Origin of the sequence: Streptomyces boninensis (assembly GCF_048572725.1) — a bacterium.
Classification (GTDB): domain Bacteria; phylum Actinomycetota; class Actinomycetes; order Streptomycetales; family Streptomycetaceae; genus Streptomyces; species Streptomyces boninensis.
In genome coordinates this window covers 6,197,048-6,309,176 of record NZ_CP183837.1, presented here as the reverse complement: position 1 = coordinate 6,309,176, position 112,129 = coordinate 6,197,048, and the positions used below count along the sequence as shown (strand labels likewise).

General features: G+C 70.5%; 103 protein-coding genes and 2 pseudogenes (2 of these 105 cut by a window edge). 43 read left to right on the top strand and 62 right to left on the bottom strand.

What is annotated here, in order from left to right; genetic code table 11:
* Both ACNNMR_RS28990 and ACNNMR_RS28985 read left to right on the top strand, forming a co-directional pair.
* A protein-coding gene (locus tag ACNNMR_RS28990) for a hypothetical protein (protein ID WP_419997621.1) crosses the window boundary here: on the top strand, window positions 1-289 show its final stretch. The gene continues 923 nt to the left of window position 1, outside the view; only the last 289 of its 1,212 coding nucleotides appear in the window; the start codon falls outside the window, past its left edge; its stop codon occupies window positions 287-289.
* A gap of 52 nt (window positions 290-341) precedes the next feature.
* The gene (locus ACNNMR_RS28985; RefSeq protein WP_419997620.1) at window positions 342-1,103 is read left to right on the top strand and encodes a hypothetical protein; all 762 of its coding nucleotides are present in this window, start codon (window positions 342-344) and stop codon (window positions 1,101-1,103) included.
* A gap of 10 nt (window positions 1,104-1,113) precedes the next feature.
* On the opposite strand, the gene ACNNMR_RS28980 is transcribed toward ACNNMR_RS28985, so the two are convergent.
* Complete coding sequence (locus ACNNMR_RS28980; protein ID WP_419997619.1) at window positions 1,114-1,752, bottom strand: DUF6758 family protein; 639 nt, start codon at window positions 1,750-1,752, stop codon at window positions 1,114-1,116.
* Window positions 1,753-1,915: 163 nt separating this feature from the next.
* Between ACNNMR_RS28980 and ACNNMR_RS28975 the strand changes: the two genes are divergently transcribed.
* Window positions 1,916-3,142, top strand: coding sequence for an MFS transporter (locus ACNNMR_RS28975; protein WP_419997618.1), 1,227 nt, complete (start codon window positions 1,916-1,918; stop codon window positions 3,140-3,142).
* A 229-nt stretch (window positions 3,143-3,371) separates the two neighbouring features.
* On the opposite strand, the gene ACNNMR_RS28970 is transcribed toward ACNNMR_RS28975, so the two are convergent.
* On the bottom strand, window positions 3,372-4,865 hold the full coding sequence (locus ACNNMR_RS28970) for a PLP-dependent aminotransferase family protein (RefSeq protein ID WP_419997617.1): 1,494 nt from the start codon (window positions 4,863-4,865) through the stop codon (window positions 3,372-3,374).
* Here ACNNMR_RS28970 and ACNNMR_RS28965 point away from each other — a divergent pair.
* Window positions 4,864-5,778, top strand: a complete 915-nt coding sequence (locus ACNNMR_RS28965) for a DMT family transporter (protein ID WP_419997616.1) — start codon at window positions 4,864-4,866, stop codon at window positions 5,776-5,778. The two genes, ACNNMR_RS28970 and ACNNMR_RS28965, sit on opposite strands and share 2 nt — an antisense overlap.
* A gap of 14 nt (window positions 5,779-5,792) precedes the next feature.
* Here ACNNMR_RS28965 and ACNNMR_RS28960 read toward each other — a convergent pair whose 3' ends face one another.
* On the bottom strand, window positions 5,793-6,383 hold the full coding sequence (locus ACNNMR_RS28960; RefSeq protein WP_419997615.1) for a suppressor of fused domain protein: 591 nt from the start codon (window positions 6,381-6,383) through the stop codon (window positions 5,793-5,795).
* 437 nt (window positions 6,384-6,820) lie between these two features.
* Between ACNNMR_RS28960 and ACNNMR_RS28955 the strand changes: the two genes are divergently transcribed.
* Both ACNNMR_RS28955 and ACNNMR_RS28950 read left to right on the top strand, forming a co-directional pair.
* Window positions 6,821-7,927: a magnesium and cobalt transport protein CorA gene (locus tag ACNNMR_RS28955; RefSeq protein ID WP_419997614.1), complete on the top strand. Its 1,107-nt coding sequence runs from the start codon at window positions 6,821-6,823 to the stop codon at window positions 7,925-7,927.
* A 22-nt stretch (window positions 7,928-7,949) separates the two neighbouring features.
* On the top strand, window positions 7,950-8,447 hold the full coding sequence (locus ACNNMR_RS28950; RefSeq protein WP_419997613.1) for a hypothetical protein: 498 nt from the start codon (window positions 7,950-7,952) through the stop codon (window positions 8,445-8,447).
* A gap of 11 nt (window positions 8,448-8,458) precedes the next feature.
* On the opposite strand, the gene ACNNMR_RS28945 is transcribed toward ACNNMR_RS28950, so the two are convergent.
* Window positions 8,459-9,190, bottom strand: a complete 732-nt coding sequence (locus ACNNMR_RS28945) for a hypothetical protein (RefSeq protein ID WP_420000514.1) — start codon at window positions 9,188-9,190, stop codon at window positions 8,459-8,461.
* Window positions 9,191-9,265: 75 nt separating this feature from the next.
* Between ACNNMR_RS28945 and ACNNMR_RS28940 the strand changes: the two genes are divergently transcribed.
* On the top strand, window positions 9,266-10,402 hold the full coding sequence (locus ACNNMR_RS28940; protein WP_419997612.1) for an Mrp/NBP35 family ATP-binding protein: 1,137 nt from the start codon (window positions 9,266-9,268) through the stop codon (window positions 10,400-10,402).
* A 34-nt stretch (window positions 10,403-10,436) separates the two neighbouring features.
* On the opposite strand, the gene ACNNMR_RS28935 is transcribed toward ACNNMR_RS28940, so the two are convergent.
* The 5 genes and pseudogenes from ACNNMR_RS28935 to sigE form a co-directional block, all read right to left on the bottom strand.
* Window positions 10,437-11,069, bottom strand: coding sequence for a hypothetical protein (locus ACNNMR_RS28935; RefSeq protein ID WP_419997611.1), 633 nt, complete (start codon window positions 11,067-11,069; stop codon window positions 10,437-10,439).
* Window positions 11,070-11,195: 126 nt separating this feature from the next.
* Window positions 11,196-11,687 carry a sec-independent translocase gene (locus ACNNMR_RS28930; protein WP_419997610.1) on the bottom strand — a complete coding sequence of 164 codons (492 nt, stop codon included), beginning with the start codon at window positions 11,685-11,687 and terminating at the stop codon, window positions 11,196-11,198.
* A gap of 158 nt (window positions 11,688-11,845) precedes the next feature.
* Window positions 11,846-13,399 (bottom strand): annotated as a pseudogene (locus tag ACNNMR_RS28925) (S1C family serine protease); the annotation flags it as partial.
* 1,272 nt (window positions 13,400-14,671) lie between these two features.
* The gene (locus ACNNMR_RS28920) at window positions 14,672-15,508 is read right to left on the bottom strand and encodes an anti-sigma factor family protein (RefSeq protein WP_419997609.1); all 837 of its coding nucleotides are present in this window, start codon (window positions 15,506-15,508) and stop codon (window positions 14,672-14,674) included.
* On the bottom strand, window positions 15,505-16,278 hold the full coding sequence (gene sigE, locus ACNNMR_RS28915; RefSeq protein WP_419997608.1) for an RNA polymerase sigma factor SigE: 774 nt from the start codon (window positions 16,276-16,278) through the stop codon (window positions 15,505-15,507). The genes ACNNMR_RS28920 and sigE overlap by 4 nt, the downstream gene beginning before the upstream one ends.
* A 180-nt stretch (window positions 16,279-16,458) precedes the next feature.
* Between sigE and ACNNMR_RS28910 the strand changes: the two genes are divergently transcribed.
* Complete coding sequence (locus ACNNMR_RS28910) at window positions 16,459-17,139, top strand: O-methyltransferase (RefSeq protein ID WP_420000513.1); 681 nt, start codon at window positions 16,459-16,461, stop codon at window positions 17,137-17,139.
* Window positions 17,140-17,206: 67 nt separating this feature from the next.
* Here the strand turns inward: ACNNMR_RS28910 and ACNNMR_RS28905 are convergent, their stop codons facing one another.
* Window positions 17,207-17,374 carry a DUF3117 domain-containing protein gene (locus ACNNMR_RS28905; RefSeq protein WP_003966491.1) on the bottom strand — a complete coding sequence of 56 codons (168 nt, stop codon included), beginning with the start codon at window positions 17,372-17,374 and terminating at the stop codon, window positions 17,207-17,209.
* 301 nt (window positions 17,375-17,675) lie between these two features.
* Here ACNNMR_RS28905 and ACNNMR_RS28900 point away from each other — a divergent pair, with 301 nt between their 5' ends.
* On the top strand, window positions 17,676-18,476 hold the full coding sequence (locus tag ACNNMR_RS28900; protein ID WP_419997607.1) for an enoyl-CoA hydratase/isomerase family protein: 801 nt from the start codon (window positions 17,676-17,678) through the stop codon (window positions 18,474-18,476).
* A gap of 114 nt (window positions 18,477-18,590) precedes the next feature.
* On the opposite strand, the gene ACNNMR_RS28895 is transcribed toward ACNNMR_RS28900, so the two are convergent.
* The gene (locus tag ACNNMR_RS28895) at window positions 18,591-19,169 is read right to left on the bottom strand and encodes a DNA-3-methyladenine glycosylase I (RefSeq protein WP_419997606.1); all 579 of its coding nucleotides are present in this window, start codon (window positions 19,167-19,169) and stop codon (window positions 18,591-18,593) included.
* Window positions 19,162-19,599 carry a DivIVA domain-containing protein gene (locus ACNNMR_RS28890; RefSeq protein WP_419997605.1) on the bottom strand — a complete coding sequence of 146 codons (438 nt, stop codon included), beginning with the start codon at window positions 19,597-19,599 and terminating at the stop codon, window positions 19,162-19,164. The genes ACNNMR_RS28895 and ACNNMR_RS28890 overlap by 8 nt, the downstream gene beginning before the upstream one ends.
* Window positions 19,600-19,724: 125 nt before the next feature.
* Between ACNNMR_RS28890 and folP the strand changes: the two genes are divergently transcribed.
* Entirely contained in the window at window positions 19,725-20,585 is an 861-nt protein-coding gene (gene folP, locus ACNNMR_RS28885) for a dihydropteroate synthase (RefSeq protein ID WP_419997604.1), read from the top strand.
* A gap of 12 nt (window positions 20,586-20,597) precedes the next feature.
* Here the strand turns inward: folP and ACNNMR_RS28880 are convergent, their stop codons facing one another.
* Both ACNNMR_RS28880 and dapE read right to left on the bottom strand, forming a co-directional pair.
* A complete protein-coding gene (locus ACNNMR_RS28880) occupies window positions 20,598-21,359 on the bottom strand; it encodes a TIGR00730 family Rossman fold protein (protein ID WP_419997603.1) in 762 nt (253 codons plus the stop codon).
* Window positions 21,360-21,367: 8 nt separating this feature from the next.
* The gene (dapE, locus tag ACNNMR_RS28875; RefSeq protein ID WP_419997602.1) at window positions 21,368-22,456 is read right to left on the bottom strand and encodes a succinyl-diaminopimelate desuccinylase; all 1,089 of its coding nucleotides are present in this window, start codon (window positions 22,454-22,456) and stop codon (window positions 21,368-21,370) included.
* 130 nt (window positions 22,457-22,586) lie between these two features.
* Between dapE and ACNNMR_RS28870 the strand changes: the two genes are divergently transcribed.
* Window positions 22,587-23,384, top strand: coding sequence for a hypothetical protein (locus tag ACNNMR_RS28870; RefSeq protein ID WP_420000512.1), 798 nt, complete (start codon window positions 22,587-22,589; stop codon window positions 23,382-23,384).
* A 292-nt stretch (window positions 23,385-23,676) separates the two neighbouring features.
* The gene (locus tag ACNNMR_RS28865; protein ID WP_419997601.1) at window positions 23,677-23,991 is read left to right on the top strand and encodes an ATP-binding protein; all 315 of its coding nucleotides are present in this window, start codon (window positions 23,677-23,679) and stop codon (window positions 23,989-23,991) included.
* 145 nt (window positions 23,992-24,136) lie between these two features.
* On the opposite strand, the gene dapC is transcribed toward ACNNMR_RS28865, so the two are convergent.
* Both dapC and fdxA read right to left on the bottom strand, forming a co-directional pair.
* Complete coding sequence (gene dapC, locus ACNNMR_RS28860; protein WP_419997600.1) at window positions 24,137-25,228, bottom strand: succinyldiaminopimelate transaminase; 1,092 nt, start codon at window positions 25,226-25,228, stop codon at window positions 24,137-24,139.
* Window positions 25,229-25,313: 85 nt separating this feature from the next.
* Window positions 25,314-25,640, bottom strand: a complete 327-nt coding sequence (gene fdxA, locus ACNNMR_RS28855; protein ID WP_165238354.1) for a ferredoxin — start codon at window positions 25,638-25,640, stop codon at window positions 25,314-25,316.
* Between the two features lie 125 nt (window positions 25,641-25,765).
* On the opposite strand from fdxA, the gene ACNNMR_RS28850 reads away from it, so the two are divergent.
* Both ACNNMR_RS28850 and ACNNMR_RS28845 read left to right on the top strand, forming a co-directional pair.
* On the top strand, window positions 25,766-26,785 hold the full coding sequence (locus ACNNMR_RS28850) for a GNAT family N-acetyltransferase (protein ID WP_419997599.1): 1,020 nt from the start codon (window positions 25,766-25,768) through the stop codon (window positions 26,783-26,785).
* Window positions 26,786-26,788: 3 nt separating this feature from the next.
* Window positions 26,789-27,628: a tetratricopeptide repeat protein gene (locus ACNNMR_RS28845; protein ID WP_419997598.1), complete on the top strand. Its 840-nt coding sequence runs from the start codon at window positions 26,789-26,791 to the stop codon at window positions 27,626-27,628.
* Window positions 27,629-27,634: 6 nt separating this feature from the next.
* Here the strand turns inward: ACNNMR_RS28845 and ACNNMR_RS28840 are convergent, their stop codons facing one another.
* The 4 genes from ACNNMR_RS28840 to ACNNMR_RS28825 are packed head-to-tail and all read right to left on the bottom strand — an operon-like array spanning window position 27,635 to window position 31,108.
* Window positions 27,635-28,240 (bottom strand): response regulator, encoded by a 606-nt coding sequence (locus ACNNMR_RS28840; protein WP_419997597.1) that lies wholly within the window; start codon window positions 28,238-28,240, stop codon window positions 27,635-27,637.
* Window positions 28,237-29,439 (bottom strand): sensor histidine kinase, encoded by a 1,203-nt coding sequence (locus ACNNMR_RS28835; RefSeq protein ID WP_420000511.1) that lies wholly within the window; start codon window positions 29,437-29,439, stop codon window positions 28,237-28,239. The genes ACNNMR_RS28840 and ACNNMR_RS28835 overlap by 4 nt, the downstream gene beginning before the upstream one ends.
* Window positions 29,440-29,441: 2 nt before the next feature.
* Complete coding sequence (locus tag ACNNMR_RS28830; protein ID WP_419997596.1) at window positions 29,442-30,176, bottom strand: ABC transporter permease; 735 nt, start codon at window positions 30,174-30,176, stop codon at window positions 29,442-29,444.
* On the bottom strand, window positions 30,173-31,108 hold the full coding sequence (locus ACNNMR_RS28825; protein WP_419997595.1) for an ABC transporter ATP-binding protein: 936 nt from the start codon (window positions 31,106-31,108) through the stop codon (window positions 30,173-30,175). Before ACNNMR_RS28825 ends, ACNNMR_RS28830 begins: the two co-directional genes overlap by 4 nt.
* Before the next feature lie 234 nt (window positions 31,109-31,342).
* Between ACNNMR_RS28825 and ACNNMR_RS28820 the strand changes: the two genes are divergently transcribed.
* The 10 genes from ACNNMR_RS28820 to ACNNMR_RS28775 all read left to right on the top strand — a co-directional run bounded on the left by ACNNMR_RS28820 (window position 31,343) and on the right by ACNNMR_RS28775 (window position 42,313).
* Entirely contained in the window at window positions 31,343-32,965 is a 1,623-nt protein-coding gene (locus ACNNMR_RS28820; RefSeq protein WP_419997594.1) for a peptide ABC transporter substrate-binding protein, read from the top strand.
* Window positions 32,966-33,062: 97 nt separating this feature from the next.
* Window positions 33,063-33,986 (top strand): ABC transporter permease, encoded by a 924-nt coding sequence (locus ACNNMR_RS28815; RefSeq protein ID WP_419997593.1) that lies wholly within the window; start codon window positions 33,063-33,065, stop codon window positions 33,984-33,986.
* Entirely contained in the window at window positions 33,979-34,911 is a 933-nt protein-coding gene (locus ACNNMR_RS28810) for an ABC transporter permease (protein ID WP_419997592.1), read from the top strand. Before ACNNMR_RS28815 ends, ACNNMR_RS28810 begins: the two co-directional genes overlap by 8 nt.
* Before the next feature lie 6 nt (window positions 34,912-34,917).
* Window positions 34,918-35,925: an ABC transporter ATP-binding protein gene (locus ACNNMR_RS28805; RefSeq protein ID WP_419997591.1), complete on the top strand. Its 1,008-nt coding sequence runs from the start codon at window positions 34,918-34,920 to the stop codon at window positions 35,923-35,925.
* The gene (locus tag ACNNMR_RS28800) at window positions 35,900-36,931 is read left to right on the top strand and encodes an ABC transporter ATP-binding protein (protein WP_419997590.1); all 1,032 of its coding nucleotides are present in this window, start codon (window positions 35,900-35,902) and stop codon (window positions 36,929-36,931) included. Before ACNNMR_RS28805 ends, ACNNMR_RS28800 begins: the two co-directional genes overlap by 26 nt.
* Window positions 36,932-37,152: 221 nt before the next feature.
* Window positions 37,153-38,148 carry a hypothetical protein gene (locus ACNNMR_RS28795; RefSeq protein WP_419997589.1) on the top strand — a complete coding sequence of 332 codons (996 nt, stop codon included), beginning with the start codon at window positions 37,153-37,155 and terminating at the stop codon, window positions 38,146-38,148.
* A gap of 222 nt (window positions 38,149-38,370) precedes the next feature.
* A complete protein-coding gene (locus ACNNMR_RS28790) occupies window positions 38,371-38,565 on the top strand; it encodes a hypothetical protein (protein ID WP_165245847.1) in 195 nt (64 codons plus the stop codon).
* A gap of 20 nt (window positions 38,566-38,585) precedes the next feature.
* On the top strand, window positions 38,586-39,482 hold the full coding sequence (gene mshB / locus ACNNMR_RS28785) for an N-acetyl-1-D-myo-inositol-2-amino-2-deoxy-alpha-D-glucopyranoside deacetylase (RefSeq protein WP_419997588.1): 897 nt from the start codon (window positions 38,586-38,588) through the stop codon (window positions 39,480-39,482).
* A 5-nt stretch (window positions 39,483-39,487) separates the two neighbouring features.
* Window positions 39,488-39,907, top strand: a complete 420-nt coding sequence (locus ACNNMR_RS28780) for a DUF6113 family protein (protein ID WP_419997587.1) — start codon at window positions 39,488-39,490, stop codon at window positions 39,905-39,907.
* A 147-nt stretch (window positions 39,908-40,054) separates the two neighbouring features.
* On the top strand, window positions 40,055-42,313 hold the full coding sequence (locus ACNNMR_RS28775) for a hypothetical protein (RefSeq protein WP_419997586.1): 2,259 nt from the start codon (window positions 40,055-40,057) through the stop codon (window positions 42,311-42,313).
* Here ACNNMR_RS28775 and ACNNMR_RS28770 read toward each other — a convergent pair.
* The 7 genes from ACNNMR_RS28770 to ACNNMR_RS28740 are packed head-to-tail and all read right to left on the bottom strand — an operon-like array spanning window position 42,291 to window position 49,400.
* Entirely contained in the window at window positions 42,291-43,280 is a 990-nt protein-coding gene (locus ACNNMR_RS28770) for an HTTM domain-containing protein (protein WP_419997585.1), read from the bottom strand. The genes ACNNMR_RS28775 and ACNNMR_RS28770 overlap by 23 nt on opposite strands.
* Window positions 43,277-43,843: a DUF5819 family protein gene (locus ACNNMR_RS28765; RefSeq protein WP_419997584.1), complete on the bottom strand. Its 567-nt coding sequence runs from the start codon at window positions 43,841-43,843 to the stop codon at window positions 43,277-43,279. The genes ACNNMR_RS28770 and ACNNMR_RS28765 overlap by 4 nt, the downstream gene beginning before the upstream one ends.
* A complete protein-coding gene (locus ACNNMR_RS28760; protein WP_419997583.1) occupies window positions 43,840-44,865 on the bottom strand; it encodes an ABC transporter ATP-binding protein in 1,026 nt (341 codons plus the stop codon). Before ACNNMR_RS28760 ends, ACNNMR_RS28765 begins: the two co-directional genes overlap by 4 nt.
* Window positions 44,858-45,859 carry an ABC transporter ATP-binding protein gene (locus ACNNMR_RS28755; RefSeq protein WP_419997582.1) on the bottom strand — a complete coding sequence of 334 codons (1,002 nt, stop codon included), beginning with the start codon at window positions 45,857-45,859 and terminating at the stop codon, window positions 44,858-44,860. The genes ACNNMR_RS28760 and ACNNMR_RS28755 overlap by 8 nt, the downstream gene beginning before the upstream one ends.
* A gap of 8 nt (window positions 45,860-45,867) precedes the next feature.
* Window positions 45,868-46,767, bottom strand: coding sequence for an ABC transporter permease (locus tag ACNNMR_RS28750; protein ID WP_420000510.1), 900 nt, complete (start codon window positions 46,765-46,767; stop codon window positions 45,868-45,870).
* A gap of 40 nt (window positions 46,768-46,807) precedes the next feature.
* Window positions 46,808-47,731, bottom strand: coding sequence for an ABC transporter permease (locus ACNNMR_RS28745; protein ID WP_419997581.1), 924 nt, complete (start codon window positions 47,729-47,731; stop codon window positions 46,808-46,810).
* Window positions 47,732-47,747: 16 nt separating this feature from the next.
* Complete coding sequence (locus ACNNMR_RS28740) at window positions 47,748-49,400, bottom strand: peptide ABC transporter substrate-binding protein (protein WP_419997580.1); 1,653 nt, start codon at window positions 49,398-49,400, stop codon at window positions 47,748-47,750.
* A gap of 247 nt (window positions 49,401-49,647) precedes the next feature.
* On the opposite strand from ACNNMR_RS28740, the gene ACNNMR_RS28735 reads away from it, so the two are divergent.
* Both ACNNMR_RS28735 and ACNNMR_RS28730 read left to right on the top strand, forming a co-directional pair.
* Window positions 49,648-50,292: an ATP-dependent Clp protease proteolytic subunit gene (locus ACNNMR_RS28735; protein WP_419997579.1), complete on the top strand. Its 645-nt coding sequence runs from the start codon at window positions 49,648-49,650 to the stop codon at window positions 50,290-50,292.
* Window positions 50,289-50,897 carry a ClpP family protease gene (locus ACNNMR_RS28730; protein ID WP_419997578.1) on the top strand — a complete coding sequence of 203 codons (609 nt, stop codon included), beginning with the start codon at window positions 50,289-50,291 and terminating at the stop codon, window positions 50,895-50,897. Before ACNNMR_RS28735 ends, ACNNMR_RS28730 begins: the two co-directional genes overlap by 4 nt.
* 61 nt (window positions 50,898-50,958) lie before the next feature.
* Here ACNNMR_RS28730 and ACNNMR_RS28725 read toward each other — a convergent pair whose 3' ends face one another.
* The 14 genes from ACNNMR_RS28725 to ACNNMR_RS28660 form a co-directional block, all read right to left on the bottom strand.
* On the bottom strand, window positions 50,959-51,360 hold the full coding sequence (locus tag ACNNMR_RS28725) for a helix-turn-helix domain-containing protein (protein WP_419997577.1): 402 nt from the start codon (window positions 51,358-51,360) through the stop codon (window positions 50,959-50,961).
* A gap of 138 nt (window positions 51,361-51,498) precedes the next feature.
* Window positions 51,499-52,545, bottom strand: a complete 1,047-nt coding sequence (locus ACNNMR_RS28720) for an ABC transporter ATP-binding protein (protein ID WP_419997576.1) — start codon at window positions 52,543-52,545, stop codon at window positions 51,499-51,501.
* Window positions 52,538-53,536 carry an ABC transporter ATP-binding protein gene (locus tag ACNNMR_RS28715; RefSeq protein WP_419997575.1) on the bottom strand — a complete coding sequence of 333 codons (999 nt, stop codon included), beginning with the start codon at window positions 53,534-53,536 and terminating at the stop codon, window positions 52,538-52,540. The genes ACNNMR_RS28720 and ACNNMR_RS28715 overlap by 8 nt, the downstream gene beginning before the upstream one ends.
* Before the next feature lie 12 nt (window positions 53,537-53,548).
* Window positions 53,549-54,487 (bottom strand): ABC transporter permease, encoded by a 939-nt coding sequence (locus ACNNMR_RS28710; RefSeq protein WP_419997574.1) that lies wholly within the window; start codon window positions 54,485-54,487, stop codon window positions 53,549-53,551.
* Window positions 54,480-55,412 carry an ABC transporter permease gene (locus ACNNMR_RS28705; protein ID WP_419997573.1) on the bottom strand — a complete coding sequence of 311 codons (933 nt, stop codon included), beginning with the start codon at window positions 55,410-55,412 and terminating at the stop codon, window positions 54,480-54,482. The genes ACNNMR_RS28710 and ACNNMR_RS28705 overlap by 8 nt, the downstream gene beginning before the upstream one ends.
* A gap of 111 nt (window positions 55,413-55,523) precedes the next feature.
* On the bottom strand, window positions 55,524-57,146 hold the full coding sequence (locus ACNNMR_RS28700) for a peptide ABC transporter substrate-binding protein (RefSeq protein WP_419997572.1): 1,623 nt from the start codon (window positions 57,144-57,146) through the stop codon (window positions 55,524-55,526).
* Between the two features lie 327 nt (window positions 57,147-57,473).
* Window positions 57,474-57,890, bottom strand: coding sequence for a PIN domain nuclease (locus ACNNMR_RS28695; protein ID WP_419997571.1), 417 nt, complete (start codon window positions 57,888-57,890; stop codon window positions 57,474-57,476).
* Entirely contained in the window at window positions 57,887-58,213 is a 327-nt protein-coding gene (locus tag ACNNMR_RS28690; protein ID WP_419997570.1) for a type II toxin-antitoxin system VapB family antitoxin, read from the bottom strand. Before ACNNMR_RS28690 ends, ACNNMR_RS28695 begins: the two co-directional genes overlap by 4 nt.
* 39 nt (window positions 58,214-58,252) lie before the next feature.
* Entirely contained in the window at window positions 58,253-59,431 is a 1,179-nt protein-coding gene (locus tag ACNNMR_RS28685; RefSeq protein ID WP_419997569.1) for an ABC transporter ATP-binding protein, read from the bottom strand.
* On the bottom strand, window positions 59,424-60,482 hold the full coding sequence (locus ACNNMR_RS28680; RefSeq protein ID WP_419997568.1) for an ABC transporter ATP-binding protein: 1,059 nt from the start codon (window positions 60,480-60,482) through the stop codon (window positions 59,424-59,426). Before ACNNMR_RS28680 ends, ACNNMR_RS28685 begins: the two co-directional genes overlap by 8 nt.
* Before the next feature lie 13 nt (window positions 60,483-60,495).
* Window positions 60,496-61,434, bottom strand: coding sequence for an ABC transporter permease (locus ACNNMR_RS28675; protein WP_419997567.1), 939 nt, complete (start codon window positions 61,432-61,434; stop codon window positions 60,496-60,498).
* Complete coding sequence (locus ACNNMR_RS28670; RefSeq protein WP_419997566.1) at window positions 61,427-62,353, bottom strand: ABC transporter permease; 927 nt, start codon at window positions 62,351-62,353, stop codon at window positions 61,427-61,429. Before ACNNMR_RS28670 ends, ACNNMR_RS28675 begins: the two co-directional genes overlap by 8 nt.
* A 100-nt stretch (window positions 62,354-62,453) precedes the next feature.
* On the bottom strand, window positions 62,454-64,079 hold the full coding sequence (locus ACNNMR_RS28665; protein ID WP_419997565.1) for a peptide ABC transporter substrate-binding protein: 1,626 nt from the start codon (window positions 64,077-64,079) through the stop codon (window positions 62,454-62,456).
* 328 nt (window positions 64,080-64,407) lie between these two features.
* Window positions 64,408-65,538, bottom strand: a complete 1,131-nt coding sequence (locus tag ACNNMR_RS28660) for a serine hydrolase domain-containing protein (RefSeq protein WP_419997564.1) — start codon at window positions 65,536-65,538, stop codon at window positions 64,408-64,410.
* A 136-nt stretch (window positions 65,539-65,674) separates the two neighbouring features.
* Between ACNNMR_RS28660 and ACNNMR_RS28655 the strand changes: the two genes are divergently transcribed.
* Window positions 65,675-66,091 carry a helix-turn-helix domain-containing protein gene (locus ACNNMR_RS28655; protein ID WP_419997563.1) on the top strand — a complete coding sequence of 139 codons (417 nt, stop codon included), beginning with the start codon at window positions 65,675-65,677 and terminating at the stop codon, window positions 66,089-66,091.
* Between the two features lie 253 nt (window positions 66,092-66,344).
* On the opposite strand, the gene typA is transcribed toward ACNNMR_RS28655, so the two are convergent.
* Together typA and ACNNMR_RS28645 are read right to left on the bottom strand one after the other, a co-directional pair.
* Window positions 66,345-68,219 (bottom strand): translational GTPase TypA, encoded by a 1,875-nt coding sequence (gene typA, locus ACNNMR_RS28650; protein ID WP_419997562.1) that lies wholly within the window; start codon window positions 68,217-68,219, stop codon window positions 66,345-66,347.
* A gap of 148 nt (window positions 68,220-68,367) precedes the next feature.
* A complete protein-coding gene (locus tag ACNNMR_RS28645) occupies window positions 68,368-70,548 on the bottom strand; it encodes an ABC transporter family substrate-binding protein (protein ID WP_419997561.1) in 2,181 nt (726 codons plus the stop codon).
* A gap of 299 nt (window positions 70,549-70,847) precedes the next feature.
* Here ACNNMR_RS28645 and ACNNMR_RS28640 point away from each other — a divergent pair, with 299 nt between their 5' ends.
* The 7 genes from ACNNMR_RS28640 (at window position 70,848) to ACNNMR_RS28610 (ending at window position 79,456) form a co-directional block, all read left to right on the top strand.
* On the top strand, window positions 70,848-71,150 hold the full coding sequence (locus ACNNMR_RS28640; protein WP_419997560.1) for a hypothetical protein: 303 nt from the start codon (window positions 70,848-70,850) through the stop codon (window positions 71,148-71,150).
* A 51-nt stretch (window positions 71,151-71,201) separates the two neighbouring features.
* On the top strand, window positions 71,202-72,044 hold the full coding sequence (locus tag ACNNMR_RS28635; protein WP_419997559.1) for a hypothetical protein: 843 nt from the start codon (window positions 71,202-71,204) through the stop codon (window positions 72,042-72,044).
* Window positions 72,045-72,060: 16 nt separating this feature from the next.
* Window positions 72,061-74,004, top strand: a complete 1,944-nt coding sequence (locus ACNNMR_RS28630) for a fumarate reductase/succinate dehydrogenase flavoprotein subunit (protein WP_419997558.1) — start codon at window positions 72,061-72,063, stop codon at window positions 74,002-74,004.
* Entirely contained in the window at window positions 74,001-74,789 is a 789-nt protein-coding gene (locus ACNNMR_RS28625; RefSeq protein ID WP_419997557.1) for a succinate dehydrogenase/fumarate reductase iron-sulfur subunit, read from the top strand. The genes ACNNMR_RS28630 and ACNNMR_RS28625 overlap by 4 nt, the downstream gene beginning before the upstream one ends.
* 84 nt (window positions 74,790-74,873) lie before the next feature.
* Window positions 74,874-76,457 carry a D-alanyl-D-alanine carboxypeptidase/D-alanyl-D-alanine-endopeptidase gene (dacB, locus tag ACNNMR_RS28620; RefSeq protein WP_419997556.1) on the top strand — a complete coding sequence of 528 codons (1,584 nt, stop codon included), beginning with the start codon at window positions 74,874-74,876 and terminating at the stop codon, window positions 76,455-76,457.
* A 117-nt stretch (window positions 76,458-76,574) separates the two neighbouring features.
* Window positions 76,575-78,656, top strand: coding sequence for a TPM domain-containing protein (locus ACNNMR_RS28615; protein WP_420000509.1), 2,082 nt, complete (start codon window positions 76,575-76,577; stop codon window positions 78,654-78,656).
* 47 nt (window positions 78,657-78,703) lie between these two features.
* Window positions 78,704-79,456: a PspA/IM30 family protein gene (locus tag ACNNMR_RS28610; RefSeq protein ID WP_419997555.1), complete on the top strand. Its 753-nt coding sequence runs from the start codon at window positions 78,704-78,706 to the stop codon at window positions 79,454-79,456.
* Window positions 79,457-79,468: 12 nt separating this feature from the next.
* On the opposite strand, the gene ACNNMR_RS28605 is transcribed toward ACNNMR_RS28610, so the two are convergent.
* The 5 genes from ACNNMR_RS28605 to mgtE form a co-directional block, all read right to left on the bottom strand.
* Complete coding sequence (locus tag ACNNMR_RS28605) at window positions 79,469-81,934, bottom strand: SpoIIE family protein phosphatase (RefSeq protein ID WP_419997554.1); 2,466 nt, start codon at window positions 81,932-81,934, stop codon at window positions 79,469-79,471.
* Between the two features lie 170 nt (window positions 81,935-82,104).
* Complete coding sequence (locus ACNNMR_RS28600; RefSeq protein ID WP_420000508.1) at window positions 82,105-82,497, bottom strand: ATP-binding protein; 393 nt, start codon at window positions 82,495-82,497, stop codon at window positions 82,105-82,107.
* A gap of 158 nt (window positions 82,498-82,655) precedes the next feature.
* Entirely contained in the window at window positions 82,656-82,847 is a 192-nt protein-coding gene (locus ACNNMR_RS28595) for an SPOR domain-containing protein (protein WP_419997553.1), read from the bottom strand.
* A gap of 130 nt (window positions 82,848-82,977) precedes the next feature.
* Window positions 82,978-83,730, bottom strand: coding sequence for a GntR family transcriptional regulator (locus ACNNMR_RS28590; RefSeq protein ID WP_419997552.1), 753 nt, complete (start codon window positions 83,728-83,730; stop codon window positions 82,978-82,980).
* Between the two features lie 91 nt (window positions 83,731-83,821).
* On the bottom strand, window positions 83,822-85,174 hold the full coding sequence (gene mgtE / locus ACNNMR_RS28585) for a magnesium transporter (RefSeq protein ID WP_419997551.1): 1,353 nt from the start codon (window positions 85,172-85,174) through the stop codon (window positions 83,822-83,824).
* A gap of 147 nt (window positions 85,175-85,321) precedes the next feature.
* Here mgtE and ACNNMR_RS28580 point away from each other — a divergent pair, with 147 nt between their 5' ends.
* Together ACNNMR_RS28580 and ACNNMR_RS28575 are read left to right on the top strand one after the other, a co-directional pair.
* Complete coding sequence (locus tag ACNNMR_RS28580; protein WP_419997550.1) at window positions 85,322-86,077, top strand: PIG-L deacetylase family protein; 756 nt, start codon at window positions 85,322-85,324, stop codon at window positions 86,075-86,077.
* Between the two features lie 82 nt (window positions 86,078-86,159).
* Window positions 86,160-86,909, top strand: coding sequence for a MerR family transcriptional regulator (locus ACNNMR_RS28575; RefSeq protein WP_419997549.1), 750 nt, complete (start codon window positions 86,160-86,162; stop codon window positions 86,907-86,909).
* Here the strand turns inward: ACNNMR_RS28575 and ACNNMR_RS28570 are convergent.
* Complete coding sequence (locus ACNNMR_RS28570) at window positions 86,906-87,907, bottom strand: helix-turn-helix domain-containing protein (RefSeq protein WP_419997548.1); 1,002 nt, start codon at window positions 87,905-87,907, stop codon at window positions 86,906-86,908. The two genes, ACNNMR_RS28575 and ACNNMR_RS28570, sit on opposite strands and share 4 nt — an antisense overlap.
* 71 nt (window positions 87,908-87,978) lie before the next feature.
* Here ACNNMR_RS28570 and ACNNMR_RS28565 point away from each other — a divergent pair, with 71 nt between their 5' ends.
* On the top strand, window positions 87,979-89,277 hold the full coding sequence (locus tag ACNNMR_RS28565) for an APC family permease (protein ID WP_419997547.1): 1,299 nt from the start codon (window positions 87,979-87,981) through the stop codon (window positions 89,275-89,277).
* Here the strand turns inward: ACNNMR_RS28565 and ACNNMR_RS28560 are convergent.
* Complete coding sequence (locus ACNNMR_RS28560; RefSeq protein WP_419997546.1) at window positions 89,274-89,903, bottom strand: hypothetical protein; 630 nt, start codon at window positions 89,901-89,903, stop codon at window positions 89,274-89,276. The genes ACNNMR_RS28565 and ACNNMR_RS28560 overlap by 4 nt on opposite strands.
* Before the next feature lie 79 nt (window positions 89,904-89,982).
* Between ACNNMR_RS28560 and ACNNMR_RS28555 the strand changes: the two genes are divergently transcribed.
* Entirely contained in the window at window positions 89,983-90,831 is an 849-nt protein-coding gene (locus tag ACNNMR_RS28555; protein ID WP_419997545.1) for an NAD(P)H-binding protein, read from the top strand.
* A gap of 35 nt (window positions 90,832-90,866) precedes the next feature.
* Here the strand turns inward: ACNNMR_RS28555 and ACNNMR_RS28550 are convergent, their stop codons facing one another.
* The 7 genes from ACNNMR_RS28550 to ACNNMR_RS28520 all read right to left on the bottom strand — a co-directional run bounded on the left by ACNNMR_RS28550 (window position 90,867) and on the right by ACNNMR_RS28520 (window position 99,679).
* The gene (locus tag ACNNMR_RS28550) at window positions 90,867-91,571 is read right to left on the bottom strand and encodes a CHAT domain-containing protein (RefSeq protein WP_419997544.1); all 705 of its coding nucleotides are present in this window, start codon (window positions 91,569-91,571) and stop codon (window positions 90,867-90,869) included.
* Entirely contained in the window at window positions 91,468-93,651 is a 2,184-nt protein-coding gene (locus ACNNMR_RS28545; RefSeq protein ID WP_419997543.1) for a hypothetical protein, read from the bottom strand. Before ACNNMR_RS28545 ends, ACNNMR_RS28550 begins: the two co-directional genes overlap by 104 nt.
* A gap of 4 nt (window positions 93,652-93,655) precedes the next feature.
* Entirely contained in the window at window positions 93,656-95,614 is a 1,959-nt protein-coding gene (locus ACNNMR_RS28540; protein ID WP_419997542.1) for a caspase family protein, read from the bottom strand.
* A gap of 18 nt (window positions 95,615-95,632) precedes the next feature.
* Complete coding sequence (gene grpE, locus ACNNMR_RS28535; RefSeq protein ID WP_419997541.1) at window positions 95,633-96,211, bottom strand: nucleotide exchange factor GrpE; 579 nt, start codon at window positions 96,209-96,211, stop codon at window positions 95,633-95,635.
* Window positions 96,211-97,371, bottom strand: coding sequence for a tetratricopeptide repeat protein (locus ACNNMR_RS28530; RefSeq protein WP_419997540.1), 1,161 nt, complete (start codon window positions 97,369-97,371; stop codon window positions 96,211-96,213). Before ACNNMR_RS28530 ends, grpE begins: the two co-directional genes overlap by 1 nt.
* A 21-nt stretch (window positions 97,372-97,392) precedes the next feature.
* Window positions 97,393-98,985 (bottom strand): Hsp70 family protein, encoded by a 1,593-nt coding sequence (locus tag ACNNMR_RS28525; protein WP_420000507.1) that lies wholly within the window; start codon window positions 98,983-98,985, stop codon window positions 97,393-97,395.
* A gap of 118 nt (window positions 98,986-99,103) precedes the next feature.
* Window positions 99,104-99,679, bottom strand: a complete 576-nt coding sequence (locus ACNNMR_RS28520) for a TetR/AcrR family transcriptional regulator (RefSeq protein WP_419997539.1) — start codon at window positions 99,677-99,679, stop codon at window positions 99,104-99,106.
* Between the two features lie 99 nt (window positions 99,680-99,778).
* On the opposite strand from ACNNMR_RS28520, the gene ACNNMR_RS28515 reads away from it, so the two are divergent.
* Together ACNNMR_RS28515 and ACNNMR_RS28510 are read left to right on the top strand one after the other, a co-directional pair.
* Entirely contained in the window at window positions 99,779-101,191 is a 1,413-nt protein-coding gene (locus ACNNMR_RS28515; protein ID WP_419997538.1) for an MFS transporter, read from the top strand.
* A 58-nt stretch (window positions 101,192-101,249) separates the two neighbouring features.
* The gene (locus ACNNMR_RS28510) at window positions 101,250-102,113 is read left to right on the top strand and encodes a polysaccharide deacetylase family protein (RefSeq protein ID WP_419997537.1); all 864 of its coding nucleotides are present in this window, start codon (window positions 101,250-101,252) and stop codon (window positions 102,111-102,113) included.
* A 4-nt stretch (window positions 102,114-102,117) separates the two neighbouring features.
* On the opposite strand, the gene ACNNMR_RS28505 is transcribed toward ACNNMR_RS28510, so the two are convergent.
* On the bottom strand, window positions 102,118-102,357 hold the full coding sequence (locus ACNNMR_RS28505) for a hypothetical protein (protein ID WP_419997536.1): 240 nt from the start codon (window positions 102,355-102,357) through the stop codon (window positions 102,118-102,120).
* Between the two features lie 187 nt (window positions 102,358-102,544).
* Between ACNNMR_RS28505 and ACNNMR_RS28500 the strand changes: the two genes are divergently transcribed.
* A complete protein-coding gene (locus tag ACNNMR_RS28500) occupies window positions 102,545-104,203 on the top strand; it encodes a cytochrome b (protein ID WP_419997535.1) in 1,659 nt (552 codons plus the stop codon).
* Here ACNNMR_RS28500 and ACNNMR_RS28495 read toward each other — a convergent pair.
* The 4 genes from ACNNMR_RS28495 to ACNNMR_RS28480 form a co-directional block, all read right to left on the bottom strand.
* Complete coding sequence (locus ACNNMR_RS28495) at window positions 104,191-105,537, bottom strand: SPFH domain-containing protein (protein ID WP_419997534.1); 1,347 nt, start codon at window positions 105,535-105,537, stop codon at window positions 104,191-104,193. The two genes, ACNNMR_RS28500 and ACNNMR_RS28495, sit on opposite strands and share 13 nt — an antisense overlap.
* A complete protein-coding gene (locus ACNNMR_RS28490) occupies window positions 105,534-107,183 on the bottom strand; it encodes an SPFH domain-containing protein (RefSeq protein WP_419997533.1) in 1,650 nt (549 codons plus the stop codon). The genes ACNNMR_RS28495 and ACNNMR_RS28490 overlap by 4 nt, the downstream gene beginning before the upstream one ends.
* Before the next feature lie 180 nt (window positions 107,184-107,363).
* Window positions 107,364-108,593 (bottom strand): acyltransferase family protein, encoded by a 1,230-nt coding sequence (locus ACNNMR_RS28485; protein ID WP_419997532.1) that lies wholly within the window; start codon window positions 108,591-108,593, stop codon window positions 107,364-107,366.
* A gap of 88 nt (window positions 108,594-108,681) precedes the next feature.
* A complete protein-coding gene (locus ACNNMR_RS28480) occupies window positions 108,682-110,124 on the bottom strand; it encodes an amino acid permease (protein WP_420000506.1) in 1,443 nt (480 codons plus the stop codon).
* A gap of 313 nt (window positions 110,125-110,437) precedes the next feature.
* Between ACNNMR_RS28480 and ACNNMR_RS28475 the strand changes: the two are divergent.
* Window positions 110,438-111,538: pseudogene (locus ACNNMR_RS28475) on the top strand (pectate lyase family protein); the annotation flags it as partial.
* Window positions 111,539-111,714: 176 nt separating this feature from the next.
* A protein-coding gene (locus ACNNMR_RS28470; RefSeq protein WP_419997531.1) for a pyridoxal phosphate-dependent decarboxylase family protein crosses the window boundary here: on the top strand, window positions 111,715-112,129 show its 5' portion. Its footprint extends 1,028 nt past the window's final position; only the first 415 of its 1,443 coding nucleotides appear in the window; its start codon is at window positions 111,715-111,717; its stop codon lies off the right edge, out of view.

The window sequence follows — 112,129 nt, the reverse complement described above, 5'->3', positions numbered from 1 at the left end:
CGGTGGAGGTGCCGCAGCCGCAGCCGGGGCTGCACCCGCCCCCGGGGCCGCCCCCGCGCCCGGCGCTGCCCCCGCCGCTCCGCCCGCCGAGCGCGCTGGCCCGCGCGATCAGGCTCGCCAACAGCCCCGCCCCCGGCCCTTCTTCCACCCCGCTCCCGACAACAAATCCGCCACCCAAGCAGCCGCCCGCCCGCACCGCACCACCACCTCCCTCCTCCTCGTCATCGTCGTCCCCGCCCTGCTCGCCGCCGTCCTGCACCGCCCCCGCGGCCATCGCGCCCGGCCGTAGCTGCCGGTCCCAGCTGCCAGCCCTGGCTGCCGGCCGTAGATAGGAGCCCCCGATGTCCGACACGCTCGTCCTGACCTTCGTGCTGCTGGCGGCCGCCGCCGTCGTCGCGTTCATCGCGCTCGTACGGACCCGCCGCCGCGACGCCGCCTTCGATCCCGAAGCGACGCCGGACGTCATCGAGTACATGACGATGATGATCGGCGTGGTGTACGCCATCGTGCTCGGACTCGCCATCGCGGGTGTCTGGGATGCGAACGACGGCGCGCAGGACACGGTGAAGTCCGAGGCCTTCGCCCTGCATGAGATCAATGAGCAGGCCGCGGTGCTGCCCCCGGACGTACGGGACAAGCTGCGCGGCCAGGTGGACGCCTACGTCTCGTACGCCATCAACGACGAGTGGGACCAGATGGAAGACGGCCAGGGCCTCTCCGGGCGCGGCGACCGGCTGCTGGACCAGGTGCGCCAGACGGTCCAGGACTACCAGCCCCGCACCGAGGCGCAGAATCGCGCCTCCTACGCCCTCGCCGACCAGCTCACCACCGCCGACCAGGCTCGCAAGACGCGCGGGCTCGACGCCTCGCCGACGCTGCCGCAGCTGGTGTGGTTCGGGCTGATCGCGGGCGCCATCGTGTCGATCGGGATGGTCTTCGCGCTGCAGATCAGGCGTACGCCGCGGGAGCTGGTGCTCGCCGGGCTGTTCACCGCGCTGCTCGCCTTCCTGCTGGGGCTCGTATGGGTGCTCAATACGCCGTACGGACCCGGCGGCATCTCCATGACGGACGGGTTCAGCGAGCTCTTCCCATCCCTGGTGTGACTTCCAGAGCTCAGCCCAGTAGCCGCGGCGACAGCGCCCCGCACGGCAGCAGGTCGATCTCCGCGCCCGCGTCCCTGAGGTCGGTCAGCACCATCTCGTCGTACATCAGCAGCCCGGACTGCTCCGGCCACACGATCGCCCACAGCCACAGCCCACGGGCCTCGCCCGCGAACACCGCCCGGTCGTCCGGCGCGCCGCCCACATGCCACAGCGGTGTCGGGCGGCCGGCCGCGACGACCTTGGCGTGCGGGGGCTTGTCCGTACACATCGAGGGGCCGGGGTCGGGGCCGTCGATGCCCGCATAGCGCGCGCCCAGGCCGACGCCCAGCTCCTCGGCCACCAGCAGCAGTTCGCCGGGGCCGCCGAGCGGTCCTGGGCCCGAGCAGGCCACCGCCGTGGCCCGGCCGCCGCTGCGGTCGTCGCCCGCGGAGGCGACGCCGGTGAACAGCCAGCCGAGCGGCAGCGGCCACGGCATCCACACCGGCACCTCGGCGCGGTGCACGGCGACGCCGAGCGCCTCGACGCTCGGCGGGACCACAGGCTGCAGCGGCTGCACGGCTCCGTGCGTGCCGCACTGCCAGGAATCCGCGAAGAGACCGGGCGCCCGGACCCGCCCGCCGCACTTCGGGCAACTGGGTTCGCCCCTCATAGGGCCATACCGTCCTCCAAGGCCGGTCCGACGTCAAGGACGATCACCCGTCCGGCGGGGATAGATGTAACTTGCATTAATTAGGTTGTCTAATTTATGCTGGGCACATCTGAATGACCCGACAGGGCCGCACCGACAGGACACCGGAAGGGGACTTGCGCCCATGCACACCGCGGACCCACTCGACGAAGGCAGCGGAAGCCTGCTGAAGCAGCCGAAGGCCGTCTGGGCCACGGCGGGCGCGGCGGTCGTGGCGTTTATGGGGATCGGCCTGGTCGACCCGATCCTGCCTTCCATAGCCAAGGGGCTCGAGGCCACCCCGAGCCAGGTCTCCCTGCTCTTCACCTCGTACTTCCTGATCACCGCCGTCGCCATGCTGGTCACCGGCTTCGTCTCCAGCCGCATCGGCGGCAAGAAGACGCTGCTGACCGGGCTCGCCCTGGTCGTAGTCTTCGCCGGGCTCGCCGGCACCTCGGACACGGTCGGCCAGCTGGTCGGCTTCCGCGCCGGCTGGGGCCTCGGCAACGCCCTCTTCGTCTCCACCTCCCTCGCCGTGATCGTCGGCGCGGCGGCCGGCGGCAGCGCCGCCGCGATCCTGCTGTACGAGTCGGCGCTGGGCGTCGGCATGGCCTGCGGGCCGCTGGTCGGTGCGGTGCTCGGCGACGCCAGCTGGCGGTATCCGTTCTTCGGCACCGCGGCGCTGATGGCCATCGGCTTCCTCGCCATCACGGTCTTCCTGAAGGAGCAGCCGAAGCCCGCACGCAAGACCTCGCTGCTCGAACCCATCAAGGCCCTCGGCCACGGCGGCCTGGCCTCCACCGCCGCCTCCGCCTTCTTCTACAACTACGCCTTCTTCACGGTGCTGGCCTTCACCCCGTTCGTGCTGAACATGTCCCCGTACCGCTCCGGCGCCGTCTTCTTCGCCTGGGGCGTGCTGCTCGCGGTCTTCTCGGTGCTGGTGGCCCCGCGGCTGCAGGAACGCTTCGGCTCGCTGAAGGTGCTGGGCGGGTCGCTGGTGCTGCTGGCGGCGGTGCTCTTCGTGATCGGTTACGGCAGCCACACGGCGGCGATCGTGGGGACCATCGCCTCCGGCGCCTTCATCGGCGTGAACAACACCGTCTACACCGAACTCGCCCTCGGCGTCTCGGACGCCCCGCGCCCGGTGGCCTCGGCCGGCTACAACTTCGTCCGCTGGTTCGCCGCGGCGGCGGCCCCGTATCTGGCTCCGAAGATCGAGGAGTGGAGCAATATCCACATCCCGTTCGTGGTCGCGGCCCTCGCCGCGGTGGTCGGCGCGGTGATCGTGTGGGTGCGGCGCGGCTCGCTCACGCACGAGGTGGAGGACCACGCCCGTAACCAGGATGCGGAGCCGGTGCCGGCGACGGCTTGAGGGCTTAAGGGCCTGACCGGCCTGACGGCCCGGGGCTCCCGACTGGCCTGACCGGCCCAAATCCAGCCCCGCCACCCGGGAGTTTTCCCCTCCCCCGGGCGGCGGGGCTTTCACGTACGGCCCGGGGCAAGGCCGCACCCACCGCGCCCGACCCAGCCAAAATCAAGCCCGTCCGGCGATTGAGGACTTCCGCGCGCAGCGCAGGAAACCGCGCCGGCAGGCGCGAAGGTCACAGCGGGCCGGCCACCTCCTCGTACGCCTCCCGCAGCCGCCGAACCCCCTCGGCCAACTCCCCCACCCCCGCCACCGCGATAAAGCTCAGCCGTACGTACCCGGCAGGCGGCTCCGCCGGAAAGTACGGCCGCCCAGGCCCGACCGCCACCCCGCGCCGCAACGCGGCGGACATCAGCGCCGCCTCGTCCACCGCCTCCGGCAGCCGCAGCCAGACATGAAACCCACCGGCCGGGATATGAGTGATCACCGGACCTGCCGGACCTGCCGGACCTGCCGGCCCCGCCGCCCCGGACACCCCGAACTCCCGCACCAGCCCCGCCACCAGCGCCTCCCGGCGCACCCGCAGCTCCGCCGCGACCGTGCGCAGGTGGCGCTGCCACGCCGGTGCACCGACCAGCTCCAGCGTGGCCTCCTGCAGCGGGCGCGGCACGAAGAAGCTGTCGACCACCTGGATCGCCCGCAGCCGCTGCAGCGCAGGGCCCCGGGCGGCCAGCGCGCCGACGCGCAGGCTCGGGGAGGTCGCTTTCGTCAGGGAGTTGAGGTGGACCACCACGCCGTCCGTGTCCTGCGACGCGAGCGTCGGCGGCAGCGGCCCGGCGTCCTCATGTACCAGCCGCCGCGCGTAGTCGTCCTCGACCACGAAGGCCCCGGCCGCCCGCGCGATGCGCAGCACCTCCCGGCCGCGCTCGGCGCTCAGGACCGCCCCCGTCGGATTCTGGAACAGCGGCTGGCAGACGAACATCCGCGCCCCGCTCGCCCGGAACGCCTCCGCCAGCAATTCCGGCCGCACCCCCTCCGCATCCACCGGCACCGGCACCGGCCGCAGCCCGGAGGCGCGGGCGGCCGCCAGCATGCCCGCGTACGTCGGGGACTCCACCAGCACCGCCGCGCCCGGCGGCGCCAGGGCGCGCAGCGCCGCGGTCAGGGCACTCTGGCCGCCCGCGGTGATCAGCACCTCCGCCGCGGCCACCGACCCTGTCGCACCACCGATCTCGCGGGCGAACCACTCACGCAGCTCGGGCAGACCCTCAATGGGCGGCCGCTCCCAGGCGCCGGGGCGCCTGCCCGCCCGCGCGAGGGCCGCGGCCATGGCCCGTTCCGGCTGCAGGCTCGCGTGCAGATAGCCGCCGCTGAGCTCGAGCACGCCGGGCGGCGGGGTGGCGAGGGTGGCCAGTACGCCGGAGGCGTCCACGGATCGCGGCACCCCGCCGGCCGTCGTGTCGGCGCTCAGTGCGACGGTCTGCCAGGACGTATCGCCCTCCGGGACGCCGGCGGGGTGCGGCTCGGCGCGGAAGGCGCCCGCGCCCGGGCGGGTGCTGACGAGGCCCTCGGCGACGAGCGCGGCGAGGGCGCGGGAGACCGTGACCGGGCTGACGTGATGGCGCTCGACGAGCGCCCGGCTGGACGGCAGTTTCTCCCCGGGCGAGTAGCGCTTCAGCTCATCTCGCAGGGTGTTCGCCAATTCCTGCACACTGCTACGCTGTTGCATGACAGCACACGATAGCGCTATCGCCACGGGGACGATAGCGGTTCCAGGCACCGCCGCCCCGAGCGTCCTCCGCGGCACGATCCTCGCCGCGCTCGGCGTCGTCGCCTTCTCGCTCACCTTCCCCGGCACCGTGTGGGCGCTCGACGGCTTCGGACCCTGGTCCGTCACCATGACCCGGCTGGTGCTGGCGACCGCGCTGGTGGGGGTGGCGCTCGCGGTGCTGCGCGTGCGGCCCCCGGCCCGTAAGCACTGGGCGGGGCTGGCCGTCGTCGCCGCGGGCGTGGTGATCGGCTTCCCGCTCCTGACCACCCTCGCCCTCACCTCCTCCACCACCTCGCACGCCGCCGTCGTGGTCGGGCTGCTGCCGCTCACCACGGCCACGTATTCGGCGCTACGGACCGGCGCCCGGCACTCCCGCACCTTCTGGGCGGCGGCGCTCGCGGGAGCGGGTGCCGTGGTCGCGTTCACGCTCTCCGAGGGCGGCGGCGGGCTGAGCGTCGCGGATCTCTATCTCTTCGGGGCGCTGCTGATCTGCGCGGCCGGGTACGGGGAGGGCGGCCGGCTCGCCCGTACGATGCCCGGCTGGCAGGTCATCGGCTGGGCGCTGGTGCTGTGCCTGCCCATCTCCGTGCCCGGCGCCATCCTGGCGCTGAGCCAGGAGCCGGCCGAGCTGACCGGCCACACGATCGCCGGGCTGCTGTGGCTGGCCATCGGCTCGCAGGTGCTCGGCCTGGTCGTCTGGTACCGCGGCATGGCCCTGATCGGCATCGGCCGCGCCAGCCAGCTGCAACTGGCCCAGCCGCTGCTGACGCTGGTGTGGGCGGTGTCCCTGCTCGGCGAGAGCCTGGCCCCGGCGGCGCCGGTCACGGCCATCGTGGTGCTGGCGTGCATCGCGGTGACGCAGCGCAAGTGAGCTTCGGAGCCGCCTCAGCCCAAGTCCACAGCCCCGCGCAGCGGATCCCGCAGATCCGTCCCCCGCTCCAGCCAGCGCTCCTGAAGCGCCTCCGCGCCGTGGACGCGCTTCCAGGCGGCCTCGTTCGCCGTCATCGGCAGCAGCGGGAGAAAGCGGACCGGGTCCATCGGCTCGTCCAGTTCCAGGTCCTCGACCAGCCCGCCCGGCTCCGCGACCAGCACCGACGTGAACGGCGCGCCCGGCCACAGCGGTTCGCCGAGGTCGAGCGACGCGCCCGGGGCGACCACGATGCCCTCGACCTGTGGGGACGCCGCCAGCACGGCCAGCGGCTTCAGCACCTTGTCCGTATCCGCGCGGCCGCCCCGTACGGAAAGCACCAGCTCAGCGCGCGGGCCGCGGACCGGATCTGCGAGCGCGGCGGCCGGGTCGACCATCGGCTGCGCCGACATGCCGAGGGTTGCGTAACGCACCAGCGGGGACTCGGAAAAGCGCAGCACCTCAAGCGGTTCGGTGCCGAGGAAGGTGACCCCGGCCCGCGCCTCGGGTGCACCGAAAGCCGAGGTCAGGCGCGCCTCTACGAGCGCGAGTACATGTGCGGTCGCCATACGGCGAGCATAGAGCGCGTAAAGACCGTGCGGCGGGCGGCCGTACCGGGCTCCGTCGCTATGGTCGGCTGGTAACCTTGGCAGGCGATCGAAGGGGGCAGAGTTTGCCCCGGATCGCACGACGGCAAACGTCCCCATCGAGGGACCGGACCGGAGGAGGTGGCGCTGAGGTGGACCCTAGTCGACCTTGCAGTACCAACCGCTCTTCCGTCCCACCCTTCGCCTGCTGAGGATTCTCAAGGGTTCCCCTTCCTCCGGCACGCCCGTCCGACGGTTGAGCAGCTGTTCCACGCACCAGCCACTGCACACCAGCCGCCCCGTGATCTTCAGCGGTGCCCGCTTTGCGGACGTACGGGTTCAACGACGAACGTAGGTCCCCATTCCGGGCAGTGCTGCCCCCATTCGCGCGGCGGCAGGATCCGCGAAGGAGCCTGCCCATGTCGATGATCCGCGACCTGCGAGCCGCCGTCCGTCCCGTCCGTCAGCGGGGCAAGTCGGCGTACACCTACGACCTCACCCGCGACTTCTCCACCGGCAGCGCCATTGTCGACTGCGCGGTCTACCGCAACGGCCGCCGCGTCACCGAGCGCCTCTCCCCCGCCGAGGCGATGAAGTCGGTCCGGTCCACCGGCGGCTTCGCCTGGATCGGCCTGCACGAGCCGACCGAGGACGAGTTCCAGGGCATCGCCAAGGAGTTCGGCCTGCACCCGCTGGCCGTCGAGGACGCCATCCAGGCGCACCAGCGGCCGAAGCTGGAGCCGTACGACGGCTCGCTCTTCACCGTCTTCAAGACCATCCATTACGTGGAGCACGCCGAGCTCACCGCCACCAGCGAGGTGGTGGAGACCGGCGAGGTCATGTGCTTCACCGGCCGGGACTTCATCATCACCGTCCGGCACGGCGGCCAGGGCTCGCTGCGTTCCCTCCGGCACCGCCTGGAGGACGACTCCGAGCTGCTGTCCAAGGGCCCGAGCGCCGTGCTGCACGCGATCGCCGACCAGATCGTGGACTCGTACCTCTGCGTCGCCGACGCCGTGCAGACCGACATCGACGAGGTCGAGATCGACGTCTTCTCCCCCGGCGGCTCCCGCGGCCGGCGCGGCGGCGACGCCGGGCGGGTGTATCAGCTCAAGCGCGAGGTGCTGGAGTTCAAGCGGGCGGTGGCCCCGCTGCTGCGGCCCATGCAGCAGCTGTCCGAGCGGCCGATGCGGTTCGTCGACTCGGAGATCCAGAAGTACTTCCGGGATGTGGCGGATCACGTGGCGCGGGTGCACGAGCAGGTGGCGTCCTTCGACGACCTGCTCAACTCCATCCTCCAGGCCAACCTGGCCCAGGCGACCGTCGCGCAGAACGAGGACATGCGCAAGATCACCTCGTGGGCGGCCATCTTCGCCGTACCGACGATGATCGCCGGGATCTACGGGATGAACTTCGACTACATGCCGGAGCTGCAGTGGCGCTACGGCTACCCGGCGGTGATGGTCGTGATCGCCGCCATCTGCTTCAGCATCCACCGCGGCTTCCGGCGCAACGGCTGGCTGTAGCCACCACTAGTACGCTCGGCGTATGACCCTGATCGGCAACGCCCTGATCGAAGAAGCCGCCAAGAAGTCCGGCCTGCTCTGGATCGAGGGCCGCGCCCTGTGGCACGTATGGCACGAGGGGGCCGTCCACATCGTCGGCGACGGCCCCACCGAGCAGCCGCTCGACGGCCTCGCCGACGGCGGCACCGCCGTCATCGTCGCCCGTAGCAAGGACAAGGGCGGCCGGCTCGTCTCCTGGTCCACCCGGATCACCGAACTCGCCCCGGACAGCGACGCCTGGCAGGCCGCCGCCGCCGACCTCAAGGGCAAGCGGCTCAACGCCCACGACGGCGAAAAGGCCGTCGAGCGCTGGGCGAGGGAGTGCCGGCTGCTGCGCCTGGAGGCTTCGGGCCCGGCCGATACGGAGTCGCCGGCCGGCTCGCTCGCCGCCCCGCCGGCCGCATCCCCCGCGGTCACCCGCCGGCCGATCCCGCGGGCGCTGCCGCGGCTGCTGTTCGGGCGCGGCAAGAACCGCGGCTGACGGCACCGGGGTTACGAGTTGACCTGGTCCCCGTAATCCACGACATCGTCCTTCTGCGGCGGGTTGACCGCGAACTCCTCGCCCCACTGCGCCAGTTCCACGACCCCGGCGCCGCCGGCCCGCTCCAGCCGCAGCGGATACGGCGTGCCCTCCAGCGACACATCCAGCGTGCCGCCCTTGCCGCCGCCCGCCGCCAGCTGGATGGTCCGTACGCCGCCGACCTCGCCGCGGTCGCCGGCCTCCACCTTGCCGTGCATGGACAGCAGGCCGTCCAGCAGCACCTGCATCTGCGTGAAGCCGGACAGCTGCTTGTACGAGGCGTCGTCGCCCGGCACCCGCACGTACTTGCCGCTGAGCTTCTCCGCGGCGGCCTTGTCGGCCTTGGAGTCGGTGTTCTTCTCGCCGGCCGACTGCTTCATCCAGAAGTCGCTGCCGGCCTTCATGTACAGCGTCTTGTCCATGCGCAGCAGCGTGAACGTGCCGTCCTTGGACGACACCTCGCCGGTGCCGCCGTCCCGGGTGAGCCGCATGTCCAGCTTGTAGACCCGGCCGGAGCTGACGACGCTGCCCTCAAGCCGTACGGACGAGGCCTTGCCCGCGGCGGCCAGGGTCTTGTCTCTGATCTCGGAGGCGGACAGCTTGCCGACACCGTTGGTGCCCTCGTCGGGATCGTCGCCACAACCTGTCACCGCAGTGAGCACCGCGGCGCAGAGCACTGCCGCCGGTGCCGCTGCTTTCCTCATCACGCGGTGCAGCGTACCGGTCGAGTGATGGACCTGACTTTCCTGCCCTGCCCACCGCCGCCGTACGCTTGGGGCATGGCTCCCACAGAAGACGGCGTGCGTGCCGCGCTCGCCACGGTGAACGACCCGGAGATCCACCGGCCGATCACCGAACTCGGCATGGTCAAGTCGGTAGAGATCGGGGCGGATGGCTCCGTCGCCGTGACCGTGTATCTCACCATCTCGGGCTGTCCGATGCGGGAGACGATCACGCAACGGGTAACCGACGCCGTACAGGGCGTTGAGGGTGTGACGTCTGTCACAGTTGAGCTCGATGTGATGAGCGACGAGCAGCGCAAGGAGCTCGCCACCGCGCTGCGCGGCGGCACCGCCGAGCGCGAGATCCCGTTCGCCAAGCCGGGCAGCCTCACGCGGGTGTACTGCGTGGCGTCCGGCAAGGGCGGCGTCGGCAAGTCGTCCGTTACGGTCAACCTCGCCGCCGCGATGGCCGCCGACGGGCTGAAGGTCGGCGTCGTGGACGCGGACATCTACGGCCACTCCGTGCCCCGCATGCTCGGCGCCGACGGCAAGCCCACCCAGGTCGAGAACATGATCATGCCGCCGGCGGCGAACGGCGTGAAGGTCATCTCCATCGGCATGTTCACCCCGGGCAATGCCCCGGTGGTCTGGCGCGGCCCGATGCTGCACCGCGCGCTGCAGCAGTTCCTCGCGGACGTCTACTGGGGCGACCTCGACGTGCTGCTCCTCGACCTGCCGCCGGGCACCGGCGACATCGCGATCTCGGTCGCGCAGCTGATCCCGAATGCCGAGATCCTCGTCGTGACGACCCCGCAGCAGGCGGCGGCCGAGGTTGCCGAGCGCGCGGGCGCCATCGCGGTCCAGACCCACCAGAAGATCGTCGGCGTCGTCGAGAACATGGCGGGCCTGCCCTGCCCGCACTGCGGCGAGATGGTCGACGTCTTCGGCACCGGCGGCGGCGAGCGCGTCGCCGAGGGCCTGACGAAGACCACCGGCGCGGACGTGCCGGTGCTCGGCTCGATCCCGATCGACGTCCGCCTCCGCGAGGGCGGCGACGAAGGCAAGCCCGTGGTCCTGACGGACCCGGACTCCGCGGCGGGCAAGGCCCTGCGCGCGGTGGCGGGCAAGCTGGGCGGCCGCCAGCGCGGCCTGTCGGGCATGACGCTGGGGCTCACGCCCCGGAACAAGTTCTGAGCGTGTGGGCCCCTTTCACGGGGCCCACACCGCCTCATTCCGTATAGCTCGCGATGTCCTTGATCACGCTGAAGGCGAGCCCGTACGCGCTCATTCCGCGCCCGTACGCCCCCAGGTGCACGCTGTTCTGCGTGGACCCGGCGAGCACCCACCCGTACTCGGACTCGCGGTAGTGGAAGGGCACCGGCTCCCCGTCGACCGGCAGGGCGAGCGTCGACCAGCCCGGGCCCTCCAGGTCGTCGGCGAGCTCCCACGCCACGGCGGTCTGCTGGCCCAGCCAGTCCTCGCGCATGGAGCGCTCCATATGCTGCGGCCAGGTGCAGCTCAGCAGCCCGGAGCCGGCCAGCCACGCCGCCGAGGACACCGACGTCGCGTCGAGCACGCCTGTGCCGTCCGCGGAGCGCCGCACCGGGCGGCTCGCCACCGTCGCCACCACCGTGAAGCGGTGGTCGCGCATGCCGGCCTCGGCCACGAAGGACGGCTCGTCGCCGTGCCCCACCGAGCCGTGCTCGATCTCGCCGTCCGCCGCGCTGCCGGTCCGCAGCAGCCAGCGGCGGCCCGTAAAGGCCTCGTCCAGTCCGTACCAGGCGAACGACGCCCGCAGATACTCGTCGACCCCCCGCGGCCCGGACTCATGAGAGGTCCCGGACCGACTCGTCGTCTCCACTGCGCACAGCCTCCTAGACCGCCCAATTCAAGAATGGTCACCGAGACAGGAGGATAACCACCCGCATACGGGCGGACAGGCATCTGGTCTGATATCTGAGCCGATCAGGTGGCGATCAGGCCATGCTCAGGTAGCGTCCGAGTCGTACGGCGGAACCTCTCCCGTACCCTTGTCGCCCGTGTCTTTACGCAGGTCAGGGCGGGAGTCGCTGGGCTCTCCCTTGGTGAGGCTGGTCCGCCCGGAGGAACCGGACGAGCCGGCCGATCCGGACGAGGACGTGTCGTCATCGTGGACGTCCCCGACCGTCTTGGCCGCCTCGGTGACCTCGGCCATCTCCTTCTTGAGGTCGAAGCCGTTGCGCAGCTCCTTGATGTCCTCGTTCTCCAGGAGGTGCTTGCGGGCGAAGTTCTTGGGGTTGAGGTCCTCGAACTCGAAGTCCTTGAACTCCGGGCCGAGCTCCTTGCGGATGTCGTCCTTGGCGCTGTCGGAGAACTCCCGCACCTTGCGGATGATCCGCGCCGCGTCCTGGATCACCTTCGGCAGCTTGTCGGGGCCGAAGACGAGCACCGCGAGGATGATGAGCGTGACCAGCTCGAGGGGTCCTATATCGAAGAACACCTGTCACTCCTTGCGATGTCCACTGCGCTCTTTGTGAGACGAGGCGGGCCCGGCCGGTTCCGGGACCACCTAACGGTACCTGGCAACGATGCTGTGGCGGGAGTGCCGCGGGGCGGGCTTCGGGCCCGCGGACCCCCGCATTGCCATACGTTTACCTGTCAGCCACCGGCAGATCCCAGCGTCACGGTGACGCTGCGCTCGCTGCCGTCGCGCTCGACGTCGAGCTTCAGCTTGTCGCCGGGGCGGTGGCTGCGGACCTTGACGATCAGCTCCTCGCCGTTGTGCACGCGGTCGCCGTCCACCTTGGTGATCACGTCGCCGGGCTCGATGCCGGCGTCGTCCGCCGGGCCGTCCTTGGTGACCGGCGACTTCCCGCCGCTCTCCTGGCCGACCTTGGCGCCGTCGCCGGTGTACTTCATGTCGAGAGTGACGCCGATCACAGGGTGGGTGGCCTTGCCGGTATTGATCAGCTCCTCGGCGACCCGCTTGCCCTGATTGACGGGTATGGCGAACCCGAGCCCGATCGACCCGCCCTGCCCGCCGCCTTCACCTTCGGTGCCGTTGTCGGCACCGCGGATGGCGGAGTTGATGCCGATGACCCGCCCCTTGCCGTCCATGAGCGGACCGCCCGAATTGCCCGGATTTATGGGTGCATCGGTCTGCAGCGCATTGACGTACGAAATATCGCTCCCGTCGCCTTTCTCTCCCCCCGCGGTGATCGGGCGCTCCTTGGCGCTGATGATCCCGGAGGTGACGGTGTTGGCGAGGTCGTACGGGGCGCCGATGGCGACGACGGGGTCGCCGACGGCGACGGAGTCGGAATTACCGAGCTTCAGCGGCTTCAGCCCGGAGACGCCGTTCACCTTGATGACGGCGAGGTCGTAGCCGGAGTCGCGGCCGACGATGGTGGCCTTGCGGGACTCGCCACCGCTGAAGGTGACGGTGATGTCGCCGTCGGAGGCGCCGGGCTCGACGACGTGATTATTGGTGAGGATGTGCCCGTTGTTGTTGAGCACAAAGCCGGTCCCGGTCCCCTGCTCGCTGCTGCCCCGGGTGTGAATGGTGACGACCCCGGGCAGCGCCTTGGCCGCTATCCCGGCCACGGACTTGGGATCCCGCTTGACGGCAGCGTCATCCTCGGGCGCCTGATCAAGACTGACCTCACCGACCCCGCCATTGCGCTCGACGTACGCCCCGACGCCCCCGCCGATGCCTCCGGCGAGCACGGCGATGACGACACCGGCGACGATGGACCGCCCGCGGTGGCGGCGTGGCGGAGCGTCGTAGAGGGGGGCTTGGGGGGCGCTCCAGGGGTCGTAGCGATGCCAGGCCTGGGCGGGGGTCGGCCCGCCGCCGTGGGGGTGACCGGGGGCACCGGGGCCTTGCGGAACGCCGGAGTTGTACGGGACGCCGGGCCCTCCGGGACCGCCCGGGCCGCCCGGACCTTGCGGCCCGGGACCGTACGGACCGGGCCCTTGCGGGCTGGCGGCGTGCGGACCAGCGCCCTGCGGACCGGGGCCTTGGGTGCCTGGGCCCTGCGGACCACCGGCGTGCGGGCCGGCGCCCTGGGTGCCCGGGCCATGGGGGCCCGCGCCCTGCGGACCAGCCCCCGGCGCGCCTGCGCCATGCGGGCCCGGGTGCCCCTGCCCGGCGGGCGGAGCGTGCTGCGGGCCGCGGGGGCCGGGGATGCCGCCCTGCGCGGGCGCGGCGTAAGGATTGCCGGGTGCGGGCGGCGCGCCATCGCGGCCACCGGGGTAGCCATAACCACCCTGTCCGGAAGGACCGTTGGGGTCATCTCCGCGCTCAGGCCCGGACGGAGCACCGCCGCGCTCTCCCGGGTAGCCGTAACCGCCCTGCCCAGCGCGCTCGTTGGAGCCCGGCGCAGGCGCGGCGGCGGGGCGGTCGGTACGGGCCGCCTCGCCCCGGTCGGAAGCGGGGGCCTTGCGGCCGGCATCGCCGCCGCGGTCTGCCGGAGTGCCCTGGCCCGAGGAAGAGTTGCTGCCGGAGGTCGCGTCGGTGCGCTCCGAGGTCGGTCCGTCGCCGGGAGCCGGGCGGGGGCCCGCGCCCTCCTGAGCGTTGGCCGCACGGGCTGCGGGGGCCGGGGGTCGGGTGTCGCCGGAGGCGGGCCCGTAGGCGCCGCCAGGCTCGGCGGGGCGGCCCTGGGGAGCGCCGCCAGGCTCGGCGGGGCGGCCCTGGGGGGCGCCGCCCTGCGCGGCCAGGTTCTGGGGGGCGTCGTCCCGGGCGGGGCCGTCGCCGCTCGTTCGGCTGTTGCCCGTCGGCTCCAGCCAGCCACTCGCAGGGGCCGCGGCACCGCCCGCCCCCGCCGGGGCGCTGTCCTCCGCTACCCGCGGCAGCTCCGCGGTCGGCCGGTCGCCGCCAGGGGGACGGCCGGAGGCCGAGGCGCCACCTGGCACATCGCGGCCGGGGCTCGGGCCACCGCCCTGCACGTCGCCGCCGGGGGTTGGAGCGCCCTGCGCATCGCGGGTCGAAGCCCTCTGCTCGTCCCCGCCCGAGCCGGCCGCCCGCTCGCCGTCCTCCGCGCCCGCCCGCTGCGGCGGCACCGCATCGCGTGAACGATTCGCCGCGTCAGCGGCATCCGGGCCTTGCTCCTCGTCCTCCCCGCTCCGCCAGGAGCGAGCCGTCCTGCGCGCCTCATGGAGACTGGCCAGGTCGGCCTCGGAGTCGTGCGGGCCGCGCTCTTCGCGCTGCCACTTCGGCTTCTCCTCGTCCATGTTCTCCCCAACCAGTTCGCACGCTTCCCCAGGCTCTTGGTCGTGCCCGAGCCGGGGACGCCCCAATCGCTCACGGCCCGGCAACCGTATCGGCACCGGCCGGCCCCGCAGATTCAACCAGGTCCACGCGCCCGCCCGCACGGCCCGGCCAGCCTTGGCTTCGATGCAAAACGCACCGTGTTCCCGGAGTGAACCCCGGGTGAAGGCCCCGGCACCTGGACCGGGACGTAACGGACCGCGGTCGGACCGCGGCTAGTTGCCCGCCGCCGAGCCGCTCGTCCGCGCCCCCGGCGACAGCGGCGAGGCAACCGGCGCGAGCTGCGAGTTGGAGACGGCCGGAAGCACCGGCGTGTACGACACGGACTCCGGCGAGGCCGGGGCCGGCGCCGTATTCGGTGCCGTATAGGGATAGACCATCGTGCGCGGCCCGCGGCGCCCCTGCTCGCCCGCCTGCGCGCCGCCGCCCGGCGTCGCGCTCGGGGCCGGTGGCCCCGAGTCCGCGCCCGCACCCGAGCCCGCCGGGGTGGTGAGCCCGCCGCGGCCGCCGTCCGGCGTGCCGCTGGAGTCCACCGCCGCCTCGATCGGCAGCGCCCCGCCGAGCGCGATCGCCGCGAACGACACCGCACCGGCGGCCGCGAACGCAAAGCGACGCCCGCGCGAAGCCGAACCCGGTCGCGCTATTTCATGGATACGGAACCCCTGCCCCGCGCGCCCCATCTCCGCCGCGCGCATCTCACCGGAGCCGGCCGCCACCAGCTCCGCCGCCCGCGTGCTGGGCAGCGGGGTCAGCTCGGCGGCCGGGTCGGGGCGGAAGGGATTGCCGCCGCCGGGGGTGAGTTCGTCGTCGTCGAGGCCGGGCAGGTTCTGCAGCCGGGCCATCAGCCCGGCGGAGGGGGGCGGCGGCGCCGTGGCGGCGAACACGCTCTTCAGCTGCCGCTGTGCATCCGCCTCCGCCTTGCACTTCGGGCATGTGGCCAGGTGCGCCAGCACCCGGTCGCGGGTGTCATGACACAGCTCGCCGTCGACCAGCGCCGCGAGCCGGTCGCCCAGATGATGCTCGGCAGGCGATGACCCGCCCGACGTCGTCACGCGACTCCGCCCTCCCCTGCCACGGCGAACGCGACACGCTCCGCACGCGCCTCGGGCGAGCGGTGCTGGAGCGACTTGCGCAGGTGCGAGCGGCCGCGGTGGATGCGGCTGCGGACGGTGCCCAGCTTCACGCCGAGCGTGGCGGCGATTTCCTCGTACGACAGGCCCTCGATGTCGCACAGCACGACCGCGGCCCGGAACTCCGGCGCAAGGGTGTCCAGCGCCTGCTGGACATCGGCGTCGAAGTGGGTGTCGTTGAAGTGCTGGTGCGGGGTGGGCTCCTTGGACGGCAGCCGCTCCGCGGCGTCGTCGCCGAGCGCGTCGAAGCGGATGCGCTGCTTGCGGCGCACCGTGTCCAGGAAGAGGTTCGTGGTGATGCGGTGCAGCCAGCCCTCGAAGGTGCCCGGCGTGTACGTCGACAGGGAGCGGAAGACGCGGACGAAGACCTCCTGCGTGAGGTCCTCGGCGTCGTGCTGGTTGCCCGTCAGGCGGTAGGCGAGGCGGTAGACGCGGCCCGAGTGGGTGCTGACGATCTCCTCCCATGAAGGCGGAGTCCACCCCTGGGCCGACTTGTCGTCCACGGTGAATCGGGCCGTCTTGACGTCGGCCGCGGCGGGAGCGGAGTCGGCGGTACGGGTGCTGTCAGCGGTGTCGGTCACGGATTGTGGCTCGCCCATTAGCCTGCGGAAACGCGATCGCGTTCCGCCGAGGCTGGACGTGGCCGCACCTCCCCTTGTGGCTCTGGTGATGTCCAGTAGGCCCCCTACCATAACCACCTCGCCCGTTAGCTCCGGATAAGCTCATCTGCCCTGGTTTTTGCCGCGTCCGGCGGAGCGTAAGCCCCCGGTAAGTGTGACCCGACGAATTGCCTAACGCCCGGTCCCAGCACCAGGTTCCCGACCGCAGCGGATACAGTCACGTTCGACGTCGGACGGGGACGGGAGACTGCCATTTCTGGCAACCGGCAGGCGAACTGGTCATTCGCGGAAGGCTATGGCGCGCCGAGCGCCGGGCCGTCCGAGGGCGACCGGGGCGCGGCGAGCGAGGCGCTGCAGTGGGCGCGGGAACGGGCCCGGCTCTCCGGCGCCCGCACCGTGACCCCCGGCACCGGCGCCGCGCTGCGGCTGCTGGCCGCCACCGCCGACGCCAAGGCCGTCGCCGAGATCGGCACCGGGACCGGGGTCTCCGGCATCCATCTGCTGCAGGGCATGCGCCCGGACGGCGTGCTGACGACGGTCGACCCGGAGCCGGAGCGGCAGCAGTTCGCCCGGCAGGCGTTCCGCGCGGCGGGCTTCGCCGCGAACCGGGCGCGGATCATCGTCGGCCGCGCCATGGACGTGCTGCCGCGGCTGGCCGACGGCGGGTACGACATGGTCTTTGTCGACGGCGACCCGGCGGAGTGCCTGGACTGTCTAGCTGAATCGTTGCGCCTGCTGCGGCCCGGCGGGCTGGTGTGCTTCGAGGGCGTCTTCGCCGAGGGCCGTACGGTCGGAGCGCCCGGCGCGCAGCCGGTCGAGGTGGCGCAGCTGCGGGAGCTGCTGCGGGCCGTACGGGAGAGCACGGAGCTGCTGCCGGCGCTGCTGCCGGTAGGGGACGGGCTGCTGTGCGCCGTAAAGCGGGGCGGCGCGTAAAAAAAGAGAACCGCCCCGACCGGAATCCGGTCGGGGCAGTGTCACAGGGGGGACGAGGCTGGTGGTGTCAGCCCACGACCTTCTTCAGAGCGTCGCCGAGAGCGTCGGCCTCATCGGGCGTCAGCTCGACGACGAGCCGCCCGCCGCCCTCGAGCGGAACGCGCATGACGATGCCCCGCCCCTCCTTGGTCACCTCGAGCGGGCCATCGCCCGTCCGCGGCTTCATGGCCGCCATGCTCGTTCCCCTTCCTGAAACCAGCTCATCACACCGGTATCGAACACAGTGCTTCTCAGCCATTATCCCGCATCGCGGGCCCCGATGACCAACATCGAGGCGCATCCCTTCGGCCGTACCGGCCCTTCTTCTCCCGCAAAACCCCCCAATTCGCCGATGCGCCTGCCATACTGCGTCCTTCTCGTTACCGGGCGCGGTGATCGAACGGCTCGAAGATATGCCGTACATCACATCCCCGCGGGGCGCCTAACAGCGGCACGATGGCTCTTACGAGCCGCCGCCGACGCCGAGGAGATGCCTGATGAGCGATGCCGTGCTGTACGAGGTCGAGTCCGGTCTGGCGACCGTGACCCTGAACCGGCCGGACGCGATGAACGCGCTCAACACCGACGCGAAGGTCGCGCTGCGCGACGCCGTGCGGCGGGCGGCGGCGGATCCGGGCGTACGGGCGGTGCTGCTCACCGCGACCGGGCGGGCGTTCTGCGTGGGGCAGGACCTCAAGGAGCACGTCGCGTCGCTGTCGGCGGACCGCGAGAGCGGGGACACCCGCACCATGAGCACGGTGGCGGAGCACTACAACCCCGTCGTCGAGGCGCTCACCACGATGCCGAAGCCGGTGGTGGCGGGCGTGAACGGGGTCGCCGCGGGCGCCGGGGCCGGGCTCGCGCTCGCCGCCGACTACCGGGTGGTGGCGGACAGCGCGTCCTTCAATACGTCCTTCGCGGGCGTCGCGCTGACCGCGGACTCCGGGATGTCCTGGACGCTGCCGCGTCTTGTGGGGCACGGGCGGGCGGCTGACCTGCTCTTCTTCCCGCGCTCCGTGAAGGCGGCGGAGGCGCTGGAGCTGGGGATCGCGAATGTGGTCGTGCCGGCGGCGGAGCTCGCGGACGAGGCGGCGGCGGTGGCGCGACGGATGGCTGAGGGGCCGACCGTTGCGTACGCGGCGATCAAGGAGTCGCTGGCCTTTGCGGCCGGGCACGGGTTGCTTGAGACGCTGCAGAAGGAGGACGACCTGCAGGAGCGGGCGGGCTCGTCACAGGACCACCGGATCGCGGTGGAGGCCTTCCTTAAGAAGGAGACGCCGAAATACCTCGGGCGCTGATATGCCCGCCCACCCGCCCGTTGCTCCGCTCCGTCTCTCGGGGGCAGGCGTCCCGCTGGGCGGGACGGGTGGGCCCGGACGTTTCCGGCGGCCGCCGACGCAGCCCGCACCGCGCTACCCGTCGCGGCTTGCGCAATCCACCAGATGATCGTTCACCAAGCCGCACGCCTGCATCAGTGCGTACGCCGTCGTCGGGCCGACGAAACGCAGGCCCCTGCGCTTCAGCTCCTTTGCCAGCGCCGTGGACTCCGGCGTCACCGCCGGGACATCCGACAGCCGCTTCGGCGCCGGGCGGCCGGCCGGGTCCGGGGCGTACGACCAGATCAGCTCGTCCAGCTCGCCGGGCTGCCAGTCCGCCAGGACCTTGGCGTTCGCGAGCGTGGCGGCCACCTTCAGGCGGTTGCGGATGATGCCCTCGTCCGCCAGCAGGCGCTGCTCGTCGGCCTCGCCGAACGTCGCCACCTTCGCGATCTCGAACCCCGCGAACGCCGCGCGGAAGCCCTCGCGCCGCCGCAGGATCGTCAGCCACGACAGACCGGACTGGAAGGCCTCCAGGCTCAGCCGCTCGAAGAGCGCGTCGTCGCCGTGGACCGGGCGGCCCCACTCCTCGTCGTGGTACGCGACATAGTCCGGCGCGGACAGGCCCCACGGGCAGCGCAGCAGGCCGTCGGCGCCCGCGATCGCCTCACTCATCGCCGAACCCCTTGCCGCTGATCCCGGAGCCGCCGACCCCCGGACCGCCGAAGCCCTGGCCGCCGAAGCCCTGGCCGCCGGACGGCGGCATCGCGTCCTGCGGCGGCCCGGCCGACGGCGCCGCGCCCATCGCGGCCGACCGGGCCCCGGCCAGCTGCGACTCCAGCGCCGCGATGCGCGCCTCGCGCTCCGCGAGCTCGGCGCCGAGGCGGTCGAGGGCGTCGTCGACATCAGCCATGCGGTAGCCCCGCAGCGCCATCGGCAGCCGCAGCGCCTCCACATCCGCCCGGCCGACCGGGCGGTCGTCGGGCAGCGGATCGTACAACCGGTCGGGCTGCGGCTCCGTGAGCTCGCCGCCCCCGCCGCCGACCAGCAGCAGCGTGACGGCAGCGACCACCGCGACCATGGCGATCAGCAAGAACCAGAACACGAACGACTCCCCGATGGTCCATCGATTGTCTGCACCGATCGTGCCACGTCCCACCGACAACCCGGTTCTGGTTAGGGTCTGTGGCACAGCCACGGATACGGGTACCGGCACGAAGGAGGGGCGCCATGCTGCGCTTGGGGCGGCAGGAGTTCGCGGAGCGGGAGCCCGTGATCATGGCGATCGTGAACCGTACCCCGGACTCCTTCTACGACAAGGGCGCCACCTTCCGCGACGAGCCCGCGCTCGCCCGCGTCGAGCAGGCGGTCGCCGAAGGCGCCGCGATCATCGACATCGGCGGGGTGAAGGCCGGTCCCGGCGATGAGGTGACCACGGAGGAGGAGATCCGGCGCACCATCCCCTTCATCGCCGAGGTGCGCGAGCGCCACCCGGACGTCGTCATCAGCGTCGACACCTGGCGGCACGAGGTCGGCGAGGCCGCCTGCGAGGCGGGGGCCGACCTCCTCAATGACGCCTGGGGCGGCGTCGACCCGCGGCTCGCCGAGGTCGCCGCGCGGCGCGGGGTGGGTCTCGTGTGCACCCACGCCGGCGGCGTGCAGCCGCGCACCCGGCCGCACCGGATCGCGTACGAGGATGTGGTGGCGGACATCCTCCGCGTCACCCTCGGCCTGGCGGAGCGGGCCGTGGAGCTGGGCGTACGCCGCGACGGCATCCTCATCGACCCGGGCCACGACTTCGGCAAGAACACCCGCCACTCCCTCGAAGCCACCCGCCGCCTCGGCGAGATGACCGCCACCGGCTGGCCGGTCCTGGTCTCGCTGTCCAACAAGGACTTCGTCGGCGAGACCCTCGACAAGCCGGTCAAGGAGCGGGTCATCGGCACCCTCGCCACCACCGCCGTGTCGGCGTGGCTGGGCGCGCAGGTCTACCGCGTGCACGAGGTCGCCGAGACCCGGCAGGTCCTCGACATGGTGGCGTCCATCGCGGGCCACCGCCCGCCGGCGGTGGCCCGGCGCGGGCTGGCGTGAGACGCGTACGGCCTACACCTCGAAGCCCGTGCTGCCCTCCGCGTCCGTCTCCTTGGTCACCAGCCGCACCGCCTCACCCACGTCATCGGTCACGTGGAAGAGATCCAGGTCCTTCTCCCCCGCCTTGCCCTGCGCGATGACCGTCTTCCGCAGCCAGTCGATCAGCCCGCCCCAGTACTCCGACCCGTACAGCACGATCGGGAAGCGGGTGACCTTCCGGGTCTGCACCAGGGTGAGCGCCTCGAAGAGCTCGTCCATGGTGCCGAGCCCGCCGGGCAGCACCACGAACCCTTGCGCGTACTTCACAAAACACGTCTTCCGCACGAAAAAGTAACGGAAGTTCACGCCGAGATCGACGTACTTGTTCATCCCCTGCTCGAAGGGCAGCTCAATGCCGAGCCCGACGGACAGGCCGCCCGCCTCCAGCGCCCCCTTGTTCGCCGCCTCCATGGCCCCGGGCCCGCCACCGGTGATGACGGCGAAACCGGCGTCCACCAGCGCCTTCCCAATGGCCACCCCGGCCGCATACTCCGGCGAGTCCGCAGGCGTACGAGCCGACCCGAAGACACTGATCGCGGGCCCCACCTCGGCAAGCGCCCCGAAGCCCTCCACGAACTCGGCCTGCATCCGCAGCACCCGCCACGGATCGTCGTGGACGTACTGCGCCGACCGCTCCCTGGTGTCCAGCAGATGCTGATCCATAGTGGACCGCTGAATCCGGCTCCGCCGCCGCACGACGGGCCCGAGCCGCTGCTCCGTGACGTCTTCTCCCATGGTGCTCCTTACGACCGGTTGCTCCCGTTCAGCGTAAGCCAGGCGCGCAGGCGTGCCTCGCAGTGGAGGATCTTGGAGATGTGGGCGTGCTCGTCGCGTTTGTGGGCGTAGTTGGGGTCGCCGGGGCCGTAGTTGACCGCCGGGACGCCCAGGGCGGAGAAGCGCGCCACGTCCGTCCAGCCGTACTTCGGCTGCGGCGTGCCGCCGACCGCCTCGATGAAGGCAGCCGCGGCGGGGCGGCCGAGGCCGGGCAGCGCGCCGGGGGAGCTGTCGTCCACGACCAGGTCCTCGTACAGCCCGTCGAAGACCTGCCGCACATGCGCCAGCGCCTCGTCCTCGCCGCGGTCGGGGGCGTAGCGGAAGTTCACGGTTACGGTGCAGGCGTCCGGGATCACATTGCCGGCGACGCCGCCCTCGATGCGTACGGCATTGAGGCCCTCGCGGTATTCGAGGCCGTCGATCTCCACCCGCCGCGGCTCGTACGCCGCCAGCCGCTCCAGGATCGGCGCGGCCCCGTGGATGGCGTTGCGGCCCAGCCAGCTGCGCGCCGAGTGCGCCCGCTCCCCCGTGGTGTGCAGCAGGACGCGCAGCGTCCCCTGGCAGCCGCCCTCGATCTCGCCGCTGGACGGCTCCAGCACCACGGCGAAGTCGCCGGCCAGCCACTCGGGGTGCTTCTCCGCCAGCCGCTTCAGGCCGTTGCGCTCGGCCTCGACCTCTTCCTGGTCGTAGAAGACGAAGGTCAGGTCGCGGTTCGGCTCGGGCACGGTGGCGGCGATCCGCAGCTGTACGGCGACGCCGCTCTTCATGTCGGAGGTGCCGCAGCCCCAGAGGATGCCGTTCTCGTCGAGCCGCGACGGCACGTTGTCCGCGATCGGCACCGTGTCGAGGTGTCCGGCCAGCACCACCCGCTCACTCCGCCCTAGCGCGGTCCGGGCGACGACGGCGTCGCCGTCCCGCAGGACCTCCAGGTGCGGCAGCGCCCGCAGCGCGCTCTCGACCGCGTCGGCGAGCTCTTTCTCCTCGCCGCTCACCGAGGGGATGTCGACGAGCTGGGCGGTCACCTGGGCGGCATCGAGCGAAAGATCAAGCTGGTGCATACGGAGACGATAGCCTCCGGCTCACCCACCATGAGCCGCGCGCTACCGTACGAACGTGTCCGTACGCCACCCTCGCACCCTCATCGCGCTCGCGCTGGTGCTCGCGCTCGGCACCTACCTGGTCGTCCGCATGACCGGCGACGCAGGCCCCGCCAGCTGCGAGGTCAAGACCGCCACCGGCTCGTACGACATGGACCCCGACCAGGCCGCCAGCGCCGCCACCATCTCCGCCGTCGCCGCCTCCCGCCGGCTCCCGCTCCGCGCCGTGACCATCGCCCTCGCCACCGCGATGCAGGAGTCCGAGCTGCGCAACATCGAGCACGGCGACCGGGACTCGCTCGGCCTCTTCCAGCAGCGCCCTTCGCAGGGCTGGGGCACCACGAAGCAGATCCAGGACCCGGTCTATTCGTCCGGCCGCTTCTACGACCACCTGGTCAAGATCCCCGGCTACTCGCGGCTGCCGCTGACCGTCGCCGCCCAGCGGGTGCAGCGCAGCGGCTTCCCGCAGGCGTACGCGAAGCACGAGACCTCGGCCACGCTGCTCGCCGCCGCCTTCACCGGCCGCGAGCGGGCCGCCCTCAACTGCACTACGGGGGACGGGGAGAAGGCCGCGCCCGCGACTCCCGATCAGGTACGGGCCCAGCTGGCAAGGGAGTTCGGGAAGGATCTCGTCCCGGATCAGGAGCCGGCCGCCGCGGCGACCAGCGGTGATCCCGAGGCCGACGCGACCGTGACCGTGGCCACCGGCGCCAACAGCGCCGAGAGCGGCTGGCAGTTGGCGCACTGGGCCGTGGCGCACGCCACCATCCTGCGGCTGGAGAAGGTCACGTACGCCGGCCGGACCTGGACCGCGTCCGGCGCGGACGACGGTTGGCAGAAAAAGGGTAATTCGGGCGCGGACCGCGTACGGCTCGTTACCACTCACTAGTTCGGCCCGTCCTCCGCCCGGAGTATCCGGATCAATCAGGGTCGACGGCCGGACACCGCCCCCGCACCCCCCGAACCAGCAGCCCAACTACCCGCGAATCAGCAGGTCATGGCGCCACCCGCACCCCTCCCCCGAGATCCCCTTTGCCCGTTTTTGCGCTGAAACCGATTATGCGACGCATTACCAACTCTTTACCTTGGCGGACCGCAACCTTCCGGGAAGTCACGCGGTAGTCACGGCGTCCGCCCCGGCGGGCAACGTCGAACCAGATCCCCTCCGTCAAAGGAGCACCATGTCCCTCCCCATCTCGCGTCGGATCGCCCGGGCCGCGCTGATCGTCGCCGCTGGCGCGGCGCCCGTGATCGGCGCCGCCGGAGCTGCCTCCGCCGCCGAGCTGCCCGTCGCGGGTACCGGACTCAACGCCGTTGACCCGAGCACCGTGGGCGACACCGCCGGCACCGCGGTCGGCACCGCCACCGGCACCGCCAGCGACCTGGCGGACACCGCCACCACCGAGGTTGTGCCCGCCGGCCAGGGCGCCGTGGGCAGCGTCGTCGGCGGCGTGGCCAAGCAGGGCCTTCCGGCCGTCGGCGGCCTCGGCGGCTGACGCACCCGCACCACGCAGTAGGGGCCCAGCGAGCAAACCAGCTCGCATGGGCCCCTGCGCGCTTGCGGCTACGCCGCGGTGCTGCGGGGAATGATCCTGGGGGCTTCGCCCCCAGACCCCCACTGGGGCGCTGCCCCCGCCCCCGTTACAGCCGCGCCACCGCTGCCGCGACCCGCTCGTCCGTCGCCGTGAAGGCGACCCGTACGAACTCGGCGCCCTCCGCCCCGTAAAACTCTCCCGGAGCCACCAGAATCCCGGACTTGGCCAGCTGGCCGACCGTGTCCCAGCAGCTCTCGCCCCGCGTCGCCCACAGGTACAGCGACGCCTCGCTGTGCTCGATCGTGAAGCCCGCCGCCTCGAAGGCGCCCCGCAGGGCCGCGCGCCGGCGCGCATAGCGCTCCCGCTGCTCCGTCACATGCGTACGGTCGCCGAGCGCGGCGATCATCGCCTCCTGCACCGGCTTCGACACCATCATCCCGGTGTGCTTGCGGATGCCGAGCAGCTCCTTGATGACGGCGGGATCACCCGCCAGGAACGCCCCGCGGTAGCCCGCGAAGTTGGAGCGCTTGGAGAGCGAGTGGACCGCGATGAGGCCCTCGTGCGAGTCGCCGCAGACGTCCGGGTGCAGCACCGACACCGGGTCGACGTCCCAGCCGAGCTCGATGTAGCACTCGTCGGAGACGAGCAGGATGCCGTGCTCGCGCGCCCAGCCGACGATCCGGCGCAGCTCGTCCGCCGACAGCGTCCGGCCCGTCGGGTTCGACGGCGTATTCAGCCACAGCACCTTGACCCGGGTCGGGTCCAGATCGGTGACCGGGTCCGTGTACGGCACCGCCTCCGCGCGCGCCATCAGCGCGCCGATCTCGTACGTCGGGTAGGCGAGCCCCGGGTACGCCACCTGGTCCCCGGGTTCCAGGCCGAGCAGCGTCGGCAGCCAGCCCACCAGCTCCTTCGAGCCGATCGTCGGCAGGGTGGCGTCGGGGTCCGCGGCGACGCCGAGGCGGCCCTGCAGCCAGCCGGCGATGGCCTCGCGGAGCGCCGGGGTGCCCCAGGCCATCGGGTAGCCGGGGCTGTCGGAGGCGTCGGCCAGGGCCGTACGGATCAGCTGCGGGACCGGGTCGACGGGGGTGCCGACGGAGAGGTCGACGATGCCGTCGGGGTGTGCGGCCGCGGCGGTTTTATAGGGCTCCAGCCGGTCCCAGGGGAAGACGGGGAGGCGGGCGGAGACTGCGCGCACGGCGGCGTCCTTTCTCTGCAGCAGGTCCCCGCACGGCAGATTGCCGTACGGGGACCTGGTTGCTGTCGTCACATCAGGGTGCAGGTCACTCGTCGTGTTCCTGCGGCGGCAGTGCCGCGATGACCGGGTGGTCCTTCTCGATCAGACCGAGCTTCGAGGCACCGCCCGGGGAGCCGAGGTCGTCGAAGAACTCCACATTTGCCTTGTAGTAGTCCTTCCACTCCTCCGGAGTGTCGTCCTCGTAGAAGATCGCTTCGACCGGGCAGACCGGCTCGCAAGCCCCGCAGTCGACGCATTCGTCCGGGTGGATGTACAAGGACCGCTGGCCCTCGTAGATGCAGTCGACGGGGCACTCCTCGATGCAGGCCTTGTCCTTGAGATCGACACAAGGCTCTGCGATGACGTAGGTCACGCTGTCGTTCCTCCTCGTAACGGGCTTGGCTAGCGCCAGGGCGCGCGGGAGCGCGGCGTCGTCGATGCCCGCGTCTAGTATCTCCGTTCCCGGGTCCGGAACGAACATGAGGGGCGGACAGCACTGTGGAATTCACCACTCGGGGACTCCTGGAAGTCCGCATTACCCCTTCTGACGTGGGAAAACGGGTCTCGGTGCGGCTGCTGACCGGCTCCGGGGAACCCGGCGCGCGGTTTACGGATGTCGTTGGCGTGCTCACATCGTGGGACACGGGCATCCTGCGTCTCACCAGGCGGGACGGCACGATCGCCCGGGTCGCGGAGGACAGCCTGGTCGCGGGCAAGGTCGTGCCCGCGGCGCCCGCGCGGCGGCGCGGACCCGTAACGACCGCCGAGGAGCTCACCCGGGTGGCGGCCCGCGGCTGGCCCGCGGTGGAGACGGAGCGGCTGGGCGGCTGGGACCTGCGCGCCTCCGGCGGCTTTACGAGCCGGGCCAACTCGGTGCTCCCGCTCGGCGACCCCGGGCTGCCGCTGGAGGAGGCGCTGGCGCGGGTGCATGGGTGGTACGAGGCGCGCGGGCTGCCGACGCGGATCCAGGTGGCGACGGGCGCGGAGGACTCCCAGGATCAGCTGGCGGCGGAGCTGGACGAGCGGGGGTGGACGGCCGACCGGCAGGCGCTGCTGCAGATCGGGGCGCTGGCCAGGGTCGCCGATGCCGCGGCCGGTGCGCGGGTGGAGCTGTCCCGTGGCGCCGATGACTCCTGGCTGGCGTTGTACGACCGTGCCGCCACCGGGCCCTCCGAGCAGGCGCTGAAGGTGCTGCACGGCGGCCCTTCGGTGTGGTTCGCGACCGTACCCGGCGCGGAAGGCTCGGCGCCCGCCGCGATCGGGCGGTGTGTGGTCGACGGGCGGTGGGCCGGTTTCGCCGCGGTCGAGGTGGCGCCCGAGCACCGCCGGAAGGGGCTGGCGACCGAGGTGATGGCGGCGCTCGCCGCGCGGGCACTGGACGAGGGCGCTTCGGCGGCGTATCTCCAGGTGGAGCCGCACAACGACGGGGCGCTCGCGCTCTACGACCGGCTCGGATTCAGCACGCATCACGCGTACCACTACCGCATCTTTGAACGTGACAGCAGGCCAGAGGGCTGAGGAATGCGACCACAGCAGGAGTTCGCCGACGAGGCGCGGGCCGAGCGCCCCGACCTCGCCCGGCTGTGCCTGCTGATCGGCGCCGTCGCCGACCCGGACCTCGGCGAGGCGGGCATGGACGCGGCGCAGATGGAGCTCGACGAGCTGGCCGGACGGCTCCCGTACCGCCCGGGCACCGCGCCCGCCTGGGCGGACGCCGCTGCCCGGCTGCTCGGCGAGCAGTGCGGCTTCCACGGGTCGCCCGCCGACTACCGGCGGCTCGAGTCGTCGCTGCTGCACGAGGTGCTGCGCCGCCGCCGCGGCCTGCCGATCCTGCTGTCGGTGGTGTGGCTGGAGGTGTGCCGCAGGGCGGGGGCGCCGGTGTACGGGGTGGCGCTGCCCGGGCACTTCGTGGTCGGCTTCGGCGACCCGGGCGCGGCTGCCGCCGCCGGGGGCGACGGACTGGTGCTGGCCGACCCCTTCGACGGCGGTCGTCCGCTGACCGACCGGGACGCGGAGCTGCTGGTGGTGGGCGCCACCGGGGCGGGCCTCACGCCGTCGATGCTGCGGCCTGCCGATCCGCTGGAGATAGTGCTGCGGATCCTGAACAACATTCGTGCATGGGCCGCCTCCCGGCCCGAGCGGACGGACGTGCAGCTGTGGGCGGTGGATCTTTCGCTGCTGCTGCCCGCCCATCCGGCGCGGCTGCGGTACGAGCGGGCGCGGCTGCTGGTGGAGCGGGGGGAGTTCGCGGACGGGGCGCGGGAGCTGGAGGAGTACGCGACGGTGGTCGCGGAGGTGGAGCCGGCGATGGCGGAACGGGTCCGGCGGGAAGCACGATTGGCGCGGGCGCGCTTGAACTGACCCCGGCTAGAGCCAGCCTTTGTCCCGCGCGATCCGCACCGCATCAGCGCGATTGCGCGCGCCGGTCTTCTGGATGGCGGTGGACAGATAGTTGCGTACGGTCCCGTGCGACAGGTGCAGCCGGGCCGCCACCTCGGCGTTGGACGCGCCGTCCGCCGCGGCGTCGAGGACGTCCCGCTCCCGCTCGGTGAGCGGGCTGGCCCCGTCGGCGAGCGCGGCGGCGGCCAGCGCGGGGTCGATGACGCGCTCGCCGCGCAGCACGCGGCGGACGGCGTCCGCGAGCTGGGCGGCGGGGGCGTCTTTGACGAGGAAGGCGTCGGCGCCGGACTCCATCGCGCGGCGCAGATAGCCGGGGCGGCCGAAGGTGGTGAGGATGACGACCTTGAGGTCCGGCAGCGCGGCACGCAGTTCGGCGGCGGCTTCGAGTCCCGTACGACCAGGCATCTCGATGTCCAGCAGCACCACATCGGGCCGCGCCTCCCGGGCGGCGGCGAGCACCTCGTCCCCGCGGTCGACTTGAGCGACGACTTCGAGGTCGCCTTCGAGGGAGAGCAGCGCGGCCAGGGCCTCCCGCACCATGGCCTGGTCCTCGGCGAGGAGCACGCGGATCATGAGGGGAGGGTATCGGCTCGGCGCGGGTGGGCCGGTTCGAGCGGCACGTAAGCCCGCAGCGCGAACCCGCCCCGTGCCCCCGGCCCCGTCTCCAGCCGCCCCTCCGCCAGGACCATCCGCTCCGACAGCCCGGCAAGTCCGTTGCCGGGCGCGCCTCCGGGCCCCACCCCGTCGTCCACGACGGACAGACACACCTCGCCGTCGACGGTCACCGACACCGCGATCTCGCAGTGCGCGGCATCCGCGTGCCGTACGACATTGGTCACCGCCTCCTTCAACGCCCAGGCCAGCGCCGCCTCCCCCTCCCCCGACAGCGCATCCGGCAGCTCCACCGCCCCGGCCGCCGCCTCCACCCCGCTCGCCGCCAAGGCGACCCGCGCGCCCGCCAGCTCCACCGCGAACTGCGGCCGCCGGTAGCCCGACACCGCCTCCCGCACATCCACCAGCGCCTGCCGCGACACCTTCTCGATGTCCGCCACCTGCGCCGCCGCGTCCTTGGGACGCGCGGGCAGCATCCGCCCCGCCAGCTCGCTCTTCAGTGTGATCAGGGACAGCGAGTGGCCGAGGAGGTCGTGCAGGTCGCGCGCCAGCCGCAGCCGTTCCTCGCTCGCCGCGAGCTGCGCGACGGCCGCGCGGGCCTCGCGCAGCTGGCGGACGGTGTGCACGATCTGGCGTACGCCGACCATCGCGAAGCCGCCGAGCAGGGTGGGGATGAGCAGCCCGGGCAGCAGGTCCCGGTCCTCGTCGAGGTGCAGGCCGATCGCGGTGAGCGCCACCGCGGCCGCGGGGATCGCCCATTTCGCGTACCGGGTGGGCAGCACCGCCCCGCAGGCCACCGCCGTGTAGACGAAGAGCACCAGCCAGGCCTCGCCGAGGGTGTACGACAGCAGCACCGCCATCGCGGCCATCGTGCCCAGCACGCCGTGCAGCCAGCGCGGGTGGTCGTAGTCCTTCGTACGGAAGACGAGCGCGAGGTACGTGGCCACGAAGCCGACCAGGCCGGCCCAGCCGAGCACCGTGCCCACCGCCGCGTGGTTGCCCGCGAGCAGGTCGCTGACCGGCGCGCCGAGGTAGACCATCCAGATCGAGACCCACGCCAGCTTGATCAGGAACTGCTTGCGGGTCACCGGCGGCTGCCCGATCTGGGGCAGCGTCTCGTCGTCCGCGTCCCGCCACGGGGGCCAGGACTCACCGCGCATCGTCACGCCTTCCGGGTGTCCTTCCGGTACAGCCAGGCCGCCAGCGCCACGAAGGCGGCCAGCCACGCCGCGAGCACCGCGACATCGGTCCCGTGCGGGGCGCCGCCGGCCTCGATGGCCTGGCCAAGGGCAGCGTAATGGTGGGTGGGCAGGATGTCGGCCGCCGTCTGGACCGCGTCGGGGAAGGTCGTGAAGGGGACCCACAGGCCGCCGAGCATCGCCAGCGTGAAGTAGACGACCATGGCTACGGGTCGGACCGCGTCCCCCGAGACCAGGTACCCGATGGCGACGCCGAGAGCGGCGAAGGCGAAGCTGCCGACCCAGGTGGCGAAGCCGATGGCGGGCCACTGCCAGGCGTCGAGGCGGACGCCCTTGACCGTGGCACCGGTGATCAGCACGAGCACGATCGACGGCAGCGTGACCGTGGCCGCCGCGGCGATCTTCGCGACCACGTAGCCGCGTCCGGGCAGCGCGGTCAGCCGCAGCTGCCGCACCCAGCCGGAGTCGCGCTCCTTGGCGATGCGTTCGCTGCTGGTGAGCAGCACGGCGGTGAGGGCGCCGAAGGAGGCCATCGAGACCATGAAGTACATCGACATGTCGAGGCCGGTGCCCTTGATGGTGTCGTTGCCGCCGGAGGTGATGAGGAGGTACAGGCCGGCCGGGTAGATCACCGAGAAGAACATGTACTTCTTGTTGCGCAGGCTGCGCAGCACTTCGAGCTTGATGAGCGTCTTCACTGGTCCTCGTCCTCCGCGGTGGTGATGGCGATGAAGGCCTGCTCCAGGCCGAGCCCGGAGACCTCGAGGCCGCGCGGATAGAGGCCGGCGGCGTAGAGGGCGTGCACGGTGGCGTCGGCGTCGGCGGACTGGATGCGTACGGTCCGGCCCGACACCTCTATCTGCCGCAGCTCCGGCAGCCGGCGCAGTACGCCCTCGTCCACCGGCTCCGCCAGGTCGAACGCGATCCGCCGGGCCCCCGCCCGCGCCTTGATCTCGGCGGCGGTGCCGTCGGCGAGCAGCCGGCCGCGGTGCAGCACCAGCACCCGGTCGGCGACCTCGTCGGCCTCCTCCAGGTAGTGGGTGGCGAACAGCACCGTGCGGCCCTCGGCGGCCTGCGCCCGCATCGCCGTCCAGAAGGACTGGCGGGCGGAGACGTCCATGCCGGTGGTCGGCTCGTCGAGCACGATCAGGTCCGAGTCGCCGGCGGTGGCCAGCGCGAACCGCACCTTCTGCTGCTGCCCGCCGGACAGCTTCTCCACCAGCCGGTCGCCGATGTCGGCGATCCCGGCGGCGGCCAGCACGTGATCCACCGGGTGCGGGCGCGGGTGCAGGTCACAGGCGAGCCGCACCAGCTCCCGCACCTTGACGCCCTCCATCAGGCCGCCGCTCTGCAGCATCGTCCCGACCCGGCCCGCGGCGATGGCCTGGCGGGGGCTGGTGCCGAACACCTCGACCGACCCGGCGTCGGGCTTGCGCAGCCCCAGCAGCAGGTCGAGGGTGGTGGACTTGCCGGCCCCGTTCGGGCCGAGGAGGGCGACCGTTTCGCCCGGGTGCAGGGCCACGGAGAGATCGGCTACGGCCCGTACGGAACCAAAGGTCTTGCCCACTCCCGCGAAGGCGACCGCGGCCGTGGCGGTGGCGTCGGGGCGGAGTGCTGCTGTCGTGGTCATGGCCCCACCCTCCGCCCGCGGAGGGGGTGCGCGGCAGTGTCGCGGATCCGGTCCTGGAGGTGACAGATGTCAGGCCCGTAGACACTCCTGAAGGTTTATTTCAATCTCATCAAGGTCGATGAAAGTAACTTCCCAAACTGCCGTGCCACCAGCAAGCTCACTCCCGCGGGACATGACATTCGCATGAACACTTTTGCCCGGGGGCGGCCCCGTGTGCCTTGAGGAGGTCTGACGATGAGACGTTGGCGAGGCGCAGCCCCGCTGTTCGCCGTCGTGGCGGCGAGCAGCCTGGTGCTGACGGCGTGCGGGGACGACGGGGGCGACGACGGGGGCAAGGGCAAGACGGGCGGATCCTTCACCGCAGCGATCAACGAACCCGACAATCTGACGCCCGGGTTCACCACCAGCTCGTACTCGTCGACCGTGATCAACGCGCTCTTCGACCCGCTGACCGAGCTCACCCCTCAGGGCAAGGTCAAGATGCTCGACGCGCAGTCGGTCGAGTCCAAGGACCAGAAGACCTGGACCATCAAGCTCCGCAAGGGCAGCAAGTTCTCCAACGGCGAGGCGGTCACCGCCGACTCCTACGTGAACGCGTGGAACAACGCCGCGTACGGCCCCTCCGGCGCCTCCGCGAACTACTACTTCGCCAACATCGAGGGCTACGACGAGCTCAACCCCGAGGAAGAGGACGCGAAGCCGAAGGCCAAGACCCTCAGCGGTCTGAAGGTCATCGACAAGCAGACCTTCGAGGTCACCCTGAAGGACCCCTTCAGCGACTTCCCGCTCACCCTCGCCACCCCCTTCGCCTTCTCTCCGCTGCCGAAGGAGGCCCTGAGCAACCCGAAGGGCTTCAAGGAGAGCCCCATCGGCAACGGGCCGTTCCAGATGGACGGCAAGTGGGAGCACAACAAGCAGATCAAGGTCAAGAAGGTCAAGGGCTACACCGGCACCCGTAAGCCCAAGGTCGACGGCATCGAGTTCCGCGTCTACACCAGCGACGACACCCAGACCAACGACGTCCTCTCCGGCGGTCTGGACATCGGCACGGTGCCGGCGAACAAGGTCAAGTCGACCAAGCAGCAGGTCGGCGACCGGCTGCAGACGATCCCGGCCGGCACCATGGACTACCTGGGCTTCCCGCTCTTCGAGAAGAAGTACCAGAGCGCGGACCTACGCAAGGCCATCTCCATGTCGATCGACCGCGAGGGCATCGTCAAGGCGGTCTACGACAACGGCTTCAAGGCTATGAAGTCGCTGACCCCGCCGATTGTCCCCGGCTACCAGGCCGACGCCTGCGGTGAGTTCTGCGAGTACAACCCGAAGAAGGCCAAGGCCCTGCTGAAGAAGGCCGGCGGCTTCGAGGGCACCATGACCCTGTACTTCTCCAACGCCGACCCGACGTACGAGAAGTGGATGCGGATCGTCGCGCAGAGCTTGAAGGACAACCTCGGCATCACCGCCAAGTTCAAGAAGGTCCCGGACTCGGACTACCTGACCACCCTGAACGAGCAGAAGGAAGACGGTCCGTACCGCAACAACTGGGTGATGGACTACCCGAGCGCCGAGAACTACCTCGCGAGCATGTGGGGCGTCGGCAACCGGATGGGCTGGAAGGGCAAGGCCTTCAAGGACTTCAACACGAAGATCTCCGAGGCCAAGTCGGCCGGCAGCGACAGCGAGCGGCTGGCCAAGTACGCCGAGGCGCAGAAGATCGCCATCGACGAGATGCCGATGGCCCCGCTGTGGAACTGGCAGAACTTCACCATCTCCTCGGACAAGCTCGCCAACGTGCCGATCGACTCCTATGCGTATGACGGCAACGGCGTCCGCATCGAGGACGTCACCGTCAAGTAGTCCCCGCACGTGACGCAGCGAGGGCGGCGCCCGAGCACCATGGGGCCGTCCTCGCTCGCGTCTGCATCCCCGCACAACGGAAGGAGGCGAGTGCGGCATGTGGCGGTACACGGTCCGGCGGATCCTGCAGATGATCCCGGTCCTCATCGGCACCACCTTCATCATCTACGCGATGGTCTTCGCACTCCCCGGCGACCCTATTCAGGCCCTGGCCGGAGGCAAACCGCTCCCCAAGTCGGTGCTGAACGCCCTGCACGAGCGCTATAACCTCAACGACCCACTGGTGGTCCAGTACTTCAAGTACATGGCCAATGCCCTCCAGGGAGACTTCGGCGAGACGTTCAACGGGCAGAGCGTCACCTCCGCGCTGGAGTCCCGCTGGCCGGTGACGCTGAAGCTCGCGGCCGTCGCCTGGATCTTCGAACTCGTCGCCGGCGTCGCCCTCGGCGTGTGGGCGGGGCTGCGCCGCGGGAAGTTCGCCGACCGCGCGATCCTCGGCGGCACCACGCTGATCATCGCCGTGCCGACGTTCGTCGTCGCGTACACCGCTCAGCTGCTCTTCGGCCTGAAGTGGGACATCTTCCCGGTGGCCGGCAACCAGGACGGCTTCGTCAGCTACATCCTCCCCGGCATCGTGATCGGCTCCTTCTCCCTCGCCTTCGTCGCCCGGCTCGTCCGGACCTCGATCGCCGAGAACATGCGCGCCGACTACATCCGCACCGCCCGCGCCAAGGGCCTGCCCAAGCACCGGGTCGTGATCCGGCACCTGCTGCGCAACTCGCTGATCCCGGTGGTCACCTACCTCGGCGTCGACCTCGGCAGCCTGATGGCCGGCACCGTGGTCACCGAGGCGGTGTTCAACCTGCCCGGCATCGGCCAGGGCATCTTCCAGGCCGTGCAGAACCAGCAGGGCACGCTCGTCGTCGGCGTCACCACGATCCTGGTGCTGATCTACCTCTTCGCCAACCTCATCGTCGACCTCCTGTACGGCGTACTCGACCCGAGGATCCGCTATGAGTAACACCACCGAAGCCGGGACCGCCCAGGCCACCGCGACCGCCGGCGGCACCGTCAGCGGCGGCGGCTCCCTGGCCCGCGACGCCTGGCGCGAGCTGCGCCGCAAGCCGTCCTTCATCGGCGGTGTGCTGATCCTGCTGCTGATGTGCTCGATGGCGGCCGTCCCCTCCCTGTGGACGTCCCGGGGCGCGAACGAGAAATGCAACGTCCGCAACGCCAAGACCGGCCCGGAGTCGCTCAACCCCTTCAGCGGCGGCGAGCACCCCTTCGGCTTCGACGTCACCGGCTGCGACTACTGGGCCCAGCTGGTGCACGGCGCCCGCGCTCCCATCGTCATCGGCATCACGGTGACGATCGCCGCGCTGGTGCTGTCGGTGCTGCTCGGCTCGCTGTCCGGCTATTACGGCGGCTGGCTCGACGTCCTCATCTCGCGGATCACCGACATCGCCTTCGGCCTGCCGTTCATCCTCGGCGCGCTGGTGGTGCTCACCGCCTTCCCCGAGCACGACATATGGGCGATCGTGCTGGTGCTGTCGGCGATGATGTGGACGACGATGACCCGCCTGATGCGCGGCCAGGTGATCGCGGCGAAGGACCAGGACTATGTGCACGCGGCGAAGATGCTCGGCGCGGGCGACGCGCGGGTGATGTTCCGGCACATCCTCCCGAACGCCATCGCGCCGGTCTTCATCTACGCCACTCTCAACATCGCCCTGGCCATCTCGGCGGCATCGGTACTCGACTTCCTCGGCGTGGGCCTGGACTATCCAAGTCTTTCCTGGGGCGTGCAGCTCTCCGACGCCCAGTCGGAGTTCCTGCAGCATCCGTATCTGATGGTCTATCCCGCGATCTTCCTGTCGGTGACCGTGCTGAGCTTCCTGATGCTCGGCGACGCGGTCCGCGACGCCTTCGACCCGAAGCTGCGGTGAGACACGATGACTGACCTTGAGAAGACACCCGTGACCGCCCCGCTGCTCGAAGTCGAGGACCTGCACGTCGAGTTCCGGATGCAGAGCCAGACGGTACGGGCCGTCAACGGCCTCTCGTACACCCTGGAGAAGGGCCAGACGGTCGCCATCCTCGGCGAGTCCGGGTCCGGCAAGTCGGTGTCGGCGCAGGCGGTGATGGGCATCCTCGACACCCCGCCGGCGCATGTCACCGGCGGCTCGGTGCGCTTCCAGGGGCAGGAGCTGCTGACGCTGCCCGAGCGCGAGCGCCGCAAGATGTGCGGCAACCGGATCGCGATGATCTTCCAGGACGCGCTGTCGGCGCTGAACCCGGTGCACTCGGTGGGGATCCAGATCGCGGAGATGTTCCGGGTCCACCGCGGGGCGTCCCGCTCAGAGGCCAAAGCGAAGGCGATCGAGCTGATGGACCGGGTCCGGATCCCGTCCGCGGCCGCCCGCTTCCGGGACTATCCGCACCAGTTCTCCGGTGGCATGCGGCAGCGCATCATGATCGCGATGGCGCTGGCGCTGGAGCCGGACATCATCATCGCGGACGAGCCGACGACGGCGCTCGACGTGACGGTCCAGAACCAGATCATGAAGCTCCTGGACAAGCTCCAGGAGGAGATGGAAATGGGCCTGATCCTGATCACCCACGACCTGGGCGTGGTAGCGGATGTCGCCGACAAGATCGTGGTGATGTACGCGGGCTCGGTCGTCGAGCAGGCCGAGGTGGAGGAGCTCTACGCGCACCCCGGCCACCCGTATACGGAGGGCCTGCTGGCCTCCGTACCCACGCTGCAGTCCAAGGGCCGCCGGCTGGTCCCGATCTCGGGCCAGCCCCCGAACCTGGCCGCGATCCCAAGCGGCTGCGCCTTCCACCCGCGCTGCAAGCGGGCCACGGAGCGCTGCTCGGTGGAGGTCCCGGCGCTGCGCGAGCCGGCGCCGGGCCACCTGTCCGCCTGCCACTATGCCGAGGAGGTGCTCGGTGACTGACTCGGGCAAGAACACACCGATCCTCGAAGTCCGCGACCTGGTGAAGCACTTCCCGGTCACCCAGGGCATCGTCTTCAAGACCAAGACCGGCGACGTACGGGCCGTGGACGGGGTGAGCTTCTCGCTCGCCCGCGGCGAGACGATGGGCCTGGTCGGCGAGTCCGGCTGCGGCAAGTCGACGCTCGCGAAGGTGCTGATGGCGATGGAGCGGCCGACATCCGGCCAGGTGCTCTTCGACGGCCAGGATGTCTTCACACTCCCGCGGGGCGAGCTGCGGCGGATGCGGCGGCGCATCCAGATGGTGCTGCAGGACCCGTACACCTCGCTGAACCCGCGGATGACGGTCGGCGACATCGTCGGCGAGCCGTACTCGATCCACCCCGACGCGGCGCCGAAGGGCTCGGCGCGGCGGCGGGTGCAGGAGCTGCTCGAGGTCGTCGGGCTCGACCCGGAGCATGTGAACCGGTATCCGCACCAGTTCTCGGGCGGCCAGCGGCAGCGGATCGGGATCGCGCGGGCGCTGGCGCTGCGGCCTGAGGTGATCATCTGTGATGAGCCGGTGTCGGCGCTGGATGTGTCGGTGCAGGCGCAGGTGATGAATCTGCTGGAGGAGCTGCAGGACGAGTTCGGGCTGTCGTACCTCTTCATCGCGCATGACCTTTCGGTCGTACGGCATATTTCGGACCGGATCGCGGTGATGTACCTGGGCAAGATCGTGGAGACCGGCGACGATGCGCAGATTTACGACCACCCGACGCATCCGTACACCCAGGCCTTGCTGTCGTCGATCCCGGTCCCGGACCCGGTGCAGCAGCGGCTGCGGGAGCAGATCGTGCTGGAGGGGGATGTGCCGTCCCCGACGAATCCCCCTTCGGGGTGCCGGTTCCGCACGCGCTGCTGGAAGGCGGAGGACCGCTGCGCGAGCGAGGTGCCGGAGCTGGTGGTGAGGGACGGGTCGGGGCACCCGAGCGCGTGTCACTTTGCGGCGGAACGCTCCATGTTGTGAGTAACACGCGGGAAACCGCGGCGCCCCCTTCCCGATATATGGACGCGGCACCCTGGCACATGTACGGCCGTGCGGGTGCCGTAATCCGGTCGGGAGGCATGCCCTCCCGGCCGGACCCGCCCACAACCCCCACACCTTGTTCACACCTCCGTAGAGGTGTAGACCTATAGGTCCACATGTGCCCACAAGGCACACCGGGGCCGGCGGGGGCAGGCGGAAGCATGGAGCACGGACACATACTCGGGCGCGGTGCGCGCGTCTTCGGATCCGTCGTCTGCGCGGCACTCGCGCTCGGCACCCTCGTGTGGATCGGCCGCGACCTCACTGTAGCCGCCGAGTTCTCCGACCTCTGGTGGTCCTGGTCCGGCGCCCCCGCCCGTACCGAGGACGGCATCTGGGCCACATCGCTCTACGACCCGGCGCTCATCGCCGTCTATATCGTCGCCGGCACCACCGCATTGCGCTCCCCCTCCGCCGCCGGCTCCCTCGCCTCGGCCGCCATCGCCACGATCCTGCTGCGCGCCCCCGGCCTGTGGACGCTGAACGCCGACTGGCTGCAGGGCGTCGACCAGGACCTGCGCAATCGTGCGCTGCTCTCCTCCGGCGCCGCCGTCACCCTCGCCACCGTGCTGCTGATCGCCGTGGCCGCGGGCCGCCGCCCGGCCGACACGAGCGGCAGCGCGTACGGCGTGGTGACCTCCGACGAGCGGCCGCCGGGCCGCCCGACGCCCGCGGCGGCCACCACGGCCGGGGTGTTCCTCGCCGGTGCCACGGTGATCCTCGCCGCCTGGGAGGTCCGCTATGCGGTACGGGACGGCTGGGACGCGTACTGGCACAAGGTCACCGGCGAGCGCACGATGTACGCGCTGCTGCAGCCGCCGGACGCCTGCGGGAAGTGGACGGTGGCGCTGATGTGCGCGGTCGTCGTCTGCTGCGCGATGGCGCGGGCGCCGCTGACCCGCACCCTCGGAATGACGGCCAGCGCGCTGGTGCTCGTCTGGGGTGCGGCCGAGACCACGCGCAACCTCAAGGAGCGGGTCTTCGAGAACTTCGACACCCTCACCACCGAGGAGCAACTCCACGTCAGCACGGGGCTCTTCCTCCTCCTCGCCGGCTTCGCCGCGCTGTGGGCGCTGGCCGGGCGCGGGGAGTCCGACCCCACCTCGGAGCCGCTGCGCGGCTGGCAGGAGCCAAGTGCTCCACCGCCGAGCTGGTGAGCGAATTCCCGCCATAAAAATGCCCCATGGCTTACCTCAAACCCCACCCCTGACCTGCGAGTTGGGTGCGCGCCCCCGCAAATGCGCCGATGCGCCGAAAGATGCGCGCTCACGGATAGTTATGATTCGTAGCGCAATGCGGGTATGACGCACCTGGCATTGCGCACCGGCGCAGTGGCCGGTGCGCCCGAACCCACCCGCCTGACCCGGAGGTGAACCGCTGTGGCGCTGTCGATCTCCCTTGTGGTGCTGCTGGCGATTATCGTCTTCCTTCTCGTGCAGAAGGCAGGACTCAAGGCGGGGCACGCCATCGTGTGTGTGCTGCTCGGGTTCTATCTCTCCGGGTCCTCCGTCGGCCCCACCATCGATGAGGTGACACGGAATGTGGCGGGGATGATCAGCGACATCAAGTTCTAGAGACTTCTAAGCTGGGGGCCATGACGACACCTGTCCCCGCCCGGCGTCTGCTGCTGGTCCACGCGCACCCCGACGACGAGTCGATCAACAACGGCGCGACGATGGCGAAGTACGCCGCCGAAGGCGCCCAGGTGACGCTCGTGACCTGCACGCTCGGCGAGGAGGGTGAGGTCATTCCGCCCGATCTGGCGCATCTTGCCCCGGACCGGGACGACACCCTCGGCGAGCACCGCATCGGCGAGCTGGCCGCCGCCATGCGCGAGCTGGGCGTCACCGACCACCGCTTCCTCGGCGGCGCGGGCCGCTATCGCGACTCGGGCATGATGGGCCTGGACATCAACGACCGGCCCGGCAGCTTCTGGTCCACAGACGTGGACGAGGCGGCAGCCCACCTGGTCGAGGTGATCCGCGAGGTGCGGCCGCAGGTGCTCGTCACGTACGACGAGAACGGCGGCTACGGCCACCCGGACCACATCCAGGCGCACCGCGTCGCCATGCGCGCCGCAGAGCTGGCCGGCGAGCCGGCCTACCGGCGGGACCTGGGCGACCCCTGGACGATCGGGAAGATCTACTGGAACTGCGTGCCCCGCTCCGTGGTCGAGACGGGCTTCGCCAAGCTCCGCGAGCTGGACATCGACTCCCCCTTCACCGAGATCGCCTCCGCAGATGACGTGCCGGGCGTGGTGCCCGACGACAAGGTCGCGGCCGCGATCGAGGGCGGCAAGTACGCCGACGCCAAGACGGCCGCGATGCGCGCGCACGCCACCCAGATCGCGGTCGACGGACCGTTCTTCGCGCTGTCCAACGCGCTCGGGCAGCCGCTCTTCGGCACCGAGTACTACCAGCTCGTACGGGGCGAATCCGGCGCCCGAACGGGGGCCCGGGAGAGCGACCTCTTCGCGGGCGTGGCAGCCTGAGCAGCGTGCAGACCCAGACCCGGACGCAACCGCCGCCCGTACCGACGATGACCGCCCTCCGCCTCCTGGCGTTCGCCGGCTTCCTGCTGCTCGGGCTGCTCACCGGCGCCGCCGGCGCGCTGCTGCAGGCCGCGTGGTTCCCCGGCGGGCTGCTGCTGGCGCTGCTCGCCCTTTCGGCGGCGTGTTACGGCGCGGTGAAGGCGATCGATGCCCGGTCCGGCGGCATGGTCGTGGGCGCCGGGTGGCTGCTCGCGGTGATGCTGCTGACCACCACGCGCCCCGAGGGAGACTTCGTATTCGGTGCGGGTCTGGGCAGTTATGCGTATCTGCTCGGCGGGGTGGTCGTGGCCTTCGCGACTGTGATCCGCACCACTACCAGCCACCTTCCCGGCCAGGGTGCCGGAGGGTCCCGACTCGCCAAGTGACGTGCGTACTTGGGGGCTGAGCGCACCTTATAGAACATCCCTGCGCGGGACGGATCACTCATCCGCGACGTACGCATGGGCGCCGCCCAGTATGGTGGTGCGCGCCGCCGAGGGGGAGGCGGCGGGAGTCAAATCGGGAGATCTGCCTTGAGCCGAGAAAACGACAATCCGTCCTCCGGGTCCAATGGGCACGGTGGCGATGCCGCGTACCCGCCCGGGACGCCGCCGTACCCGATGGACGGTGCGGCCGCCGAGGGCGCCGGAGACGATGCGCCGAAGACGGAGACGACGCTCACCACGCGTATCCGGATCAACATCCCCGGGTCCCGCCCGATCCCGCCGGTCGTGATGCGTACACCGGTGGACTCCGCCGAGGGCGCGCCCGCGCCGGACGGCGCGGAGGACACGCGGGCCCCCCTGCCGCAGCGCTCGCCGGGCGCGGCCGCCGTCGGCGCTTCGGCCGCGGGCCGTACGGGGGCGGGCGCCGCGGGGGCGCAGACCGCGACCGGCTCCGCCGGGGACGGCGGGGAGGAGAAGACGAGCGACTGGTTCGCGCCCCGCAAGTCCTCCGGGCAGACGTCGGGCGGCCAGACGCCGTCCCCGGCCACGCCTCCGCCTGCCGACCAGAGCAGCGGCGGCGCTTCGTACCCGACCGGCACCCCGGGCGCACCGGGCGGCAGCGGCGGGCGCCCGCCGGGCACCGGCCCGCTGGGCGACCTCCCGCCCGGCTTCCCCGTGCCGCACGCGGCCGAGGAGCCCGAGGATGAGCAGGCCCCGTCCGACACCCCGCAGCACGGCACCTCTTCTTTCGGCACGGTGAACCCGCTGACGGCGAACCCGCCGGGCGACACCGCGCCGCGCCCGGACCAGACGTCGGGCCACGGCTTCGCCACCGGCGACCCGGCGTCCGCCAACCCGGTCCGCCCCGACGGCCTTCCCGGCCTGCCCACCCGCGGTGCGAGCCAGGCCCCTTCGGCTCCGGCGCCGCCCGCGGGGCCGACCTCGGGCCCGGCCACCGGCAGCTTCCCGCTCGCCCCGCCGACGCCCCCGGCCGGTCCGCCCGGCGGTACGGCACCGGGCAGCGCGCCCGGGGCGCCCGCTCCGGGCGGCATGCCCGGCACTCCGCCCCCGCCGCCCGCGGCGTCCGGCATGCCGCCGGGTCCGCCGCCCGGCGGCCCCGCCGGCCCCGGCGACGACTCGCGCATCCCCCCGGTCCCGCCGATCGGCGGCCGGCCCGCGCCGGCCGGACCGCCGCCCCCGCCGGGCGCGGTGCCGTCCAGCAACACGATCACCGGCGGCGTCCCCGGCGCCGGCTCCCCGCAGCCGGCCTCGCCGTTCGCCCAGGAGGCCTCCGCCTCTCAGGGCTTCATGCCGCCGCCGACCCCGCCGGCCGGTCCTTCCGCGCCCGTCTCCACGTCCCCGGCCGCCGGTTCGGCGCCCAAGGGGCGCAGCGGCGCCGAGCGCAAGAAGATGCTGGTGCTCGCGGGCGGCGGCGTGCTCGGCCTGCTGGCCGTGGCGTACGGCGCGGGGCTGGTGCTCGGCCAGGACGACGTGCCCAAGGGCACCACCGTCCTCGGCGTCGACATCGGCGGCAGCACCCGCGACGAGGCGGTGAACAAGCTCGACGACGCCCTGGACAAGCGGGTCAACGCGCCGCTGCAGGTGAATGTCGGCGAGTCCAGGAAGGCCATCAAGCCGCAGCACGCGGGCCTCGGCGTCGACACCGCCGAGACCGTCCGCTCCGCCTCCGGCTCCGACTACAACCCGATCACCGTCATCGGCTCGCTCTTCGGCGGCTCCCGCGACGCCGAGCCGAAGATGACCGACGACACCGAGAAGCTGCGCTCTGCCCTGGAGGACCTCAAGGACGAGGCCGGCGGCGGCAGCGAGCGCGGGATGATCAAGTTCGTCGCGGGCAAGGCGGTCCCGGTCAAGGGCAGCAGCGGCCAGTCGCTGGACGTCGACAAGTCGATGAAGGTGCTGCAGGAGGCCTTCGAGGAGCGCGCCGCGGGCGGCCCCAACTCCCCCGTGTCCCTGCCCACCGCCAAGGAGGCGGGCGCGGTGACGCAGGCGCAGTTCAAGACGGCGCTCGACGGCTTCGCGAAGACCGCGATGTCCGGGCTGGTCACGGTGAAGGCGGGCAACGCCTCGATCCAGTTCAGCCCGGAGAAGTCGCTGCCCAAGTTCCTGACGATGGTCCCGGACGAAAAGGGCAATCTGCAGCCGCACTTCAACCTGAAGGTGCTCAAGCAGCTCTACGGCACCACCTTCGACGGCGTGCAGATCGAGCGCGCCACCGGCACCACGGGCGTCCGCCCCACGGACGTCGCCGCCGCCCTGAACCAGGCGCTGCGCCAGACCGAGCCGGCCAAGCGCGTCGGGGTCATCCAGACGTCGGGCGGCTGAGCACTGCGGCTTCGCCGCGCTGACGGGGTCCGGGGGCGCTGCCCCCGGACCCCCTCTTCATAAGGACGGCCGCACCGATCCAGAAAGCGTCGCCGAGGAAGACCACGTCCCCGATGACCATGGCCGCCGAGAACAGCGGCAGCCCCATGAGCACGGCGATGGCCGCGTGGCTGCCCAGCAGCGCGATCAGGAACGGATACTTCAGCACCCGGCTGAAGACCGCGAGCGGCAGCCCCAGCTGCGTGAAGACGGTCAGATAGGCCAGCGCCAGAATCAGCACCGACTGCCCCGCCACCCAGTGCGAGAGCTCCGGCCAGGGCGTGAAGGCGTTGAGGTGGAGCGCGTAGTGCAGGGCGGTGCCGTCGCGCCAGGTCGCGCCCTGGATCTTGTACATGGCGGCGGCGCCGTACGCGATCATCACCTGCCCCCCGATGACGAGCAGGGCGAGATTGTGCGTGAGCGTCACCACCCGCCGCCGCAGCTCCTCGTTCTCGCCCCGCAGCAGCGGCGGCGACCACTCCCGCCGGGCATCCAGCGACCAGACCCGCCCGCAGGCCGTGCAGGCGAGATAGATCGCGAGCAGCCGGATCACATGGTCGCCGGAGTCGTTCACGAACGCCGTCCGGAACTGCACCGCACACATCAGCACCGCGAAGACGACCGCGGTCACCCGGGTCCGCCACCCCAGCGTGAAGAGCACGCTGACGACGATGGCGAGGCCGTACAGCGTCCACCACAGCACCGCGCTGTCGGTGGCCGCGATCGTGTAGAAGCCGGTCCAGCCATTGAGCGCGTTCAGCTCATACGCCATCTCCGGCGTCCAGTACGCATCCGGCCCCCACAGCACGGCCGCGTCCCCGGCATCCCGCAGCAGATACGCGAGCGCCAGCACTCCGGTCCCGATCCGCAGCACGGCGGCGCTGCGCAGCGAGTACGCGGTCCCGGAGGCCCGGTCCAGCAGCTTCACGCCCGCCACCAGGGCAGCACGGTCCGGCTCTCCCGCACCGCCGCCGCCCCGCCCCCCGGCGCCGGGATCGGCACCGTCGTGATCCGCAGCTGCAGCGCGTCGTACGTGCCCTGCCGCTTCCCGAAGTCGTCGGCCAGCCGTCCCGCCGCGATGTTGCCCAGATAGCGCCGGAAGAGCTCGGCTCGCTCCGTACGCGCGGGAACGGCGCGATCGCCGAAGTCGCGGTAGATCTTCCACGCCCGCCGGAGCAGATTCTGATGCGCCCGCGCCGGATACGGGCTGTGCCGGACGGCGGCGCTGTCGACGGCGGACAGGTCGTACCACCTGCCCGAATCCGATGTCCGGGCCTCGATGCGGTAGTTGGCCGCGAACGGATTCGGCGCGAAGAGCGCCCAGTGCTGCTCGAACCAGGGGTAGATCCAGCCGTCGATCACCGGCTTGTGCGCCTTGCTGACGGCATTCGCCGGTGCCACGTACAGGAACACCACCGCCAGCTGCCACCCCGCAAGCCCGACCGCCCCCGCGGCCCAGGCCGCGAGCAGCCACCGCCGCCAGCCCGTCACGGCGCCGGCGCCGGCATCTCGGCCGCGAAGAAGCACGCCGACGGATGCCCCGCCCCGTCCGCATCGGCCAGCCACGGCGGCACCGCCAGCTCCGGCACCTCCTGCGCGCACCGCTCCTGCGCCTTCCAGCACCGGGTCCGGAACCGGCACCCCGACGGCGGATTCGCCGGCGACGGCACATCCCCCGCGAGAATGATCCGCTCCCGCTCCCCGCGCGCCTCCGGATCCGGTACGGGCACGGCGGACAGCAGCGCCTGCGTGTACGGGTGGGTGGCGTGCTCGTAGATCTCGCTGTCCGTCCCCAGCTCCGCCAGCCGCCCGAGGTACATCACCGCGACCCGGTCGGAGATATGCCGTACGACGGACAGGTCATGCGCGATGAAGACGTACGAAAGCCCGAACTCGTCCTGCAGCTTCTCCAGCAGATTTACCACCTGCGCCTGCACCGACACATCCAGCGCCGACACCGGCTCATCGGCGACGATGATCTCCGGCCGCAGCGCAAGCCCGCGCGCGATGCCGATGCGCTGCCGCTGGCCGCCGGAAAACTGGTGCGGATAGCGGTTGATGTACTCGGGGTTGAGCCCGACCACATCGAGCAGCTCCTGCACCTTGGCCCGCCGGTTGCCCTTGGGCGCGACCTCGGGGTGGATCTCGTACGGCTCGCCGATGATGTCGCCGACGGTCATCCGGGGATTCAGGGACGTGTACGGGTCCTGGAAGACCATCTGGATGTTGCGGCGTACGGCCTTCAGCGCCCGCCCCGACAGCTTGGTGACGTCCTCGCCCTTGTAGAGGATCTCCCCCGCCGTCGGCCGCTCCAGGTTCACCAGCAGCTTCGCGACCGTCGACTTGCCGCAGCCGGACTCCCCCACGATGCCGAGGGTCTCGCCCTGGTAGAGCGCGAAGTCGACGCCGTCGACCGCCTTGACGGCCCCGACCTGCTTCCTGAAGAGGATGCCCTGGGTCAGCGGATAGTGCTTGACCAGCCCCCGCACCCGCAGGATCGGCTCCTCAGCCATGGAGCTGCTCCTTCCAGAAGTGGCATGCGCTGCCGCGGCCGGGGATGGGGCTGCCGCCCTCATCGGTCACGTCGTACAGCGGCGGCAGATCGGTCAGGCACACGCTCTGCGCCCGCGGGCACCGCGGGTTGAAGGCGCAGCCGCTTGGGATGCGGGTGAGGTTCGGCGGCAGGCCCTTGATGGCGTAGAGCTCCTGGCCCTTCTGGTCCAGGCGCGGGATGGAGTCGAGCAGGCCGCGGGTGTAGGGGTGAGCCGGCGCCTTGTACAGCTCCTTCACCGGGGCGGTCTCGACGATCCGGCCCGCGTACATCACCGCGATCTTGTCGGCCACATCCGCGACCACTCCCAGGTCATGGGTGATCAGGATCAGCCCCATCCCCGACTCCCGCTGCAGCTCGGCGAGGAGGTCCATCACCTGCGCCTGCACGGTGACATCGAGCGCCGTGGTCGGCTCGTCGGCGATGATCAGGTCCGGGTCGAGGGCGAGCGCCATCGCGATCATGATGCGCTGGCGCATGCCGCCGGAGAACTGATGCGGATAGCTGTTGACCCGCTCCTTGGCCGCCGGAATCCGCACCCGGTCCATCAGCTCGACGGCCTTGGCCTTCGCGTCCTTCCGCGACATGCCCTCGTGTACGACGAACATCTCACCCAGCTGATAGCCCACGCTGAGCACCGGATTCAGCGACGACAGCGCGTCCTGGAAGATCATCGCCATCTTCCGCCCGCGCACCTTGCGCCGCTCCTCCTTGCCCATCTTCAGCAGGTCGGCGCCCTGGAAGAGGATCTCCCCGCCGGTGATGAAGCCCGGCGGCGAGTCGAGGATCCCCATGACGGCCTGCGCGGTGACGGACTTCCCGGACCCGGACTCGCCCAGCACCGCGAGGGTCTCCCCCGGCTCCACCCCGTAGTCGACGCCGTTGACGGCCTTCGCCACGCCATCCCGCGTACGGAACTCCACGTGCAGGTCGCGCACCTGCAGCAGCTGACTCACCGGCACGGTCACCTCAGCTTCGGATCGAGGGCGTCGCGCACCGCGTCGCCGAGCATGATGAACGCCAGCACGGTCAGGCTGAGCGCCCCGGCGGGCCACAGCAGCGCATGCGGGGAGTTGCGCACCCGCTGGGAGGCGGTGGAGATGTCGATGCCCCAGGAGACGGTCGGCGGCTTCAGGCCGACGCCGAGGAAGGAGAGCGTGGCCTCCAGCGCGATGTACGTGCCGAGCGCGATGGTGGCGACGACGATGATCGGGGCGACGGCGTTCGGCAGCACGTGCCGGACCATCATCCGCCAGTTCCCCGCGCCCAGCGAACGAGCCGCCTGCACATAGTCGTTCTGCTTCGCCGTCATCACGGACCCGCGCGCGATCCGCGCGACCTGCGGCCACCCCAGCAGCGCGATGAACCCGATCACCGGCCACACAGACCCGCTCTTGACGACCGACAGGAACACCAGCCCGCCGAGCAGGATCGGGATGCTGAAGAAGACCTCGGTGACCCGCGACAGGATCGCGTCCCACCAGCCGCCGTAGAAGCCGGCCAGCCCGCCGAGCAGCGTCCCGACCAGCGCCGCGCCGAGGGTGGCGAAGATGCCGACCATCACCGAGGCGCGGGCGCCGTAGACCGTACGCGTATAGACGTCGCAGCCCTGGTTGTCGAAGCCGAAGGGGTGCCCGGACTGCGAGCCCTGGTTGGCGTAGGAGAGGTCGCAGTCGTACGGGCTGCCGCTGGTGATCGCGCCCGGCCAGATGGCGATGAAGATGAAGAAGAGGATCAGCAGCGCGGAGATGATGAAGACGGGGTTGCGCCGCAGGTCGTGCCAGGCGTCGCCCCAGAGGCTGCGGACCGGCGAGCTCGCCTCTTTGTGCTCCAGCTCCTCGGCTTCCTGGGATGCCAGGTCCATCGGGCGCAGCTCGGTGGCGGACGGCCTTTCGTCGTGCGGGTCAGGCAAGGCGGATCCTCGGGTCCAGGACCGCGTAGAGCAGGTCGACGAGCAGGTTGGCGACGAGGTAGACGATCACCAGGATGGTGACGAAGCCGACGACGGTCGGCGCGTTCTGCCGCAGGATGCCCTGCCAGAGCTGATAGCCGACGCCCTGGATGTTGAAGATCCGCTCGGTGACGATGGCGCCGCCCATCAGGTTGCCGATGTCGATGCCGAGGAAGGTGACGACGGGGATGAGGGAGTTCCGCAGCAGATGCCGGATGGTGATGCGGCGCCGCGGCAGCCCCTTCGCGACCGCCGTGCGGATGTAGTCGGCGCGGGCGTTCTCGCCGACGGCGGTGCGGGTGAGCCGGGTCGTGTACGCCAGCGAGACCAGCGCCAGCACGACGGCGGGCAGCAGCAGCTCGTTCAGCGGGGCGTCCGCCGAGACGGTCGGCTGGGCGATCCCCCACTTCACGCCGAACAGATACTGCAGCACATACCCGGTGACGAACGTCGGAATGGAGATGACGATCAGCGTGCCGATGAGTGCGGCGGTGTCGATGGCCTTCCCGCGCCGCAGCCCGGAGAGAACGCCGAGTGTGATCCCGACGACCATCTCGATCAGCACGGCGAGCAGCGCGAGCCGCATGGTGATCGGCCAGGCGTCGCGCATCAGCTCGGTGACGGGACGCCCGTTGAAGGACTGCCCGAAATCCCCGGTGAAGATATTGCCCATGTAGAGCAGATATTGCTGCCACAGCGGCTTATCGAGATTGAGATCCTTCCGGATCTGGGCGGCCGCGGCCGGGTCGGGGGCCCGGTCGCCGAACATGGCGGCGACCGGATCCCCGAGGGCGTAAACCATGAAGAAGATGAGGAAGGTGGTCCCGATGAAGACCGGGATCATCTGGAGCAGTCGACGCACGATATAGCGCCCCATAAGCTGCAGCGCGTCCTCAGCCGTTGACCTTGATGTCCTGGTAGACCGGGATGCTGTCCGGATACAGCTTTACGTCGCTGACGCCGTCCGAGTAGCCGGCGGTGCCGTTCTGGTACCAGAGCGGGATCGCCGGTACGTCCTTGACCAGCTGCTTCTCCGCCTCTTTGTACTTGGAGACGGCATCCTCGGTCGACTTGGCGGCATTCGCCTCGTCGATGCCCTTGTCGAAGGTCTTGTTGCTGTAGCCGCCGTCATTGGCCGAGGCACCCGTGTAGTACAGCTTGGAGAGGAAGTTCTCGATGTTCGGGTAGTCCATCTGCCAGCCGGTGCGGAAGGGCCCCTTCATCTCCTTCTTGGTGACCTGCGAACGGAAGTCCCCGAAGGTCCCGACCGGGTTGACGACGCAGACGTTCTCTTTCCCGATCGCCTTGTTGAGGCTGTTGCAGACCGCGTCCATCCAGTCCTTGTGGGAGCCGGTGTCCACATTGGAGGAGAGGGTGAGCTTCCCGCCCGGGATGCCGCCGGCCTCCTCGATCAGCTGCTTGGCCTTCTTGGGGTCGTACTTGCAGAGGTCCCCGCACATCTCCTTGTCGAAGCCGCCCTTTTCGCCGATGACCGGGGAGGTCCAGTCCTTGGCGGGGACGCGGGTGTCGTTGAAGACCGACTTGGTGATCTGGTCGCGGTTGATCGCCATCGAGATGCCGCGCCGCAGCTTGGCGCCGTCCGCGCCCGCCCACACCTTGTCGTACAGCGGGAAGGTGACGGTCTGGATGATGCCGGCGGGCTCGTTGATATAGCGGTCGCCGAGGTCGGACTCGGCATTGGCGAGCTGGTTGGCCGGCAGGTCGTCCATCACGTCGAGGTTGCCGGCCTGCAGGTCGGTGTAGGCGGTGTTGGGGTCGGTGTAGACCTTGAGCTCGACGCCCTCGTTCTTGGCCTTGTGGCTGCCCTGGTAGTTGTCGTCCTTGACCAGCTTCATCGACTTGCCCTTGGAGTAGGAGTCGATTTTGTACGGGCCGTTGCCGATCGGCTTGTCGAGCCAGGCGTCGTGGTCGTCGAAGAAGGCCTTGGGGAGCGGGGCCATCGCCGGGTACGCGAGGGTGTCCGGCCAGATGGCGAAGGGCTGCGTCAGCTCGACCTGGAAGGTCTGGTCGTCCACGACCTTGAGCCCCGACATGGTCTTCGCCTTCGGCACGGCCTTCTCGTCGGCCGGGTGGACGTCGTCGTAGCCGTCGATGTAGCTGAAGAAGGGCGCGTTGACCTGCTTGTTCTTGACGTTGGCGGCGTAGTTCCAGGCATCCACGAAGGACTTGGCGGTGACCGCCTCGCCATTGGAGAACTTCTGCCCCTTCTTGATCTTTACGGTCCAGCTCTTCTGGTCGTCGCTCTCGACCGACTCGGCGAGCTCGTTCTCGGGCTGCCCGGTCTTCGGGTCGAGCGACTTCAGCCCGCTGGTGACCATGCGGAGCACCTTGCCGCCGAAGACCTCGTTGGTGTTCGCGGGCTCGAGCGGATTCTGCGGGTCACCCCAGGACGCACGGACGACTCCGGAGGAGTCGGAGGAGCCGGAGCTGCTGCTGCTCCCGCCGCCACAGGCGGCTGTCGCCGTAAGGACCACGGCGGTGGCGATGGCCAGCAGCGGGGTGCGCTTGCGCGTGGGTCCGCGCATGAGGGTGCCTCCTGGTTGCTCCAGATATGGGGCTTCAGCCCTATATGAGGCCATATGGAGAGGGTGGGCGGCGGGCATGCGGCTGTCCGTGGGCGCGGCGCCACTTGGCTGTACCCACCCGCCCACGCGTAGCCGCAGCGCACTCACTCTGCCCTCGGCAGATCTGCCCCCGGCAGAGATCCCTGGCGCACCGGGCCCCCGCGACGGACAGTCGCAGGAGTAGGCCCGGATCAGTCAGGAGGCACCCATGGCACCCGTGACACAGCAACCCAGGGCAGCGGACGGCGACACCGCCCCCAGCCCCTTCGACGACCACCTGGCGACCCAGCTGCTCGGCCAGCGGATCGTCGTCCTCGGCACCCAGGTGGACGAGGTCTCCGCCAATCGCGTCTGCGCGCAGCTGCTCCTGCTGTCCGCAGAGGACCCGCGTACGGACATCGCGCTCTACGTCAACAGCCCCGGCGGCTCCGTACACGCCGGTCTCGCCGTCTACGACACGATGCGCCTGATCCCGAACGACGTCGCCACGGTGGCTACGGGCTTCGCCGCGAGCATGGGCCAGTTCCTGGTCACCGTCGGCACCCCGGGCAAGCGCTTCGCGCTCCCGCACGCGCGGATCATGATGCACCAGCCGTCCGGCGGCATCGGCGGCACCGCCGCGGACATCGAGATCCAGGCGGAGAACATGGAGTTCACCAAGCGCGAGATGGAGCGCATCATCGCCGAGCACACCGGCCAGACCCCGGAGACGATCGCCAGGGACGGCGACCGCGACCGCTGGTTCACGGCGGAGCAGGCGAAGGAGTACGGAATGGTCGACCGGGTGGTCGAGTCGATGGCGGACGTACGCCCGTCGAGCACGCGCAAGCAGAGGGTGGGGCTGTACTCATGAGCTCGTACACGATTCCGAACGTCGTCGAGCGGACGCCGCAGGGCGAGCGCGCGTACGACATCTACAGCCGGCTGCTGAATGACCGGGTCATCTTCCTGGGGACCGAGATCGACGACGGCGTCGCGAACGTCATCATCGCCCAGCTGCTCCACCTGGAGTCGGACAGCCCCGGCAGCGAGATCGCGATCTACATCAACTCACCGGGTGGATCGCACACTTCGCTGATGGCGATCTACGACACGATGACCTTCATCCAGTCGCCGATCGCAACGTACTGCGTCGGCCAGGCGGCGTCGACGGCGGCGGTGCTGCTGGCGGGCGGCGACCCGGGCCGCCGCTTCGTGCTGCAGCACGCGAGGGTGCTGCTGGGCCAGCCGGCGACGGGCGGCGTCCAGGGCACGGCGGCGGACCTGAGCGTCCAGGCGAAGGAGGTCCTCCGGATCCGCTCCCAGGTGGAGGAGGTCCTGTCGCAGCACACCGGCCACGATGTCGCTTCGCTCCGGGCCGACATGGACCGCGACAAGGTCTTCACGGCGGAGGAGGCGGTGGCGTACGGGCTGGCGGACGGCGTCATCGCGAAGCGGCTGGCCTCGGCGGCGGCCTGAAAAGCGAATGTACCCACCCGCTCGTTGCTGTCTCAGCAACGGGCGGGTGGGTGGGAAAGCATCACGCCGCCAAGCGCACCTCGCCCGATCGCGGCGCGCTCGCCCGCGCAGCGGATCCGCGGGCGCCCAGGCCGGTGATCGACGTGACCGACGCTCCGGGTCCCGCGGCCGGCTGCGTCACCCGCACGATCTCCTCCTGCACCCGCCCCAGCAGATCCGCCAGCCGCAGGCCAAGCGCACCGGCCGCCGCCGCGAGGACCTCCGACGAGGCCTCCTTCCGGCCCCGTTCCACCTCGGAGAGGTAGGGCATGGAGATGCGCGCCTCCTCAGCCACCTCCTTCAGCGTGCGCTCTTGCGCAAGGCGCTCGCGGCGCAGGACGTCGCCCACGACGTCGCGCCACAGGGGCTCCTTCGGCTGCGGCAGGGGTACGACGCGAAGGTGCTTGGGCTGGCTGGTCGTCATCGCCTCAGCATAAGAGCGCCGCCGCGCCGACGGCAGCCGGCGGCATTCCGCCCTGCGCGAAGCAAGCATGCGCGGCGCACGCACAACACAGGGCCCCGAGCTCCCCCCCTTGGGGTGCCCGGGGCCCTCGTTCGTGGGTTACGCCGCGTGCACGACGTCCTTCTCCTCCGCGAAGTGGCACGCCGACTCGTGTGCTGCCCCCGACTCCGCGTCCCGGAAGCGCTCGGGCACCGCGAGCAGCGGCTCCTCCGTGGCGCAGCGGTCCTGCGCCTTCCAGCAGCGCGTACGGAACCGGCAGCCCGACGGCGGGTTCGCCGGCGACGGCACATCGCCCGACAGGATGATCCGCTCGCGCCCTTCCCGCGCCTCCGGGTCCGGCACCGGCACCGCCGACAGCAGCGCCTGCGTGTACGGGTGCGTCGGGTGGTCGTAGATCTGCGTGTCCGTGCCGATCTCCGCCATCCGCCCCAGATACATCACGCCGACCCGGTCGGAAATGTGCCGCACGATCGACAGGTCATGCGCGATGAAGATGTACGACAGGTTGAACTCGTCCTGCAGCTTCTCCATCAGGTTGATCACCTGCGCCTGCACCGATACGTCCAGCGCCGACACCGGCTCATCGCAGATGATGATCTCCGGGTTCAGCGCCAGCCCGCGCGCGATCCCGATGCGCTGCCGCTGACCGCCCGAGAACTGGTGCGGATACCGGTTGATGTACTCCGGGTTCAGGCCGACCACGTCCAGCAGGTCCTGGACCTTGCGCCGCCGGTCGCCCTTCGGCGCCACCTCGGGGTGGATCTCGAAGGTCTCGCCGATGATGTCGCCGACCGTCATGCGCGGGTTGAGCGAGGTGTACGGGTCCTGGAACACCATCTGGATGTTCCGGCGGACCTCCTTCAGCGCCCGGCCGGACAGCTTGGTGATGTCCTGGCCCTTGTAGAAGATCTCGCCCGCCGTGGCCTGCTCCAGGTTCATCAGGAGCTTCGCCACCGTGGACTTGCCGCAGCCGGACTCCCCCACGATGCCCAGCGTCTCGCCCTGGAACAGCTCGAAGGAGATGCCGTCGACGGCCTTGACCGCGCCGACCGTCTTCTTGAAGAGGATGCCGCGGGTCAGCGGGAAGTGCTTCTTCAGGTTCTTGACCTGGAGAATCGGCTCTCGCTCAGGCGTCTGCTCAGCCATTGAGCGTCTCCTTCCAGAAGTGGCACGCGCTGCCGCGCTCGTCGGACACGGCGGCCAGCGGCGGCAGCTCCGTACGGCAGATGTCCGCCGCCGCCGGGCAGCGCGGGTTGAAGGCGCAGCCGGAGGGGACGTTGAGGAGGTTGGGCGGCAGGCCCTTGATCGCGTAGAGCTCCTGGCCCTTCTGGTCCAGGCGCGGGATCGAGTCCAGCAGGCCCCTCGTGTACGGGTGCGCGGGCTGCGCGTACAGCTCCTTGACCGGGGCGGTCTCCACGATCCGGCCCGCGTACATCACGGCGATCTTGTCGGCGACGTCCGCGACCACGCCCAGGTCGTGCGTGATGAGGATGAGCCCCATCTGGTACTCCTGCTGGAGCTCGGCGAGGAGGTCCATCACCTGCGCCTGGACGGTGACGTCCAGCGCCGTCGTCGGCTCGTCCGCGATGATCAGGTCCGGCTCCAGCGCCAGCGCCATCGCGATCATGATGCGCTGCCGCATGCCGCCGGAGAACTGGTGCGGATAATCGCCCACGCGCTGTGCCGCGGCCGGGATACGCACCCGGTCCATCAGCTCGACGGCCTTGGCCTTGGCCTGCTTCTTGTTCAGGCCCTCATGCACGCGGAACATCTCGCCGAGCTGATACCCGACGCTCAGCACCGGATTCAGCGACGACAGCGCGTCCTGGAAGATCATGGCGATCTTCTGGCCGCGCAACTGCCGGCGCTCCTCGCGGGACATGGTCAGCATGTCCCGGCCGCGGAAGCGGATCTCGCCCTGCGGGATCTTCGCCGGCGGCATGTCGAGGATGCCCATGATCGCCTGGGCGGTGACCGACTTGCCGGAGCCGGACTCGCCGAGGACGGCCAGGGTCTCGCCCGAGTTCACCGAGTAATTGACGCCGTTCACGGCCCGTACAACGCCGTCTCGGGTGTGGAACTCGACGCGCAGGTCGCGGACTTCGAGCAGCGGGGTGTTGTTCTCTGCAGTAGTCACTAGACGCCTCACTCAGCGCAGCTTGGGGTCGAGGGCGTTGCGGACCGCTTCGCCGAGCATGATGAACGCCAGCACACAGATGCTGAGCATCGCCGAGGGGATCATCAGCGTGTGCGGGGCGTTGCGGAGGTTGTCGGCGCCGACCGAAATGTCGCCGCCCCACGAGACGGACGGGGCGGACAGGCCGAGCCCCAGGTAGGACAGCGTGGCCTCGGCCGTGATGTACGTACCGAGCGCGATCGTGGCCACGACGATCACCGGGGCGACCGCGTTCGGCAGCACGTGCTTGAGCATGATCCGCCAGGTGGAGGCGCCGAGCGCCTTCGCGGCCTGTACGTAATCCGACTGCTTCACGGTGATCACCGAGCCGCGCATGACGCGGGCCACCTGGGTCCAACCGAGGAACGCCAGCGCCAGACTGACCATCCACCACTTTCGGTCGGTGACCGACTGCATGATCACCATGGTTCCCAGCAGGAACGGGATTCCGAAGAAGATGTCGATGAGGCGGGAGAGGACCGAGTCCACCCAGCCCCCGAAGTAGCCGGCTACCAGGCCCACGATCCCGCCGAAGAGGACGACGATCGCGGTCACGCTGACGCCGACGAGGACCGAGGCGCGGGTGCCGTAGATGACCCGCGAGTAGATGCTCTGGCCCTGCTTGTCGTAGCCGAACCAGTCCGGTTGGAAGAAGTGGCCCCACTCTGGCTCGGTCAGATAGTGGTTCTTCAGGTCGAACTCGCGCGGTCCGACGCTGGTGAACCAGCCCGGGAAGGCAGTGATCGTCAGCAGCAACACAATCAGCACCGCCGAGACCAGGAAGTACGGATTGCGCCGCAGGTCCCGCCAGGCGTCGCTCCACAGGCTGCGGGCCTTGTCCGGCCGCGGCTCGGCGACGGCCGCAGCGTCCGGAACCTCGGTGGCCTTGGTCTTGGTAAGTGCGTCAGGCATAGCGGATCCTCGGGTCCAGGACCGCGTACAGCAGGTCCACAATGAGGCTGAAGGCGAGATAGACGAGCACCATCACGGTCACCAGGCCGACGACGGTGGTGCCCTCCTGCCGCTGGATTCCGTCGAAGAGGGCGTAGCCGACGCCCTTGACGTTGAACATCCCCTCGGTGACCACGGCGCCCGCCATGAGCGTGCCAATGTCGGTGCCGAGGAAGGTGACCACCGGGATCAGTGAGTTGCGGAGCAGGTGGACGCCCACCACCCGGCGCCGCGGCAGACCCTTGGCAACGGCCGTACGCATATAGTCGGCGCGCAGGTTCTCCGCGATCGAGGTGCGGGTGAGCCGGGCGACGTAGGCGAGGGATACCGCAGCGAGCACGCTGGCGGGCAGCACCAGCTCGCTCATGGACATGGAGTCCTGCACATTCGGCGTGACCCAGCCGAGCTGGTTGGCGAACAGCCACTTGAAGATGAAGCCCAGGACGAAGACCGGGACCGAGATCAGAAGGAGCGTCAGCAGCAGCACCGCGTTGTCACGCAGCTTGCCGGCCTTCAGACCGGAGAAGACGCCGAGACCGAGGCCGAGCACCAGCTCAATGCCGAACGCGATCAGCGCCAGCCGCACCGACACCGGGAACGCGTCGCTGAGCACGTCCGTCACCGGCCGCCCGCTCTGGATCTGCGTACCGAAGTCGCCGTGCAGCACCATCCCGGTGAGGTAGTCCCAGTACTGCTTGATCAGCGGCTGATCGAGCCCGAGGTCGTGCCGGATGTGCGCGAGGGTCGCCGGGTCGGCGCCTCTGTCCCCGAACATGGCGCGCACCGGGTCGCCGGGCAGCGTGTACGCCATGAGAAAGATCAGCAGAGTGGTCCCGAGGAACACCGGGATCATCTGGAGCAGTCGTCGTACGACGTAACGCCCCATCGTGCCTCCATCTTGAGCGGGCGCAGCAGCGGCGGCCGGCAGGGCCATTCCCCCTGGTCGTACGGGGTATGGGCCCGCCGGCCGCCGACGCGAACTACGCGATGACTGCTACTACTTCTTCAGGACCTCGACCTGGTTGAACACCGGGTCGCCGTGCTGGTCGAACTCCACGTTCTGGACGTTCTCCGAGTAGCCGGAGTTGACCTTCTGGTCCCAGAGCGGGATCGCCGGCATCTCCTTGACGAGCTCCTTCTCGACCTGCTGGTAGGCCTTCACGGAGGCGTCGAGGTCCTTGGCCGAGTCGGCCTTGGCCATCATGTCGTCGACCTTCTTGCTGGAGAAGTCTGACTGGTTGCCGGCCCGGCCGGTGCCGTACAGGTCCTGGATGAAGTTCATGTTCAGGGGGTAGTCCTGCACCCAGCCCGAGCGGTACATCGACTTGACCTCCTTGGCGTCACGAGCCTTCGTGTCCGCCTGGAAGGTGGTCTTGGCGGCGCCGGTGCACTCGACCTTCACGGCCTGGCGGATGGAGTTGCAGACCGCGTCCACCCAGTCCTTGTGCCCGCCGTCGGCGTTGTACTGGATCGAGATCTTGTTCTGCGGAACGCCGCCGCCTTCCTTGATCAGCTTCTTGGCCTTGGCGGGGTTGTACGTGGTGACGTCGCCGGCCGCGCCCTTCTCGTAGCCGTACACGGTCGACGGCACGAAGCCGGTGGCCGGGACGCGGCTGCCCTGCAGCACGGACTTGGTGATCGTGTTGCGGTCGATCGCCATCGACAGGCCCTGCAGGACCTTCGGGTCGATGTCCTTGAACTGCTTGCCGTAGAAGGCCGGGACGATCGTCTGCGTCGCGGAGTACGGCTGGTTGACGGCGCGGTCGCCGAGGTCGTCCTTGTACGTCGCCAGGTCGCGCGGGGCGAGCTGCATCATCGAGTCGACGTTGCCGGACTGGAGGTCCTCGTAGGCGGCCTCGAGCTTGGTGTAGTTCTTGAAGATCACGCCGCCGTTCTTGGCCTTGTTCGGGCCCTTGTACTTGGCGTACTTCTTGATCTCGATCGACTTGTTGTGCTTCCAGCTGTCGAACTTGTAGGCGCCGTTGCCGACCGGCGCCTGGCCCGCGGCCTTCGGGTCCTTGTAGAAGGACTTCGGCAGCGGCGAGAAGGCGTAGTAGCCGAGCTTGTACGCGTAGTACGGGGTCGGCGCGTTCAGCTCGATGGTGAAGGTGGTGTCGTCGACGACCTTCAGGCCGGCCAGCTTGTCGGCGGTGCCGTCACCCTTCTCCGGGTGGACGGCGTCGAAGCCCTTGATGTCGGAGAACCAGGAGGCCTGCGTCTGGTTGTTCTTGGGGTTGGCAGCCCAGTTCCAGGCGTCGACGTAGGAGTCGGAGGTCACCGGGGTGCCGTCGTGGAAGGTGTAGTCGGGCTTGAGCTTGACCGTCCAGGTCTTGTTGTCCTTGGACTCCACCGACTCGGCGTTCTCCATGACGAGCTTGCCCTTGGAGTCGTAGCCCGTCAGCTGGTCGAAGACCGTGAACATGATCTGGGCGCCGTTGGTCTCCATGGTGCTGGCCGGAACCAGCGGGTTCTGCGGCTCCCCCGCGGCCATCTTGAAGATGCCGTTGGGGTCGACCTCGCCGCCGCCGGCGCTGTCGCCGCCGCTGCCGCCACAGGCCGTCGCCGCCAGACCCACGGCTATCGCAGCCGCGGCCCACTTGGCGCTCTTCGCACCGCGCATGGGGTTCCTCCTAGGAGTCCACTGTTCAAAGTGAATTCACTATCGGTCACGGCGGTGCCTGTAAACCACACTTAAAAGATCTCGATCAGATCACGCAAGATCCTTTAAGAAGCCCAAATCGGTACGAACCGTACTAGACAGATCACTCAAAAAGGACGCTGTTGCGTATGTCACGTCGCGACATCCGCTATGCGGACGCTTAACGCATCGGCTGTACACGTACATCTGAATAAGCAGCTGCGAACACCTGCGAACGCACAAAAAGAAGCGGCCCGGCACCCCTCGTAAGGGATGCCGGGCCGCTCCAGCCCGCGCGGCGCGCTTACATCAATCCGCACTCCCAGGTGCAACGACCCACTCGGTCGCCTGCCCGGTGACCTCGGCGATCCGGTCGTAGTCCCGGTCGTAGTGGAGTACGGCGACTCCGTTCATCTCCGCGACCGCCGCCACCGTCAGGTCGGTGACGGACAGAGTCCGCCAGCTCCCCCGGCCGACCAAGGCTGCTTGGATCTCGAGCACGCGGTCCCACACCTCATCGGGGGCATACAGCCAGTCGAAGCCGCGCAGCTCCTCGCGAATGCTCATGGCCTCGCTCTTCGAGCGCGCCATTCGCGTGATCTCGACGGCGACAGGTCCGCAGAGCGCGAGCACGCCGGTCTCGTGGAGAGGGCGGACGCGGGCACGAACGGCGGGTTTGGCCCAGCGGGCGAATGCGGAGGTGTCGATGAGGAAGCGATCGGTCACGCCGCCTCGCCCGACGGCGGCTGTGCGGCCGGATCCGGTTCGATGTCGCCAGTCAGGTCCGGCAGCTCCCCGCGGTCGAGGCGCTCGAGGAACTGCTCCCGGAGCCTGCGCTTGACGACGTCTTCGAGCGCGGCGTTCACCGTGGCCTTCTTAGTACTGGTGCCGAGTATGGCCGAGGCACGGGCAAGGAGATCGTCGTCGATGTCGACGAGGGTGCGGGTGGTTGCCATGCCGATCACGCCCTTCTGCTCAGAGCTGCCGACACCCATCATATGCGAAATCCAGCTTTCACATATACAGAGCGAACAGCGGGCGGCCGGCATCCGAACCATCACCCCGGATGCCGGCCGCCCGACCACGGCTCAGCCCGCGAGCACCGACTTCTCCTCGGCGAAGTGGCAGGCCGACTCGTGGTTCGCCGGCGAGTCCGACCTGCTGAAGACCTCCGGGACGGCGAGCAGCGGCTCCTCCGTCGCGCACCGGTCCGCGGCCTTCCAGCAGCGCGTACGGAACCGGCAGCCCGACGGCGGATTCGCCGGCGACGGCACATCGCCGGTGAGGATGATCCGCTCCCGGTCCTCCCGCACATCCGGGTCCGGTACGGGCACGGCGGACAGCAGCGCCTGGGTGTACGGGTGCGTCGGGTGGTCGTAGATCTGCGTGTCCGTGCCGATCTCCGCCATCCGCCCCAGATACATCACGCCGATGCGGTCCGAGATGTGCCGTACGACGGACAGGTCATGCGCGATGAAGATGTAGGACAGGTTGAACTCGTCCTGGAGCTTCTCCATCAGGTTGATCACCTGCGCCTGGATGGACACGTCCAGCGCCGACACCGGCTCATCGCAGATGATGATCTCCGGGTTCAGCGCCAGCCCGCGCGCGATCCCGATGCGCTGCCGCTGCCCGCCCGAGAACTGGTGCGGATACCGGTTGATGTGCTCCGGATTCAGCCCCACCGTCTCCAGGAACTCCTGGACCTTCCGCCGCCGGTCACCCTTCGGCGCCACCTCCGGGTGGATCTCGAACGGCTCCCCGATGATGTCGCCGACCGTCATCCGCGGATTGAGCGAGGTGTACGGGTCCTGGAACACCATCTGGATGTTCCGGCGCACCGCCTTCAGCGCCCGGCCGCTCAGCCGGGCAATGTCCTCACCCTTGTAGAAGATCTCCCCGGAAGTCGGCTCCTCCAGCTTCATCAGCAGCTTCGCCACCGTGGACTTGCCGCAGCCGGACTCCCCCACGATCCCCAGGGTCTCGCCCTGATAGAGGTCGAAGGAGACACCGTCCACGGCCCGTACCGCACCGACCTGCCGCTTGAACAGAATGCCCTGGGTCAGCGGGAAGTGCTTGACCAGGCTGCGCACCTGCAGGATCGGCTCGCCCCGCTCCGCCGGCCGCTCGATGACGGCGATCGCCGACTCGTCGGTCGTCGCGTCCGCCTGATCCACCTTGCTCAGGCTCGGGGTGGCGTCCTGCGGCTCGGCTCCGGCCTTGCCCTCGCCGGGCTTGCCCTCGCCGGACTTGTCGAGGTCAGCCATCGAGCGTCTCCTTCCAGAAGTGGCACGCGCTCCCGCGCCCGGGCACCAGCCGGTCGTCCGCGTCCTTCACCTCGTACAGCGGCGGCACATCGGTGCGGCACACGTCCTGCGCCATCGGACAGCGCGGGTTGAAGGCGCAGCCGGACGGGACCCGGGTCAGGCTGGGCGGCAGACCCTTGATCACGTACAGCTCCTGGCCCTTCTGGTCCAGGCGCGGAATCGAGTTCAGCAGCCCCTTCGTGTACGGATGCGCGGGCCGCCGGTACAGCTCGTGCACCGGCGCCGTCTCCACGATCCGCCCGGCATACATCACCGCGATCTTGTCGCTGACGTCCGCCACCACGCCCATGTCGTGGGTGATGAGGATCAGGCCCATGTTGTACTCGCGCTGCAGATCCGCGAGCAGCTCCATGACCTGCGCCTGCACGGTGACATCGAGCGCCGTGGTCGGCTCGTCGGCGATGATCAGGTCAGGCTCCAGCGCCATGGCCATCGCGATCATGATGCGCTGCCGCATGCCGCCCGAGAACTGGTGCGGATAGTCCCCCACCCGCTGCCTGGCCGCCGGAATACGGACCCGGTCCATCAGATCGATGGCCTTCGCCTTGGCCTCCTTGCGCGAGGCGCCCTGATGCTTCCGGAACATCTCGCCCAGCTGATACCCGACGCTGAAGACCGGGTTCAGCGCGGACAGCGCGTCCTGGAAGATCATGGCGATCCGCCGGCCGCGGATCAGCCGCCGCTGCTCGTTGGACATCTTCAGCAGGTCCTGGCCCTGGAAGAGGATCTCGCCCTTGGCGATCTTCCCCGGCGGGATGTCGAGGATCCCCATGATCGCCTGAGCGGTGACCGACTTCCCCGACCCCGACTCACCCAGCACGGCAAGGGTCTCGCCCGCGCTCACGCTGTAGTTGACGCCGTTGACGGCCTTGGCCACGCCCTCCCGCGTACTGAACTCCACATGCAGGTCACGGACTTCCAGCAGCGGTCCGCCCGCGCCCTGCTCCGGCCGCGGCCCCGGCAGATCCGAGGTCTTGTCGATAAGTGTCATCCTGACGCCCTCCTCAGCGCAGCTTCGGGTCGAGGGCGTCGCGTACGGCGTCGCCGAGCATGATGAACGCCAGCACGGTCACGCTCAGGAAGAGCGATGGATACAGCAGCATGTGCGGGTGGTTCAGGAACCGGCTCTGGGCATCGCTGATCATGAGCCCCCAGGAGATGTTCGGGTCCTGCACGCCGATCCCCAGATAGGACAGCGCCGCCTCCGCCGAGATGTAGATCCCGAGGTTGATGGTGGCCAGCACGATCACCGGCGCGAGCGCGTTGGGCAGCACATGGCGCGTCGCGATCCGCCACGTGCCGGCACCCAACGCGCGGGCGGCCATCACGTAGTCGTTGTGCTTATTGGCCAGCACCGCACCACGCATGATCCGGAACACCGCCGGCCAGCCGAGCACCATGAGGATGAGCGCCACGGTGTACACATTGCCGGTGTCGAACATCGACAGGAAGAGCAGCCCGCCCAGCATCAGCGGAATGGCGAAGAAGATCTCCGTGATACGGGAGAGCACCGAATCCAGCCAGCCGCCCCGCATCCCGGCGATCAGCCCGAGTATCCCGCCGACCATAGTGGTCATGGCGCTGGTCAGGATGCCGACGATGACGGAGTTCCGGGCGCCGTAGATGGTCCGGATATAGACGTCGCCACCCTGCACGTCGTAGCCGAAGGGATGCCCGTCCTCGGGCGGCTCCATCGAGTTCTCCAGCTGGTTGAAGCCTTTCTCGTACGGGCTCCGCTCGGTGAAGAGCTGCGGCGCGATGGAGAGCACGATCAGGCCGAGGATGACGACCGCGGAGATGATGAAGATCGGGTTGCGGATCAGGTCATGCCGGGCGTCAGACCAAAGGCTGGCGGTCCGCTCGGCCTTCTCCGGCTCCTCGGGACCGCCCAGCGCGCGGGTTCCCGGATCGGCTACTTGGGCAGCGGAGGTCGGTTCAGTCATAGCGGATCCTCGGATCGAGCACGGCGTACAGGAAGTCCACGAGCAGGTTGGCGAGGATGTAGACGAGGATCAGCACGGTGACGAAACCGACGACCGTCGTCTGCTCGCGTAGATAGACCGACTGGAACAACTGGCTGCCGACGCCTGGGATGTTGAAGATCTTCTCGGTGATGATGGCTCCACCCATGAGGGAGCCGAGGTCGTAACCGAGATAGGTCACCACCGGAATCAGCGCCGTACGCACCGCGTGCCGGCCGAGGACGCGCTCGCGGCGCAGCCCCTTGGCCACGGCGGTGCGGACATAGTCGGCGCCCATCGTGTCCATCAGGCTGGTGCGCATCAGCCGCGCGAGATACGCGGTGGATGTGGCGGCCAGCACAAACGCCGGCATCAGCAGGCTGGTGAAGGCTTCGTCGTCCTTGTACGTAACGGGGAGCAGATCCCACTTCACGCCGACCATCAGCTGCATGATCGAGCCGAGCACGAAGATCGGGATGGAGATCAGCAGCAGGGTGCTGAGCAGCACGAGCTGGTCCAGGAACTTGCCCTTGCGCAGCGCGGCCAGCACACCCGCGAGCACGCCGAGCACGGCCTCGATGAGGAAGGCCAGACCGGTCAGCTTCAGGGTGACCGGGAAGCGCTCGCTCATGATCTCGGCGACTTCGCGGCCCGTATAGGTCTCGCCGAAGTCTCCGCTGAAGACCCCGGAGATGTAGTACCAGTACTGCACGTACCAGGGGTCGTTCAGGTGGTATTCCTCGCGCAGCTGCGCCGCCACGGCCGGGCTAAGGCGGCGGTCGCCCGAGAGCGCCTGCAGGGGGTCGCCGGACAGGGCGAAGACAAGCAGAAAAATGATCAGGGTGGCACCGAGCAGTACAGGGATCGCCTGCAGCAGGCGCCGGACTAGATAGCGGCCCATCAGGACTCCAGTAATGCGGATTGTTCGGGCGCGGGCCGCAGCGCCGGGGGACTTCCCGGCGCTGCGGCTGCCGCCCTGGAGCGGAGGTTCTGAGGACCGGTTACGAGGCGGGCTTGACCGAGGTCCAGTCCACCTGGTTCTGCGGGTCCATCACGATCGGCGAGAGCTCCTCGCTCACGGCGCCGATCTTGCTGTAGTTGTAGATCGGGATGTACGGCATGTCCTTGATGAGGACGTCGTCGGCCTCCTGGTACTTCTTCAGGGCCGCGTCATCGGACTCCGACTGGTCGGCCTCGTCCAGGAGCTTCTCGAACTGCGGGTTGACGTAGCCGGAGTAGTTCGAGCCGTTGGTGATGGCCTCCTCGGAGAACAGCGGCCGCAGCCAGTTCTCGATGGACGGGTAGTCCTGGATCCAGCCCATCCGGAACGCGCCCTCGTACTTCTTGTCGCCGAGGTCGTTGAGGATGCCCTGGAACTGCTCGTAGGGCTTGACCTTCACCTTGATGTCGAGGTTCTCCTCGAGCTGGTTGGCGACCGCCTTGATCCAGGGCGCGTGGTCGCCGTCGGCGTTGTACGCGAGGGTCAGGCTGTTGCCCGGCAGCCCCTTTGAAGCCTCGTAGAGCTTCTTCGCACCCTTCGGGTCGTACGTGCAGGCCTTGCACAGACCCTTGCGGTAGCCCGGCACGCCATTGTTGACGAAGTCGTCGGCCACCTCACGGCTGCCGGCGTAGATCTTGTCGACGATGGTCTTCCGGTCGATGGCCATGGAGATGGCCTTGCGGGTGTCGGCGTCGGTGGCCTTCAGCGTCTTGTTGTCGAAGCCGACGTACGCGACGGAGGCCTGCGGCCCGGTGAGGTACCGGTCGCCGAGGTCCTGGTCCGCGGTCTCCAGGGCGGACACCGGGATGGTGTCCATGATGTCGACGTTGCCGTCCTGCAGCTCGCGGTAGCCCGCCTCCAGATCCGAGAAGATCTTGAAGGTGACGCCGGAGATGTTCAGCTTGGAGGCGTCGGGGTGCTTCTTGTTCGCGACGGTCTTGATCTGCTTGTTGTGCTCGAACTTCCCGCTCATCTTGAAGAGGCCGTTGCCGATCGGCGCCTCCTCGAAGGCCTTCGGGTCCTTGAAGAACGCCTGCGGCAGCGGCATGAACGGGTTGAAGCCCAGCATGGTCTTGAACTGGCTGAACCGCGCCGACAAGGTCACGGTGAAGGTCTTGTCGTCGACGACCTTCAGACCCTTCATCGTCTTGGCCGTCGGCTTCTTCTTCTCGCCTGGGTTGAGGTCCTTGTACCCGTCGACCTTGGCGAAGAGCGGGTTGGTCTCCTGGGCGTTCTCCTGGTTGGCGGCCCAGTTCCACGCGTCCACATAGGACTTGGCCGTGACCTTCTCACCGTTGTGGAAGGTGTAGCCGTCCTTCAGCTTGATCGTCCAGACCTTGCTGTCCGGGCTCTCGATGGACTCCGCCATGGCGAGCTGGACCTCTTGGGTCTTCGGTTCGTAGTTCACGAGGCCGGTGAACAGCGCCTGGATGACCTGCGTGCCCTCGGACTCGTAGGTGTTGGACGGGATCAGGCCGTGCTGGGGCTCGCCCGAATACATGGTGACCTGGGGCTTCGACGCCGCCTTGTCCCCGTCGCCACCGTCGTCGCCGCCACCACAGGCCGTCGCCGCCATCGCGACGGCTATGCCCGCCGCCGCCCACTTGGCACTTGTCGCACCCCGCATGGGTAAGCCTCCTCGAGAATCACTGTCCAACGAGTCGAAACACAGGGCTAGTTGATGCCGGTGCAACCTCCCGGCACTCTCCCCCCGCCTTGCGCACGCTCGCATGCCGACACGCCAAATCCGTTGGCCTGCCATGTGGTCGAGCTCAATGCCCATCACTATCGGGGAAGTTGGACGCGGCAACTACGCCGAGTTGGTCTCGATCCGATCACACCTCGCGTGATGGATTGGCCGAAATATGGACACAACAAGGCTAGACAGACAGCCACGAAACGGTCTGTTAACGCGAGATGCGGGTTGAACCGTCCGAATAACGGACGCTTCATGATCAAAAACCGGTTGCGCCCTCCGCCCAAGTCCGGGATGCTCCCGCCTCCTTGCCCGCCCGCCGCGCCACGCCGAAGGTGATCCGCTCCTCAAGCCTCTCCATATTCCAGCGTCCACGGCGGTGCGCGGTGTTACTTACCCAGAAAACGGCGACATCATCGGCGGCCAGCCGCCCGGTACTGGCGAAGGACCACCCATTCCCACCGTTGTGCCAGGCCGCCCGCCCGGCGGGGGTGTCGGCGAAGGCCCAGCCGTACCCGTACCAGCCGCTGTCGTCGGGCATCTGCACGTACGGCTTGAGGAGCTTGCGCAGCTGAGGCGCCGGCAGCACCCGGCCGGGGCGGCTGAGCGCGCGATGCCAGGCGAACATGTCGCGGGCCGTGGAGAGCATCCCGCCATTGCCGCGCAGGTTCCAGTACGGCCCGTCGGCGGCCCAGGGGTGGTCGAGCGGCGTGCCCTGGCTGCGCCCGCGCTCGTCGTACTCGACGGCGAGCTGGCCGCGGCGCCAGTGCGGGAGGACGTAGCCGGTGTGCGTCATGCCCGCGGGCGCGAAGAGCCGGGTGGCGAGGAAGCGCTCGTACGGCAGGCCGGAGGCCTTCTCGACGACGGCGGCGAGGAGGCTGTAGCCGGTGTTGGAGTAATGGAAGCTCCCGGCGCCATGGAGCTTTGCGCGCAGCGCGCGGCGGATGAGCTGGTCGCGGGAGACCGGGTCGTAGTCGTCTCCGAGGGACTCGGGGAGGCCGGAGGTGTGGGTGAGGATCTGGTGGAGGGTGAGGCGGCGCTTGTCCTTCGGTACGGGCCCCAGGTGCCGGCTCAGTCGATCGCTCACTTTCAGCCGCCCCATCGCCTCCAGTTTCAGGATGGCGGCGGCCGTGAATTGCTTCGTGATCGACATGACGTCGTATCCGGTGTCGCAGTCGTTGGCGCGCTGCCGGGGGAATCCGGCGCAGTGGAGCAGCTTCCCGCCGCGGGCGGCCATGACGGTGCCGGTGGGCCCATCGGGGATGGCGTCGCGCAGGAAGGCATCGATGCGATGGTCGACGGGATCGCCCTTGGTGGCCACCCGGGCCTCCGCCTGCCCGCAGGCGACGAGCAGGAGGGTAAGCAAGGCGACGACGACACGGCTCTTCATAGGACTCCTCGGCACGGAAGCGATCAACTCACGCTCTGCAAGCGCAGGTTGACCCCCACCACCCGCCCTGCCCAAGATGACGGGGTGTCCGAGTCCGTACGAATCGCCGTACGCCCAGGTCAACGAGGGAGCGCCCATGCCAGCCACCCCACCCCCCGAGCCGCCCTCCACGGCGGACGAGGCGGAATTCCTGGCGCAGCTGCGCCGCCTGAAGACCTGGTCCGGCCTCAGCTACCGCCAGCTGGAACGCGCGGCCTCAGCGGCCGGCGACTGGCTCCCGTCCTCGACGACGGCGTCGATGCTCAGCCGGGAGACGCTGCCGCGAGCAGCGTTGCTGCGGGCGTATGTGCGCGCGTGCGGCCTGAGCGAGGAGGCAGCGGAGTCCTGGCTGGCGGCCCGCAGCCGTGCGGCGCTGGGCGATGCGCCTGGGCGCCGCCGGCGGGCGTTCCCGCGGGCGCTGGCGGCCGCCGCGGCGGCAGTGGTGCTCGCCCTCGGCGGGGCGGTCGCCCTCCAGGGCGAGGAGCAGGATGTGACGGTGACGTCCACGCGCTGAGGTGCATCCTGTGGCATCGCCACGGATGTCCTCAAGCGCCGGACAGGCTTGATCGTAGGTGGGCCGGTCCGAGTTCCACGACACCACCGAAAAAACGTGGTGGTCGGCACGCTGCTCGGTGCTGGGTTTTTCCGGCGGCGTCGTTCCACTCGGCCCTCCTCCCGGAGGGAGGGATCAAGCCCGGCCCGCGCACTATCAGCCCGTCCGGCGCTTGAGGACCCCGTGGCGAAGCCACAGGGTCCTCCGGGAAGCGCTACGCGTGCTTCGCGCGCGACGCCGCCCGCGCCCGCTCACGCCCGTCCAGCGCCACCTTGCGGATGCGCACCGTCTCCGGCGTCACCTCGACGCACTCGCCATCCCGGCAGAACTCCAGCGACTGCTCCAGCGACAGCTTCCGCGGCGGGACGATCGACTCCGCGATGTCCGACGTCGCCGAGCGGATGTTGGTGAGCTTCTTTTCCTTGGTGATGTTGACGTCCATGTCGTCGGCACGAGAGTTCTCGCCGACGATCATGCCCTCGTAGACCTCCGTGCCCGGCTCCACGAAGAGCGTGCCGCGCTCCTGCAGGTTCGTCATCGCGAAGGCCGTCACCGCGCCCATGCGGTCGGCGACCAGCGACCCGCTGTTACGGGTGCGGAGCTCGCCGAACCACGGCTCGTGGCCCTCGAAGATCGAGTGGGCGATGCCGGTGCCGCGGGTCTGGGTGAGGAATTCCGTACGGAAGCCGATGAGGCCGCGCGCCGGGACGACGAATTCCATGCGGACCCAGCCGGAGCCGTGGTTCGTCATGGTCTCCATGCGGCCCTTGCGGGCGGCGAGGAGCTGGGTGATCGCGCCGAGGTGCTCCTCGGGCGCGTCGATCGTCATCCGCTCGACCGGCTCGTGCACCTTGCCGTCGATCTCCTTGGTGACGACCTCGGGCTTGCCCACCGTCAGCTCGAAGCCTTCCCGGCGCATCGTCTCCACGAGGATGGCCAGCGCCAGCTCGCCGCGGCCCTGGACCTCCCAGGCGTCGGGGCGCTCGGTCGGCAGCACCCGCAGCGAGACGTTACCGATCAGCTCCCGGTCCAGCCGGTCCTTGACCAGGCGCGCAGTGACCTTGTGGCCCTTGCCGCCCTTGCCGACCAGCGGCGAGTTGTTCGTACCGATCGTCATCGAGATCGCCGGCTCGTCGACCGTGATCAGCGGAAGCGCGACCGGGTTCTCCGGGTCGGCGAGGGTCTCGCCGATCATGATGTCGGGGATGCCGGCGACCGCGCAGATGTCACCGGGGCCGGCCTTCTCCGCGGGCTTCCGCGTCAGTGCGTCCGTCATCATCAGCTCAGTGATACGGACGTTCTGGATCGACCCGTCCCGCTTGATCCAAGCGACCGTCTGCCCCTTCTTCAGCTCACCCTGCTCGACCCGCAGCAGCGCGATACGCCCGAGGAAGTTGTCGGCGTCGAGGTTCGTGACATGCGCCTGGAGAGGGGCGCCCTCGTCGTACGACGGGGCCGGAACGGACTCCAGCAGCGTCGTGAAGAACGGCTCCAGGCTGTCGCTGTCCTGCGGCACCTCACCGTCACCCGGCTTGGTCAGCGACGCGATGCCGTCCCGCGCACACGCGTAGACGATCGGGAACTCGATCTGCTCCTCGTCCGCGTCCAGGTCCAGGAAGAGGTCGTACGTGTCGTCGACCACCTCGGCGATCCGCGAGTCGGGCCGGTCCGTCTTGTTGATGCACAGGATGACCGGGAGCCGGGCCTCCAGCGCCTTCCGCAGCACAAAGCGGGTCTGCGGCAGCGGGCCCTCGGACGCGTCCACCAGCAGCACCACCGCGTCGACCATGGACAGGCCGCGCTCCACCTCGCCGCCGAAGTCGGCGTGGCCGGGGGTGTCGATGATGTTGATCACGACGGGGTCGCCGCCGCCCTTGGGGTGGTACTTCACCGCCGTGTTCTTGGCGAGGATCGTGATGCCCTTCTCACGCTCCAGGTCGTTGGAGTCCATCATCCGTTCGTCGACGGACTCCAGCTGGTGCGCGGCGAAGGCGCCGGCCTGCTTGAGCATGGCGTCGACCAGGGTGGTCTTGCCATGGTCGACGTGGGCGACGATGGCGACGTTGCGGATGTCGTTGCGCGTGGGCATGCGGTGCCGCTTCTCCGGGGATCGTGGGTCGCGGCTTACATGGTCTTATCCAGCCGCCGCCGGGCGGGCATCGCCGCGGCCGCCCCCTATTTTACGGGGACGGCCGCGGGTCCTGCCTTTCAGGCCTCAGCTAGGCCTCAGATCGGGCTCAGCGACGCCACCCGATGTCCTGGTACCGCGGGGTCGCGAAGCCATGCGCCCCCGTATTCAGCAGCCCCCGCTTGGTCGCCACCAGCTGCGGCCGCTGATACAGCGGCAGCGACCCCGCCGCCGCCCAGATCCGGGTGTCGGCCTTCGCCAGCAGCTGCCGCTGCGCCGTCGCGTCCAGCTCGCCCGCCGCCTGGTCGAAGAGCTGGTCGACCTCGTCCGTACCGACCCGGGTGTAGTTCTGCTCGACCACCAGCGAGCCGTCGGGCGCCGGCTGCGGCTTGGCGTAGATCGGGCGGGCGTCGGTGGCCGGGTAGGCGGTGCCGGGCCAGGAGTACAGCGCAAGGTCGTACTGACCTGCGGCGATGTAGTCCTTGAAGTAGCTGTCGCCGCCCGCCTTGATGATCTTGGCGCGCACGCCGATCGAGTCCAGCATCCGTACGATCCGGCCCGCCACCGCCCGCAGCTGCGCCGAGCCGTCATCGGACGGCACCACGAACTTCAGCGTCAGCGGCTTGCCCGCCTTGACGAAGGGCCGGTTCCGCGGGGCCGCGGCCAGCGGGTCGCTCTCCTTGGCCAGCTTGGCCTGGGTGGCGCGGGCGGCCTTCCTGGCCTTTCCGTACTCGGTGCCGTCCTCGCCGTACTTCGAGGCGACCTTCATCAGCTTGGCCTGCTCGCGCAGCGCCGTCCGGTGCAGCTCCGCGCCTTCGGCCACGGAGAAGGGCATCTCGGCCGCCCGCGGCGCGAGCATGCCGGGCTTGGAGTCGTCCTGCTTGGCGTCCGCGGTGCCCTTCTTGCGGCCGACCGGGCCGCCCTTCCAGCCGGCGTCGGCGAGCAGCGCCTGCGCGGCCTGCACGTCCTGCTTGCCGAGGGCGGCGCTGTGGTCCTCGTAACCCTGCTGGACGCTCATGAAGAGGTGGCTGCCCAGCGGCCGCGCCGGGAGGCCGAGCGGGCCGAGGACGCTGCGGGCGATCTCGCCGCGGTCGACGGCGCGGGCCACGGCGTGCCGCACGGCCTCGTCGGCGAGCGGGCCGCTGCTGCCGTTGAGGGCGAGCTGGGTGTAGGCGGGCTCCAGGGCCTTGCGGACGGTGAACTTCTTCGGCAGGTCCGCCACGTCCGCTGCCTGCTGCTCGGCCTTGGAGAGCTTCTTGCTCCCCTTGTTCTTGTTGTCGTCCTTCTTCTTCGCGACCTCGCTGACGTGCTGCGCATGCTGCGGCTTCCCCGCCGCCTGCGCCGTCCGCGCCTTCGCGCGCATCGCCTTGTGCGCCTGGGCGACCTCGAGCGCGAAGTCGCGGTCGACCTCGGCGATGTCGATCTTGCCGTCCGCGAGCGCCTGCTCGCGGTCAGCGCGCGCCACCGGCTTGAAGACCAGCTTGTCGAGCGCCGGGCGGCTCCCCCACCAGGCGGTGTTACGGACCAGCTCGACGCCGCGCTTCTTGCTCAGCTTGGGCCGCTTCTTGGACTTCTTGTCGCCCTTGCTGTCGTCCCCGTTCCCGCCGGCCGGCGTGAACGGGCCCGCGACCACCGGAAGTTCCGTACGCGAGGTGTCATTGAAGGCGTCGGGGCTGCTCATCACGCTCTTCGGGTACAGCGGTGTGAAGAGGCCCTGCCAGTCGGCGTACGGCTCCTTGAAGGTGATCTCGATCTCGCCGCTCTTCTTGCCCGGCTTGATCTTCTGGATGCGGTCGTAGCCGGCGTTGCGGGCGGTCCAGAAGGCGTTGTTCTTGCCGTTCAGGGCCATCCACTGGGCGCGGAAGTCGGCGATGCCGATGCGCCGGCCGTCGCTCCAGCGGGCCTTGGGGTTGAGCCGGTAGACGACCTTCTGCCGCGGCTCCCGCTTGGTGACCTCCGCCGAGCGGAGGTAGTCCTCGTTGAGCTGCGGACGGCCGTGCTTGTCGGTGGTGAAGAGCGCCGGCAGCACGGCCTCGGCGACGCGGTCGGTGGCCTCGCCCGCGTCGACCTGGAAGGCGTTGTACGTGTGCGGCAGCGCATCCACCGCCCACCGCACGGTGCCGCCGCGCTGCAGCGCGGAGCGCTGCGCGGTGGTGACATCCTCGGCGGCCGTCGAGGAGGCGGCGTCCGAGCTGCATGAGGCCACCAGGGGCACCATCAGGCCTGCGACGGCCAGCGCCGCCGTAGCCCGTACGGCGCGGCGGTGCTGCCTGCGGCTGACTTGGGTCATGTCCGATACCTCCGCGGTGCCCACTTATGGCCCCTTTTCCAGCTCATCACATCGAGTGCCAACCCACTGAATGACAGGGAACCCACCCGATCGTGGAGGCTCGGCGGTTTACGGCCCGATCCCAACCCATTCGGCCCAGTGATGGGAATTTCGTAAGAACCTTCGTAAGAAGCAGGGCGTCAAGACGACACGGCTTGTCCCCCTCCGGGGCGGATATCCGCAGATCCCTTCCCAAGCGCAACTGTGACGCGCAACACTCACCAGGTCAGCGCCGCACATTGCGGAGGTGAGGGCAGAAGATGTCCCTGCACGACGAACTGACGGCGGCTCAGCGCTGTCTCGACGATCTCTCGCGCACCATTGCCCGGCTGCAGCTCGAATTCGAGGGCGGCAGTCCCGGCGTAGGTGAGCTGGAGATCCGCCGGGTCCGTACGGACACCGAGCATCTGCGCGAGAGTCTCGCGCTGCTGCGTGACTCCGCGCCGCGGTCGGCCGGACCGCAGCCGTCGGTGGTACGGATCCCGGACCAGCCGTACGACCGCTCCCTGTGGAGCGACTGCGACGACGAAGGACTCGGCGCGAGCGACCGACACGCTCCCTAGCGGGCGGAGGCTCCCGACCCCACCTCCCCCATCCCCGTCCCGGAGACCACCTTGGCAACCGAAGCCACCGAACGACCCGCCCCCGACAGTCCGCCACCAGCACCCGGGGGCGTCACCGCCCCAGGGCGCGCCGCGATCAGAGAGCGGCATCTGCGTACGGACCGATGGTGGCTGGCCCCGGCCGCCACCACGGCGGGGCTGCTCGCCTTCGTCATCTACTCGACCTGGCGGGCCTTCGCGAACACGGACTACTACGCCGCCCCGTACGTATCGCCCTTCTACTCCCCCTGCCTGGCGGAGAACTGCGACGCGATGAAGGGCGGCCCCAACTTCGACCTCCTCGGGGGCTGGTGGGGCCTCTCGCCCGCGATCCTCATCCTGGTCTTCCCGCTGGGCTTCCGCCTGACCTGCTACTACTACCGCAAGGCCTACTACCGCGGCTTCTGGGCGTCGCCGCCGGCCTGCGCGGTGGCGGAGCCGCACAAGAAGTACTCCGGCGAGACCCGCTTCCCGCTGATCCTGCAGAACATCCACCGGTACTTCTTCTACGCGGCCGTGCTGGTCGCGTTGGTCCTGACATGGGACACCGCGCTCGCGTTCAGGAACAGCGACTACGAGTGGGGCCACATGGGCCTCGGCACCCTCGTATTCCTCGCGAACATCGTGCTGATCTGGGCGTACACCCTCTCCTGCCACTCGTGCCGGCACATCCTCGGCGGCCGGCTGAAGCACTTCTCCAAGCACCCGGTGCGGTACAAGCTCTGGGGCTGGGTGGGGAAGCTGACCGAGCGGCACATGTTCCTGGCCTGGGCCTCGCTGATCAGCGTGGGGGCGGCCGACTTCTACGTCTATCTGGTGGCGTCGGGCGTGTTCGACGACCCGACGCTGTTCTGAGAGGGATGCACGCGAAATGACGCACGTCGAAAGGCAGCAGTGGGACGTCGTGGTGGTCGGGGCCGGCGGGGCCGGCCTCCGCGCCGCCATCGAGGCCCGCGAGCAGGGCCTGCGTACGGCCGTGATCTGCAAGTCGCTGTTCGGCAAGGCCCACACGGTCATGGCCGAGGGTGGCATCGCGGCATCCATGGGCAACGTCAACTCGGGCGACAACTGGCAGGTGCACTTCCGCGACACCATGCGCGGCGGCAAGTTCCTCAACCACTGGCGGATGGCCGAGCTGCACGCCAAGGAGGCCCCGGACCGCGTCTGGGAGCTGGAGACCTGGGGCGCGCTCTTCGACCGTACGAAGGACGGCAGGATCTCGCAGCGCAACTTCGGCGGGCATGAGTACCCGCGGCTTGCGCACGTCGGCGACCGTACGGGCCTTGAGCTGATCCGGACGCTGCAGCAGAAGATCGTGTCGCTGCAGCAGGAGGACTTCAAGGAGACCGGGGACTACGAGGCGAAGCTCAAGGTCTTCCAGGAAGTAACGGTTACGCGCGTTCTGAAGGACGACAGCGGCCGGGTGTCCGGGGTCTTCTGCTACGAGCGGGAGTCCGGGCGCTTCTGCGTCATCGAGGCGCCTTCGGTGGTGCTCGCGACCGGCGGCATCGGGAAGTCCTTCAAGGTGACGTCCAACTCGTGGGAGTACACGGGCGACGGGCACGCGCTGGCGCTGCTGGCGGGCGCTTCCCTCATCAACATGGAGTTCGTGCAGTTCCATCCGACCGGGATGGTCTGGCCGCCGTCGGTGAAGGGGATTCTCGTCACCGAGTCGGTGCGGGGTGACGGGGGTGTGCTCCGTAACTCCGAGGGGAAACGGTTCATGTTCGACTACATCCCCGACGTCTTCAAGGAGAAGTACGCGCAGTCGGAGGAGGAGGGCGACCGCTGGTACAAGGACCCGGACAACAACCGGCGGCCCCCCGAGCTGCTCCCCCGCGACGAGGTCGCGCGCGCCATCAACTCCGAGGTGAAGGCCGGGCGCGGGTCCCCGCACGGCGGCGTCTTCCTCGACGTGTCGACGCGGATGCCGGCCGAGGAGATCAAGCGGCGGCTGCCGTCGATGCACCACCAGTTCAAGGAGCTGGCGGACGTCGACATCACCGCGGAGGCGATGGAGGTCGGGCCGACCTGCCACTACGTCATGGGCGGCGTCGACGTCGACCCGGACTCGGCGGCCGCGATCGGGGTGCCCGGGCTCTTCGCCGCGGGCGAGGTCGCGGGCGGCATGCACGGCTCCAACCGGCTGGGCGGCAACTCGCTCTCCGACCTGCTGGTCTTCGGCCGGCGGGCCGGGCTGCACGCGGCGCAGTACGCGGCGGAGCTCGCGGATGACCGCCCGGTGGTCAACGAGGAGGAGATCTCGACGGCCTCGGCCGAGGCGCTGCGCCCCTTCAGCGCCGAGCCGAGCGACGAGGACGGCGCGCGGCCGCCGGAGAATCCGTACACGATCCACCAGGAGCTGCAGCAGTCCATGAACGACCTCGTCGGCATCATCCGGCGGGAGCCGGAGATGAACGAGGCGCTGGGGCGGCTGGCCGGGCTGCGGGCGCGGGCCCGGCGGGCCGGGGTCGAGGGCCACCGGCAGTTCAACCCCGGCTGGCACCTGGCGATCGACCTGCGGAACATGCTCCTGGTGAGCGAGTGCGTGGCGCGGGCGGCGCGGGAGCGGACCGAGTCGCGCGGCGGCCACACCCGGGACGACTTCCCGGGGATGGACCGCGACTGGCGCAAGTCGAATCTCGTCTGCCGGCTGTCCGACCCGAGCGGCGGGCTCGCCGCCACGGATCCGGAGCGCGGCCAGATCCGCCTGGAGAAGCGGGAGATGCCGCCGATCCGCCCCGATCTGCTCGACCTCTTCGAGAAGGAAGAGCTGGTGAAGTACCTGACCGACGAGGAGCTGACGACCGAATGACCACCGCTGCTACGGGCTACGTCGCCAAGTTCAAGGTATGGCGCGGGGACACCGACGGCGGTGCCCTGGAGGACTTCGAAGTCGAGGTCAACGAGGGCGAGGTCGTCCTCGACATCATCCACCGGCTGCAGGCCACGCAGGCGCCCGACCTGGCGGTGCGGTGGAACTGCAAGGCGGGCAAGTGCGGTTCGTGTTCCGCCGAGATCAATGGGCGGCCGCGGCTGCTGTGCATGACGCGGATGTCGGTCTTCACCCGCGAGGAGACCATCACGGTGACGCCCCTGCGCGCCTTCCCGGTGATCCGCGACCTCGTGACCAATGTGGGCTTCAACTACGAGAAGGCCCGCGAGGTTCCGTCGTTCGTCCCGCCGCAGGGCGTCGCCCCCGGCGAGTACCGGATGATGCAGGAAGACGTGAACCGGTCGCAGGAGTTCCGGAAGTGCATCGAGTGCTTCCTGTGCCAGGACACCTGCCATGCGGTCCGCGACCACGAGGAGAACAAGGCCGCGTTCGCCGGGCCGCGTTTCCTGATGCGGGTCGCGGAGCTGGACATGCACCCGCTGGACGATGCGAGCGAGCAGGGCCTGGACCGTAAAGCCGCGGCCCAGGAGGAGCACGGCCTCGGCTACTGCAACATCACCAAGTGCTGCACCGAGGTCTGCCCCGAGGGCATCAAGATCACCGACAATGCCCTGATCCCGCTGAAGGAACGCGCGGTTGACCGGAAGTATGACCCGCTGGTCTGGCTGGGCAACAAGATCAGGCGGCGGTCCGCCACCGACTGACGCGGGCCGCCGTCAGCGGTCGCACCAATGACACACCCCGAGGGGCCCTTGTGACGCAAGGGCCCCTCCGCAATGCTCCTGCGCATGCGCAGACCCTTGAACCGCCGTATGCATCTGTCGCTTTGGCCGCTGCTCGCGGCACTGCTGGCCACCGGACTCAGCTATAGCGCGCCCGCGTCGTCCGCGCCGGACGACGACGCGCTCTCCCAGGCGCTCGACAATATCCTCGCGGACGGGCGCCTTGAGGGCGGCCTGGCCTCCGTCACCGTCGCGGACGCCGCCAGCGGGGAGACGCTCTACGCGCGGGCGCCCGACGTCCGCCTGATGCCCGCGTCCAATACGAAGCTGCCCACCTCGGCCGCCGCGATGGCCGTGCTCGGGCCCGACTACACGTGGGACACCGACGTCCTCACCACCGGCGGCCGCGCCGGGGGCACTCTCAAGGGCGACCTGTATCTGCGCGGCACCGGCGACCCCACGCTCCTCGCCGAGGACCTCGACGCGCTCGCCGGGAAGGTCGCCGCCGAGGGGATCAGGAAGGTCAGCGGGCGCCTGGTCGCCGACGACACCCGCTTCGACGACCGGCGGCTCGGCGACTCGTGGGCGGGGGACGACGAGTCGGCGTACTACCAGCCGCAGATCTCCGCGCTCACCCTCAATGCCGATACGGACTACGACAACGGCAATGTGGTGATCGAGACCAGCCCGGGCAAGGACTCCGGGGACGCCGCGTCCGTGAAGATGACGCCGGCGAATCACTACGTGAAGGTCGACAACCGCGCCCGTACGGTCGGCAAGGACGCGCCCAGCACCCTGAGCGTCGAGCGGACGCACGGCACCAACACGATCGTGGTCAGCGGGAACATCCCGCAGCAGGCCGACACCGACAAGCAGTGGATCGCCGTCTGGGAGCCCACCGGCTACGCCGCCTCGGTCTTCCGCGACAAGCTCGCCGCGCACGGCGTGAAGGTCGCGGGCGGCACGCGGCTCGGCAAGGCCGTACCGGACGGGGCCAAGAAGGTCGCCGGGCACGGGTCGATGACGCTCGCCAAGGTGCTCACCCCGTTCATGAAGCTGTCCAACAACGGGCACGCCGAGGTCCTCACCAAGACCATGGGGTACGAGGCGGAGAAGTCCGGGAGCTGGGGCGCCGGGCTGGAGCGCATCGGCGGCTGGCTGAAGGGTGAGGCCGGCGTCGACACCGGCACGCTGCGGCAGGCCGACGGGTCGGGTCTTTCGCGCAAGAACAACATCCCCAGCGGGCAGTTCGCGAAGCTGCTGCACCATGCGCAGGGCGAGCCGTGGTTCAAGGAGTGGTACGAGTCGCTGCCGATCGCCTGCAAGAGCGACCGGATGGTCGGCGGCACGCTGCGGTCGCGGATGTGCGACACCCCGGCCGCGGGGAACGTACACGCCAAGACGGGGTCGCTGACCGGGGCGTCCGCGCTGTCCGGGTACGTGACCGCCGCCGACGGCCGGAAATTGATCTTCAGTGTCGTGCTGAACAACTACCTCGCCTCGTCCGTGAAGGACATCGAGGACAAGATCGCCGTGGTGCTCGCCTCGTACCGCAAGGGCGCTGACACCATCAAGGAGCCCTCACTCACCCGGAAGGCGGCACCCCCGGCCGACCTCGAGTGCTCCTGGCAGAAGCCCAGGGCCTGCTAGGCGGCTGCCGCCGGCCCTCGCCCGACCCGGTCGCGATACCGCCATATGGAACTTATGGTGCGAATAGGACCGGGCCGGGCGACGGCCTGTGCGAGCAGCGAGAAGGGCCTGGCGCGGATGCGAATACGGCGGCTCCGGTACGGGTGTGCCGCGCTCGGCGCGGCCGGGATCCTGCTGCTCACGGGTGCGTCAGCGCCCACCGTCGACCCCGTCACCCTCGACAAGGACGGCCAGATCACCGACGAGGTCGGCGCCCTGGGCAGCCGCCGCGCCGAGGTGGCCGACGCACTGAAGCAGCTGGACGAGGACGAGAACATCCAGCTCTACGTCGCGTACGTGCGCAATTTCGCCGGCCGCGGCGGCCAGTCCTGGGCCGACGCCACCGCCCAGAAGAACGGCCTCGGCCAGAACGACATCCTCCTCGCCGTCGCCACCCGCGACCGCCAGTACGCGGTCTCCGCGGCCGAGAACTCCGGCTTCACCGAGGACCAGATCCAGCAGGTCAACGCCGAGGCGATCGAGCCGCCGCTGCGGCAGAACGACTGGGCGGGCGCGGCCATCGGCGGCGCGAACGGCTTCGCGGCCGTGCTGGAGGGCAAGCCGATCCCTAAGCCCGAGATCACCCCGGGCCCGGCGAACCCGGGCGGCGGCGCCGGGGCGGAGCAGTTCACCGCGTCGGACGCGCTGGTGCCGATCCTTGCGGTGGGCGGCGCCGCGGTGGCGGCCGGATACCTGTTCTCGCCCAAGCGCCGCAAGCGCAAGCAGCAGGGCGCCGGCGGCTGGGGCGCGCCGCAGCTCACGCCGCTGCCGGAGCTGGACTCGCAGGCCAGGACGCTGCTGGTGGAGACGGATGACGCGATCCGCACCTCGGCGGAGGAGCTGGGCTTCGCGTCCGCCCAGTTCGGCGAGGGGGCGGCGGCGCCCTTCAACGAGGCCATCGGATACGCCAAGGCGTCGCTGACCGCCGCCTTCCGGCTGCGGCAGCAGCTCGACGACGCGTATCCCGAGGACGACGCCACCAAGCGGAAGATGCTCGACGAGATCATCGCCCGCTGCACGGACGCCAACCACCGCCTGGACGCCGAGTCCACCGCTTTCGACCAGCTCCGCTCCATGGTCGCCAAGGCGCCCGAGGTGCTGGCCAACGCCGAGGCGGCGGCGGAGCGGCTGCCGGGGCGGATCAACGACGCCGAGGAGAAGCTGGCAGGGCTGGCCCAGGCGTACGCGTCATCGGCCTTCGCGGCCGTCGCGAACCATCCGCGGGAGGCCAAGGACCGCTTCCAGTTCGCGGCCAAGAACCTCACCCAGGCCCGTACGGCGCTGACCGCGGGCGACAGCAACACCACGGCGGTGCACGTGCGCGCCGCCGAGGGCGCGATCGAGCAGTGCGACACGCTCACCGACGCGGTGCTGCGGCGGGCGGACGAGCTGCAGACCGCGGCGGCGAAGGTCGAGGAGGCCTTCCGCGACATGCAGGCGGATCTCGCGGACGCGCGCGGCATGGTGTCCGGCACGACGCATGACGTCTCGACGGCTGACCTGCAGGGCCGGATCGCGCGGGCGGAGACCGTGCTGGCGGAGGTGCGGCAGGCGGTGTCCGCGGGGCCGTACGACCCGATGGACACCCTGCGCCGCCTTGAGGAGGCGGACGCCGGCCTGGAGGAGGCGCTCTCCGGCGCCCGGGAGCGGGAGGCCGCCGAGCGCAAGGCGCGCGGGCTGCTCGACCAGGCGCTGCTGGCGGCGCGGAGCGAGGTGGCGGCGGCGCGCGACTTCATCACGACGCACCGGGGTGGGATCGGGAGCGCCGCCCGTACCCGGCTGCATGAGGCTGAGCGGCATCTGCAGCAGGCCGAGGGCTTTGCGGAGTCGGATGCGTCCAGCGCACTGCAGCACGCGCAGCAGGCGGACAGCCTGGGGCGCAATGCGCGGGAGCTTGCGGAGCGGGATATCTACGGGGGTTACGGGTCCGGCTATGGGTCCGGCTACGGCCAGATGGGCGGGATGGGGCGCGGCGGGCCGCGGGTGATCGTCGGTGGCGGGGGCATGGGCACCGGGATGCTCGGCGGGATCATCCTCGGCGGGATGCTCGGGGGTGGCGGCAGGGGTGGTGGCTTCGGGGGTGGTGGCTTCGGCGGCGGGCCCGGGTCGTTCGGCGGCACCGGGACCATCGGCCGGATGGGCGGCGGCGGCCGCTTCTAGTACGTACCTCATCGACCAGCTCAGCAGCTCACAAGGAGATCGGCGTCATGACCGGAAAGCAGACCATCCTCGGCCGCGTCACCCAGCTCGCCCGGGCCAACATCAACGCGCTCATCGACTCCGCGGAGGACCCGCAGGTCATGATCGACCAGCTGATCCGCGACTACACCGGCAACATCCGCGAGGCGGAGGAGGCGGTGTCGGTGACCATCGGCAACCTGCGGCTGATGGAACAGGACAACCGCGAGGACCAGGACGCCGCGGCCGAGTGGGGCAACAAGGCGATGGCGGCGTCGGCGAAGGCCGACCAGCTGCGGGCGTCGGGGGACGCGGCGGACGCGGACAAGTTCGACCAGCTGGCGCGGGTGGCGCTGCAGCGGCAGCTGCAGCACGAGAACGAGATGAAGACCGCGGCGCCGATGATCACCAGCCAGACGGAGGTGGTCGAGAAGCTGCGCACGAATCTGGAGGCGATGAAGGGGAAGCTCACCGAGCTGAACTCGAAGCGCGACCAGCTGGTGGCGAGGTCGCGGACGGCTGAGGCGCAGAATCAGATGCTGGATGCGGTGCGCTCGATGGACGTCACCGATCCCACCGCTGAGCTGGGACGCTTCGAGGAGAAGATCCGGCGGGAGGAGGCGCGGGCGATGGGCAAGGAGGAGCTGGCGAATTCGTCGCTCGACGCGCAATTCGAGCAGCTGGACGACTTGGGCAAGCGGGCGGAGATCGACGCGAGGCTGGCGCAATTGAAGGGCGGCGGCTCAGTCACACCGATCGGCGGCGGTCAGCAGGCGGCGTAGCCCTGTTCGGCGCTAGAACGCGCTCAGCAGCGCCTCCACCTGATCCTCCGCCGCCGGCTCGTCGCCCGGGAGGGCGAGTTCGTACCAGACGGTCTTGCCGCGGTGGGTGCGCCTGCTGCCCCAGTTCAGGCTCAGCAGGCTGACCAGTTGCAGGCCGCGGCCGCCCTCGTCCGTGTCGCGGGCGCGGCGGCGGCGGGGCTGGACCAGGGCCGCGTCCCAGACTTCGCAGACGAGGGTGCGGTCCAGGAGCAGGCGGAGCCTGATTTCGCCCTGGCCGTGGCGCAGGGCGTTCGTGACCAGCTCGCTCACCAGGAGCTCGGTCGTGTCGACCAGGTCGTCGAGGCCCCAGTCCACCAGCTGCGCGCGAGCGTGCTCGCGGGCGCGGGCGACCGAGCGGGGTTCCGCGGGGAGCTTCCAGTCGCCTACGGAGCCGGGCGGGAGGCCCTCGACGCGGGCCATCAGCAGCGCGATGTCGTCCTCGCCGTGCCGGGTCGGCAGGGCGTCAAGGACGTGGTCGCAGGCGTCCTCCAGCGGCTGGCCCGCCTCGTCCAGGGCCTTGCGGAGGGCATCGAGGCCCTCGGCGAGCGGGTGCTCGCGGGACTCGATCAGGCCGTCCGTGTACAGGGCGAGCAGCGCGCCGTCCTCCAGCTCCGTCTCCGTCTCCTCGAAGGGCTCGCCGCCCACGCCCAGCGGCAGCCCCGTCGGGACCTCCATCAGCATCGACGGCTCCCCCGGCGATACGACGACCGGCGGCAGGTGACCCGCGTTCGCGATCGTGCAGCGCCGGGTGACCGAGTCGTACACGGCGTACACGCACGTCGCCAGATACACCTCGGACGACTCCCCGAGCCCCCGCGCGATCTCGTCGAGCGCGCTCAGCACCTCGGCCGGCTCCAGATCCAGCATCGCGAGCGTCCGCACCGCCGTACGCAACTCCCCCATCGCCACCGCGGCGCGCAACCCGCGCCCCATGACATCGCCGACCACCAGCGCCGTGCGATGGCCGGGCAGCTCGATGACGTCGAACCAGTCCCCGCCGACCTCCGTCGCCGACTGCCCCGGCAGATAGCGGCAGGCGATGTCGAGTCCCGCGGCGACCGGGTCGCCGGGCGGAAGGAGGCTGCGCTGCAGTATGAGCGCGCGGGTGTGTTCGCGGCGGTAGAGGCGGGCGTTGTCGATGCAGACGGCGGCGCGGGCGGCGAGCTGGACGGCGAGCGCGGTGTCGCGCTCGCCGAAGTCCTCGCTGCCCTTGGCGCGGGCGAACTGGACGAGGCCGACGACCGTGTCGCCGGCGACCAGCGGGACGGCAAGCGTCGTCTGGACGACCGCGCCCGGAGCGCCGGCGACTGATGTCACCGTGGTGTCGCCGCTGATCACCTGCACCTGCGCGGTGCGCAGCGACGCCGCGTACGGGGAGTGGAAGGGGAAGTGGTGGGTGGCGCCGACCGGCGTCACCGGGGAGTCGGAGACGGCGCTGGCGAAGGCGACGCGGCGCAGCTCGGCGCTGCCGTCGGCGAGTCCGGGGCGGCCCTCGTCGCCGTCGAGCATGCCCTCGTACAGGTCGACGCACGCCATGTCGCAGAACTGCGGCACGGTCACGTCCAGCAGCTCGCGGGCGGTGGTCTGCAGGTCGAGGGAGTTGCCGATCCGGGCGCCCGCCTCATTGAGCAGCGCGAGATTGCGGCGGGCGGAGGCGGCCTCGTGCTCGGCGCGGCGGCGGCTGGTGACGTCGGTGGCGATGGCGGCGACGCCGATGGGCCGGCCGCCGCCGCTGTGTACGCGGTACATCGACACGGACCAGCGCAGCCGCTGCGGCTCCTCCGGGGACGGCCCGAGTATCTGCATGTCGGTGACCGGCTCCCCGGTCTCCAGCACCTGCTTCAGCGCCGCGCTCATCCGCTCGGCCTCCTGCCGCGGCAGGTAGTCCTGCGGGGTGCGGCCGCGGTGGGTGTCGGGGGCGCCGCCGAAGGCGGTGGCGAAGCGCTCGTTGACCCGCAGCAGCCGGCCGTCCGTACCGAAGAGGAGGAAGCCCATCGGGGACTCGCCGAAGACCGCTTGGGAGGCGGCGAGGTCGGTCTCGATGCGGCGCAGCGCGTATACGTCGACGGCGACGCAGAGCGCGCCGCGGTCGCCGTCGGCGCGCTGGGTCGGCATGACGTACAGCTCGGCGATGCCCTCGACGCCGTCCTGTCCGGGGCGGCGATACGGGATCAGCCCGGTCCACTCGCGGCCCTCCAGGCCGCCCTCGACGGACAGCAGCGTCTCGACCCCGCGGTGGACGCTTTCCCGCTGCTCATCGGGTACGAAGGCGGCGACCGGGTCGCGGCCGAGTGCCTGGTCCGCCGGGATGCCCAGCAGGTCGCTGGCGCGGTCGCTCCAGCTGTCGATGCGTCCGTCGGGGCCGAGCGAGAACGACGCCACCTTGATGTGGTCATAGATCGACCCCGGCGGACTGGCCTGCCACAACGGGTCCGTCACGCGACCGCCCCCTTACTCAACCGGAACACACACTTCAGGTCGCGACCGGGCCTCGTCCCAGTTCCCGATCCGGACCTGCGCGTACTCCTTGTCACTTCTAACCGGTCAGCGGCTATCCGAACCTCACCGTTACCGCACTCACACCATGTGTCCCGGATGAACCGGACAGCTCAGGGAGCAAGGGGCAGTTCGAACCAGACGGTCTTGCCGGTCCGGCCCTTTCTGGTACCCCAGTTGGTGGCCGAGTCGGCGACCAGCTGCAGCCCGCGCCCGCCCTCGTCCTCGGGGCCGGCGTTGCGCACCCGCGGCTCGCCGGGGAGCGGGTCGGAGACCTCGACCAGGAGGGCGTCGGCCAGGGGGCGGTGCTCCAGCCGGACGCCGATGGGGCCGCTGGCGTAGCGGAGGGAGTTGGTGACGAGTTCGCTGACCAGGAGGACCGTGACGTCGACTGCGTAGTCCAGGCCCCAGGCGCGGAGGGTTTCGCGGACTACCGCGCGGGCGGTGCGTACGGCGCCGGGGTCGGCGGGGAAGGTCCACTCGGCGGGACCGTCAGGCGGCACCATGGCATGCGGGCCGATAAGGGGACCCGCCGCCTCTGCAGCATTGCTCACGCCTGACCACATCCCGGGATGCGACCCACTGGCTTCATCCGGAGCCTTGACGTCCGATTTGTGGGGATTACTACATGCATACCCGGTTTAGAGGGAAAATATCAGCCTTATCAGCCCTGGCCGGAATCCGACGGGCTCACCCGCTCCACGAGATAGAGCTGCTTGTGCCCCTTGTCGTCGAAGCGGGACGCCACCTGCTCCGCCTCCGCGCGGGTGGCATAGCTGCCGACGCGGTACCGGTTGCCGTTGTCGTCCTGGCGTATGACGGCCCAGGGGAGGACAGCCCCGCCGCCGTCACTCATCCACCGAACACCGCCTCGCCGCCCCCTCCGATCCGTCGCATATGCCGGAGCTTACGCCTGGCCTTCACGCATTGGATATGGGTTTACGGCACACGGTGACGAGAGCGTTACTTTGTTCGATTACAGCAGGCTACTTGACCGGAAGGTGATACATCACCCGGTTCCGGTCGGCCGGGATGATCACGTCCGCGGTCTCCACCGCCCGACCCGACGCATAGAACGTGCGGGCCACGACCAGCACCGTACGACCGGGGACGCCGCCCAGGGTGAGGTTCTCCTCGGCCAGGCCCGGGCGGGCGCCGACCTCCTCGACCAGGTTGTCCACGATGATGTCGATGGCCGCCATCCGCTCGACCACGCCGCGGCCGGCGAGCGGGCCCTCCTCGGGGAGCATCACCGGCGTGCGGCCGGTGAGCGCGAGCGGCTCCCAGGAGGTGGAGAGCATCGCGATGTCGCCGGCGGAGCGGAAGACGTACGACGTGCGCATCACCCGCTCCCCTGGATTGAGTTGCAGCCGGGACGCGACCTCCGGGGTCGCCTCCTCCTGCTCGCTGCGGGATTCCCAGCTTCCCTTGGCGCGGTCGTCGGCCTGCTCCTGGCGGAAGGGGTTGGAGCCGGCGATGGTGCGATATCCGCTGCGGGCGACTTTGCGGGGCGCGAGGTGCTCGCGGACGTACGTGCCGGAGCCCGAGCGGCCCTCGACGAGGCCCTCGGCCATCAGCACCTTCCGCGCTTCCAGGGCGACGGTGTCGGAGACGCCGTACTCCTGGCGGATGCGGGCTTGGGAGGGCAGCCGGGAGTGCGGGGCGAGCTCGCCGCCCACGATCTTCTTGCGCAGGTCGCCCGCCACCCTCAGGTATGCGGGCAGCTCACCGAAAGGCACATGCCCTCCCAAAGCTTGACAGTGCGCGACAGCTTGGCAACTCTGGGTGCACGGCTGCAAGCTTGGGGCAGAGAGTTACGGACGGTGAGACCTAGAGGCCGAGGACCGCGCGGGCGATCAGGAAGTAAATGACCAGGCCCGTCGCGTCGACCAGCGTCGTCACCAGGGGTGCGGAGATCACCGCCGGGTCGATGCCCAGGCGCTTCGCCAGCAGCGGCATGCTGGCGCCCACCACGGCCGCCCAGGAGCAGATGGCCACCAGGGACAGGGAGACCGTCAGGGCGATGTCGCTGTTCGTCATCACCGTCGCCAGGATGAAGCCCACCGCGCCCAGGCCGACGCCCAGCAGGAAGCCGACCCGGCATTCGCGCCAGGCGATCTTGAAGATGTCGCTCGGGCGGAGCTCGCCCACGGCCAGTGCGCGCACCGCGCCCGTCGCCGCCTGGGCGCCGACGTTGCCGCCCGTGCCCACCAGCAGCGGGATGAAGACCGCCAGCTGCGTGACCTGCTCCAGCTCGCCCTCGAAGGCCTGCAGCACCTTCGCGGTCAGCGTCGCCGCGACGATGAGGAGGAAGAGCCAGACGATACGGGACCGGGCGATCTTGAAGACGCCGGCCGCGAGATAGTGGCCTTCGAGCGGCTGGGCCGCCGACTGCCGGGCGAAGTCCTCCGTGTCCGCGGCCTCGATGACCTCCAGCGCGTCATCGATCGTCAGCAGCCCGACCACCCGGTTCTCGCTGTCGACCACCGGCAGGTCGAGGAGGTTCGCCTCCTGCATCAGGCGGGCCGCGGACTCCGCGGAGTCGTCGGCCCTGACCCGTACGAACTCGGTGTCGACCAACTCGCTCAGCTGCTGCGCCGGGTCGGCGAGCACCATGTCGCGCAGCGAGACGACGCCGGTGAGCCGGCGCTGGGCGTCGACGACGGGGAGGGTGTAGACGGTCTCGGCGTGCGCGCCGACCGCCCGCACCCGGGCGAGCGCCTCTGCGACGGTCGTGTGCTCCTTGAGCAGCACCGTCTCGGGGGACATGTAGCGGCCGACGGCGCCCTGGTCGTAACCGAGCAGCTCCGCCGTCAGGCGCCGCTCGTGCGGGCTGAGCCCGGAGAGCACCCGCTGCGTGAAGTGCGCCGGGGCCTCGCCGAGCAGCCGGGCCCGGTCGTCCGGGTCCATCTCCTCGACGATGTCGTGGAAGGCGGGCTCGCGCAGCCCGCTGAGGATCTTCTGCTGGTCGCCGGGGTCGAGCTCCTCGAAGACCTCGACCGCCTCGTCCTTCTGCAGCAGCCGGAAGAGCAGGACGGCGTGCACCTCGTCGGCGCGGGCCAGTTCGTCGGCGATGATGTGCGGCGGGTGCTGTGCGAGCCAGTGCTGCAGGTGCGCCACGTCGCCGCCGGCGAGGAGCTCGTGCAGCTCCGCATCGACGTCCGGGTGCGCATCCGTCGGCATAGCTGCCCCTCCGTGCCCTGCGTCGCGTCGCCCCCGCGATCACCGTACGCGGGTGATCATGCTGTCGCGCGCGGGGGGCGGCCGACCGGGTCGGTAGCGTGAGCGGCGCGCCGTAACAGGCCATCTCGCCAGGGAGGGAAGCCCGCCATGAACGCAACCAATGATCAGAAGCTCAAGCCGATGCCCGAGGACTTCGACCGGGTGCTCGCGATCGTCGCCCACCCCGACGACCTCGAGTACGGGGCCGCCGCCGCGATCTCGCACTGGACGAAGGCCGGCAAGGAGGTCACGTATCTGCTCGTCACCCGCGGCGAGGCGGGTATCGACGGGCTGGACCCGAAGACCTGCGCGCGGCTGCGCGAGGAGGAGCAGCGGGCGAGCGCGGGTGTGGTGGGGGTGAGCGCGCTCGAGTTCCTCGACCACCAGGACGGCGTGATCGAGGAGGGCCTGCCGCTGCGCCGCGACATCGCCGCCGCCATCCGCCGCCACCGCCCGGAGCTGCTGATCACCCTCAACCACCACGACACGTGGGGCGGCGACGGCTGGTGGAACACCCCCGACCACCGCGCCGTCGGCCGCGCCGTGCTGGACGCAGCGGGTGACGCGGGCAATCGCTGGATCTTCCCGGAGCTGGTGCGCGAGCAGGGCCTCGAACCGTGGGGCGGGGTGCGCTGGGTGGCGGTGGCGGGGTCGCCGTACGGGACGCATGCCACCGCGGTCGCGGAGGCGGATGTGGACGCGGCGGTCGCCTCGCTGGCCGAGCACAAGGCGTATATCGAGGGTCTTGGGGTGAAGGAGGAGCCGGCCGAGTACGCCCGCGGGTTCCTCCGGCAGTTCATGACGGCCACGGGTGAGCAGGTCGGGGCGGAGTACGCGGTGGGCTTCCAGGTGTATCCCCGCTGACCCATTTCAGCTGTTTGACCTTTACGTAACGTCAACTTCTACGGTGGAATCACCGACCGCGAGGAAGAGAACGGAGCTCGCGATGGAGTGGTCCATCCAGGAGATCGCCCGCTCGGCCGGGACCACGAGCCGCACCCTGCGCCACTACGGCGACCTGGGGCTGCTCGTGCCCAGCCGGGTGGCGGCGAACGGCTACCGCTATTACGACGAGCGGTGCCTGGTCCGGCTGCAGCGGATCCTGCTGCTGCGCGAGCTGGGCCTCGGCCTGCCCGCCATCGGCGACGTGCTCGCCGGCGAGCAGGACGAGGCGACGGCCCTCCGTGATCACCTCGAGCTCCTGCAGCGGGAGCGCGGGCGCCTCGGGCGCCAGATCGAGTCGGTGAAGACGACGCTGCGGAAGATCGAGGAAGGAGAACAGCTGATGGCTGAGGAAGTACTGGACGGCTTCGACCACTCCCAGTACGAGGAGGAGGTCACCGAGCGCTGGGGCAAGGACGCCTGGGAGAAGGGCGACCGGTGGTGGAAGTCGCTGACCGAGGAAGACAAGCAGGCCTTCCAGAAGCAGCACGAGGACATCGCCCGCGACTGGGGCGCCGCGCGTACCGCCGGAGAGGCGGCGGACGGCGAGGTGGCCCAGGCGATCGCGGCCCGGCAGGTGGCGTGGATGCGGTCGGGCGGGATGGTCGAGGTGACGCGCGAGTACGTCGCTTGCATCGGCGACCTGTTCGTGGACGATCCGCGCTACGGCGACAACTACGACAAGCACGCGGCCGGCACGTCCGAGCTCGTACGTGATGCGCTGAAGGTCTATGCCGAGCGGAGCATGAGCTAGGTCTTCAGCTCAGGCCTCAGCGTCGCCCGGTCCCGGAAGACGTGCCGGTACGTCTGCGGTGAGACGCCCGTCCGCAGGCCGAAGTGGTGCCGCAGGTTTGCGGCGCTGCCGAAGCCTGTGCGGCGGGCGATCGTCTCCACCGGGTCGGCCGTGGTCTCCAGGAGTTCCTGGGCGAGGCGGACCCGCTCCTGCAGCAGCCACTGCAGCGGGGTGACGCCGAGGGTGTCGCGGAAGCGGCGGGCGAAGGTGCGCTCCGCGAGGTGGGCGCGGCGGGCCAGGTCCGCGACCGTGAGCGGTTCGTGGAGGCGGTCGCGGGCCCAGGCCAGGACGGGGGCGAGGCCGTCGTCGTCCCCGTTCGTACGGGTCACCGGGCGCGGCAGCGGCTTCGCGTACTGGGTCTGGCCGCCCTCGCGGTGCGGCGGGACCACCATCCGGCGGGCGATCTCGTTGGCGACCGCGGAGCCGTGGTCGCGGCGGACCAGGTGCAGGCACATGTCGATGACGGCGCCGGTGCCGGCCGAGGTGAGGACCTGGCCGTCCTCGGTGTAGAGCGCGTCCGGCTCGAAGCGGACCGCGGGGAAGCGGTGGGCGAAGTCGCCGGCGTTCATCCAGTGGGTCGTCGCGCGGCGGCCGTCGAGCACGCCCGCGGCGGCCAGGATGTACGCGCCCGAGCAGAGCGAGACGATCCGCTTCCCCGCCTCGTACGCCTTGCGCACCGCGGCGACCAGGCCTGCCGGCGGGTCGAGTTGTACGGAGCGGGTGGCGGCCGCGACCACCACGGTGTCGGCATCCGCCAGGTCCGCGAGGCCGTACGGGGTGGGCACGATGAGGCCCGCGGCGGTGGTGAGCTGTCCGGGCTGCGCGGCGCACAGGCGGAGCTCGTACCAGGGGTCGGCGAGGTCGCTGCGGTCGAGGCCGAAGACCTCGCAGGGGACGGCGAGCTCGAAGGTGGCGGTGGCGTCGGTGACGGCGACCGCGACGACGTGTGGACTGCCCATGGCTGGAATTTAGCGCACATAGGCATTTCCGCCTATGGCTCGGATACGGGCCGCCGCCGAGGCTTGATCGCATGACCTCGACCGAGACGACGCTCGATACGAGCACCACCGCCCCCGCCGGCCGGCTCACCGCCGCGCAGGGCACCGCGATGTACGTCGGCGCCGTGCTCGGCACCGGCGTGATCACGCTGCCCGCGCTCGCCGCCGACACGGCGGGGCCCGCGTCGCTGATCGCGTGGGCGGCGCTGGTGCTGGCGTCCATCCCGCTGGCCGCAACCTTCGCCGCGCTGGGGGCGCGGCATCCGGATGCCGGGGGCGTGTCGACGTACGCCCGGCTGGCCTTCGGCGAGCGCTCGGCGACGGTGGTCGGCTGGTGCTTCTACTTCGCGATTCCGGCGGGCGCCCCGGCGGCCGCGCTCTTCGGCGGGGCGTACGTCGAGTCGGCCCTTGGCGGCGGTACGACCACGACGACGCTGACCGCGGCCGCGCTGGTCGCCGCGGTGACCGGGACGAATGCCGTGGGTCTCAGGCTGACCGGGCGGCTCCAACTGGCGCTTGCGACACTGCTGGTGACGCTCCTTGTCCTGTCGGTTTCGCTGTCCCTCCCCGAGGCCGATACGGCCAACCTCACCCCCTTCGCCCCGCACGGCTGGGGCTCGGTCGCGCCGGCCGCCGCGCTGCTGGTGTGGAGCTTTGCGGGGTGGGAGGCGATTACGCATCTGGCGGGCGAGTTCCGGCGGCCGGCGCGGGATCTGTCGCGGGCCACCGGGGCGGCGGTGGCGCTGGTCGGGGTGCTGTATCTGTCGGTGGCCTTCGCCGTCGTGGCCGTGCTCGGGCCTGCGGCGGCCGACTCGCATGCCCCGCTGGGCGATCTGATGGCACACGGCCTCGGCGGTCCCGCCCGGCTGCTCGCGGCCGTCGCCGCCCTGCTGCTCACGCTCGGCACCATGAACGCCTACTTCGCGGGCGCCGCAAAGCTCGGCGCCGCCCTGGCCCGCGACGGCGCGCTCCCGGCGCGGCTGGCGGGCGGCAGCGCGGCCGGTGAAGTGCCGCGCCGCAGCCTGGCGTTGATCTCGGGCCTGAGCTTCGTATCGCTGGCGGCGGTGACGGCGACCGGGGCGGGGACGAAGCCGCTGGTGCTGCTGACGACGGGGTCGTTCGTGCTCGTGTACGCGATCGGGGTCGCCGCGGCGCTGCGGCTGCTGCCTCGCGGCAGCAAGGGGCGGGCGGCGGCGTGGGCGGCGCTGGGCGCGGTGGGGGCGCTGCTGGTGGCCAGCGGGCCGTATCTGCTGTGGCCGTTGGCGGTTACGGGGGCGGCGGTGGGGTGGGTGCAGTGGCGGCGCAGGGGCCGCCGGTCTTTCCCCGCCTAGAGGGCGTACGCCACCCCGCCGTCCGCCGCCAGCGACGCGGCGATCGTGCGGTGCACGGCGGCGAGTTCCGCGGCGGGCAGCGGGGGCAGCAGCTCGTTCCACAGCGGCAGGAAGGGACCGCGGAGCTGCGGCATGCCCGCTGGGCGGGCCAGGAACCACAGGTGGAAGTGGCGGCTGCCCTCGCCCCAGCGGTTCACGTGCACACGGGCGATGCCACCGAGCGACAGCAGGGCGCGCTCCATGCGCTGGATCATGGGGCCCAGCTCGACCATGCGCTCCATGGGCAGCTCGCCGAGGTCGAGGTGGGCGCGGGGCTCCAGCAGGGCGCCGCCGGGGATGCCCGTGTTCGCCGAATCCGGCAGCGGCGACACCCGCCAGTGCTCGTCCGCCCACAGCGTGTCCGTATCGGAGAGGGCGCAGGAGTCGCAGCCGGCCGTGCTGTCCTCGCCGACGCGGGCGGGCTCCGGGAGGACCGGCGGACGCAGCGGCTTGACGCTGAGGTCGCCGGTCAGCGGGAGGATGTCCCACTCCCGTACGGCCTCGGGGATGGGGAGCGGCTGGCCGACCGGGAGGCTGCGGACGTACGGGCTGGGCTCGGGTGCGGGTGCGGGCTCGGACAACGTCATCGCTTGACCTCGACCTTCCTTCAGGTTGCACCGTGTGGGTGGACGCGACGTACCGCACCATCCAGCGAGGAGAACCGCAATGATTCTGGTGACCGGCGCCACGGGCAAGGTCGGCCGACAGGCCGTCGCACAGCTGCACAGCGCGGGCGCGCAGGTGCGCGCTCTGGCGCGTGATCCGCGGACGGCCGGGCTGCCCGCGGGGGTTGAGGTGGTGCGCGGGGACCTCACCGACATCGCCTCCGTCGAAGCGGCGCTACGGGGTGTGGACGCCGTCTTCCTCGTATGGCCGCTGACGAGCGCGGACGCCGCGCCCCCGGTGATCGACGCCGTGGCGCGGCACGCCCGCCGCGTCGTCTACCTGTCGGCGGCCGGGGTCACCGAGGACGACTCGGTCGAGCCGGAGCCCGGGATCCCGGGCATGCACACCACGATCGAGCGGGCGATCCGCGCCTCGGGGGTGGAGTGGACGCTGCTGCGGGCCGGGGGCTTCGCGTCCAACACGCTCGGGTGGGCCGCCCAGGTCCGCGCCGGGGACGTGGTGCGCGCCTCGCACGCCAAGGCCGGCCGGTCGCTGGTCCACGAGGCGGACCTCGCGGCCGTCGCCGTACGGGCGCTGACCACCGGCGAACTCGCCGGCGCGGCCCCGCACCTGACGGGTCCTCAGACGCTCACCCAGGACGAGCAGGTGCGCACGATCGGCGAAGTGCTCGGCCGGGAGCTGCGGTTCGAGGAAATGCCGGACGCGGAGGCGGTGGCCGCGCTCGAGGCGCAGGGGCTGCCGCCGCACTACGCCCGGGGGATCGTGGAGGCGCACGGGCAGATGGTCGTCGAGCCGGAGCCGGTGTCCCCGGCCGCCGCGGAGATCCTTGGACGGCCGGGGCGTACGTACCGGGAGTGGGTCGCGGACCACGTGGGGGACTTCAGCTGAGCTCGGCGGGCTGGCTTCAGCTGAGCTCGGCCTGATCACCAGCCCTGATGTGTGAAGCCTGCCCAACCCGCCAGGTCCTGTGACCGGATCATCCGTACTCGGTTCGCGAGCTGCGCCGGCATGTCCGGTGGTGGGCGGCGATGCGGGTTGAGCATCCACAGCTGGGCCTGGCGGAGGGCCGCCGCCGGGGATGCGGACTCGCGGCGGAGGTAGTGGTGGGCCATGTACATGAGCAGTGAGGTGGCTTCGTCCGGCACCGGCCACAGCGATCCGAGCACCGTGCGCGCACCGGCGGCGAGGAAGGCGGTCGCCAGGCTGTACGCCTCGTCGTACCCTCGCCCCGACACATTGCTCCAGCACGCCGCCAGGCACACCAGGTCCAGCCCGCCGCCCGGCTCCGCCGCCTCGGTCAGTTCCTCCGCGACCAAGCGGCTGTTGCCTGCCAGCGCCAGGTATGCGCTGTGTTTCCGGCCGGGCTGCACGACGCCGTGGCAGGCCAGGTGTACGGTCCCGATGCGCCCGCCGCGCAGCCGCGCGAGTACCTGTGGAGCGGTGGCGTCGCGGGCGTCGAGGTGGCTGCCGTCCGGGTAGAAGACGCGCTGGATGGCCTGGGCTTCTTCGTCGGCGTGGCGGAGGTCACCGGTCGGGTTGCCGACGACGAGGGCGGGGGCGGCTGCGGCCGCCTCGCCGGTGTGGGTGCGCGCGGCGACATCGCAGCCCGTTGGCCGGCGCGCCAGCACCCGAACCCCCGCGCCGCCCGAGCGCCTCCGCAAGCTCCCCCACCGCCGCGCCCCAAGCCCATCCGCACAACCGCTCCAGCGCCTCCCCCGCCTCCGGATGCGCCCGCCCCTCCGGCCCACCCTCGACCGGCCCCGCCACCCGCGCCGCCCGCGGCACCGAGCTCGGGCTCCCGACGGCCAAGTACCCCGTAAGCTCCGGCGCATCAAGCCGCAACCCCGGCAGCTCCACCGCCCGCGCGCCCCCATCCGCCCCCACCATCACCGCCGCCCCTGGCACCGCCCCACCCCGCTCCGGCCGCTCCCCCGCCGGCACGAGATAGACGAAGGCATCCGCCCGCAGCGCCCGCAGCGCCTCCGCGACCTCGGCGGTGGACGGGGCGGCGAGCAGCCGGTCGCGGTACGGAGACGCCGCGAGCACCTCCAGCACCCGCCGCCGCAGCGGCACATCAGGCCCGCCGCCCGTATCCAGCGCGGAGCGCGGATCCGCCAGGCCCGCCTCCGGCTCCGGCGCCGGCGCACCCGCCCGCCGCCACTCCTCCGCCAGCTCCCCCTCGCCCAGCTCCCGCAGCATGTCAGGGACCGTGGCGGCGACCCGCGCCGCATGCAGCACCAGCCCGCGGCCGCCCTCCAAGGCCGTGACCGCATCGCCCAGTTCACCGTCGTCGATGCAGTACCGGGCGACGTCCAGGCACCGGCTCATCGCCCGGTTCGCCGCCTGTGTCGCATGCTCGGTGCCGGACTGCAGCAGCGCCGACCAGGCGTAGCCCTGCAGCGCCGCGAGCCCGAACTCCCGCGCCTCCGCCCGCATCCGGCGCGCGGCGGCCGCCCGAATCGGCGGAAGCGCGTGCGCGCGGAGGCGCAGCGCGTCCGCCAGGCTGGTGCCGATCATGGGCCAGTGCGGGTGGGCGGGCCCGCCGGCCGCCCGTACGACCAGGCGCAGCAGGTCGATCCCCTGGTCGAGGTGGGTGAGCACCTCCCGTCCGGCCCGCGTGACCGTGAGGAGCGGGCCGCCGTGCTGCTGCCGGACGATCTCGGACCGCAGCAGGTGCGCGGAGGCCAGCGCGGTGTTGCACCGGATCCATGGGGCGCTGCCCTCCGGGCATTGCGGCAGCGCCTCGTCGAGCAGGCCGATCGCCTCGTCGAGGCCGGAAACGTCGCGGGCGAAGATGGCCTGCCCGGTGGCCATCTGGGCCGCTGCCATGAGGTCGTTGGGACCGGCTCCGGGCCCGGGGTGGGCGACGCTGCGCCGTGGCCCCGGCCGCGCGTCGGGCATCCGGCCCGTACGCAGGGCGACGAGCATCCGCAGCTTGTCGCGGTCGTTCGCCAGGCCGGCCTCGACGCTGGCCCGGTCCGGGTAGTGCCGGGGCAGCCTGGCCAGCGCCGTCTGCTGCTCGCGGATGTGCTTGGCCAGCGCGTCCTCGTCTTTTCTGCGGTACGCGCCTTCGGCCCGCAGCGTGGCGACGTAGCAGCGGTAGTACAGCTCCTCGTCGGGCCGCAGCACGCCGCTCCCGCACACCTCGGCCAACTCGGCCGTGGCCCGCTCCAGTTCCGCCAGCCCGCCGTGCTGCTGCGCCTGCTCCGCGCGGGCGGCGGCGCGGAGCAGCGCCATGCCCGCGCCGGCCGGATCGCCGCGCGCGGTCAGCTCGGCGGCGGCGGTGCCGAGCCGCTCCATGGCGTCGTCATTGCGCGTCATCTCCTGCTGCCCTGACGCCCGGTCCTGCAGCCCCGCCAAGCCGTCCACGCCGCGCATCCTCGCCCGCCACTCCGCGTACGGATGCTCGAGCGCGGCCTGCAGCAGCTCCTCCTGCTGTACGGGTGTGCAGCACGGCCCGTGCAGCCGCATGAGCGGTACGAGCTGCAGCAGATACCCGGCGAACACCGCCCGCTGAGGCGCCGCGGCGGGCATGCCCCGCCAGTCCGCGTAGTATCCCTCGAAGGCGGCGGTGGCATCCGCGGCACCGGCGTGCTCCGCGATCAGGTCGGCCCACCGGCGCGCGTACTCCTCTGTGACGGCCGCCCGCGGGCCGAACTCCGCCTGAATGCGGAGCAGCAGGGGTTCGAGGTCCTGGGGGCCGGCCATCGCGCTACCCCGGTACCACGGTGCGCACCTGGACGGTGTGCGTCGCCCACTGCCCGGGCCCGCCGGCCGGCACCGGGCCCGCGACCCGGCTGCCGTCCGGCGGCGGCTCGAAGCGCAGCAGACCGCCGGGCCGTTCCCCGGCGGCGCGGTTGAGCGCGGCCGCCGGGTCCCAGGCGTCGAGCTGGAACGGCAGCGTGTTCAGCTCGCCCTCGGCGACGACGACCTTCAGCCAGTCCCTCGCGTACGCCCCCGGCACCGGCGCCCGCCGCGCGGGCAGCGACAGCTGCACCTCGGCGCCGTCCAAGGCGTGTCCTACGTGCCCGGCGCCGACGAAGCCGCCGGGAAACAGGCCCGTATGGCAGCCGTATTCGTCGGTGAGATCGAGCAGCACGCACCAGAGCGGGCGGGGGGTGTGCGCGCCCGGGTCGTCGTGCCGGACTCTGATCGACACCCGGGGCGCGATCAGCCCCTGCGGCCCGTACGCGTACCGGCGCACGATCTCGCCGCCGCCGTCCGGCGCCAGCGGCGCCTCGCCCTTGCCCGCGGCGACCTCTACGCGCACGCGTTCGCGCAGCGGGGAGTACGCGGGGGCCTCCAGGTCCCGCAGCTGGTACCAGCGGGCGAGGTGCACGAGACAGGCCGCGAGCCGGTGGGCGTCGTCCGGCCCGGCGAGCGGCAGCGGCTCGATGAAGGCGGAGCCGTCGCGGCGCAGCACATGGGCCGCGCCCTGGTGCACCTCCACCCGGAACCAGAGGTCACCGGCCTGCTCGGGCCCGGGGACGAGCCGGAGCAGCGGCGAGGGGCCGCCGCCGGGGCCTGCCGCGTCCAGCGCCTGCGTCAGCGCCCGTACGGTGTCGGGGCGGCCGGGGGCGGACAGCGTGACGGTGGCCGGGGGCAGGGCGAGGGCGGAGAGCGCGACCGGGTAGACCTCGTCGCGGGCGGGCTGCCAGCCGGCGGGCTCGACCAGGGTGCGCTCCGGCTGCACCGCCTTCGCCAACACCGCCCTCGCCTGGACCGTCTGCCCGCGCGCGCCGGGGGCCGCGGATGTGGCGGGGGTGGTCACGGCGAACTCGGTCCCCGCCTCCCCCGCGAGGCCGTGCCCGCTGCCGCAGTCGACCTCCCAGCCGTCCCGTCCGTGCCGCAGCAGGTGCGCGCTCGGCGTCCGTGCCCCGAGGCCGCCGAGGAATGGCTGGTCCGCCGGGCCGCCGGGGGCCACCGGTGACAGCACCGGGTGCTGCCGCGTATTCCACTTCTGGACCTGGGCGTTGAGGGCCGCGTGCAGCTCTCGGTACGACGGGGCCTGGCCGCGCGCGGCCAGCCGATCGAGCAGCGCGCGGGTGAAGAGCCCATGGTGGCGTCCGCCGAACGAGCTCTCGGCCGCGTACTGATCGAGCCTGCTGGCGGCGAGCAGCACGTGCTGCCCCGCCTGCTCCGACCCGGATGGCAGCACAGCCGCCCGCCCCACGAGCTCCTTCCACGCCGGATCGGGCGGCGTGTACCGGACAGTGAGGTGCGGGCCGCCACGGGTCGCACCGCCAGAAAAGCAGCAGTCCAGCACAGCAGCGGTGTGCGCCCCACCCGCCGCCACCCCGTTCAGCAGCGCACCGAGCCGCTTGTCGATGAGCGGCCGCCCATCCCCGCAGACCAGCGCCTGCATCCGCCCAGTCGCCTCGATCGCCAGCCAGGCCGGGTCAGTGACCGCGAACTCGCTCCCATGCCCCGAGTACCAGAACAGCGCCGTATCGCCGGCACCCGCCCGCCCCAAATGCCCCCGAATACCGTCCTCGACCGCCTCCGGCGTGACATCACCGTCCAGCAGCTCCCGTACGACAAGCCGCTCCCCGAGCCGCGCGGCCAGCAGCGAGCGCGCGTCCTCGACATCGTTACGGCAGCCCCCGAGCGACGCGAAGCGGCCCGCCGGATAGGCGTTGACGCCGATCAGCAGGGCGTAGACGGTTCCCATGCGTTACGGGCCCGCCCCTCACTGCGCCGTGTAGACGCGGACCTGCTGAGGCCGGACGAGGCGCTCGCCCATCCGGTAGCCGTGCCGGACGAGTTCGGCGACCTCGCCGTTCTGCTCCGGCGCCAGTGCGGTGAGGGCGCCGACGGCCTCCTGGACCGCGGGGTCGAAGGGGCCGCGGGTCACGGGGATGCGCTGCATGCCGTACTTCTCCATGACCGTGAGCAGCTCGGTGGCCACCGAGGCGGCGAACTCGTCGTCCCGCTCGGAGTGCCGGTCCACCCGGTCCAGGAGCAGGACGAGGTCGTACAGCAGCGGCTGCAGCGTGCGGCCCTCGGCGTCCTTGCGGGCGTGGTCGAGCTCGCCGTGCAGCTCGTCGAGGCTGCGGCGGGCCTCGCGGTCGTTGAGCAGGCGGCGGCGGAACTGGTCGCCCAGCGCGGCCAGTTCCTCGCGCATGCCGTCGACCGCGTCGGCGACCACCGCGAACGGGTCGGGGCCCTGCTCCGGCGGCGCGGGCGGCGGGGCCGGGGCCGGCTCCGGGTCGAGCGGCAGCCGGGGGTCGTGGTCAGGCCGGTCGGGGAATGCGGGCGAAGAGGTCATCAGATCCTCCCGATCGGCGGCCTGATGTGGACCGGCAGGTCGTTGCGGGTGTGCCGCCACCGCGGCTTGATGCCCATGGCGGCGGGCACGCCGATGAACGCGAAGAGGGCCAGGGTACTGAGCAGGCCGGGCAGCGTCAGCATGAGGACGAAGCACACCACCATCACGCCGGCCATGCTCTTGTGCCACTTCCAGGTCTTGGACTGCGCCGCCAGGGCGGCAGCGCGGTAGCCGGTCAGCTTGCTGATCAGGCCGCCGTCCGCGACGCCGACCGCCAGGGCCTGGTCCACGCAGTGGATGACGTGCTTGGCGCTCTCCGGGGAGGGCACGACGAAGCGCTGCTGAAGCGGATGCAGGGTCATGGCACCCTCGGCCCGCAGCGCCCAGATGCGGCCGACCTGGTCCTTGACGACGGTGTCGTCGGGGCGGCTGATCAGCGCCTGCTCGTACTGCTGCAGCGCCTCGTCGTAACGCTGGGCCGTGTAGAGGCTGTTCGCGGCGCCGACCCGGACGTCGAAGTCGGCGGGGGCCAGTGTCACGGCCTTCAGCGCCCACTCGGCCGCGTCGACGTGCCGGCCGCTCTGCGCGTACACCTGCGCGATGAAGGTGTGGGCGAGGAGGTTGCGGGGATCCAGGTCCAGGGCCCGCTTGAGTTCCTGCAGCGCGTCGGCGAGCAGCCCCTGGTCGAGGTGGATGGCGCCGAGCAGCCGCCAGGCGTCGGCGTCGCGGTCGTTGTGGTGGACGGCCTGGCGCAGCTCGTACAGCGCGCCTTCCGGATCGCCCTGCTCCACCCGCTTGATGGCCTCCGCCGTCCAGTTCCGGCCGCCCTGGGTGGGCTGGGGGCGAGGCTGCGAGGTCTTCCGGGGCGACGTCTTCCGCGGCGGCGGCTTCGCCTGCCCGGTCGTCGGCGGCTGCTTGGACTGCGCCAGCCTGCGGTCGTACGCGCCGCGCCTGGCGCGGTCGAGCAGCTCTTTGCGCGCCTCGCCGACCAGCTCGACCTTGTCCTCCGCCACCCGCCGCTTCGCGGCGTCGGGAGCCCGGCTGGCCCGGCTCGACCAGGTGCGGAAGGCCTTGTCGAGCAGCGTGGGGAGCTGGTCGTGGGCCGTAGAGGGCTCGATCTCGAGTTCCGCGTAGTAGTCGGGTACGTCGTTGGTCGTCATGGTGAGCGGCGCTCCGGGAGGCTAAAGGGTCGACGCGCGGGAGACACGATCGGTGAGCTCCTCCATCTCCTCCGCGCCCAGGTTGTCGGGCCGGTCGAGCTCGAACTCGCCGATGAACTTCCCGGTGGTGCCGTCCTTGAGCTCGACGTGGATGATGCCGTCCACGTCGTACGAGTAGGTGACCTCCATGGGCGCCCCCGCGGGGTAGCGCGGGATGTCGAGGGTGCTCTCGCCGACGATCTTGACGTAGTCGAGGTCCTCGTCGTGGCCTTCCGTGACCTGCACCCGCAGCCGCGACTGCTGGTCGTCGAGGGTGTAGAAGGTGTCGGTCTTCTTGGCCGGCACGGAGGTGTTGTGCGGGATGATCACGGTGTTGTACTGGTCGTTGCGGTTCGCTTCCTTCGTCGTGACCATGCCGAGCGACTGCGAGGTGACGTCCTTGATGGACTTCACCTTGCCCTTGGTGAGCCGGGCGAGGCCGTCGCCGGGCGCGGACTCGATGGCGGCGCCGCTGCCCACATACTTCTTCTTCTGCTCGGCCTCTTCCTTCCGCACCGCCGCGTCCAGCGCGACCAGCGCGGCGCCGAGCGCCACCACCTCGTCCTGGCTGATGCCGCGCTCCGGCTCCTTGCCGGACAGCCGCTCGATCAGGGCCTGGACCATGGGCATACGGGTGGAGCCGCCGACCAGCAGCACCTTGTCGATGCCGTCCCAGCCGAGCTTCGCCTCCTGCAGCACGCCCTCGGTGATGATGCGGGTGCGGTCGAGCAGCTCGGCGGTGATCTCCTCGAACTTCTCCCTGGTGATGCGGATCTGCTCGTGCTTGCCGCCGGCGGAGAGCATCACGACGGACTGCGGGGCGTTGGAGAGGGTGCGCTTGGCGATCTCGGCCTTGTCGCGGAGCTCGGCCTGCAGGGCGCTGTCCTCGTTGAGGTCGGGGCCGCCCGCGGCCATGAAGGCGTCGTTGAGGAAGTTCATCAGCGCGCCGTCCCAGTCGAAGCCGCCGAGATTGCGGTCGCCGTCGGTCGCGGTCACCTCATAGTCGCCGTCCACCACCTTCATGACGGTGACGTCGAAGGTGCCACCGCCCAGGTCGTAGACGAGGACCGTGCCGATGTCGGCCGCTTCCTCGCCCTCCGACTCGGCGATGCCGTAGGCGAGCGCGGCGGCGGTCGGCTCGTTGACGATCCGCAGCACCTCGAGCCCGGCCAGCTTGCCGGCGTCCTGGGTGGCCCGGCGGCGGACGTCGTCGAAATACGCGGGGACGGTGATGACCGCCTGCCCGACCGGCTCGCCGAGCATCATCTCGGCGTCCTCCTTGAGCCGCTTGAGCAGCAGCCCGGAGATCTCCTCGGGGCGGTACGAGGTGCCGGACTCCGACTGGTACACGGGGTTGGTCTCGCCCATGTACCGCTTCACGAACTGCACCACGTCATCGGGCGCGGTGACCGCGGACCGCTTCGCCTGCGACCCGACGACGACCGTGTCGCCCTGGAACATCACCACGGAGGGGGTGATGTTCTCGCCCTCGCGGTTACGGACGATGGACGGGCTCCCCGACCGGTCGGCGACCGCGACCGCCGAATACGTCGTGCCCAGGTCGATACCCACCACGCGCGTCAACTTGACTCCCCCTCGCCACTCGGCCGTTGGTTCCATCAAACCAGCAACTGAACACAGGTGGAGCCAAGTTGATTCACAACCGGCCGAACGCTGTCAAGGATCTTCAGGGCTACGCGGGCGCCGACAGCACGGACAGCACCGACTGCACCGCCGCCCGCCCGGCCTCCCTCGCCGCCAGCCGCCCGGCGCTCCGCTCCGCCGCCGCCCCGTGCAGGATGTAGTGCACGACGCTGACCAGCCACACCGTCGGCAGGTCGGTACGGAACGCGCCCTCCGCCCGCCCGCGTTCGACCAGCTCCTCGACGCGCTTCGCCGGCCCCTCGTGCAGCTCCCGCAGCCGCCCCGCGGGCAGCACCCCCTGCGCCGCGTCCAGCAGCGCCCCGGACTCGGCGACCAGCTCCCAGCTGGACTCGAGCAGCCGCGTCATGACCTCCTTCGCCTCCCCCTCCAGGTCGACGGCGGCGAGCGGCTCCTCGGCCGCCCGCAGCGCGTCCACCATCGCCGCCTCGACCAGCTCGGCGCGCGTGCGGAAATGGCCGTAAAGCGTCATCCGGCCGACGCCCGCCGCCTTCGCGATGTCGTCGGTGGTGGCGCTCGGGTCGGCGGCGAGGCGGGCGCGGGCCGCGGCCAGGATGCGGGCGATGCTGCGCTCGGCGTCGGCGCGGCGGGGGCGGGCGGTCGTCATGCGCCCATCGTAACCCGCTATCTCGTACGGGAATGTACGAGCTATGCTCCCGGTTAGAACTCGTACATCGACGTACGAGATAGGGGACGGGAGACTCCGATGTCGACGCAGTCACAGCACCAAGAGAGCCCACAGCAGGGGGGCTTGAACCCCGCGCGCTGGCGCATCCTCGGCTTCCTCGGGATCGCCCAGCTGATGCTCATCCTCGACGTCACCGTCGTGGCCATCGCACTGCCGCACATGGGCGCCGACCTCGGGATCGGCCGCGAGGTGCTGACCTGGACGGTGAGCGCGTACACCCTCACCTTCGGCGGCCTGATGCTGCTCGGCGGCCGCATCGTGGACCTGATCGGCGCCAAGCGGGTCGTGCTCACCGGCCTGCTGCTCTTCACCGCCGCCTCGCTGGTGACAGGGCTCGCCGGCTCGGCGGAGCTGCTGCTCGGCGGCCGGGTGGCGCAGGGCGTGGGCGCGGCGCTGCTCTCGCCGGCGGCGCTGTCCCTGGTGGTCACGCTCTTCGACGGCGAGGAGCGCAACAAGGCGCTCGGCGTCTGGTCCGCGCTCGGCGGCGGCGGCGCGGCGCTCGGCGTGCTGCTCGGCGGCGCGCTCACCGCGGGCCCCGGCTGGCCGTGGGTGTTCTACGTCAACGTGCCCATCGGCCTGGCCATCGCGGCCGCCCTGGCCGTACTGCTCCCGAAGCAGCCACCGCCGGCGAACCGCCCGCGCCTCGACCTCCTGGGCGCCCTGCTGGTGACGGCCTCCTCGACCTCGCTGATCTACGCGCTGATCGCCGCGGGCGAGGACGGCTGGCTCACCGCGACCACCGGCTGGCTGGTGCTGCCGGCGGCCGTCGGGTACGCGCTCTTCGCCGCCTGGCAGCGGAAGGCGGCCTCGCCGCTGATGGACGTGCGGCTGCTGGCCAGGCGGCCGGTGGCGACCGGCGCGTTCCTGATCCTGATCGCCACGGCGCTGCTGATCGCGGTGTTCTTCCTGGGCACGTTCTACTTCCAGCACAGCGAGAAGTACGGGGCGCTGCGCACGGGGTTGCTCTTCCTCCCGGTGGCGCTCGCCACGATGCTCGGCGCCAACCTGACCGGGCGGGTCCTGGGCCGCTTCGGGGGCCGTCCGCTGGCGGTGGCGGGGCTGCTGATCGCCGCGGCCGGGCTGGCCGTCCCGGCGTTCGAGCTGCACCCCGCCACGGTGGTGGCGGGCGTGGCGGTGACCGGCGCGGGCACCGGCGTCATCTTCGTGGTCGCCTCGGCCACGGCGCTGGGCCAGGTCGCCCCGCACGAGTCGGGCATCGCCTCGGGGATCGTCTCCACCTTCCACGAGCTGGGCGCGTCGCTGGGCGCGCCGGTCGTCAGCAGCGTGGCGGCGGCGAGCCTGGTCGGCTCGACACTGACGGGCTTCACCGACGGCTTTACGGTCGCGGCCGTCGCCGCGGCGGTGGCGGCGGTGGTCGCTGGGGTGCTGACGCCGGGTCAGCAGCCCCGCTCCGTAGCATCGCAGCCATGAACACACCGCCCGACATCCGGCCGGCGACGGCGGGCTCCGACGGAAAGGCTCTGTGACCATGGAGAACGAGCTCTACGACTACAGCCCGATCACCGAGCGGGACCCGATCCGCTGGCCGGACGGCGCCCGGGTGGCGTTCTATGTCGGCCTGAACGTCGAGCACTTCAAGCTCGGCGTCCCCTCCACCAGCCTCAACGACGGCACCGCCCACCTCACCCCCGACGCCCTCAACCACGGCTGGCGGGACTACGGCGCCCGCGTCGGCATCTGGCGGGTCATGGACGCCCTCGACCGGCACGGCATCCGCGCCAGCGTCCTCCTCAACTCCGACGTCGCCCACCACTACCCGCAGATCATCGAGGCCGGCAAGGCCCGCGACTGGGCCTGGCTCGCCCACGGCCAGACCAACTCCCGGCTGCAGGCCGACATGAGCGAGGACGAGGAGCGGGCGTATCTGACGGAGGTCGTCTCCACGATCGAGAAGGCCACCGGGCAGCGCCCGCGCGGCTGGATGGGCCCGGCACTGACCGAGACCTTCCGCACGCCCGCGCTGATCAAGGAGCTCGGCCTGGATTACGTGCTCGACTGGACGGCCGACGACCAGCCGTTCCCGCTGAATGTGCCCGGGGTGCTGAGCGTCCCGTACAGCCTGGAGCTCAATGACATCAGCCTCTTCACGATGCACCGGATGACCGGGCCGCAGTTCCTGCAGATGGTCAAGGATCAGTTCGACCAGCTGTACGCCGAGTCGGCGGACAGCGGGCGGGTGATGGCGCTGGCCCTGCATCCGTTCGTCATCGGGCAGGCGTTCCGTACGAAATATCTGGAGCAGGCGCTGGCGTACATCGCCGGGCACCGGGACGTATGGCTGACTACGAGCGATGAGATCGCCGAGCACTACCGACGCACGACGGCTTCATAAGCCGCTACTTCGCCTCCGGCGTCCGCTCCGTCTCGGGCGCCGGAGCCGGGGTGCGCCGCAGCAGGCTGCGCACCGTGGCGGCAGCGGCGGCGAGCAGCACCAGGGCCGCCCCGAAGGTGCCCGCCTCCGGCGAGGTCACCCACAGCAGCGCTATCACCGCGAGCACGGCGCAGGTGGTGGCCAGCGCGCCGGCGAGCACGGTAGTCAGCGTCAGGGCTCTGTTCTGTCCGGCGTCGTCAGTCATGATCGTTCCCCCCTGACCGCGCCTTGCGCGGCCCTGTGTTGTCCCCGATGGCAGAGTGCGGATGGTCAGTCCGAACACGTGCCTGGATCTTATCCGGAGGGCGCGGTCGGCAAACTGAAGATGTGAGCTGCATCACATGCGCCGCCCAGCATGTCACAACCCGGTGCCCCCGCCCCGTCATGTCTGTATGAGCGACGCGGCGCAGCGGCGAGGACCATCCCCCGCGGGGGAGCGGGTGGCGGACTGGGCGGACGGGCGACTGGGGATTCACGGGATCGCGCGCAGATATATGCGCAAGGTCTTTCCCGATCACTGGTCGTTCCTGCTGGGCGAGATCTGCCTCTACAGCTTCATCGTCATCATCCTGACCGGCGTGTATCTGACGTTCTTCTTCCACCCGTCCATGAACGAGGTGGTGTACGACGGCAGTTACGCCCCGATGAACGGCGTGCGGATGTCCGAGGCGTACGCCTCCACCCTCGACATCAGCTACGACGTCCGCGGCGGGCTGCTGGTGCGGCAGGTGCACCACTGGGCGGCGCTGATCTTCCTGGCCGGGATGTTCACGCACATGATGCGGCACTTCTTCACCGGCTCGTTCCGCAAGCCGCGCGAGATCAACTGGCTGATCGGCTTCAGCCTGCTGGCCCTCGGCCTCTTCGAGGGCCTCTTCGGCTACTCGCTCCCCGACGACCTGCTGTCCGGCACCGGCATGCGCTTCCTCGACGGCTCGCTGCTCGCGGTGCCGCTGGTCGGCACGTATCTGTCGATGTTCTTCTTCGGCGGGGAGTTCCCCGGCCACGACATGATTCCGCGGATCTATTCGCTGCATGTGCTGCTGATCCCAGGGATCATGGTCGCGCTGGTCGTGGCGCATTTGATCTACGTCTTCTACCACAAGCACACCCAGTGGGCGGGACCAGGCCGTACCGAGAAGAACGTGGTCGGCGCGCCCTTCCTGCCCATCTACATCGCCAAGGCGGGCGGCTTCTTCTTCCTCGTCTTCGGCGTCATCACGGTGATTTCGGCGGTGGCCGCGATCAACCCGGTGTGGGTGTACGGGCCGTACCGCTCGGATCAGGTCTCCACCGGCGCTCAACCCGACTTCTATCTCGGCTTCGTCGAGGGCATGGTGCGCATCATGCCCGGGTGGGATGTGACGGTCGCCGGGCACACGCTTGCGCTGGGGCTGCTGGTGCCGCTGATCGTCTTCCCGGTGTTCCTCGGCTTCATCGCGGTCTATCCCTTCCTGGAGTCCTGGATCACCGGCGACAAGCGCGAGCACCACATCCTCGACCGGCCGCGCAACCGCCCCGTGCGCACGGCCATTGGCGCGGCCTGGATCAGCGCGTTCCTGATTCTGCTGGCGGGCGGCGGCAATGACATCGTGGCGACCCGGCTGCATCTGTCGATCAATGTCATCACGTGGTCGATCCGGATCGGGATCTTCGTGGTCCCGCCGGTGGTGTACGTCATCACCAAGCGGATCTGCCTCGGCCTGCAGCGCCGGGACCGCGAGAAGGTGCTGCACGGGCGCGAGTCCGGGGTGATCAGGCGGCTGCCGCACGGCGAGTTCGTGGAGGTGCACGCGCCGCTGTCGCAGACCGAGCTGCACAAGCTGACCGCGCACGAGCAGCCGCTCCCGCTGGAGAGCGGCCCCGCGGTGGACGAGAACGGGGTGCCCGCGCCCGTATCGCGGAAGGACCGGCTGCGGCTGCGGCTGTCGCGGGCGCTCTACGGCGCGGACGCGCAGGTGCCGAAGCCGACGGCGGAGGAGTACAAGGCGCTGCACAACGGGCACGACAGCACCGAGCACCCCACCGCCGTCAGCCGTCAGTCCTCCTGATCCAGCTCCCTGGCCGCCCGCGCGGCCGCGGCGCCGAAGGTGTCGGCCACCGCGCTCGCGCCGCCCGCCGCCGGCAGCTCCGTCATCCGCGGCAGCAACTGCGCGGCCAGGAGCGTCGGCAGCGCCGAGGTGTCGCCGCCGGAGGCGTCCGTACGGACCACCACCGGCTGCGGCGCCCGGGACGCCAGCTCGGCGCCGACGTCGAGGCGGCGGCGGGCCAGCTCGTACTGGAGCACCGCCCGGTTGTCGCGGTAGGCCTGGGCGAGGCGGCGCTGCGCCTTGGCCTCGTTCTCGGCGGAGATCAGGCCGCTGCGGCCGCGGGTCTCGATCTCGAAGCGGACCTTCTGCGCCTCGGTCTCCTGCTCCTCCAGCAGCCGGGCGACCTCCTCGCGGGCCCGGTTCAGCGCGGCCTTGACCTCGACGAAGCGGGCGTCGCGGGCCTTCTTCGCGCGCTCGATGTCCATCTGCAGGTTGTCGATGCGGCGCTTGCGGGTGAGGCCCCACTCCTGCTCGTACGCGACCCGCTCCTTGGCGACCCGCTCGCGGGTGGCCAGGTGCTGCTGGTACTGGGTGGGCAGCTGCACATCCGGGATGTTGGCACCCATGATGCGCACGCCGTAGCGCTCCAGCTGCCGGTTGAGCAGCTCCTGCATGTCGGCGACGTCCGAGCCGCGCAGGTCGTACGCCCGCTCGGTGCGCACCAGACGGGCGCGCTGGCGGATGGCGTCCTGGACGGCGCTGGAGAGGACGAGGTCGAAGTTGCCGGCGCCGATGGTGCGGACGAAGCGGACGGCGTCGGTGATCCGGAACTTGAGGAAGAACTCGATGGACCGCAGCGGCACGTTCTCCTGCGTCGGGCAGGCCATCACCGGTGCCGAGTACGGGATTTCGGTGGCCACGTCGACCACGAAGTCGACGCGCGACCACGGGTGCATGATGAAGTGCCGGCCGGGGTCCAGGGTGCGGGAGACCGCGCCGTAGCGGGTCAGCACGCCGTTGGTGCCCTGCTCGATCTTGACGATCGAGGACCGCCACCACCACAGCACGCCGATCAGCAGCAGCAGCGCGCCGACCAGGTAGCCGACGACGGCGAGGGTGTCGTACGCGATGCCCTTGGCGCCGTCGTCCTCGTACAGCCCGGACATCACCCCGCTGGCGAGGGCAAGCACGCCGAGCCACAGCGGCACCATCCACCACAGCCGGCGGCGGTGCCGGGGGATGATCACCGGGATCAGGGTCCCGGCCTCGCCGCCGCGCAGCAGCTGCTGGATGTCGCTCCAGGGCGCGATCTTCTCGGAGATGACCGACCTGCGCATGCGTCCTGCCGTGCTCATTCGCCGGCCTCCTCGATCACGTAGTCGCCCTCGTCGCCTGCGATGTCCTCATCGCTCTCGTCGCCGACCGTCTTCACCGGCACGGTGACCCGCTCCGCCTCGCGCAGCGTCTCGATCTCCGGCTGCCGCTCGGCGATCCTGCCCGCGACCTCCCGCAGCCGCGACCGCATCGTGTCCAGGTCGCCGTCGCTGAACAGCTCGTCGCCGCGCTCGCCGACCAGCTCGCGCGCGATCGCCAGGAAGTCCACGCCTGCTTCCGCATCCGAGCCGCCGCCGATCCGCACCAGCCGCGGCAGGTGGTCGGCGACCTCCTCCAGGGTGTCGAGGATCTGCTGCTGGTAGCGGTATTCGAGGATCTCCGGCGCCTCGGCCGCGGTCATCGCGCGGATGTCGAGGGCCTGCGCCTCCAGCAGCGCCGCGTTCGCCTTCGCCTCCGACTCGGCCTGTACGTACCGCTGCCGGGCCAGCGCCTGCGCCCGGTTGGTCTCGCGCTCGACGGCGGTGTCCATCTGGGCCTGGTACTGGGCGATGTCGGCCTGGATGGAGGAGAGGGTCTCCTGGCGGGTGGCGAGCTCCTTGTTCAGGTCGCCCTCGTCCTGCTCCTTGCGGAGGCCCAGGGCGTATTCGTGGGTGTACGCCTCCTTCGCCATCCGCACCATCTCGGGGGCGGCGAGGTCCATCCGGTAGCCCTGGTCGGAGGGCTCGGCGGAGGTGATGTTGGCGTTGGTCAGCTCGACGGCGGGCCGGAACTGGGCGTTGAGCTGCTCCATCAGCCGGCCGGTGTCCTCACCGACCATGTCGTAGATCCCGGCGGCTTCCTGCTCGTAGATCAGGGAGCGGATGGTCTCGCTCACGGCGTTGCTCAGCTTCTCCTCGAAGCCGCGGACCGCGCCGAGCGTGTACACGAACTCGACCGGGTCGCTGATCCGGAACTGCAGGAACAGGTCGATCGACGCCTTCACCCCGCCCTTCGTCGGCGCCTCGCGCACGGGCGCGTTGAAGGGGTATTCGCGGGTGGTGTTGATGATGTACGAGACCCGCTTGAAGGGGTTGATGAGGATGACCCGGCCGGGCTCCTTCACCTGCTCCAGCTTGCCGAAGCGGGTGATCAGCGCGTGGCAGCCGTCCGGCACCAGCACCATGCCCTGGCGCCACCACACGAAGCAGACGGCGAAGACCGCGAGCACCCAGTAGTGGATGCCGAAGAGCGGGTTGGTGAGCGCGTCGCCGCCGGCGGCGCTGACCGCGATGGTGCCGATCACGCCGATGACCAGGAGCAGCGATACGGGCAGCATGCTCAGGAAGGAGCGGTTCTTCGGCATCACCATCGGGCAGATGGCGTGCACCTTCTTGCCGTCCTCGCGGACCTGCTCGCTGCGGTTGAGGGCTTCGCCGGCCTCGTCGAGGGGGACCGACTTCTGCACCATGATCGTGTCGGTGCTGCCGCCCTGCTCGCGGGCGGCCGGGAAGTCGCCGGGGTCGATGCCGCCTTCCTGCAGCACCTCCCGGCCCTGCTCGACCTGCCCGCCGAAGGCCTCGGCGGCCTGCTCGCGGGCCGCGCCGCGGATCGCCTCCTGCGGATCGGCTCCGCCTGCCACCGCTCGTGCGGCGTTCCGTACGCTCTGTCCTGCTCTGCTGCGCGCCATCACACTCCCCCGGGGTCGTGCCGTATTTCCGAACGGAAAGCATTCAAGCAGCCATGGGCCTGGGCGTCTGCGCCCGCATCCGGCAGCGCCTGCGGCGGGGACACTGCCGGGTGCAGGCAAAGGGACCGTTCGCAGCAGCAGCGCCTGTGCGGCGGGCGGCGGCGGGCGGCGGCCTCCCCGCTACCCCCGCATGCCGAAGAGGAAGCGCATCGGCCGGACGCGGCGGACCAGCAGCTCGTACGCGGCGAGGGTGAGGGTCATGGCGATGGTGACGAGGAGGGCGTACTCGACGGGGATGGGGAGCGGGAGGGTGACGAGGAAGTACGCGACGGCGACGACGACCGGCTGGTGGAGGACGTACACCGGGAGGACGGCGGGGGCGAGATAGGCGTAGGCGCGGCCGGACGGCCTGGGCGCCGCCGGCTTCGCCGCTTCCGCCCGCCCGGCCGCGCGCTCCCGGCGCCGCTGCCGCCGCCGGTCGAGCAGGCCGATGACGGCGACGACCAGGCACCAGCCCGCCGCCCCGAAGAGCGCCCGGGTGGCGACGGCCAGGCCGGTCATCTCCGTGAAGGGTTCCTCCGCCATGGAGAATCCGGGCGCGGACGCCGTGAACAGGATCAGCCCCAGCCACCCGGCGACCGCCGCCTCCCGCCGCAGCACCGTCCACAGCCGGCTGTCCGCCGCGAGCCAGCACCCGGCGGCGAAGAACATCAGGTAGGTCCAGCGGTGCCAGCCCGCGTAGTTCTCCTCCATCCGCACGAAGGCGCACATCGCCGCGAAGACCAGGGCGGGCAGCAGTACGAGACCGCGCCACCGCAGCACCGCCGCCACCACCCGGTCGCTGACCCGCCGCACCGGCGCCCCCGGCAGCCACCGGTACAGCGGCGCCAGCATCAGCGAGAAGGCGATCAGCAGCACGACGAACCACAGGTGCCCGGTCTCGAAGTACTCGCCCTGCACCAGGAAGGGGAATTCGGAGAGGTCGAGGTGCACGTCGTAGAAGCGCGGCAGGAAGTCCGCGTACGACTGGTGGTACCCCGGGTCGTACGACCGCTGCCGCAGCCACTGCGGCAGCGGATTCAGCACCACGCTCGCGAAGACCAGCGGCACGCCGAGCCGCAGCAGCCGCTCCTTGACGAACCCGGCCGTGCCGCGGCGGCGCAGCGAGAGCCAGGAGCCGAAGCCGGAGATGAGGAACAGCGCGGGCATCGCCCAGACGACGCCGAACCCGGCGATGATCAGGACGGCGCCGGTGGTCTCTGCGTTCCTGACGTAGTAGTCGTCGTCGGCGGTGAAGACGAGCCCGGAGTGGAAGAAGACCAGCCCCAGCACCACCGCCATGCGGATGGCGTCCAGCTCCGGCCGCCGCTCGGGTAACTCCGCCCGTACCGCCTCGGTGCGCACCGCCATGAAAGCGACCCCCGTCCCTCACCGCCCTGCCCGGGCATCAGTGTGCTGCGGGCGGGGGGTGAGGGGCAGGGGTCGGTGGGTACCAGTTCTACTCGGCGCCCGCGGCGGCCTTCTCCCTCTCGGCCGCGATGCGGTTCACCCGGCCCCGGACGCAGTACCAGCCGACGACCAGCGCGATGGCGATGATCGGCGCGATCATCACGGTCTGCTGCCCGACGCCCTCGTCGTCGAAGGCCATCAGCACCAGCACGAGCAGCAGGAAGCCGATCGTCGCGATGTCCGTGACCGGGGTGCCGGGGAGGCGGAAGCGGGGGCGCTCGATGACGCCCTCCTTGGTCTTCTTCACGAAGGCCATGTGGCAGACCATGATCGTGCACCAGGTGCTGATGATGCCCAGCGCCGCGATGTTGATCACGATCTCGAAGGCCTCGGCGGGCATGAGGAAGTTGAGCCCGACGCCGAGGACGCAGACGACCGAGGTCAGGACGATGCCGCCGTACGGGACCTGGCCCTTGTTCATGCGCCCGGTGAACTTGGGGGCGGTGCCCGCCATGGACATCGAGCGCAGGATGCGGCCGGTGGAGTAGAGGCCGGAGTTCAGGGACGACATGGCGGCGGTGAGCACGACGAGGTTCATGACATCGCCCGCGGCCGGGACGCCGACGTTGGACAGCACCGTCACGAAGGGGCTCTCGCCGGCCTTGTAGTCGTTCCACGGCATCAGCAGCGCCAGCAGCACCACCGAGCCGACGTAGAAGACGCCGACCCGCCACATAATCGAGTTGACCGCGCGCGGCACGACCTTCTGCGGGTCGCTGGTCTCGCCCGCGGTGACGCCGACCATCTCGACGGCGGAGTACGCGAAGACCACACCCTGCAGCACGATCACCACGGGCAGCAGCCCGGTCGGGAACAGCCCGCCGTTGTCGGAGATGACCGACAGTCCCGGCGACCCGCCGTCGACCTTGTGCTGGGTGGCCAGCAGGAAGATGCCGATCAGCATGAAGGCGACCAGCGCCGCGACCTTGATGATCGCGAACCAGAACTCCAGCTCGCCGAAGATCTTCACCGAGATCAGGTTCACGGCCAGCACGACCGCGAGGGCGATCAGCGCCATCACCCACTGGGGGATGTCGGTGAACATGCTCCAGTAGTGGGTGTACAGCGCGATAGCCGTAATGTCCGCAATGCCGGTTGTCGACCAGTTCACCACATACATCCAGCCCGCGACGTACGCGCCCTTCTCCCCCAGGAACTCACGCGCGTACGAGACGAAGGAGCCGGACGACGGCCGGTGCACCACCATCTCGCCGAGCGCGCGCACGACGAAGAAGGCGAAGAGACCGCAGACGGCGTACGCGATCGCCAGGGCCGGGCCCGCCGAGGCGAGCCGGCCGCCGGCGCCCAGGAACAGGCCGGTGCCGATGGCGCCGCCGATGGCGATCATGTTGATGTGCCGGCCCTTGAGGGTCTTGCTGTAACCGGCGTCGCCCGCGTCCACCGGCACAGCCGCGGCGCCGCCCTCCTGGATCGGCGCTGCCGCTGACGCGGGCGCGCCAGTCTTCAGGTCTTGCGTCTGCACGGCTCGGTTCTCGCTTTCGGCCGGTGTGGGGGGTGCCGGGGCAACGACGGCCCGGGGGGATCCGTGCAGACGGCACGGATCCGATACGACGGGACACCCTCACCCGCTCAGCCGCTGTCGGTCTATATGCGAGATCACACGAGACGTAGGCCACGTCGGCCGCGGGAACACGGCCGCAGGGCGGCAACCTCGGCGGCCCCGGCGACGACCAGGACATGGATCCGCCACACCCACCATTCGACGGCGAAATGGGAACCGAATAATGAGGCGACGAACCAAGCTGCGGCTCACCGGGGCGCTGACCACGACGGCCGCGACTGTCACGGCCGGCGTGCTGATGCTGATGCCCGAGGCGTCGGCCGCGCTCGCCGGGCCCACCGGCTACGCGACCCAGAACGGCGGCACCACCGGCGGCGCGGGCGGCAAGACGGTCAAGGCGAGCACCGGCACGGCCATCCACCAGGCCCTGTGCACGCGGGCCGCCGAGGACACCCCGATCACCATCGAGGTGGAGGGCACGATCAACCACGGCAACACCAAGAAGGTCTCCGGCGACAGCTGCAACACCGCGGACGGCGTGATCGAGCTCAAGCAGATCAGCAACGTCACGATCAAGGGCGTCGGCAACGGCGCGACCTTCGACCAGCTCGGCATCCACATCCGCGAGTCGAGCAACATCATCATCCAGAACGTGACGGTCAAGAACGTCAAGAAGTCCGGCTCCCCCACCTCCAACGGCGGCGACGCCATCGGCATGGAGAGCGGCGTCCGCAACATCTGGGTCGACCACTCCACCCTGGAGGCCTCGGGCGGCGAGTCGGAGGGCTACGACGGCCTCTTCGACATGAAGAACGACACCAAGTACGTCACGCTGTCCTACAGCATCCTGCGGAACTCCGGCCGCGGCGGCCTGATCGGCTCCAGCGAGAGCGACGTGTCCAACAGCTTCATCACGTACGAGCACAACCTGTACGACAACATCGACTCCCGCGCCCCGCTGCTGCGCGGCGGCACCGCTCACATGTTCAACAACCACTACCTGAACATCAACGAGTCCGGCATCAACTCCCGGGCCGGCGGCAAGGCGAAGGTGGACAGCAACTACTTCCAGGACTCCAAGGACGTCCTGGGCACCTTCTACACCGACACCACCGGCTACTGGCAGGTCAGCGGCAACACCTTCGACAGCGTGACCTGGTCCGAGCCCGGCGACGAGAACAAGCCGGCCGGACCCGACCCGAAGTCCACCACCACGGTCAACCTCCCCTACTCCTTCACCCCCGACAAGGCGTCCTGCGTCCCGGCGATCGTGAAGGAGACGGCGGGCGCCAACAAGGGCCTGAAGACGTCGGACGGCAGCTGCTGACGCACCTCGCGCACCTCGCGCACCCCGTCATCCGGCGGTGACGGGGGTGGGGGGGTGGGGGGACTTGAACAGGGAACCTAAGGTTAGGCTAACCTAAGTATCGGTCCTCACCACGGACCGCTCCCTGCTCCTGTCCCCCCACACGCACGCCCGCCACCGCCGGAGGCCTGCACATGCGCTCACACCTGCTCAACGGCACCACCGCGGAGCGATACCGAAGCTCCGCCACCGAAGGAATCGAGCGGGTGGCAGCCAAACTCGCCGCCACCGACCAGCCGTTCACCGGCACCTCGGTCGACGCCCTCGCTCCCCGCATCGACGCCATCGACCTGGACGCCCCCCTCCACGACACCGCCGCCGCCCTCGACGAGCTCGAAGAGGTCTACCTCCGGGACGCGGTCTACTTCCACCACCCCGACTACCTCGCCCACCTCAACTGCCCGGTCGTCATCCCGGCCGTACTCGGCGAGGCCATCCTCTCCGCCGTCAACTCCTCCCTCGACACCTGGGACCAGTCGGCCGGCGGCACCTTGATCGAGCGCAAACTCGTCGACTGGACGACCGCCCGCCTCGGCCTCGGCCCCGCCG

Excerpts from the sequence above, each read along its gene's own strand:
- ACNNMR_RS28985 (WP_419997620.1), top strand. The coding sequence starts at position 342 with ATGTCCGACACGCTCGTCCTGACCTTCGTGCTGCTGGCGGCCGCCGCC.
- ACNNMR_RS28980 (WP_419997619.1), bottom strand. The coding sequence starts at position 1,752 with ATGAGGGGCGAACCCAGTTGCCCGAAGTGCGGCGGGCGGGTCCGGGCG.
- ACNNMR_RS28975 (WP_419997618.1), top strand. The coding sequence starts at position 1,916 with ATGCACACCGCGGACCCACTCGACGAAGGCAGCGGAAGCCTGCTGAAG.
- ACNNMR_RS28965 (WP_419997616.1), top strand. The coding sequence starts at position 4,864 with ATGACAGCACACGATAGCGCTATCGCCACGGGGACGATAGCGGTTCCA.
- ACNNMR_RS28970 (WP_419997617.1), bottom strand. The coding sequence starts at position 4,865 with ATGCAACAGCGTAGCAGTGTGCAGGAATTGGCGAACACCCTGCGAGAT.
- ACNNMR_RS28960 (WP_419997615.1), bottom strand. The coding sequence starts at position 6,383 with ATGGCGACCGCACATGTACTCGCGCTCGTAGAGGCGCGCCTGACCTCG.
- ACNNMR_RS28955 (WP_419997614.1), top strand. The coding sequence starts at position 6,821 with ATGTCGATGATCCGCGACCTGCGAGCCGCCGTCCGTCCCGTCCGTCAG.
- ACNNMR_RS28950 (WP_419997613.1), top strand. The coding sequence starts at position 7,950 with ATGACCCTGATCGGCAACGCCCTGATCGAAGAAGCCGCCAAGAAGTCC.
- ACNNMR_RS28945 (WP_420000514.1), bottom strand. The coding sequence starts at position 9,190 with ATGAGGAAAGCAGCGGCACCGGCGGCAGTGCTCTGCGCCGCGGTGCTC.
- ACNNMR_RS28940 (WP_419997612.1), top strand. The coding sequence starts at position 9,266 with ATGGCTCCCACAGAAGACGGCGTGCGTGCCGCGCTCGCCACGGTGAAC.
- sigE (WP_419997608.1), bottom strand. The coding sequence starts at position 16,278 with ATGGTAGGGGGCCTACTGGACATCACCAGAGCCACAAGGGGAGGTGCG.
- ACNNMR_RS28905 (WP_003966491.1), bottom strand. The coding sequence starts at position 17,374 with ATGGCGGCCATGAAGCCGCGGACGGGCGATGGCCCGCTCGAGGTGACC.
- ACNNMR_RS28900 (WP_419997607.1), top strand. The coding sequence starts at position 17,676 with ATGAGCGATGCCGTGCTGTACGAGGTCGAGTCCGGTCTGGCGACCGTG.
- ACNNMR_RS28895 (WP_419997606.1), bottom strand. The coding sequence starts at position 19,169 with ATGAGTGAGGCGATCGCGGGCGCCGACGGCCTGCTGCGCTGCCCGTGG.
- folP (WP_419997604.1), top strand. The coding sequence starts at position 19,725 with ATGCTGCGCTTGGGGCGGCAGGAGTTCGCGGAGCGGGAGCCCGTGATC.
- ACNNMR_RS28880 (WP_419997603.1), bottom strand. The coding sequence starts at position 21,359 with ATGGGAGAAGACGTCACGGAGCAGCGGCTCGGGCCCGTCGTGCGGCGG.
- dapE (WP_419997602.1), bottom strand. The coding sequence starts at position 22,456 with ATGCACCAGCTTGATCTTTCGCTCGATGCCGCCCAGGTGACCGCCCAG.
- ACNNMR_RS28870 (WP_420000512.1), top strand. The coding sequence starts at position 22,587 with ATGACCGGCGACGCAGGCCCCGCCAGCTGCGAGGTCAAGACCGCCACC.
- ACNNMR_RS28865 (WP_419997601.1), top strand. The coding sequence starts at position 23,677 with ATGTCCCTCCCCATCTCGCGTCGGATCGCCCGGGCCGCGCTGATCGTC.
- ACNNMR_RS28845 (WP_419997598.1), top strand. The coding sequence starts at position 26,789 with ATGCGACCACAGCAGGAGTTCGCCGACGAGGCGCGGGCCGAGCGCCCC.
- ACNNMR_RS28840 (WP_419997597.1), bottom strand. The coding sequence starts at position 28,240 with ATGATCCGCGTGCTCCTCGCCGAGGACCAGGCCATGGTGCGGGAGGCC.
- ACNNMR_RS28835 (WP_420000511.1), bottom strand. The coding sequence starts at position 29,439 with ATGCGCGGTGAGTCCTGGCCCCCGTGGCGGGACGCGGACGACGAGACG.
- ACNNMR_RS28825 (WP_419997595.1), bottom strand. The coding sequence starts at position 31,108 with ATGACCACGACAGCAGCACTCCGCCCCGACGCCACCGCCACGGCCGCG.
- ACNNMR_RS28820 (WP_419997594.1), top strand. The coding sequence starts at position 31,343 with ATGAGACGTTGGCGAGGCGCAGCCCCGCTGTTCGCCGTCGTGGCGGCG.
- ACNNMR_RS28815 (WP_419997593.1), top strand. The coding sequence starts at position 33,063 with ATGTGGCGGTACACGGTCCGGCGGATCCTGCAGATGATCCCGGTCCTC.
- ACNNMR_RS28810 (WP_419997592.1), top strand. The coding sequence starts at position 33,979 with ATGAGTAACACCACCGAAGCCGGGACCGCCCAGGCCACCGCGACCGCC.
- ACNNMR_RS28805 (WP_419997591.1), top strand. The coding sequence starts at position 34,918 with ATGACTGACCTTGAGAAGACACCCGTGACCGCCCCGCTGCTCGAAGTC.
- ACNNMR_RS28800 (WP_419997590.1), top strand. The coding sequence starts at position 35,900 with ATGCCGAGGAGGTGCTCGGTGACTGACTCGGGCAAGAACACACCGATC.
- ACNNMR_RS28795 (WP_419997589.1), top strand. The coding sequence starts at position 37,153 with ATGGAGCACGGACACATACTCGGGCGCGGTGCGCGCGTCTTCGGATCC.
- mshB (WP_419997588.1), top strand. The coding sequence starts at position 38,586 with ATGACGACACCTGTCCCCGCCCGGCGTCTGCTGCTGGTCCACGCGCAC.
- ACNNMR_RS28760 (WP_419997583.1), bottom strand. The coding sequence starts at position 44,865 with ATGGCTGAGGAGCCGATCCTGCGGGTGCGGGGGCTGGTCAAGCACTAT.
- ACNNMR_RS28750 (WP_420000510.1), bottom strand. The coding sequence starts at position 46,767 with ATGGACCTGGCATCCCAGGAAGCCGAGGAGCTGGAGCACAAAGAGGCG.
- ACNNMR_RS28745 (WP_419997581.1), bottom strand. The coding sequence starts at position 47,731 with ATGGGGCGCTATATCGTGCGTCGACTGCTCCAGATGATCCCGGTCTTC.
- ACNNMR_RS28740 (WP_419997580.1), bottom strand. The coding sequence starts at position 49,400 with ATGCGCGGACCCACGCGCAAGCGCACCCCGCTGCTGGCCATCGCCACC.
- ACNNMR_RS28735 (WP_419997579.1), top strand. The coding sequence starts at position 49,648 with ATGGCACCCGTGACACAGCAACCCAGGGCAGCGGACGGCGACACCGCC.
- ACNNMR_RS28730 (WP_419997578.1), top strand. The coding sequence starts at position 50,289 with ATGAGCTCGTACACGATTCCGAACGTCGTCGAGCGGACGCCGCAGGGC.
- ACNNMR_RS28725 (WP_419997577.1), bottom strand. The coding sequence starts at position 51,360 with ATGACGACCAGCCAGCCCAAGCACCTTCGCGTCGTACCCCTGCCGCAG.
- ACNNMR_RS28720 (WP_419997576.1), bottom strand. The coding sequence starts at position 52,545 with ATGGCTGAGCAGACGCCTGAGCGAGAGCCGATTCTCCAGGTCAAGAAC.
- ACNNMR_RS28710 (WP_419997574.1), bottom strand. The coding sequence starts at position 54,487 with ATGCCTGACGCACTTACCAAGACCAAGGCCACCGAGGTTCCGGACGCT.
- ACNNMR_RS28705 (WP_419997573.1), bottom strand. The coding sequence starts at position 55,412 with ATGGGGCGTTACGTCGTACGACGACTGCTCCAGATGATCCCGGTGTTC.
- ACNNMR_RS28700 (WP_419997572.1), bottom strand. The coding sequence starts at position 57,146 with ATGCGCGGTGCGAAGAGCGCCAAGTGGGCCGCGGCTGCGATAGCCGTG.
- ACNNMR_RS28690 (WP_419997570.1), bottom strand. The coding sequence starts at position 58,213 with ATGCCGGCCGCCCGCTGTTCGCTCTGTATATGTGAAAGCTGGATTTCG.
- ACNNMR_RS28685 (WP_419997569.1), bottom strand. The coding sequence starts at position 59,431 with ATGGCTGACCTCGACAAGTCCGGCGAGGGCAAGCCCGGCGAGGGCAAG.
- ACNNMR_RS28680 (WP_419997568.1), bottom strand. The coding sequence starts at position 60,482 with ATGACACTTATCGACAAGACCTCGGATCTGCCGGGGCCGCGGCCGGAG.
- ACNNMR_RS28675 (WP_419997567.1), bottom strand. The coding sequence starts at position 61,434 with ATGACTGAACCGACCTCCGCTGCCCAAGTAGCCGATCCGGGAACCCGC.
- ACNNMR_RS28670 (WP_419997566.1), bottom strand. The coding sequence starts at position 62,353 with ATGGGCCGCTATCTAGTCCGGCGCCTGCTGCAGGCGATCCCTGTACTG.
- ACNNMR_RS28665 (WP_419997565.1), bottom strand. The coding sequence starts at position 64,079 with ATGCGGGGTGCGACAAGTGCCAAGTGGGCGGCGGCGGGCATAGCCGTC.
- ACNNMR_RS28660 (WP_419997564.1), bottom strand. The coding sequence starts at position 65,538 with ATGAAGAGCCGTGTCGTCGTCGCCTTGCTTACCCTCCTGCTCGTCGCC.
- ACNNMR_RS28655 (WP_419997563.1), top strand. The coding sequence starts at position 65,675 with ATGCCAGCCACCCCACCCCCCGAGCCGCCCTCCACGGCGGACGAGGCG.
- typA (WP_419997562.1), bottom strand. The coding sequence starts at position 68,219 with ATGCCCACGCGCAACGACATCCGCAACGTCGCCATCGTCGCCCACGTC.
- ACNNMR_RS28645 (WP_419997561.1), bottom strand. The coding sequence starts at position 70,548 with ATGACCCAAGTCAGCCGCAGGCAGCACCGCCGCGCCGTACGGGCTACG.
- ACNNMR_RS28640 (WP_419997560.1), top strand. The coding sequence starts at position 70,848 with ATGTCCCTGCACGACGAACTGACGGCGGCTCAGCGCTGTCTCGACGAT.
- ACNNMR_RS28630 (WP_419997558.1), top strand. The coding sequence starts at position 72,061 with ATGACGCACGTCGAAAGGCAGCAGTGGGACGTCGTGGTGGTCGGGGCC.
- ACNNMR_RS28625 (WP_419997557.1), top strand. The coding sequence starts at position 74,001 with ATGACCACCGCTGCTACGGGCTACGTCGCCAAGTTCAAGGTATGGCGC.
- dacB (WP_419997556.1), top strand. The coding sequence starts at position 74,874 with ATGCGCAGACCCTTGAACCGCCGTATGCATCTGTCGCTTTGGCCGCTG.
- ACNNMR_RS28615 (WP_420000509.1), top strand. The coding sequence starts at position 76,575 with ATGCGAATACGGCGGCTCCGGTACGGGTGTGCCGCGCTCGGCGCGGCC.
- ACNNMR_RS28610 (WP_419997555.1), top strand. The coding sequence starts at position 78,704 with ATGACCGGAAAGCAGACCATCCTCGGCCGCGTCACCCAGCTCGCCCGG.
- ACNNMR_RS28600 (WP_420000508.1), bottom strand. The coding sequence starts at position 82,497 with ATGGTGCCGCCTGACGGTCCCGCCGAGTGGACCTTCCCCGCCGACCCC.
- ACNNMR_RS28595 (WP_419997553.1), bottom strand. The coding sequence starts at position 82,847 with ATGAGTGACGGCGGCGGGGCTGTCCTCCCCTGGGCCGTCATACGCCAG.
- mgtE (WP_419997551.1), bottom strand. The coding sequence starts at position 85,174 with ATGCCGACGGATGCGCACCCGGACGTCGATGCGGAGCTGCACGAGCTC.
- ACNNMR_RS28580 (WP_419997550.1), top strand. The coding sequence starts at position 85,322 with ATGAACGCAACCAATGATCAGAAGCTCAAGCCGATGCCCGAGGACTTC.
- ACNNMR_RS28575 (WP_419997549.1), top strand. The coding sequence starts at position 86,160 with ATGGAGTGGTCCATCCAGGAGATCGCCCGCTCGGCCGGGACCACGAGC.
- ACNNMR_RS28570 (WP_419997548.1), bottom strand. The coding sequence starts at position 87,907 with ATGGGCAGTCCACACGTCGTCGCGGTCGCCGTCACCGACGCCACCGCC.
- ACNNMR_RS28565 (WP_419997547.1), top strand. The coding sequence starts at position 87,979 with ATGACCTCGACCGAGACGACGCTCGATACGAGCACCACCGCCCCCGCC.
- ACNNMR_RS28560 (WP_419997546.1), bottom strand. The coding sequence starts at position 89,903 with ATGACGTTGTCCGAGCCCGCACCCGCACCCGAGCCCAGCCCGTACGTC.
- ACNNMR_RS28555 (WP_419997545.1), top strand. The coding sequence starts at position 89,983 with ATGATTCTGGTGACCGGCGCCACGGGCAAGGTCGGCCGACAGGCCGTC.
- ACNNMR_RS28545 (WP_419997543.1), bottom strand. The coding sequence starts at position 93,651 with ATGGCCGGCCCCCAGGACCTCGAACCCCTGCTGCTCCGCATTCAGGCG.
- ACNNMR_RS28540 (WP_419997542.1), bottom strand. The coding sequence starts at position 95,614 with ATGGGAACCGTCTACGCCCTGCTGATCGGCGTCAACGCCTATCCGGCG.
- grpE (WP_419997541.1), bottom strand. The coding sequence starts at position 96,211 with ATGACCTCTTCGCCCGCATTCCCCGACCGGCCTGACCACGACCCCCGG.
- ACNNMR_RS28530 (WP_419997540.1), bottom strand. The coding sequence starts at position 97,371 with ATGACGACCAACGACGTACCCGACTACTACGCGGAACTCGAGATCGAG.
- ACNNMR_RS28520 (WP_419997539.1), bottom strand. The coding sequence starts at position 99,679 with ATGACGACCGCCCGCCCCCGCCGCGCCGACGCCGAGCGCAGCATCGCC.
- ACNNMR_RS28515 (WP_419997538.1), top strand. The coding sequence starts at position 99,779 with ATGTCGACGCAGTCACAGCACCAAGAGAGCCCACAGCAGGGGGGCTTG.
- ACNNMR_RS28510 (WP_419997537.1), top strand. The coding sequence starts at position 101,250 with ATGGAGAACGAGCTCTACGACTACAGCCCGATCACCGAGCGGGACCCG.
- ACNNMR_RS28505 (WP_419997536.1), bottom strand. The coding sequence starts at position 102,357 with ATGACTGACGACGCCGGACAGAACAGAGCCCTGACGCTGACTACCGTG.
- ACNNMR_RS28500 (WP_419997535.1), top strand. The coding sequence starts at position 102,545 with ATGAGCGACGCGGCGCAGCGGCGAGGACCATCCCCCGCGGGGGAGCGG.
- ACNNMR_RS28495 (WP_419997534.1), bottom strand. The coding sequence starts at position 105,537 with ATGAGCACGGCAGGACGCATGCGCAGGTCGGTCATCTCCGAGAAGATC.
- ACNNMR_RS28490 (WP_419997533.1), bottom strand. The coding sequence starts at position 107,183 with ATGGCGCGCAGCAGAGCAGGACAGAGCGTACGGAACGCCGCACGAGCG.
- ACNNMR_RS28485 (WP_419997532.1), bottom strand. The coding sequence starts at position 108,593 with ATGGCGGTGCGCACCGAGGCGGTACGGGCGGAGTTACCCGAGCGGCGG.